This window comes from Burkholderia pyrrocinia (assembly GCF_003330765.1).
In the GTDB taxonomy this organism is placed as follows: domain Bacteria; phylum Pseudomonadota; class Gammaproteobacteria; order Burkholderiales; family Burkholderiaceae; genus Burkholderia; species Burkholderia pyrrocinia_B.
This window is the reverse complement of record NZ_CP024903.1, coordinates 170,278-285,620: the sequence shown is the minus strand read 5'-3', so window position 1 is coordinate 285,620 and position 115,343 is coordinate 170,278. Positions and strand designations below refer to the sequence as shown.

At 66.7% G+C, this 115,343-nt stretch carries 92 protein-coding genes, 2 tRNA genes, 3 rRNA genes, 1 pseudogene and 1 riboswitch (2 of these 99 only partly in view); of the genes and pseudogenes, 40 read left to right on the top strand and 58 right to left on the bottom strand.

What is annotated here, in order from left to right; genetic code table 11:
- The 4 genes in view from CUJ89_RS18850 to CUJ89_RS18835 are tightly spaced (at most 39 nt apart) and all read right to left on the bottom strand, a layout consistent with a single transcriptional unit that may run on beyond the window.
- Positions 1 to 1,267 carry the 5' portion of an acetyl/propionyl/methylcrotonyl-CoA carboxylase subunit alpha gene (locus CUJ89_RS18850; protein WP_114179022.1) on the bottom strand. Its footprint begins 731 nt before the window's first position, so only the first 1,267 of its 1,998 coding nucleotides appear in the window; the start codon lies at positions 1,265 to 1,267; the stop codon falls past the left edge of the window.
- A 39-nt stretch (positions 1,268 to 1,306) separates the two neighbouring features.
- Positions 1,307 to 2,092: an enoyl-CoA hydratase/isomerase family protein gene (locus CUJ89_RS18845; RefSeq protein ID WP_114179021.1), complete on the bottom strand. Its 786-nt coding sequence runs from the start codon at positions 2,090 to 2,092 to the stop codon at positions 1,307 to 1,309.
- 19 nt (positions 2,093 to 2,111) lie between these two features.
- Complete coding sequence (locus CUJ89_RS18840) at positions 2,112 to 3,719, bottom strand: carboxyl transferase domain-containing protein (RefSeq protein WP_114179020.1); 1,608 nt, start codon at positions 3,717 to 3,719, stop codon at positions 2,112 to 2,114.
- Between the two features lie 31 nt (positions 3,720 to 3,750).
- Positions 3,751 to 4,932 (bottom strand): isovaleryl-CoA dehydrogenase, encoded by a 1,182-nt coding sequence (locus tag CUJ89_RS18835; RefSeq protein ID WP_114179019.1) that lies wholly within the window; start codon positions 4,930 to 4,932, stop codon positions 3,751 to 3,753.
- A 170-nt stretch (positions 4,933 to 5,102) separates the two neighbouring features.
- Here CUJ89_RS18835 and CUJ89_RS18830 point away from each other — a divergent pair, with 170 nt between their 5' ends.
- Positions 5,103 to 5,849 (top strand): TetR/AcrR family transcriptional regulator, encoded by a 747-nt coding sequence (locus tag CUJ89_RS18830; RefSeq protein WP_114179017.1) that lies wholly within the window; start codon positions 5,103 to 5,105, stop codon positions 5,847 to 5,849.
- Between the two features lie 69 nt (positions 5,850 to 5,918).
- Here the strand turns inward: CUJ89_RS18830 and CUJ89_RS18825 are convergent, their stop codons facing one another.
- Positions 5,919 to 6,407 (bottom strand): MarR family winged helix-turn-helix transcriptional regulator, encoded by a 489-nt coding sequence (locus CUJ89_RS18825; RefSeq protein WP_114179015.1) that lies wholly within the window; start codon positions 6,405 to 6,407, stop codon positions 5,919 to 5,921.
- A 199-nt stretch (positions 6,408 to 6,606) separates the two neighbouring features.
- On the opposite strand from CUJ89_RS18825, the gene CUJ89_RS18820 reads away from it, so the two are divergent.
- The 5 genes from CUJ89_RS18820 (at position 6,607) to CUJ89_RS18800 (ending at position 12,461) form a co-directional block, all read left to right on the top strand.
- Positions 6,607 to 7,686, top strand: a complete 1,080-nt coding sequence (locus CUJ89_RS18820) for an aromatic ring-hydroxylating oxygenase subunit alpha (protein ID WP_114181444.1) — start codon at positions 6,607 to 6,609, stop codon at positions 7,684 to 7,686.
- A complete protein-coding gene (locus CUJ89_RS18815) occupies positions 7,683 to 8,648 on the top strand; it encodes a PDR/VanB family oxidoreductase (protein WP_114179012.1) in 966 nt (321 codons plus the stop codon). The genes CUJ89_RS18820 and CUJ89_RS18815 overlap by 4 nt, the downstream gene beginning before the upstream one ends.
- Positions 8,649 to 8,694: 46 nt before the next feature.
- On the top strand, positions 8,695 to 9,756 hold the full coding sequence (locus CUJ89_RS18810) for an aromatic ring-hydroxylating dioxygenase subunit alpha (protein WP_114179010.1): 1,062 nt from the start codon (positions 8,695 to 8,697) through the stop codon (positions 9,754 to 9,756).
- Positions 9,757 to 9,921: 165 nt separating this feature from the next.
- A complete protein-coding gene (locus tag CUJ89_RS18805; protein ID WP_114179008.1) occupies positions 9,922 to 11,265 on the top strand; it encodes an MFS transporter in 1,344 nt (447 codons plus the stop codon).
- A gap of 101 nt (positions 11,266 to 11,366) precedes the next feature.
- A complete protein-coding gene (locus tag CUJ89_RS18800) occupies positions 11,367 to 12,461 on the top strand; it encodes a porin (RefSeq protein ID WP_114179006.1) in 1,095 nt (364 codons plus the stop codon).
- Positions 12,462 to 12,482: 21 nt separating this feature from the next.
- On the opposite strand, the gene CUJ89_RS18795 is transcribed toward CUJ89_RS18800, so the two are convergent.
- On the bottom strand, positions 12,483 to 12,917 hold the full coding sequence (locus tag CUJ89_RS18795) for a hypothetical protein (protein ID WP_114179004.1): 435 nt from the start codon (positions 12,915 to 12,917) through the stop codon (positions 12,483 to 12,485).
- A gap of 394 nt (positions 12,918 to 13,311) precedes the next feature.
- Here CUJ89_RS18795 and CUJ89_RS18790 point away from each other — a divergent pair, with 394 nt between their 5' ends.
- Positions 13,312 to 15,501, top strand: a complete 2,190-nt coding sequence (locus tag CUJ89_RS18790) for a TonB-dependent siderophore receptor (RefSeq protein ID WP_114179002.1) — start codon at positions 13,312 to 13,314, stop codon at positions 15,499 to 15,501.
- A 36-nt stretch (positions 15,502 to 15,537) separates the two neighbouring features.
- Here the strand turns inward: CUJ89_RS18790 and CUJ89_RS18785 are convergent, their stop codons facing one another.
- The 5 genes from CUJ89_RS18785 to CUJ89_RS18765 all read right to left on the bottom strand — a co-directional run bounded on the left by CUJ89_RS18785 (position 15,538) and on the right by CUJ89_RS18765 (position 21,061).
- Positions 15,538 to 16,851, bottom strand: coding sequence for an MFS transporter (locus CUJ89_RS18785; protein ID WP_236655030.1), 1,314 nt, complete (start codon positions 16,849 to 16,851; stop codon positions 15,538 to 15,540).
- An 85-nt stretch (positions 16,852 to 16,936) separates the two neighbouring features.
- Positions 16,937 to 17,908, bottom strand: coding sequence for a 3-dehydro-L-gulonate 2-dehydrogenase (gene yiaK, locus CUJ89_RS18780; protein WP_236655029.1), 972 nt, complete (start codon positions 17,906 to 17,908; stop codon positions 16,937 to 16,939).
- 131 nt (positions 17,909 to 18,039) lie between these two features.
- Entirely contained in the window at positions 18,040 to 19,071 is a 1,032-nt protein-coding gene (locus CUJ89_RS18775) for a Zn-dependent oxidoreductase (RefSeq protein WP_114178997.1), read from the bottom strand.
- 28 nt (positions 19,072 to 19,099) lie between these two features.
- The gene (gene manD / locus CUJ89_RS18770) at positions 19,100 to 20,308 is read right to left on the bottom strand and encodes a D-mannonate dehydratase ManD (RefSeq protein ID WP_114178995.1); all 1,209 of its coding nucleotides are present in this window, start codon (positions 20,306 to 20,308) and stop codon (positions 19,100 to 19,102) included.
- Positions 20,309 to 20,329: 21 nt separating this feature from the next.
- Positions 20,330 to 21,061 (bottom strand): GntR family transcriptional regulator, encoded by a 732-nt coding sequence (locus CUJ89_RS18765; RefSeq protein WP_114181443.1) that lies wholly within the window; start codon positions 21,059 to 21,061, stop codon positions 20,330 to 20,332.
- Between the two features lie 158 nt (positions 21,062 to 21,219).
- Between CUJ89_RS18765 and CUJ89_RS18760 the strand changes: the two genes are divergently transcribed.
- The 6 genes from CUJ89_RS18760 to CUJ89_RS18735 all read left to right on the top strand — a co-directional run bounded on the left by CUJ89_RS18760 (position 21,220) and on the right by CUJ89_RS18735 (position 27,820).
- Complete coding sequence (locus CUJ89_RS18760; protein ID WP_114178993.1) at positions 21,220 to 22,683, top strand: mannitol dehydrogenase family protein; 1,464 nt, start codon at positions 21,220 to 21,222, stop codon at positions 22,681 to 22,683.
- Positions 22,684 to 22,808: 125 nt separating this feature from the next.
- The gene (locus tag CUJ89_RS18755) at positions 22,809 to 24,086 is read left to right on the top strand and encodes an MFS transporter (RefSeq protein WP_114178991.1); all 1,278 of its coding nucleotides are present in this window, start codon (positions 22,809 to 22,811) and stop codon (positions 24,084 to 24,086) included.
- A 211-nt stretch (positions 24,087 to 24,297) separates the two neighbouring features.
- On the top strand, positions 24,298 to 25,089 hold the full coding sequence (locus CUJ89_RS18750) for a transcriptional initiation protein Tat (protein WP_114178989.1): 792 nt from the start codon (positions 24,298 to 24,300) through the stop codon (positions 25,087 to 25,089).
- Between the two features lie 8 nt (positions 25,090 to 25,097).
- Entirely contained in the window at positions 25,098 to 26,150 is a 1,053-nt protein-coding gene (locus tag CUJ89_RS18745; protein WP_114178987.1) for a molybdate ABC transporter substrate-binding protein, read from the top strand.
- Between the two features lie 60 nt (positions 26,151 to 26,210).
- Positions 26,211 to 26,897 (top strand): c-type cytochrome, encoded by a 687-nt coding sequence (locus tag CUJ89_RS18740; protein ID WP_114178985.1) that lies wholly within the window; start codon positions 26,211 to 26,213, stop codon positions 26,895 to 26,897.
- The gene (locus CUJ89_RS18735) at positions 26,894 to 27,820 is read left to right on the top strand and encodes a c-type cytochrome (protein WP_114178983.1); all 927 of its coding nucleotides are present in this window, start codon (positions 26,894 to 26,896) and stop codon (positions 27,818 to 27,820) included. The genes CUJ89_RS18740 and CUJ89_RS18735 overlap by 4 nt, the downstream gene beginning before the upstream one ends.
- A gap of 25 nt (positions 27,821 to 27,845) precedes the next feature.
- Here CUJ89_RS18735 and CUJ89_RS18730 read toward each other — a convergent pair whose 3' ends face one another.
- Both CUJ89_RS18730 and CUJ89_RS18725 read right to left on the bottom strand, forming a co-directional pair.
- On the bottom strand, positions 27,846 to 29,771 hold the full coding sequence (locus CUJ89_RS18730) for an SMP-30/gluconolaconase/LRE-like region family protein (RefSeq protein ID WP_114178981.1): 1,926 nt from the start codon (positions 29,769 to 29,771) through the stop codon (positions 27,846 to 27,848).
- A 603-nt stretch (positions 29,772 to 30,374) separates the two neighbouring features.
- The gene (locus CUJ89_RS18725) at positions 30,375 to 31,568 is read right to left on the bottom strand and encodes a porin (RefSeq protein ID WP_114178979.1); all 1,194 of its coding nucleotides are present in this window, start codon (positions 31,566 to 31,568) and stop codon (positions 30,375 to 30,377) included.
- Positions 31,569 to 31,869: 301 nt separating this feature from the next.
- On the opposite strand from CUJ89_RS18725, the pseudogene CUJ89_RS18715 reads away from it, so the two are divergent.
- The 3 genes and pseudogenes from CUJ89_RS18715 to CUJ89_RS18705 form a co-directional block, all read left to right on the top strand.
- Positions 31,870 to 31,989: pseudogene (locus CUJ89_RS18715) on the top strand (LysE family translocator); the annotation flags it as partial.
- Between the two features lie 15 nt (positions 31,990 to 32,004).
- Positions 32,005 to 32,541 carry a GNAT family N-acetyltransferase gene (locus CUJ89_RS18710; RefSeq protein ID WP_114178975.1) on the top strand — a complete coding sequence of 179 codons (537 nt, stop codon included), beginning with the start codon at positions 32,005 to 32,007 and terminating at the stop codon, positions 32,539 to 32,541.
- Between the two features lie 96 nt (positions 32,542 to 32,637).
- Positions 32,638 to 33,372 carry a metallophosphoesterase family protein gene (locus CUJ89_RS18705; protein WP_114178973.1) on the top strand — a complete coding sequence of 245 codons (735 nt, stop codon included), beginning with the start codon at positions 32,638 to 32,640 and terminating at the stop codon, positions 33,370 to 33,372.
- A 14-nt stretch (positions 33,373 to 33,386) separates the two neighbouring features.
- Here the strand turns inward: CUJ89_RS18705 and CUJ89_RS18700 are convergent, their stop codons facing one another.
- Both CUJ89_RS18700 and CUJ89_RS18695 read right to left on the bottom strand, forming a co-directional pair.
- The gene (locus tag CUJ89_RS18700) at positions 33,387 to 34,709 is read right to left on the bottom strand and encodes an ATP-binding protein (protein ID WP_114178971.1); all 1,323 of its coding nucleotides are present in this window, start codon (positions 34,707 to 34,709) and stop codon (positions 33,387 to 33,389) included.
- Positions 34,706 to 35,446, bottom strand: coding sequence for a response regulator (locus CUJ89_RS18695; protein ID WP_114178969.1), 741 nt, complete (start codon positions 35,444 to 35,446; stop codon positions 34,706 to 34,708). The genes CUJ89_RS18700 and CUJ89_RS18695 overlap by 4 nt, the downstream gene beginning before the upstream one ends.
- A 235-nt stretch (positions 35,447 to 35,681) precedes the next feature.
- On the opposite strand from CUJ89_RS18695, the gene CUJ89_RS18690 reads away from it, so the two are divergent.
- A complete protein-coding gene (locus CUJ89_RS18690; protein ID WP_114178967.1) occupies positions 35,682 to 36,254 on the top strand; it encodes a thioredoxin family protein in 573 nt (190 codons plus the stop codon).
- 23 nt (positions 36,255 to 36,277) lie between these two features.
- Here the strand turns inward: CUJ89_RS18690 and CUJ89_RS18685 are convergent, their stop codons facing one another.
- Together CUJ89_RS18685 and CUJ89_RS18680 are read right to left on the bottom strand one after the other, a co-directional pair.
- Complete coding sequence (locus tag CUJ89_RS18685) at positions 36,278 to 37,087, bottom strand: hypothetical protein (protein WP_114178965.1); 810 nt, start codon at positions 37,085 to 37,087, stop codon at positions 36,278 to 36,280.
- Between the two features lie 156 nt (positions 37,088 to 37,243).
- Entirely contained in the window at positions 37,244 to 37,882 is a 639-nt protein-coding gene (locus CUJ89_RS18680) for an FMN-binding negative transcriptional regulator (RefSeq protein ID WP_114178963.1), read from the bottom strand.
- 122 nt (positions 37,883 to 38,004) lie between these two features.
- Here CUJ89_RS18680 and CUJ89_RS18675 point away from each other — a divergent pair, with 122 nt between their 5' ends.
- Positions 38,005 to 39,513 carry a PLP-dependent aminotransferase family protein gene (locus CUJ89_RS18675; protein ID WP_114178961.1) on the top strand — a complete coding sequence of 503 codons (1,509 nt, stop codon included), beginning with the start codon at positions 38,005 to 38,007 and terminating at the stop codon, positions 39,511 to 39,513.
- Positions 39,514 to 39,635: 122 nt separating this feature from the next.
- A complete protein-coding gene (locus tag CUJ89_RS18670) occupies positions 39,636 to 41,864 on the top strand; it encodes a penicillin-binding protein 1A (RefSeq protein WP_114178959.1) in 2,229 nt (742 codons plus the stop codon).
- Between the two features lie 21 nt (positions 41,865 to 41,885).
- Here the strand turns inward: CUJ89_RS18670 and CUJ89_RS18665 are convergent, their stop codons facing one another.
- The 3 genes from CUJ89_RS18665 to CUJ89_RS18655 form a co-directional block, all read right to left on the bottom strand.
- Complete coding sequence (locus CUJ89_RS18665) at positions 41,886 to 43,778, bottom strand: WG repeat-containing protein (protein WP_114178958.1); 1,893 nt, start codon at positions 43,776 to 43,778, stop codon at positions 41,886 to 41,888.
- 225 nt (positions 43,779 to 44,003) lie between these two features.
- Entirely contained in the window at positions 44,004 to 45,104 is a 1,101-nt protein-coding gene (gene add, locus CUJ89_RS18660) for an adenosine deaminase (protein WP_114178956.1), read from the bottom strand.
- 45 nt (positions 45,105 to 45,149) lie between these two features.
- Complete coding sequence (locus CUJ89_RS18655; RefSeq protein WP_114178954.1) at positions 45,150 to 46,499, bottom strand: NCS2 family permease; 1,350 nt, start codon at positions 46,497 to 46,499, stop codon at positions 45,150 to 45,152.
- 94 nt (positions 46,500 to 46,593) lie between these two features.
- Here CUJ89_RS18655 and CUJ89_RS18650 point away from each other — a divergent pair, with 94 nt between their 5' ends.
- Positions 46,594 to 47,505, top strand: a complete 912-nt coding sequence (locus tag CUJ89_RS18650) for a LysR family transcriptional regulator (RefSeq protein WP_114178953.1) — start codon at positions 46,594 to 46,596, stop codon at positions 47,503 to 47,505.
- 34 nt (positions 47,506 to 47,539) lie between these two features.
- Here the strand turns inward: CUJ89_RS18650 and CUJ89_RS18645 are convergent, their stop codons facing one another.
- The 4 genes from CUJ89_RS18645 to CUJ89_RS18630 form a co-directional block, all read right to left on the bottom strand.
- A complete protein-coding gene (locus tag CUJ89_RS18645; RefSeq protein ID WP_114178951.1) occupies positions 47,540 to 48,589 on the bottom strand; it encodes a nucleoside hydrolase in 1,050 nt (349 codons plus the stop codon).
- 10 nt (positions 48,590 to 48,599) lie between these two features.
- Positions 48,600 to 49,712 (bottom strand): porin, encoded by a 1,113-nt coding sequence (locus CUJ89_RS18640; protein ID WP_114178949.1) that lies wholly within the window; start codon positions 49,710 to 49,712, stop codon positions 48,600 to 48,602.
- A 193-nt stretch (positions 49,713 to 49,905) separates the two neighbouring features.
- A complete protein-coding gene (locus CUJ89_RS18635; RefSeq protein WP_114181442.1) occupies positions 49,906 to 51,186 on the bottom strand; it encodes a hypothetical protein in 1,281 nt (426 codons plus the stop codon).
- A gap of 428 nt (positions 51,187 to 51,614) precedes the next feature.
- Entirely contained in the window at positions 51,615 to 53,033 is a 1,419-nt protein-coding gene (locus CUJ89_RS18630; RefSeq protein WP_114178947.1) for an MFS transporter, read from the bottom strand.
- A gap of 447 nt (positions 53,034 to 53,480) precedes the next feature.
- Here CUJ89_RS18630 and CUJ89_RS18620 point away from each other — a divergent pair, with 447 nt between their 5' ends.
- Positions 53,481 to 55,928, top strand: a complete 2,448-nt coding sequence (locus CUJ89_RS18620; RefSeq protein ID WP_114178943.1) for a DUF3772 domain-containing protein — start codon at positions 53,481 to 53,483, stop codon at positions 55,926 to 55,928.
- 108 nt (positions 55,929 to 56,036) lie between these two features.
- Here the strand turns inward: CUJ89_RS18620 and CUJ89_RS18615 are convergent, their stop codons facing one another.
- Positions 56,037 to 57,548, bottom strand: coding sequence for an aldehyde dehydrogenase family protein (locus tag CUJ89_RS18615; RefSeq protein WP_114181441.1), 1,512 nt, complete (start codon positions 57,546 to 57,548; stop codon positions 56,037 to 56,039).
- 637 nt (positions 57,549 to 58,185) lie between these two features.
- On the opposite strand from CUJ89_RS18615, the gene CUJ89_RS18610 reads away from it, so the two are divergent.
- From CUJ89_RS18610 to CUJ89_RS18600, 3 genes are all read left to right on the top strand, one after another.
- Positions 58,186 to 59,766 carry an amino acid permease gene (locus CUJ89_RS18610; RefSeq protein ID WP_114178941.1) on the top strand — a complete coding sequence of 527 codons (1,581 nt, stop codon included), beginning with the start codon at positions 58,186 to 58,188 and terminating at the stop codon, positions 59,764 to 59,766.
- A 134-nt stretch (positions 59,767 to 59,900) separates the two neighbouring features.
- A complete protein-coding gene (locus tag CUJ89_RS18605) occupies positions 59,901 to 61,169 on the top strand; it encodes an NAD(P)/FAD-dependent oxidoreductase (RefSeq protein WP_114178939.1) in 1,269 nt (422 codons plus the stop codon).
- Positions 61,170 to 61,288: 119 nt separating this feature from the next.
- Entirely contained in the window at positions 61,289 to 61,963 is a 675-nt protein-coding gene (locus tag CUJ89_RS18600; RefSeq protein WP_059238928.1) for a TetR family transcriptional regulator, read from the top strand.
- A gap of 122 nt (positions 61,964 to 62,085) precedes the next feature.
- On the opposite strand, the gene CUJ89_RS18595 is transcribed toward CUJ89_RS18600, so the two are convergent.
- Together CUJ89_RS18595 and CUJ89_RS18590 are read right to left on the bottom strand one after the other, a co-directional pair.
- Positions 62,086 to 63,867 (bottom strand): phospholipase D-like domain-containing protein, encoded by a 1,782-nt coding sequence (locus CUJ89_RS18595; protein WP_114178937.1) that lies wholly within the window; start codon positions 63,865 to 63,867, stop codon positions 62,086 to 62,088.
- Between the two features lie 105 nt (positions 63,868 to 63,972).
- On the bottom strand, positions 63,973 to 64,731 hold the full coding sequence (locus tag CUJ89_RS18590) for a DeoR/GlpR family DNA-binding transcription regulator (RefSeq protein ID WP_114178935.1): 759 nt from the start codon (positions 64,729 to 64,731) through the stop codon (positions 63,973 to 63,975).
- Between the two features lie 208 nt (positions 64,732 to 64,939).
- On the opposite strand from CUJ89_RS18590, the gene CUJ89_RS18585 reads away from it, so the two are divergent.
- From CUJ89_RS18585 to nadE, 3 genes are all read left to right on the top strand, one after another.
- Positions 64,940 to 65,125, top strand: a complete 186-nt coding sequence (locus CUJ89_RS18585; RefSeq protein ID WP_114178933.1) for a hypothetical protein — start codon at positions 64,940 to 64,942, stop codon at positions 65,123 to 65,125.
- 221 nt (positions 65,126 to 65,346) lie between these two features.
- Entirely contained in the window at positions 65,347 to 66,216 is an 870-nt protein-coding gene (locus CUJ89_RS18580; protein WP_114178931.1) for a DMT family transporter, read from the top strand.
- 212 nt (positions 66,217 to 66,428) lie between these two features.
- A complete protein-coding gene (gene nadE, locus CUJ89_RS18575) occupies positions 66,429 to 67,277 on the top strand; it encodes an ammonia-dependent NAD(+) synthetase (protein WP_114178929.1) in 849 nt (282 codons plus the stop codon).
- A gap of 136 nt (positions 67,278 to 67,413) precedes the next feature.
- On the opposite strand, the gene CUJ89_RS18570 is transcribed toward nadE, so the two are convergent.
- From CUJ89_RS18570 to CUJ89_RS18560, 3 genes are all read right to left on the bottom strand, one after another.
- Complete coding sequence (locus tag CUJ89_RS18570) at positions 67,414 to 69,090, bottom strand: S10 family peptidase (protein WP_114178927.1); 1,677 nt, start codon at positions 69,088 to 69,090, stop codon at positions 67,414 to 67,416.
- A 73-nt stretch (positions 69,091 to 69,163) separates the two neighbouring features.
- On the bottom strand, positions 69,164 to 70,753 hold the full coding sequence (locus tag CUJ89_RS18565) for a protease pro-enzyme activation domain-containing protein (RefSeq protein ID WP_114178925.1): 1,590 nt from the start codon (positions 70,751 to 70,753) through the stop codon (positions 69,164 to 69,166).
- A gap of 206 nt (positions 70,754 to 70,959) precedes the next feature.
- Positions 70,960 to 71,586, bottom strand: a complete 627-nt coding sequence (locus CUJ89_RS18560) for a LysE family translocator (RefSeq protein ID WP_114178923.1) — start codon at positions 71,584 to 71,586, stop codon at positions 70,960 to 70,962.
- A gap of 133 nt (positions 71,587 to 71,719) precedes the next feature.
- On the opposite strand from CUJ89_RS18560, the gene CUJ89_RS18555 reads away from it, so the two are divergent.
- Positions 71,720 to 72,184, top strand: a complete 465-nt coding sequence (locus CUJ89_RS18555) for an Lrp/AsnC family transcriptional regulator (RefSeq protein WP_114178920.1) — start codon at positions 71,720 to 71,722, stop codon at positions 72,182 to 72,184.
- Positions 72,185 to 72,306: 122 nt separating this feature from the next.
- Here CUJ89_RS18555 and CUJ89_RS18550 read toward each other — a convergent pair whose 3' ends face one another.
- Positions 72,307 to 73,221, bottom strand: coding sequence for a LysR family transcriptional regulator (locus CUJ89_RS18550; protein ID WP_114178918.1), 915 nt, complete (start codon positions 73,219 to 73,221; stop codon positions 72,307 to 72,309).
- Positions 73,222 to 73,360: 139 nt separating this feature from the next.
- On the opposite strand from CUJ89_RS18550, the gene speB reads away from it, so the two are divergent.
- Together speB and CUJ89_RS18540 are read left to right on the top strand one after the other, a co-directional pair.
- A complete protein-coding gene (gene speB, locus CUJ89_RS18545) occupies positions 73,361 to 74,317 on the top strand; it encodes an agmatinase (protein ID WP_114178916.1) in 957 nt (318 codons plus the stop codon).
- A 56-nt stretch (positions 74,318 to 74,373) separates the two neighbouring features.
- Positions 74,374 to 75,699 (top strand): MFS transporter, encoded by a 1,326-nt coding sequence (locus tag CUJ89_RS18540; protein ID WP_114178914.1) that lies wholly within the window; start codon positions 74,374 to 74,376, stop codon positions 75,697 to 75,699.
- Positions 75,700 to 75,819: 120 nt separating this feature from the next.
- Here the strand turns inward: CUJ89_RS18540 and metE are convergent, their stop codons facing one another.
- Positions 75,820 to 78,114: a 5-methyltetrahydropteroyltriglutamate--homocysteine S-methyltransferase gene (gene metE, locus CUJ89_RS18535; RefSeq protein ID WP_114178912.1), complete on the bottom strand. Its 2,295-nt coding sequence runs from the start codon at positions 78,112 to 78,114 to the stop codon at positions 75,820 to 75,822.
- A gap of 127 nt (positions 78,115 to 78,241) precedes the next feature.
- On the opposite strand from metE, the gene CUJ89_RS18530 reads away from it, so the two are divergent.
- Positions 78,242 to 79,150: a LysR family transcriptional regulator gene (locus CUJ89_RS18530; RefSeq protein ID WP_114178910.1), complete on the top strand. Its 909-nt coding sequence runs from the start codon at positions 78,242 to 78,244 to the stop codon at positions 79,148 to 79,150.
- Positions 79,151 to 79,172: 22 nt separating this feature from the next.
- On the opposite strand, the gene CUJ89_RS18525 is transcribed toward CUJ89_RS18530, so the two are convergent.
- Positions 79,173 to 79,895, bottom strand: coding sequence for a CbtA family protein (locus CUJ89_RS18525; RefSeq protein WP_114178908.1), 723 nt, complete (start codon positions 79,893 to 79,895; stop codon positions 79,173 to 79,175).
- A 13-nt stretch (positions 79,896 to 79,908) separates the two neighbouring features.
- Positions 79,909 to 80,118: a CbtB domain-containing protein gene (locus CUJ89_RS18520; protein WP_047902386.1), complete on the bottom strand. Its 210-nt coding sequence runs from the start codon at positions 80,116 to 80,118 to the stop codon at positions 79,909 to 79,911.
- A 39-nt stretch (positions 80,119 to 80,157) separates the two neighbouring features.
- Positions 80,158 to 80,301: riboswitch (cobalamin riboswitch) on the bottom strand.
- 47 nt (positions 80,302 to 80,348) lie between these two features.
- Here CUJ89_RS18520 and CUJ89_RS18515 point away from each other — a divergent pair.
- The 3 genes from CUJ89_RS18515 (at position 80,349) to CUJ89_RS18505 (ending at position 83,764) form a co-directional block, all read left to right on the top strand.
- Positions 80,349 to 80,939 carry a histidine phosphatase family protein gene (locus CUJ89_RS18515; protein ID WP_114178906.1) on the top strand — a complete coding sequence of 197 codons (591 nt, stop codon included), beginning with the start codon at positions 80,349 to 80,351 and terminating at the stop codon, positions 80,937 to 80,939.
- Positions 80,940 to 81,114: 175 nt separating this feature from the next.
- Complete coding sequence (locus CUJ89_RS18510; protein WP_114178904.1) at positions 81,115 to 82,707, top strand: inorganic phosphate transporter; 1,593 nt, start codon at positions 81,115 to 81,117, stop codon at positions 82,705 to 82,707.
- Between the two features lie 313 nt (positions 82,708 to 83,020).
- The gene (locus CUJ89_RS18505) at positions 83,021 to 83,764 is read left to right on the top strand and encodes a 2OG-Fe(II) oxygenase (RefSeq protein ID WP_114181440.1); all 744 of its coding nucleotides are present in this window, start codon (positions 83,021 to 83,023) and stop codon (positions 83,762 to 83,764) included.
- A gap of 275 nt (positions 83,765 to 84,039) precedes the next feature.
- Here the strand turns inward: CUJ89_RS18505 and CUJ89_RS18500 are convergent, their stop codons facing one another.
- The 14 genes from CUJ89_RS18500 to phnS all read right to left on the bottom strand — a co-directional run bounded on the left by CUJ89_RS18500 (position 84,040) and on the right by phnS (position 99,056).
- Positions 84,040 to 85,464 (bottom strand): DHA2 family efflux MFS transporter permease subunit, encoded by a 1,425-nt coding sequence (locus CUJ89_RS18500; protein ID WP_114178902.1) that lies wholly within the window; start codon positions 85,462 to 85,464, stop codon positions 84,040 to 84,042.
- 102 nt (positions 85,465 to 85,566) lie between these two features.
- Positions 85,567 to 85,725 carry a hypothetical protein gene (locus CUJ89_RS38015; protein WP_161556546.1) on the bottom strand — a complete coding sequence of 53 codons (159 nt, stop codon included), beginning with the start codon at positions 85,723 to 85,725 and terminating at the stop codon, positions 85,567 to 85,569.
- Between the two features lie 291 nt (positions 85,726 to 86,016).
- A 5S ribosomal RNA gene (gene rrf, locus CUJ89_RS18495) occupies positions 86,017 to 86,129 on the bottom strand.
- 150 nt (positions 86,130 to 86,279) lie between these two features.
- Positions 86,280 to 89,161: ribosomal RNA gene (locus tag CUJ89_RS18490) — 23S ribosomal RNA — on the bottom strand.
- A gap of 305 nt (positions 89,162 to 89,466) precedes the next feature.
- Positions 89,467 to 89,542, bottom strand: a tRNA-Ala gene (locus CUJ89_RS18480).
- A gap of 42 nt (positions 89,543 to 89,584) precedes the next feature.
- Positions 89,585 to 89,661 (bottom strand) — tRNA-Ile (locus CUJ89_RS18475).
- Between the two features lie 62 nt (positions 89,662 to 89,723).
- Positions 89,724 to 91,256, bottom strand: a 16S ribosomal RNA gene (locus tag CUJ89_RS18470).
- Together the 16S, 23S and 5S rRNA genes with 2 tRNA genes alongside form the textbook arrangement of a ribosomal RNA operon.
- 508 nt (positions 91,257 to 91,764) lie before the next feature.
- Complete coding sequence (locus CUJ89_RS18460; protein WP_114178900.1) at positions 91,765 to 92,316, bottom strand: phosphonate degradation HD-domain oxygenase; 552 nt, start codon at positions 92,314 to 92,316, stop codon at positions 91,765 to 91,767.
- 4 nt (positions 92,317 to 92,320) lie between these two features.
- Positions 92,321 to 93,775: a phosphonoacetaldehyde dehydrogenase gene (phnY, locus tag CUJ89_RS18455; RefSeq protein WP_114178898.1), complete on the bottom strand. Its 1,455-nt coding sequence runs from the start codon at positions 93,773 to 93,775 to the stop codon at positions 92,321 to 92,323.
- A complete protein-coding gene (gene phnA / locus CUJ89_RS18450; protein ID WP_201752366.1) occupies positions 93,772 to 95,082 on the bottom strand; it encodes a phosphonoacetate hydrolase in 1,311 nt (436 codons plus the stop codon). The genes phnY and phnA overlap by 4 nt, the downstream gene beginning before the upstream one ends.
- Positions 95,079 to 95,939 carry a 2-aminoethylphosphonate ABC transport system, membrane component PhnV gene (gene phnV, locus CUJ89_RS18445; protein ID WP_069749180.1) on the bottom strand — a complete coding sequence of 287 codons (861 nt, stop codon included), beginning with the start codon at positions 95,937 to 95,939 and terminating at the stop codon, positions 95,079 to 95,081. The genes phnA and phnV overlap by 4 nt, the downstream gene beginning before the upstream one ends.
- Positions 95,929 to 96,849 carry a 2-aminoethylphosphonate ABC transporter permease subunit gene (phnU, locus tag CUJ89_RS18440; protein ID WP_114178896.1) on the bottom strand — a complete coding sequence of 307 codons (921 nt, stop codon included), beginning with the start codon at positions 96,847 to 96,849 and terminating at the stop codon, positions 95,929 to 95,931. The genes phnV and phnU overlap by 11 nt, the downstream gene beginning before the upstream one ends.
- Positions 96,827 to 97,930 carry a 2-aminoethylphosphonate ABC transport system ATP-binding subunit PhnT gene (gene phnT, locus CUJ89_RS18435; protein WP_114178894.1) on the bottom strand — a complete coding sequence of 368 codons (1,104 nt, stop codon included), beginning with the start codon at positions 97,928 to 97,930 and terminating at the stop codon, positions 96,827 to 96,829. Before phnT ends, phnU begins: the two co-directional genes overlap by 23 nt.
- A gap of 34 nt (positions 97,931 to 97,964) precedes the next feature.
- Entirely contained in the window at positions 97,965 to 99,056 is a 1,092-nt protein-coding gene (gene phnS, locus CUJ89_RS18430; protein ID WP_114178892.1) for a 2-aminoethylphosphonate ABC transporter substrate-binding protein, read from the bottom strand.
- Positions 99,057 to 99,315: 259 nt separating this feature from the next.
- On the opposite strand from phnS, the gene CUJ89_RS18420 reads away from it, so the two are divergent.
- Complete coding sequence (locus tag CUJ89_RS18420; protein ID WP_114181438.1) at positions 99,316 to 100,425, top strand: 2-aminoethylphosphonate--pyruvate transaminase; 1,110 nt, start codon at positions 99,316 to 99,318, stop codon at positions 100,423 to 100,425.
- Positions 100,426 to 100,513: 88 nt separating this feature from the next.
- On the opposite strand, the gene CUJ89_RS18415 is transcribed toward CUJ89_RS18420, so the two are convergent.
- From CUJ89_RS18415 to aroQ, 3 genes are read right to left on the bottom strand one after another with little or no spacing between them, the layout of a single operon-like run.
- A complete protein-coding gene (locus CUJ89_RS18415) occupies positions 100,514 to 101,854 on the bottom strand; it encodes an MFS transporter (protein WP_114178890.1) in 1,341 nt (446 codons plus the stop codon).
- A gap of 39 nt (positions 101,855 to 101,893) precedes the next feature.
- Complete coding sequence (locus CUJ89_RS18410; RefSeq protein ID WP_114178888.1) at positions 101,894 to 102,748, bottom strand: shikimate dehydrogenase; 855 nt, start codon at positions 102,746 to 102,748, stop codon at positions 101,894 to 101,896.
- The gene (gene aroQ, locus CUJ89_RS18405) at positions 102,745 to 103,200 is read right to left on the bottom strand and encodes a type II 3-dehydroquinate dehydratase (protein ID WP_059528374.1); all 456 of its coding nucleotides are present in this window, start codon (positions 103,198 to 103,200) and stop codon (positions 102,745 to 102,747) included. The genes CUJ89_RS18410 and aroQ overlap by 4 nt, the downstream gene beginning before the upstream one ends.
- A 257-nt stretch (positions 103,201 to 103,457) precedes the next feature.
- Between aroQ and CUJ89_RS18400 the strand changes: the two genes are divergently transcribed.
- Together CUJ89_RS18400 and CUJ89_RS18395 are read left to right on the top strand one after the other, a co-directional pair.
- A complete protein-coding gene (locus CUJ89_RS18400) occupies positions 103,458 to 105,350 on the top strand; it encodes a bifunctional sugar phosphate isomerase/epimerase/4-hydroxyphenylpyruvate dioxygenase family protein (RefSeq protein WP_114178887.1) in 1,893 nt (630 codons plus the stop codon).
- A gap of 287 nt (positions 105,351 to 105,637) precedes the next feature.
- A complete protein-coding gene (locus CUJ89_RS18395; RefSeq protein WP_006489463.1) occupies positions 105,638 to 105,901 on the top strand; it encodes a hypothetical protein in 264 nt (87 codons plus the stop codon).
- Between the two features lie 79 nt (positions 105,902 to 105,980).
- On the opposite strand, the gene CUJ89_RS18390 is transcribed toward CUJ89_RS18395, so the two are convergent.
- Positions 105,981 to 106,775 carry an AraC family transcriptional regulator gene (locus CUJ89_RS18390; RefSeq protein ID WP_114178886.1) on the bottom strand — a complete coding sequence of 265 codons (795 nt, stop codon included), beginning with the start codon at positions 106,773 to 106,775 and terminating at the stop codon, positions 105,981 to 105,983.
- Positions 106,776 to 107,399: 624 nt separating this feature from the next.
- On the opposite strand from CUJ89_RS18390, the gene CUJ89_RS18380 reads away from it, so the two are divergent.
- Both CUJ89_RS18380 and CUJ89_RS18375 read left to right on the top strand, forming a co-directional pair.
- Complete coding sequence (locus CUJ89_RS18380; RefSeq protein ID WP_114181437.1) at positions 107,400 to 108,536, top strand: branched-chain amino acid ABC transporter substrate-binding protein; 1,137 nt, start codon at positions 107,400 to 107,402, stop codon at positions 108,534 to 108,536.
- 308 nt (positions 108,537 to 108,844) lie between these two features.
- Positions 108,845 to 110,155 carry an MFS transporter gene (locus CUJ89_RS18375; protein ID WP_114178884.1) on the top strand — a complete coding sequence of 437 codons (1,311 nt, stop codon included), beginning with the start codon at positions 108,845 to 108,847 and terminating at the stop codon, positions 110,153 to 110,155.
- A 100-nt stretch (positions 110,156 to 110,255) separates the two neighbouring features.
- On the opposite strand, the gene CUJ89_RS18370 is transcribed toward CUJ89_RS18375, so the two are convergent.
- The 5 genes from CUJ89_RS18370 to CUJ89_RS18350 form a co-directional block, all read right to left on the bottom strand.
- Entirely contained in the window at positions 110,256 to 110,693 is a 438-nt protein-coding gene (locus tag CUJ89_RS18370) for a DoxX family protein (RefSeq protein ID WP_114178883.1), read from the bottom strand.
- 191 nt (positions 110,694 to 110,884) lie between these two features.
- Entirely contained in the window at positions 110,885 to 111,340 is a 456-nt protein-coding gene (locus CUJ89_RS18365) for an RbsD/FucU family protein (RefSeq protein ID WP_114178882.1), read from the bottom strand.
- Between the two features lie 79 nt (positions 111,341 to 111,419).
- Positions 111,420 to 111,812 (bottom strand): nuclear transport factor 2 family protein, encoded by a 393-nt coding sequence (locus CUJ89_RS18360; protein ID WP_114178881.1) that lies wholly within the window; start codon positions 111,810 to 111,812, stop codon positions 111,420 to 111,422.
- Between the two features lie 162 nt (positions 111,813 to 111,974).
- A complete protein-coding gene (locus tag CUJ89_RS18355; RefSeq protein WP_114178880.1) occupies positions 111,975 to 113,483 on the bottom strand; it encodes an aminotransferase class IV in 1,509 nt (502 codons plus the stop codon).
- On the bottom strand, positions 113,480 to 114,622 hold the full coding sequence (locus CUJ89_RS18350; RefSeq protein ID WP_114178878.1) for a branched-chain amino acid ABC transporter substrate-binding protein: 1,143 nt from the start codon (positions 114,620 to 114,622) through the stop codon (positions 113,480 to 113,482). The genes CUJ89_RS18355 and CUJ89_RS18350 overlap by 4 nt, the downstream gene beginning before the upstream one ends.
- A 126-nt stretch (positions 114,623 to 114,748) precedes the next feature.
- Between CUJ89_RS18350 and CUJ89_RS18345 the strand changes: the two genes are divergently transcribed.
- A complete protein-coding gene (locus CUJ89_RS18345) occupies positions 114,749 to 115,231 on the top strand; it encodes an Lrp/AsnC family transcriptional regulator (protein WP_114178868.1) in 483 nt (160 codons plus the stop codon).
- Between the two features lie 90 nt (positions 115,232 to 115,321).
- Here the strand turns inward: CUJ89_RS18345 and garD are convergent, their stop codons facing one another.
- Positions 115,322 to 115,343, bottom strand: partial view of a galactarate dehydratase gene (gene garD / locus CUJ89_RS18340; RefSeq protein ID WP_114178866.1) — the final stretch only. The gene runs 1,532 nt beyond the window's last position; the window shows 22 of its 1,554 coding nt (coding positions 1,533–1,554); its start codon lies off the right edge, out of view; the stop codon is at positions 115,322 to 115,324.

The window sequence follows — 115,343 nt, the reverse complement described above, 5'->3', positions numbered from 1 at the left end:
TCGTATGCAGGCCGACCACCTCGCACGCGCGCAACGCACGCAGCATCAGGCCCAGCGCTTCCGCGCGGTCTGCGCCATGGACGATCAGCTTCGCGATCATCGGATCGTAGAACGGCGTGATCGCGTCGCCTTCGCGCACGCCGCTGTCGACGCGCACCGATGCGCCGATGTCGAACTCGACGCCTTCCGGCAACCGCAGGTGCTTCAGCGTGCCCGTCGACGGCAGGAAGCCGCGCGCGGGGTTCTCCGCGTAGAGGCGCGCCTCGAGCGCGTGGCCCTGCACGCGCAGTGCGTCCTGCTTCAACGGCAGCGGCCCGCCGGACGCGACGCGTAATTGCCATTCGACGAGATCGAGCCCCGTGACCATCTCGGTGACCGGATGCTCGACCTGCAGGCGCGTGTTCATTTCCATGAAGTAGAACGCGTCGCCCGTCATGATGAATTCGACGGTGCCCGCGCCGACATAACCGACCGCGCGCGCGGCCGCGACGGCCGCCTCGCCCATCGCGCGACGCACGTCGTCGGCCAGGCCCGGCGCCGGCGCTTCCTCGAGCACCTTCTGGTGACGGCGCTGCACCGAGCAGTCGCGGTCGAACAGGTAGACGGTATTGCCGTGCGTGTCGCCGAACACCTGCACCTCGACGTGGCGCGGGCGCGTCAGGTATTTCTCGATCAGCACGCGGTCGTTGCCGAAGCTGCTCGCGGCTTCGCGCTGGCACGACGCGAGCGCCGCCGGGAAATCGTCGGAGCGCTCGACCACGCGCATCCCCTTGCCGCCGCCGCCCGCGCTCGCCTTCAGCAGCACCGGATAGCCGATCGCGTCGGCTTCGCGATGCAGGTTAGCCGCGTCCTGGTCGTCGCCGTGATAGCCGGGCACGAGCGGCACGGCGGCCGCATGCATCAGCGCCTTCGCGGCGGCCTTCGAACCCATCGCGGCGATCGCGTCGACCGGCGGCCCGATGAACACGATGCCGGCCTGCTCGCACGCATGCGCGAAATCCTCGTTCTCCGACAGGAAGCCGTAGCCCGGGTGGATCGCCTGCGCGCCGGTTGCGCGCGCGGCTTCGATGATGCGCTCAAGGCGCAGATAGCTGTCCGCGGCTGCCGAGCCGCCGATGTGCACGGCTTCGTCGCATGCGGCCACGTGTTTCGCGTTCGCGTCAGCGTCGGAATAGACGGCGACGCTCGCGATCCCGAGACGTTTGCACGTCGCGGCGACGCGGCACGCGATTTCGCCGCGGTTGGCGATCAGAATCTTGTCGAACATGGCTTCGGTGTCGTCCGGAAAGGGTGGGTCACGACGGCGTCATTCACGCCACGACGGCGTGCGCTTTTCGAGGAAGGACGCGATCCCTTCGCGCGCTTCCGCGCCTGCGCGAGTCCGCGCGATCCAGTCGGCGGTCTGCTCGATCAGCGTCGCGTCGAGCGCACGGCCGGCCACATCGGCGACCAGCTGCTTGCATGCATGCACCGCGTCGGGGCCGTTCGCGACGAGCGTCGCGGCCAGCTTCGCGACCGTTTCGTCGAGCACATCGGCCGGCACCGCGTCGTGAATGAAGCCGAGCGACGCCGCGCGCGCGCTGTCGAACACCTCGGCCGTCGTGAAGTAGCGGCGCGCCGCGCGCTCGCCCATCGCGCGCACGACGTACGGCGCGATCGTCGCGGGGATCAGCCCGAGCCGCGCTTCCGACAGGCAGAACTTCACGCCGTCGGCGGCGATCGCGATATCGGCCGCCGCGACGAGACCCACGCCGCCCGCATACGCGTCGCCATGCACGCGCGCGATCACCGGCTTGCCGCAGCGATGGATCGCCTCGAGCATCCGCGCGAGCTTGCGCGCATCGGCGCGGTTCTCGTCGTCCGAGTAACCGGCCATCTTCTTCATCCAGTTCAGGTCCGCGCCCGCGCAGAACGCGGTGCCTTCCGCCGCGAGCACGACCGCGCGCACGCCGGCGTGCGCGTCGAGCCATTCGAACACCGTGGTCAGCTCGGCGATCGTCGTCTCGTTGAATGCGTTGCGCACGTCGGGACGCGCGAGCGTGACGGTCGCCACGCGGCCGGCTTCGCTTACCTTGATGGTTTCGTATCGCATCGTTCAGCCCTCCCGGCCGTTACATGCGGAACACGCCGAAGCGCGTGTCGTCGATCGGCGCGTTCATCGATGCAGCGAGGCCGAGCCCGAGCACGTCGCGCGTCTGCGCGGGATCGATCACGCCGTCGTCCCACAGCCGCGCGCTCGCGTAATACGGATGGCCCTGGCGCTCGTACTGGTCGCGGATCGGCTGCTTGAACGCTTCCTCCTCGTCGGACGACCACGCGCCGCCCTTCGCCTCGATGCCGTCGCGACGCACCGTCGCGAGCACCGACGCGGCCTGCTCGCCGCCCATCACCGAGATCCGCGCGTTCGGCCACATCCACAGGAAACGCGGCCCGAATGCGCGGCCGCACATCCCGTAGTTGCCGGCGCCGAACGAGCCGCCGATGATCACCGTGAACTTCGGCACCTTCGCGTTCGACACGGCCGTCACCATCTTCGCGCCGTGCCGCGCGATGCCTTCGTTCTCGTACTTGCGGCCAACCATGAAACCCGTGATGTTCTGCAGGAACACGAGCGGGATCTTGCGCTGGCAGCACAGCTCGATGAAATGCGCGCCCTTCACGGCCGATTCGGAGAACAGGATGCCGTTGTTCGCGACGATCCCGACCGGGTGGCCCCAGATGTGCGCGAAACCCGTGACGAGCGTCGTGCCGAAGCGCGCCTTGAATTCGTCGAACTCGGAATCGTCGACGATGCGCGCGATCACCTCGCGCACGTCGAACGGCTTGCGCGTATCGACGGGAATCACGCCGTACAGGCTCTTCGCGTCGTAGCGCGGCAGCTTCGGCTCGCGCAGCGCCACCGGCGACGCGATCTTCGGTGCGAGATGATCGACGATGTTGCGCGCGATCGACAGCGCATGCGCGTCGTTCTGCGCAAGATGGTCGGCCACGCCCGACAAGCGCGTGTGCACGTCGCCGCCGCCGAGATCCTCGGCGCTCACTTCCTCGCCGGTCGCGGCCTTCACGAGCGGCGGCCCGCCGAGGAAAATCGTGCCCTGGTCCTTCACGATGATCGACTCGTCGCTCATCGCGGGCACGTACGCGCCGCCCGCCGTGCACGAGCCCATCACGACGGCGATCTGCGCGATCCCCGCCGCCGACATCGTCGCCTGGTTGAAGAAGATGCGGCCGAAGTGGTCGCGATCGGGAAACACATCGTCCTGGTTCGGCAGGTTCGCGCCGCCCGAATCGACGAGGTACACGCACGGCAGCCGGTTTTCCGCGGCGATCTCCTGCGCGCGCACGTGCTTCTTCACCGTGACCGGGTAGTAGGTGCCGCCCTTGACCGTCGCGTCGTTGCACACGATCACGCATTCACGGCCGGCGATCCGGCCGATCCCGGTGATGACGCCCGCGCCCGGCGCGTCGTCGTTGTACATGCCGTTCGCCGCGAGCTGCGACAGCTCGAGGAACGGCGCGCCCGGATCGAGCAGTTGCGCGATGCGGTCGCGCGGCAGCAGCTTGCCGCGCGACAGGTGCTTGTCGCGCGCGGCCTGGCCACCGCCTTGCGCGAGTTGTTCGATCTTCGCGCGCAGGTCGGCGACGACCGCCTCGAGCGCCGCGGCGTTCGTGCGGAATTCTTCCGAGCGAGGATTGAGTTTTGATTCGATGATCGGCATCGACGGGGCTCCGTTCGCGTGACGTGGGGCGTTACATCGTTTCCGCGAACAACTCGCGGCCGATCAGCATCCGGCGGATCTCGCTCGTGCCGGCGCCGATCTCGTACAGCTTCGCATCGCGCCACAGACGGCCGACCGGATATTCGTTGATGTAGCCGTTGCCGCCGAGGATCTGGATCGCCTCGCCGGCCATCCACGTCGCCTTCTCGGCCGTATAGAGGATCACGCCCGCGCAGTCCTTGCGCACCTGGCGGATGTGATCGCTGCCGGCCGAGTCGAGATGGCGGCCGACCGCGTACAGGTACGCGCGGCACGCCTGGAACGTGGTGTACATGTCGGCCACCTTGCCCTGGATCAGCTGGAATTCGCCGATCGACTGGCCGAACTGCTTGCGGTCGTGGATATACGGCACGACCGCGTCGAGGCACGCGGCCATGATGCCTGTCGGGCCGCCCGACAGCACCGCGCGCTCGTAGTCGAGACCGCTCATCAGCACCTTCACGCCGCCGTTGAGCTGGCCGAGGATGTTCTCTTCCGGCACCTCGACGTCCTGGAACACCAGCTCGCCCGTGTGCGAGCCGCGCATGCCGAGCTTGTCGAGCTTCTGCGCGACCGAGAAACCCTTCATCCCCTTCTCGACGATGAACGCGGTGATGCCGCGCGAATTGGCTTCGACGTCCGTCTTCGCATAGACGACGAGCGTGTCGCAATCGGGGCCGTTGGTGATCCACATCTTCGTGCCGTTCAGCACGTAGCGATCGCCGCGCTTGTCGGCGCGCAGCTTCATGCTGACGACGTCGGAACCGGCGTTCGGCTCGCTCATCGCGAGCGCGCCGATGTGTTCGCCCGACACCAACTTCGGCAGGTATTTCTGCTTCTGCGCCGCGGTGCCGTTGCGATGGATCTGGTTCACGCACAGGTTCGAGTGCGCGCCGTACGACAGGCCGATCGACGCCGATGCGCGCGAGATCTCCTCCATCGCGACCATGTGCGCGGTGTAGCCCATGTTCGCGCCGCCGTATTCCTCGGCCACCGTCATGCCGAGCACGCCGAGATCGCCGAACTTCTTCCACAGATCCATCGGAAACTGGTCGGTGCGGTCGACCTCCGCCGCGCGCGGCGTGATTTCCTTCGCCGCGAACGTCGCGACGGCGTCGCGCAGCATCTCGATGTCTTCACCAAGCATGAATTGCACGCCGGGCAGGTTGATCATGTCTCCTCCGTCTCCAGAAAGTGTGTCGCACTCACCGATTTCTGAGTTTCGCTCAAATCGAATGAATGCACCGATTCATTGACCTATACAGCGGAAATTTTGCACAGTTTCGCGCCTCGTCGGGTTCGGCGTCAATAGTTTTTTGAGTGACACTCAGATATGATGCAGACATGACAGCCGCTCCCGCCGACACCATGACCGCCACCGCCAAAGCCGACCGCGCCGACGCGCCGCGCGCGCCCGCCAGGCGCAAATCCCAGCAGCGCGTGCAGGACATCCTGCGCGCCGGCCGGGAAGTGTTTGCCGAAAAGGGTTACGAGCATGCGACGGCCGCCGAGATCGCGCAGCGCGTGGGCGTGTCGGAGGCGACGGTGTTCAGCTACTTCCGCGGCAAGCGTGAGCTGTGCGCGCGCGTCATCGCGGATTGGTACGACGAAATCATCGGCACATTCGAGCAGGGAATGCCGCAGGATGCGTCGGTGCAGCAGCAGTTCGCATTCATCGTGCGCACCCACCTGCGGCTGATGCTCGTGAACGGCACGGGGCTGTGCGCGCTGGTGCTGTCGGAAGGCCGCGCGAAACAGCATGCGCTGAGCGACGAGCTCACCGCGCTGCAGCGCCGCTATACGGCGCCGCTGATGGACGTGCTCGCGCGCGGCCAGGCGGCCGGGCAGGTCCGCGCCGACCTGCCGCTGAGCCTGCTGCGCTCGATGGTGTTCGGGCCGATCGAGCACGTGCTGTGGGATGCGATCCTCGGGCACCGCAAGCTCGATACGGAAACGACGGCCACGCAGCTCGTCGACATGCTGTGGGCCGCCGTGCAGCCGCCCGCGCCGGAACAGGCGGCGCTCGTGCGCTTCAGGAACGAGGTGGCGGAAGCGGTGCGGCGGCTGGAAGGCGAAGGTTCGCGCGCGTGACGCAGGCGCGCGGCACCGCGCTCGTCGCGCGAGCCGACGCCGTCTCTTCCCCAGCGCCGGCAACGGTTGCTACGAGTCCTCGCCGACCCGCAGCGGTGCGCGGCTCTGCTCGTTGTTCAGATGGACGAACTTGCGCAGCAGGCGCATCAGTTCCTGCGAATCGTCCTCCCCCATGCCGTCGAACAGGCCGGCACGCAGCTCCTGCACCGACGGAATAAGGTGCGTGAGCAGCTCCACGCCCGCCGGCGTCAGCAACAGCCGACGCTGACGCCGCGGCAGCACTTCGCGGACGATCAATCCTTTCGCTTCGAGCCGGACGGCAAGATCCGCCGTCGTCGACGTGTCGAGCGCCACCCGCTGCGCCAGCGTCACCTGATCGAGCCCCGGGCACTCGTAAAGCATCCGCAGGACCGCGTACTGCACCGGCGTCACGTCCCGGCCCAGCTTCTCGTAAAACATCGCGACAGCGATCTGGTGCGCACGCCGGATCAGGTGGCCGGGCTCGTCGTACAGATCGAGCGGGAAAGTCGGCGCTTCGGCGGGATTCGTTTTTTCCATGAATGAGTCGATGACATAGGCGGCGCGCGCCGGTTGCGTGCGCCGACGGCATGGCGCGGCCTCGCGCCATTTCCCGGGAAAACCAGTATACCGCCCACCTTGCCCCGGCCAATCTCAATGAGTACACTGAATCTCATTCAGCACACTGAATGAAGACGTGCCGCGCACTGGCGGCACCGACCTGAAGGAGACGACGAACGTGTTTCTCAAGAATGCTTGGTACGTAGCCTGCACGCCCGATGAAATCGACGGCAAGCCGCTGGGCCGCAGGATTTGCAGCGAATCGATGGTGTTCTACCGCGCGGCGGACGGCAAGGTCGCCGCCCTCGAGGATTTCTGCCCGCACCGCGGCGCCCCGCTGTCGCTGGGCTTCGTGCGCGACGGCGTGCTCGTGTGCGGCTATCACGGGCTGGAGATGGGATGCAGCGGCAAGACGGCCGGCATGCCGGGCCAGCGCGTCGGTGGATTCCCGCCGATTCGCAGCTTTCCCGTGATCGAGCGATACGGGTTCGTCTGGGTGTGGCCGGGCGATGCGTCCGAAGCCGATCCCGGCAAGCTGCCGCTGCTGTCCTGGGCGGAAGATCCGGCATGGGCGCACGGCGGCGGCCTGTATCACATCCGCTGCGACTACCGGCTGATGATCGACAACCTGATGGACCTGACACACGAGACTTACGTGCATGCCACCAGCATCGGCCAGAAGGAAATCGACGAAGCGCCGCCGAAGACGACCAGCAACGGCGACGAAGTCGTCACGAGCCGCTTCATGGAGAACGTGCTCCCGCCGCCGTTCTGGCAGATGGCGCTGCGCGGCAACGGGCTCGCCGACGACGTGCCGGTCGACCGCTGGCAAATCTGCCGCTTCACGCCACCGAGCCACGTGATGATCGAAGTGGGCGTCGCCCATGCAGGCCACGGCGGCTACGATGCACCGGCCGACGTGAAGGCATCGTCGATCGTCGTCGACTTCATCACGCCCGAGACAGAGACCTCGATCTGGTACTTCTGGGGGATGGCGCGCAACTTCCGGCCCGACGATCACGCGCTGACCGCGGAGATCAGGGAAGGCCAGGGCAGGATCTTCGCCGAGGATCTCGAGATGCTCGAGCGCCAGCAGCTCAACCTCGAGAAGTGGCCGGATCGCCAACTGCTCAAGCTCAACATCGACGCCGGCGGCGTGCTGTCGCGCAAGGTGATCGACCGGCTGCTCGCCGAAGAACGTGCATCGAGCCCGCAGCGGCCCGTGATTCCGGTTGCGCACATGAAGGAGGGGGCATGAGCGCCGCGACGCTGACGGTCAGGGTGGCCCGCAAGTGGCACGAAGCACGCGACATCTGCGGATTCGAATTCGTCAACGATGACGGCTCGCCATTGCCGCGCTTCGACGCGGGCGCCCATATCGACGTCCATTTGCCGGGCGGGCTCGTGCGCCAGTACTCGCTCTGCAACCACCCCGAGCAGGACGATCGCTATCAGATCGCCGTGCTCAGGGATGCCGATGGCCGAGGCGGGTCCCGAACCATTCACGACGAATTACGGCAAGGCGATACCGTGCGGATCGGCATGCCGCGCAACCATTTCCCGCTCGCGCACGACGCGGCGCACCACCTGTTGCTCGCGGGCGGAATCGGCGTCACGCCGATTCTCTGCATGGCGGAACGGCTGTTCTCGTCCGGCGCAGCGTTCGACATGCATTACTGCGCGCGTTCAACGGACCGCATGGCTTTCGTCGAGCGGATCAACGCAGCCGGGTTCCATGACCGGGCCCGTTTCCATGTCGACGACGGAGACCCGGCACAACGATTCGATCTCGCGTCGGTGCTCGCCTCAGCCCCTGCCGGCACGCATCTGTACGTATGCGGCCCGCGCGGCTTCATGGATGCGGTGCTGAGCGAAGCACGCGCCCGCCATTGGGCCGACGAGCGGCTGCACTACGAGTTCTTCGGCGGCGCAGTCGAATCGGCGGCGGCCGATCGCGCGTTTCAGGTTCGGATCGCGAGCAGCGGCAAGGTGATCGACGTTCCGCCCGAATGCACCGTCGTCGCGGCGCTGGCGGCGGACGGCGTCGACGTGCTGACTTCGTGCGAGCAAGGCGTATGCGGCACGTGCCTGACGCGTGTGTTGCAAGGCGAGCCCGATCATCGCGATTCGTATCTGACGGAAGAGGAAAAATCGGCCGGCGACCAGTTCATGCCCTGCTGCTCGCGATCCAGAACCGACGTCCTGGTACTCGATCTGTAGACGGACCGCGCGACGCGCGGCGGCAAGACCCTATTGGAGACGATCAATGGAGCATCACGCCCGATCACCAATCAGTACAACTCAATTCCCGATCGACCGATGGTGGGTCGCCGCCCTTTCATCCGAATTGACGGACCAACCCGTCGCCCGAACCCTGCTCGGCCACCCGGTCGTCCTGTTCCGGTTGCCGTCGGGGGACGTCGGCGCGCTGGAAGATCGGTGTTGCCACAAGTCGCTGCCGCTGTCGTGCGGTTCGCTCGAACCGCGCGGCCTGCGCTGCGGCTATCACGGCTTGCTGTTCGACCGCGGCGGCGCCTGCGTGGAGATTCCCGGCCAGGACCGGATTCCGGCCAAGGCGTGCGTATCGTCGTATCCGGTGCAGGAGCAGGACGACATCGTGTGGATCTGGATCGGCGACGACGCGCGCGCCCAACCGACGTGCGCGCCGCCGCGCTATGCGTTCCATGCGGATCCGCAATACCGGTTCGGCGGCGGCAACTATCACTACGATGCGCCGTACCAGCTGATTCACGACAACCTGATGGACCTGAGCCATCTCGGCTATGTCCATCTGAAAACGATCGGCGGCAACGCGCCGCTGCACATGGGTGCGGAAACCCGCGTCAGCAGCGACGGCGACACGGTGACGCTGGTCCGCCGGATGCCCGATTCGGATCCGCCGCCGACCTACACGGCCGCGTGGCCATTCCCGGGCAAGGTCGATCGATGGCAGGAAATCGAATTCCATGTCTCGCATATCCGGATCTGGACCGGCGCGATGGAGGCCGGCACCGGCGACCTGCACGACCCTTCCCGCGGCGGCTTCCATATGCGCGGCTTCCACGGCATCACGCCCGAGACGGAAACCACGACGCATTACTTCTGGACCGTGGCGACCAATCCGAAACACGACATCGAACGCGTCGCGCGAACGGTCATCGAGCAATCCGCGGCGACGTTCGACGAGGACAAGAGCGTGATCGAAGCGCAATACCGGAATCAGCTGCGGTTTCCGGATAGCCGCCAGATCGACATTCATGTCGACGCGGGCCCCAATCGCGCGCGGCGCGTGATCGAGCGCCTTCTGCTGCAACCCGAACCCGCGTAAGCGCCGCGCCGGAGCGCGAACGACCGGAAAACGGTTGCCGGCAGCCGTTGGCACCTCCTCCGGGGGGCTCGTCGACACACGCAATCGCGCTCGGCCGGTCGCTGCAGCCGGCCTCGATCGCATTCAATTCAATTAGTCATACTATTTTAATGAAGGGTCTTTGACGTGAGCGCAAATATCCGCAATACGATCGACGAATCCCCGATGAGCGCGTTCCAGACGATGGCGGTCACGGCCTGCGTCGTGCTGAACATGCTCGACGGGTTCGACGTGCTGGCCATCGCATTTGCCGCGCCGCATCTCGCGGCCGAGTGGAAACTAAGCGGCAAGGAAATCGGCATGCTGTTGAGTGCCGGCCTGGCCGGCATGGGTATCGGTTCGGTGCTGATCGCACCGCTGGCCGACCGGGTCGGTCGTCGCCGGATCATCCTGCTCTGCCTCGTCGTCATCTCGACGGGGATGCTGGCCTGCGCCGCTACGCACAGCACACTGCAACTCGCGGTCGCGCGTGCCTATACGGGGCTCGGCATCGGCGGCATGCTGGCCAGCCTGACCGTCATCAGCGGCGAGTACGCATCGAACAAATGGCGAAGCGCGGCGATCGGCATGCAGTCGACGGGCTACGCGATCGGGGCCACCGCCGGCGGCGTCGTTGCCGGGTACCTGCTGTCGACATGGGGATGGCGCAGCGTATTCGCGTTCGGCGGCGTCGTGACCTTGATGTCCATCCCGATGGTGCTCGCGTTGCTGCCGGAGTCGCTCGACTTCCTGCTGGCGAGGCGTCCCGAGAACGCCCTTCGGAAAATCAACCGCATCCTCGCGAGAATGAAGCGCTCGCCCATCGACAGGCTGCCGGCCGCGCGCGCCTCCGTAGACGCGGCGGGCCCCGCCTCGCGCTGGACGGCCGTGCTGCGAGCGCCGCTCGGGCGCCGCACGATCGCGCTGTGGATCGCGTTCTTTCTCGTCATGGGCAGTTTTTATTTCGTCGTGAGCTGGACCCCGAAGCTGCTGGTCCAGGCCGGACTGTCGGCGTCGCAGGGCGTGACCGGCGGCGTGCTGCTCAATCTCGGCGGCATCGCGGGCGCATCGCTTTTCAGCCTGTTGTCGACCCGGTTCGGCCTGCGCAACCTGCTGGGCGCCACCCTGCTGCTGGGCGGCGCACTGATGGTCGTCTTCGGCGCGAACACGGGCGCGCTCGGCGTCGGGATGACGGTCGCGGTGTTCCTCGGCGCCGTCATCAATGCGTGCGTGGCCGGCATGTATGCACTGTCGCCCACCCCCTATCCCGCCGAAATCCGCACGACCGGCATCGGCCTCGCGGTCGGCATCGGCCGCCTCGGTGCGATCCTGTCGCCGATGACGGTCGGCGCGCTGCTGGACGACGGCTGGTCCGTGCCTCATCTCTATCTCGCGTTCCTCGTGCCGATGGTCGGCGCGGCGATCGCCGTCGCCGTGGCGGGCACGCGTGCCGCGGCACCGCACCGGCAACGCGATCCGGCGATGTCGTAACGCGCGACGCCCGCAGTCCTGCCGATCCCCGTCGGTATCCCGGACATGTCCGGGGCACTAAAAAAACGATAAGTATATCTACATACTGTTTGGAGACAGCCATGAAAACGAAACTGGGCGCCGCACTCGCGACGGCGATGGCACTGGCCGGACCGGCCTGCGCGCAAAGCAGCGTCACGCTGTACGGGATCATCGATACCGGCGTGTCCTACTACAACAACGCCGCGCACGGCGGGTCGTTCACCGGGATGCCGACGCTGACCGGCGAGGTGCCGTCACGCTGGGGCCTGAGAGGCACGGAGGATCTCGGCGGCGGCTACCAGGCCTTCTTCGTACTCGAAAACGGCTTCCAGCCCGGCACCGGCGCGCTGAACTACGGCGGGCGCCTGTTCGGGCGGCAGGCGAACGTGGGCGTGAACAGCCCCTTCGGCGCGCTGACCCTCGGCCGCCAGATGAACATGTCGATGATCGTGCTGACCAATGCCGACGTGATCGGTCCGTCGATTCATTCGATGGCGGATTTCGACTCCTATCTGCCGAACGCGCGCAGCGACAATGCGATCGGCTACAAGGGCACGTTCCACGGCGTGACGCTCGGCGCCACCTACAGTTTCGGCCGCGACGCGGCCGGGCCGGCAGGACCGTCGGCGACGGGCTGCGCCGGACAGGTGCCCGGCGATATCGTCGCCTGCCGCCAATACACGGCGATGATCGCCTACGACGCCAGTAATTTCGGGCTGGCCGCATCGCACGACGTGATGCGCGGCGGCGGCGGTGCGCTCGCGCCGCTGAACAATCCGGCGTACACCGACACGCGCGACATCGTCGCCGGCTACGTCAAGATCGGCCCCGCGAAACTGGGCGCCGGGTGGATCCGCCGCAACCTCGCGGCGGCCGGACACCTGCAAGCCGACATCGTGTTTGCCGGCGGCACGTACTACGCGACGCCCTACCTCGCGCTCGACGTCCAGGGCGTGCGTTACCTGCAACGACGCGAAAGCGCTGAAGGCGGCACGAACGCCACGCTGCTCGTCGGTCGCGCGAACTATTTCCTGTCGAAGCGGACGACCGTCTATACGTCGGTGGGCTACATGTTCAACAGCGTGCTGGCCGCGAACGCGGTCGCCGCCGGCGGGACGGTCGGCACCGGGATGAATCAGCTCGGCGTGATGGCCGGCATCCAGCAGAAATTCTGAACGCCGGTCACCGCACCTCGATCAATCGACGAGCCGGCAATGCGAGAGTTTCAACCCCGGCAGCACCGGCGCGTCGATATAACCTTCGTTCACGCAACTGAACCGGAAATTCGCGGACGCCGTGAACGGCTTGATCTCGCCGCCGGGGAATTTCGGCTTCAACGCGGCCTGATCGGCCACGTCGAAATGCGTGTCGAATTGCCCGCCGTCGGTCGTCAGCGCGCCGAAGTACGTGCCGCCCGGATCGCTGCCCATCCGGATCACCGCGCCAACGAACGCGAGGCGCTTGCCGTCGTATTTCGTCTTCGCGGTGGCCATGTCCTGCGTATAGGCCTCGATCACGACGCCGTAATGCGCGTCGATCGCGGGCTCGGCGCAGGCATTCTGATGAACGCCCGCCAGCATCGCGCACGCCGCAAGCGCGGCCGCCGCGAACGGCGCGGAAATCTTTTTCATTGGGTGGTCTCCCGTCAGGCTGGTGGTTGAAGTGATTGAAGGCGGCGCTTCGCCGGCTCATTCGCTTCCGTTGCTTTAATCGTTCGAATGGCGGAACACGGCTGCGATCACTTCACCAGCCGCATGGTCGTGCGCGGTGCGTAGCGTCGCGCTGAACGCGACGTGACAGGAAGATGACATGGTGCGGCCCCCGGCTCTCATTGAATTTCACTGCATCTGATTTTGGCCGCTACGGTAGCAGACGGCCGACGGCCCGGCAACCAAGGCCCGCATGGTGTCGATCGCCTCATTACAATTGCAAATGATTATCATTACCTATATCATGCACATCCCTGTTGCCGCGAAGCGCGGCGGCCCGCGACACGATCCTTAGCACTCCGTCCTGCATCGATTCATGCCATCCCGTCGAACGCCCCGCCGCGCCCGGACCCTTCGTCCATGGCGCACGAGCCTGCCTACCCTGATCACCCTTTGCGTCGCAAGCGGCTCGCATGCATCCGCCGCTGAACACGCCAACGCCGAGCCCGCCGCTTCCGCATCCGCGCCCGCGCCCGCGACGCCGGCCGAACACGAACTCCCGGCCATCAGCGTCAACGCATCGGCGGCCGCCGATCCGACCATCGGCTATCAGCCGCGCACCACCAGCATCGCGGGCGGCGACGACCGTCCGCTCAAGGAGATTCCGCAATCGGTCGCGGTGGTCAGCAGCACCGTGATGCAGGACCAGCAGGCCCACTCGCTCGACGACGTGCTCGGCAACATCAGCGGCGTCACGCAGACGAACACGCTCGGCGGCACGCGCGACGCGTTCATCAAGCGCGGCTTCGGGTCGAACAACGACGGCTCCGTGCTCGTCGACGGCGTGCGCACGCCGGTGCTGCACAGCTATCTCGCGACGATCGACCGTGTCGAAGTGCTGAAGGGCCCCGCTTCGCTGCTCTACGGGATGCAGGATCCGGGCGGCGTGATCAACCTCGTCACGCGCAAGCCGGAAGATACGTTCGGCGGCTCGATCTCCGCGTCGCGCACGAGCCACGGCGGCAGCAGCGCGCTGTTCGATCTCACGGGCCCGCTCGGCAAGCCGGGCCAGGTCGCGGGCGGGACGCTCGCGTTCCGGTTGACCGGCGAATACGACACGAGCCGCTACTGGCGCAGCTTCGGCCGCGAACGCAACGCGCTGATCGCGCCCGCGCTCTCGTGGCATGACGCGAACACGTCGATCGACGTCAGCTACCAGTACGTCGACTACACGATGCCGTTCGATCGCGGCACCGTGCTCGTGAACGGCCGCCCCGACGATGCGCTGCGCTATCGCCGCTACGAGGAAGCGTGGTCGCAGAGCAGCGGCATCCAGGAAACGCTGCGTGCGCGGATCGAGCATCGCTTCTCCGACGCATGGCGCGTGCGCGCGACCTACGGCTGGGGCCGCGACCGCTACGACCAGTTCATCACGCGCGCCACCGCGTTCAACAGCACGACCGGCGCGCTGGCGCGCACGTCCGATGCGAACCTCGGGCGCAACGACTCCGACCAGATCGCCACGCTCGGCCTGCTCGGCAACGTGACGCTCGCCGGCATGAACCACGCGATCTACGTCGGCGGTGAATACGAGCGGCAGCGCAGCTTCCGTGGCGATACGATCCGCGGCAAGGCGACGCAAGGCTTCAATCTCTATGATCCCGTGTACGGCCTGCTCGCACCGGGCGGCACGCCAAACGCGAAGCAAAGCGATTCGCGGTCGGTGGTGCATGCGTATTCGATGATCGTGCAGGACTCTGTGAAGCTCACCGACCGTCTGACCGCCGTGGGCGGCCTGCGCCGGGAAACCTGGCAGCAGGAATCGGGGATGGGGCGGCCGTTTGCGTTCGCCGACCGCTCGCGCGGCAACGTCTGGCTGCCGCAGTTCGGGCTCGCGTATGCGCTCACGCCGGCGTTGACCGCGTATGCGAACGCGAGCCGCTCGTTCAAGCCGAACGTCGCATCGAACGTCGCCGCGCCGCTCGCGCCGGAATACGGCCGCGTGCTCGAGGCCGGGCTGAAGTTCAGCCCGAAGCCCGCGATCACGGGCACGCTCGCGGTCTACCAGATCGACAAGCGCAACGTCGCGGTCACGGTGGGTGACCTCACGTCGACGATCGGCACCGCGCGCTCGCGCGGGATCGAACTCGACGTCGCCGGGCAGATCACGCGTCACCTGAGCGTAATCGGCAGCTACGCGTATACGAACGCGACCGATCGCGACAGCAACACGCCGCTCGTCAACGTCGCGCGCCACACGGGCAGCCTGTTCGCGGTGGTTGACACGGCCATCGCGAACCTGCCTGGCCGCTGGCGCTTCGGCGGCGGCGCACGCCTGGTCGGCGCACGCGCCGGCGACACCGCGAACAGCTTCACGCTGCCCGGCTACGTGACCGTCGACGCGTTCGCGGCCTACGAAACGACGATCGGCAAGTTCCCGACTCGCGTCCAGCTCAACGTGAAGAACCTGCTCGACAAGACCTACTACCCGTCGAGCAACAACAACCTGATCGTCGCGGTCGGCGAGCCGCGGCTCGTCACGCTGACGACGACCGTTTCGTTCTGAGCCGGTGGCGGCCGGCGTGCGCGCCCTGCCGCCCCGTCACTCCACCCTGGACGGACAGACCCGGTAGAACACGACGGCGCACAGCAACAGGAAGCCGGCGAGGATGTACATGCCGGTCCGGATGCCCGCATAGCCGATGATCAGCGAGCCGAGTACGCCCGACAGGCTCCCGCACGAATTGATCAGCGCCAGGCCGGCCGCCGCTGCCGCGCCCGACAGCACGCGCCCCGGCAGCGTCCAGTAGATCGGCATCAGCGACAGGATGCCCGAGGTCGCGACCGTCAGCATGACCAATGAAAACCAGAAGCTGTCGTGCGCATAGGTCGCGAGAAACAGGCCGATAGAGGCCAGCAGAACGGGCACCACGCCATGCCGGCGCAAGCGGCCGGATTTCTCCGCACGCTTGGCGTTCACGTACATGCAGATCGCCGCGACACCAAACGGAATCGCCGTCAACAATCCGACACCGAAGCTGTTCGCGATCCCGGCATCGTGAAAGAGCGTCGGCATCCAGAACGTCAGCCCATAGAATCCCGTGTTGAACAGGATCATCACCACGATCAGCGCATAGATTTTCGGGGATCGGAACGCGTCGGCCACGCGATGCGACTTGAGCGCGGCCTCCTTCGCGACGTTCGACTCGATGATCCGCTTCTCGCTCGGCGTCAGCCAGTCGACGTCGGCCGGCTTGTTTCGCAGCAGTATCAGGATGACGATGCCCAGCGCCACGGACGGCAGGCCTTCGATCAGGAACAACCACTGCCATCCTTTGATGCCAGCCACGCCGCCCAGCGTGTCCATGATCGCGCCCGACAGCGGCGCGCCGAACATCACCGCGATCGGCAGCGCCATCAGGAACAACGAATACATCCCGCTCTGGCGCCGCGCCGGCAGCCACGTATTGGTGTAGTACATCACGCCCGGCACGAAGCCGGCCTCGCAGACACCCAGCAGGAAGCGCAGCGAATAGAACGCGGTCGGGTTCTTCGAGAACACCATCAGGATCGACACGATCCCCCACGTGATCATGATCCGCGCGATCCACGCCCGTGCGCCGACCCGCCGGAGGACCAGGTTGCTCGGAATCTCGAACAGCATGTAGCCCCAGAAGAACACGCTGGCGCCGAGCGCGAACGACGTGTTCGTCAGGCCGAAATCGGCCGTCATCTGCAATTTCGCAAAGCCGATATTGACCCGGTCGAGATAGGACATGATGAACCCGATGAAGAACAGCGGGACGATCCTGTGTATCACCTTCCGGTACAACGCGTCTTCCTGCTCCATCTCGATGCCTGCGTCCAGCGCAAGCGCGACATCCGCCTTCATGATCAGTTCTCCCGATGAAAACACGATCTATCCTGCGATCGGACCGACCTTCGCGCCCATGCCTTCCGCATGTTGCGCGCGCCGGTGAGGGGCGCCTGCCGGCACCGCGTCAGGAAGCGGACAGCGCGCCTGCCTGTGCGAGCGAGCACACCTCGGCCCAGATGCCGTCATCGACGGCAATGCCATGCTGTTTCTGCTCGATGCGGGTCCTGAGCGCGCTCTGCCCCGGGTAGAGCACCTCGCCGCTGTCTTCCGCGTGCTCCGATCCATTCACGTAGTCGGCCACGCTGTCGGCCACCGTGTTCGTGAACGCTTCGCCGCCGAGCTTGCGCGGATCGATCAGGATGAAGATCTGCGAGCAGCCCGTACAGCTTCCCTGTCGCACGGCGTCGATCCCGTTCGTCGCGATCCCTTCCGACAACACGGCCGCCAGCACGTCGAGCATGATCGCGAATCCCGATCCCTTCCAATAGCCCATCGGCAGAATCCGCATCGACGCTTCGATCGGACCTGGCTCGACGGTCAGCTTCCCCTCGCTGTCGAAGCCGGCGGGGAACGGCATGTTCTTGCCCTTGAGCCGGGTTGCCTGCAGTTTTCCGTACGAATACTGCGACATCGCCATGTCGAGCACGATATGGCCTTTCTCGCGCGGCACGGCCATCACGAACGGGTTGTTGCCGACGCGCGGATTCCTGCCGCCCCAACCCGGCATGCACGATTCGGTGTTCGTCCAGCAGATCGCGATGTAGCCGCGATCCGCCGCATGCCAGCCATAGGTTCCGCCGCGCATCCAGTGCGTCGTGTTGCGCAGCGCGACGATGCCGACGCCTTGCGCGTCGGCAATCTCCATCGCCCGCTCCGTCGCGGACAGCGCGTTGAGAATGCCCGGGCCGCGATTGCCGTCGAGAATCTCGATGGCGCCGAACTGCTTGACCGGCGCCGGTGCCCCCGCCAGGTTCACCCAGCCCTTCCTGACGTAGTCGACGAAGCGCGCGACACGATTGATGCCGTGGGAATTGACGCCGTCGCAAGTCGATTCGGCGTGAACCCGAGCACAGATTCCGGCGTCGCGTTCGTTCATGCCGGCATTCAAGAGTGCCAAATGAATGGCACCCTGCATTTCATCAAACGAAACCCGGGCCATGGTGTCTGTCTCCTGATGTTTTATTGATTCCGTCTACCGACGGGCTGGCCGGTAGCCGGCAGCCGGCATCAACCGCCCGCGAAATCGAGCAGGATCTTGCAACTCTCCGCGGGATTGCGCTCGGCCATCTCGAACGCCTGCGCGACGTCGCGAAAGCTCACCTTGTGCGTGACGATGTGCTCGGGCTGGATCAGCCCCTGGCCGATCCAGTCGATCACCTGCGGGAACATCGCGCAATTGAGCCGCGACGCGGCCAGCGTCAGCTCCTTCTTCGTCAGCTCCGCCTGCACGATCGCGGACGGTTCCGACGAGAAGCCGAGCACGCCGATCCGGCCCGCCGGCGCGGCGATCTTCACGGCCTCCTCGAGAATCGACGGGTGGCAGACCGCATCGAAGATCAGCGTCGGGCCGCCGTCGACGCCCCGCTGCTCGAGCGCATCGGGCAGCGACTCGACGCTCGTGTTGATGATCTCGTCCTTCGCCGCGCCGCACTTGCGCGCGAGCTGCAGCCGCGCGTCGAGCCGATCGGTGATGAATGCGCGAATGCCGTACACGCGCTTGAGCACCTGCAGGATCGTCAGCCCGACGGTGCCGGCGCCATAGATCAGCGCGACATCGCCCGGCAGCACGCCGGTGCGCGACGTCGCGTTCGCGGCCACCGCGAACGGCTCGACGATCGCCGCACACGTATCGGCGATCTCGTCCGGGATCCGGTACGCATTGCCGGCCGGCACGCACGTGTACTGGCTGAAGCCGCCGTCACGATGCACGCCGAGCACGGTCAGGTGCCGGCACACGTTGCGCCGGCCGATCGTGCACGCATGACAATGCCCGCAACTGATCACCGGATCGACCGCGACGGTCTCGCCGAGCCGTGCGGCATCGACGCCCGCGCCGAGCGACTCGATCGTCCCGACGAATTCGTGGCCGATGATGCGCGGGTACGACACGAACGGGTTCTTGCCGTGAAAGATATGCAGGTCCGACCCGCAGATGCCCGCATAGCGGACCTTCACGCGCACTTCGCCGGTGGCGGGCACAGGCAGCGGCACCTCGCGCACGCTCATGCTGTTCGGACGATCGACAACGACGCTCAACATTTCGGTTTTCTCCTTCGGATCTTCCGGCTTACCAGTTCCACATCGAGCCGTCGCGCAGCCGGGCGACCGGCAGGTACGCGCGCTCGTACGGGTATTTCGCGGCCAGCGTCTCGTCGATGTCGACGCCGAGGCCCGGCACGTCGTCCATCACGAGATAGCCGTCGTCGAAGCGGTAGCTGTGCGGAAACACTTCATCGGTCAGCGGGCTGTGCGGCATCAGTTCCTGGATGCCGAAGTTCGGCGCCCACAGTCCGAAGTTCACCGCCGCCGCCATGCAGACGGGCGACAGGTCGGTCGCGCCGTGAAAGCCCGTGCGCACCTGGTACATCGCCGCGTAGTCGGCAATGCGCCGCACGTGCGTGATCCCGCCCGCATGCACGATCGTCGCGCGGATGTAGTCGATCAACTGATCGCGGATCAAATCCTTGCAGTCCCAGATCGAGTTGAATACCTCGCCGACCGCGAGCGGCGTCGTCGTGTGCTGGCGGATCAGGCGGAACGCGTCCTGGTTCTCCGCGGGCGTCGCGTCCTCGAGCCAGAACAGCCGATGCGGCTCGAGATCGCGGCCGAGCCGCGCGGCCTCGATCGGCGTGAGACGGTGATGCGCGTCGTGCAGCAGGTGCGGCGCGTCGCCGACCGCTTCGCGCACCTTGCGGAACAGTTCCGGCGTGTGGCGCAGGTAGAGCGCGGTGTCCCACGGCTCCTCGGGCGGCAGCCCCTTCTCGGCCGGCTCGTACGCGCCGGCCGTCTTGCCGACGCCGTACACCTTGTCGAGCCCCGGCACGCCCGACTGCACGCGTATCGCGCGAAAGCCTTCCTCGATATGCGCGCGCACCGCGTCGACCGCTTCCTCATGATCGCGCCCGTTCGCGTGGCCGTACACCATCAGCCCGTCGCGGCTCTTGCCGCCGAGCAGCTGGTAGACAGGCATGCCGGCGAGCTTGCCCTTGATGTCCCACAGCGCCATGTCGATCGCGGCGATCGCCGTCATCGTCACGGGCCCGCGCCGCCAGTACGCGCCGCGATACAGGTATTGCCAGATGTCCTCGATGTTGCGCGGGTCGCGGCCGACCAGGCACGGAAACACGTGATCTTCCAGATACGCGCGCACGGCAAGCTCGCGCCCGTTGAGCGTCGCGTCGCCGAGGCCGTAGATGCCTTCGTCGGTCACGATCTTCACCGTCACGAAGTTCCGGCCCGGACACGTGACGATGGTCTGCAAGCGTTCGATTTTCACTGCGCTCCTCCAGCGGGCGGTTCAGTCGACAAAGTAATGGGGCGCGCGGCTGCGCACTTCCGGCAGATGCGAGCCGATCCGGTCGACGTGCATCGCGACCGCCGCGCCGAGGAGCGCCATGTTGCGCGACGCGATATGCGCGAGGATCTGTTCGTGCTCCTGCAGCGCGCGGCGCGCGTGATCCTCGACGCGGTCGAGCAGCAGCCAGCGCACGCGGTCAAACTGGCGCTTCATCGGCTGCAGCATTTCCCACACGTGCGGCCGGCCCGCGAACGCGAACATCCGGCCGTGCATCGCCTCGTCGAGATCGAAGAACGCTTCGACATCGCGCGCGGCCACGGCCGCGCGCTGCGCGTCGATGATCCGCGACAGCTCCGTGAGTTGCTCCGGCGTGATCTTCTGCGCGAGCTCGACGTGGTTCGCGCATTCGAGCGTGCTGCGCGCGAACCGCCCTTCCTCGAGGATCGACACCGGAATCGGCGCGACCAGCGTGCCGACCTTCCGGTAGATCTGCACGAGCCGCTCGTCGGCAAGCTGCGCGAACGCTTCGCGCACCGGCGTGCGGCTGACCTTGATCGTCGTGGAAATCACTGCCTCCGACAGCGCGGTGCGCGGCGGCAGCGCGCCGCGCACGATCGCGTGGCGCAGCAGCGCGTGCACCTGCTCCGTATACGACCGGCTCTCGTCCAGCGAGAACCCTTGCAACGCCGTGACGACGACGTCCTCTTCTTCCAGTGCTGCCGTTTCGCTCATGGTTGCCGATTGATCCGACTTGATATCGATGACTACCATGGTACATAAGTCATGAAATCCAGGCGATCTAGCGTTTACACCAATAACTTCGGCGAGAAACTCGAAATAACCTGCACGCATCCCATCATCTACCATGGTACAAACCGCCACCGACCGCCATGCCACCTGCTCCCGACTTCCTGCGCACCGCGCCGCCCGGCACGCGCCGCCTCCGTTATGACCGGCAGGCGGTCCGCACGGGGATCGTCCATCTCGGCCTCGGTGCGTTCCATCGCGCGCATCAGGCGCTCCATACGGAAACGGTGCTCGAACAGGGCGATCTCCGCTGGGGCATCGTGGGCGTCGAACTGCGGCGGCGCCATACCGTCGACCTGCTCGCCGCGCAGGATCACCTGTACACGGTGACCGAGCGCGACGGCGGCGGTGCGCGCACGCGCATCGTCGGCGCCGTGCACGGCGCGCTGTTCGCGCCCGAATCGCTGCCCGCGCTGCTGGCGCTGATCGCCGATCCGGCCGTGTCGATCGTCAGCCTGACCGTGACCGAGAAAGGCTATTGCCGCCGCCCCGGCGGCGGGCTCGACGCCGACGATCCGGCCATCCGGCAGGATCTCGCGACGCCCGACACGCCGCGCACCGCGCTCGGCGTGATCGCGGCCGGCCTGCGCTTGCGGCCGGCGAATGCGCCGCTCACCGTCGTCTGCTGCGACAACATGACATCGAACGGCGACACGCTGCGCGCGCTGCTGATCGACTACGCGGAACGCATCGACGGTGCGCTCGCGCGGCGCGTCCGCGACGACGTCGCGTTCCCGAACAGCATGGTCGACCGGATCGTGCCGGCCGCGACGTCCGAATCGCTCGACTGGGCGCAAGCGCATCTCGGCGCGCGCGACGCGGCCGCGATCGTCTGCGAGCCGTTCTCGCAATGGGTGATCGAGGATCGTTTCGCCGGCCCGCGCCCGCGCTGGGAAGACGCCGGCGCGCACGTCGTCGCCGACGTGCGGCCGTACGAAACGATGAAGCTGCGGCTGCTGAACGGCTCGCATTCGGCCATCGCGTATGCGGGGCAACTGCGCGGACGCGCAACCGTGTCCGATGCGATGGCCGATCCGGCGATCGCGGCGCTCGTCGACGGCGTGATGACGCGCGACCTGCTCGCGACTGTCGACGTACCGTCCGGTTACGACGCGCACGGCTATTGCGCGACGCTCGTCCAGCGCTTCCGGAATCCGACGCTCGCGCATCGCACCGAACAGATCGCGATGGACGGCACGCAGAAGGTGCCGCTGCGCTGGCTGCCGGCGCTCGGCGAAAGCACGGCGGCCGGCATCGAACGTCCGTATCTGGAGCGCGCGCTGGCGCTCTGGCTGCACTATCTCGCCACCGCGCACGACGAATCGGGCCGGCCGCTGACGATCAGCGATCCGGGCGCGGCCGCGCTCGGTGCGACGCTGTCGGCTGCCGGCGATGCAACCGGCGCGGTTCGGGCCGCACTCGGCAGCCCCGCGCTCGCCGGTTCGGCGGCATGGCCGGACGCGTTGATTACGCGCGTCGGCACGCATTTGTCGACGCTGCGCGCGCACGGCACCGACGCTTTGCTCGCGCCGTTGCACGCGCGCTGAACGACCGCCCGGTTCGCCGTAACCAGCGCGAACCGCGCAATGCCCCTGCCCGCCGAGGTCCATGCCGACGCGGCGATCGATCGACAAGACATGACGGCCGGCCCACCGGCACGAAGGAGACAGACATGAAGCAGAAGTCGCAGGCGTGGTTCACGGTGTTCCTGCTGTTCATGGTGTATGGAATCAACTACCTCGACCGCGTCGCGCTGTCGATCGTCGCCCCGATCGTGCAGACCGATCTCGGCATCGACGCCGCGCAGATGGGCCTCGTGTTCAGCACGTTCTTCATCGGCTACGCGCTGTTCAATTTCATCGGCGGGCTCGCATCCGACCGGCTCGGGCCGAAGCTCGTGTACGTGCTGTCGGTCGGGCTGTGGTCGGTGTTCTGCGGGATGACCGCGCTCACCGTCGGCTTCGTGAGCCTGCTGATCGTGCGGCTGCTGTTCGGCATGGCCGAAGGCCCGCTTTGCTCGGCCGCGAACAAGATGGTCAACAACTGGCTGCCGCGCGACGGCGCCGCGACCGCGATGGGCCTGCTGAGCGCCGGCTCGCCGCTCGGCGGCGCGATCGCAGGGCCGATCGTCGGCCTGCTGGCCGCGCAGTTCGGCTGGCGGCCGGCATTCTGGATCGTCTGCGCGATCGGGCTCGCGTGGGTCGTCGTCTGGATGATGTCGACGTCGGACCGTCCTGCGACGCCGGTCAACGACGCACCGGGCGCGGGCGCGCCGATCCACGCGCCCGCGGCCGCCGGCACGGCGACGCCCGCACATACGCTGTCGCACTACGTGCGCCAGCCGCGCATCCTCGCGACCGCCGCCGCGTTCTTCAGCTACAACTACGTGCTGTTCTTCTTCCTGAGCTGGTTCCCGAGCTACCTCGTGCGTGCGCACCATCTGAACATCAAGGAAATGAGCGTCGCCACCGTCGTGCCCTGGCTCGTCGGCACGGTCGGCCTCGCGTGCGGCGGCGCGATCTCGGATGCGCTCTACCGGCTCACCGGCAACCTGCTGCTGTCGCGCCGGATCGTGCTCGTGACCTGCCTGCTCGGCGCCGGCGCGTGCGTGGCGGTGGCCGGCGCCGTGCAGTCGACGCAAGGCGCGGTCTCGCTGATGTCGGTGTCGCTGTTCTTCCTGTACGTGACTGGCGCGATCTACTGGGCGATCGTGCAGGACGTCGTGCATCCGGCCCGCGTCGGCGGCGTCAGCGGCTTCCTGCATTGCATGGGCAGCCTGTCGGGCGTGATCGGCCCGGCTGTCACCGGCCTCATCGTCGAACGCAGCGGCTCGTTCGCGTCCGCATTCGTGCTGGCCGGCGCGATCGCACTCGCGGGCGCGGTGCTGGCCGGCGTGTTCGTGCGCAACGGGCGGCCGTCGGAAGTCCTGCGCGAACGCACCGCGCATTGACGTCGCCCGGCGGCGGCTTGCCGCGCGACGCCGCCCTCGCCGGCGTCGCGCCGTCGGTCCGGTCAATCATCAGACCCTCGAATATCTCCCATCCGATATCGCGATTTCCGGGATCGATCGCCCGCCTCTAGACTGGCTACGCATTGGCGACGCTTCGCCGCCGCACGGCAACGCGACACGCCCCCACAAAAACGATCCCGGGAGATAAGCCATGTCCGACCGGCATGCACGCCGCGGCGCGCTGAAGACACTCGGCCTCGCGGCCGGCACCGCGCTTCTCGCTGCCGCGCGCCAGGCTCACGCCGCAGCGCCCGAAACAGGCGCGTTGCTGCCCGGCGCCGTCGCGCGCCTCGCCGACCTCACGCGCCGCCTCGCGGCCGCGCCGAGACGGCGCGATTTCAAGACCGTGCCGATGATCCTCGAACGCCCCGACCAGTGGGATCACGCGGCGCTCGCCGAAGTGATCGGCTATCGCGGCGGCCCGAAGCAGGTGTGGGACAACACCGAGCTCGGCGGCCCGTGGCTGAACCTGATGCGCAATTCGCTGAACGCGCAGATCTGGGCATACGGTCACCCGGATTTCCTCGTCGTGTCGGCCACGCACGGCAGCGCGCATCTCGCGCTGTTCGACCAGGCCGCGTGGGACAAATACGGCCTCGCGAAACTGGCCGGCGCCGCGTTCCCGACCAACACGCTGCTCGACGCGAAGCCCGCGCAATCGAAAGGCGCGCAGGGCCACGAACTGCCCGACGGCGCGTTCTCGTCGCACGACAACAGCATCGCCGCGCTGCAGCAGCGCGGCGTCGTATTCCTGTCGTGCCACAACGCGATCTGGGAACTCGCGGAACGACTCGACGGCGCAAATGCGAATCCCGACAAGCTGCCGCTCGACGCGCTCGCGGCCGACCTGACCAACCACGTGATCCCGTCGGCGATCGTCACGCCCGGCGCGGTCGGCACGCTGCCCGAACTGCAGCAGGCCGGTTTCACGTACGCGAAATGACACCCACGATGACATCGATCCACCCGCAATCGCCGTCGCGCCGCCGGCGGCGCACGCTGCGCGCCGCGCTGGCCGCCTGGCTGTGCTGCGCGTCGGCGCTGTCGCTCGCCGCGCCCGCCGACACCACCGCGCGCATCTTCCCGCCCTGGCAGGACGGCCGCAACAACGACGCGACGCACCGCGGCCTCGAATTCACGGTGCCGCAGGTCGACGTGCTCGCCGATTTCCACGGCGACCTCACCGCGCCGAAGCTCGTGCTGTTCGTCGGCGGCAACTATTTCTTCGCGATGGCGCCGCTCGTCGCGAAGTTCGAGGAAGACCATCCCGAATACCGCGGCCGCATCTATTGGGAAACGATCCCGCCCGGCCTGCTCGTGAAGCAGATCCATGCGGGCGGTACGATCACGGTCGGCAACATGACGTGGACGGTCAAGCCCGACGCGTATTTCGCGGGGCTCGGCAAGATCGACGGGCTGATCGCGGACGGCACGCTCGCGGGCCCCGCCGTGCCGTACGTGACGAACCAGCTGACGATCATGGTGCGCGCCGGCAACCCGAAGCGCATCGCGTCGCTGAACGATCTCGCGCGGCCCGACGTGAAGCTCGCGATGCCGAACCCGGAATTCGAAGGCGTCGCGCGGCAGATCCGCGCGTCGCTCGTGAAGGCCGGCGGCGACGCGCTCGCGCGCACCGTCTACGACGACAAGGTGCGCACCCGCATGACCGAGCTCACGCACATCCACCACCGGGAAACCGCGCTGTTCCTGATGCAGGGGCGCGCGGACGCCGGCGTGCTGTGGCAATCCGAAGCGGCGTTCCAGGAACAGGTCGGGCATCCGCTGATGCACATCGACATTCCGGCCGGGCAGAATACGACGGCGATCTATGCGGGCGCGATGGTGAAGGACGCGCCGCATCCGGAAGCCGCGCGCGCGTGGCTCGCGTTCATCCGGTCGCCGGAAGCCTTCCGGATTTTCCAGCGCTACGGCTTCGGCCGATATGATGCAACCCGACCGGCGCAGCATCTCGCGCCGGAGCAGGACCGGCCCGCTGCGGGCTGACGGCGTAGCCGCGCCGGCCGCCTGGCGGCGCGCACGCGATCGATAACAAGGAGGGGACACGTGAACGATACGGTCGACACACCGCGACGCCGGTTCGCGCCGCTGCTGCTCGCCGCGGCGGCGCTGCTGGCCGGCCACGCGCACGCGGACGACGCGACGCTCGGCAAGACGCTCGCGACACAGGGCACAACGACGGGCGTGGCCGCCTGCATCGGCTGCCACGGCAGCCAGGGCGAAGGCAACGCGGCGGCCGGTTTCCCGCGCCTCGCGGGCACCAACGCCGCGTATCTGTCCGCGCAGCTTGCCGCGTTCGCGGACGGCAGCCGCCAGAATCCCGTCATGCAGCCGCTCTCGAAACTGCTGTCGCCGCACGAGCGCGACGCGGTATCTGCGTACTTCGCGAGCCTGCCCGCGCCGGCCGGCGTCGTCACATCCGACGGCACGTCGATCGATCCGGCGAACACCGGCGTGTGGCTCGCGACGCGCGGGCGCTGGTCGCAGGGCCTGCCCGCGTGCGCGCAATGCCACGGCCCCGGCGGCCTCGGCGTGGGCACCGCGTTTCCGCCGCTCGCGGGCCAGCCGGCCGCCTATCTCGCCGGTCAGTTGAACGGCTGGAAACACGGCACGCGCCCGCCCGGGCCGATGGCGCTGATGCCGATGATCGCCGGCAAGCTGTCCGACGCCGACATCGACGCGGTGGCCGCTTACTATGCGCGCGGCGGCGCCACACAAGGAGACCCGCGATGATCGACCGCACGATGCTGATCCGCCGCGCCCGCGCGACGCTGCTCGGCGCGGCCTGGATGCCCGCGCTCGCATTCGCGGCGGCGCCGCAGGACGCACCGGCCGCCGCTTCCGCACCGGCTGCAACCACGGCAGCCAAGCCGTTCGCGCCGCCCGCCGAATCCGCGATCCCCGCCGACGACTTCGGCAAGACCGTGAAGCTCGGCGAGCAGATCTTCCTGCACACGCCCGAGTTTGCCGGCAAGTACGTCGGCAACAAGCTGACCTGCGCGAGCTGCCACCTCGACGCGGGCCGCCGGCCCGGTTCGGGCCCGATGTGGGCCGCGTACCTGCTGTATCCGGCGTACCGCAGCAAGAACGGCCACGTGAACACGTTCGCCGAACGCCTGCAGGGGTGCTTCCAGTACAGCATGAACGGCAAGGCGCCGCCGGCCGGCGACCCGATCCTCGTCGCGCTCGAAACGTATTCGTACTGGCTCGCGAAGGGCGCGCCGGTCGGCACGAAGCTGCCGGGACAGGGTTTCCTGAAACTGCCGCCGCCCGCGCAAAAAGCCGACTACGCGCGCGGCGCCGCCGTCTACACGCAGCACTGCGCGCTGTGCCACGGCGCGGACGGCCAGGGCCAGTCGAGCGGCGGCAAGCCGGCCTTCCCGTCGCTATGGGGCGCGCGTTCGTTCAACTGGGGCGCGGGGATGGGCGACATCCGCAATGCGGCCGGCTTCATCAAGGCCAACATGCCGCTCGGGCTCGGCGGCACGCTGACCGATCAGGAGGCGTGGGACGTCGCGACCTTCATGGACAGTCACGACCGTCCGCAGGACCCGCGCTTCACGGGCTCCGTGCAGGACACGCGCGCGAAGTTCCACGATTCGCCCGACTCGATGTACGGGCGCAGCGTGAACGGCCGCGTGCTCGGCGCGCCATGACGCCTGGCCGGCGCGGCCGAGGCGGTCACGGATGCCAGCGATACACGACGATGCTCGACCCGTTGTAGTTGTCCTTGGTGATCACGTACTCGCCGGTCGAGCGCAGGTACGCACGGACGCCGTACATCGAGTCGACGTCGTTGCCGACGTCCATCGCCGACGTGTTCGAATTCGTCAGCGTCGTGACGAGGGCGCCGGTGTTCAGGTCGAACACGTCGATGTTCGGCACCGTGTGCACGTAGCCGACGAACAGGTAGTGGCCGGCCGCCGAGATCGATTTCGGGTTCGCGCTCGTCAGGTTGATCACGGGGTTCGGCGCGCTCGTGTTGCCGCTCTTCCAGCCGTGATAGACCTCGATGTGCCCGTTCATCGCGGTCCAGTCCCAATTGCCCGCAAGGCCCTGCGCGAGGATCATCGTGTCGCTGTCCGCCTGGTAGATGATTCGCGTGACCGGCGCCACGGTGCTCGGCACGGCCGTCGTGGTCGGCTTGCCCCATGACGGCTTGCCGGTCGCGTCGAAGCCCGTCATCGGGTAGCGGGTAATCACGTTGGATCCGTTCAGCCCTGCCCACACGTCGCCGTTGCCATCGATGTCGAAACCGGCCGTGACCTGCAGCGTCGTGTTGAACGGCTTGCCAGGGAGCGAACCGGCCGGAATCGCGATATAGCCGCTCGCGGTGTTGAAGTAATAGAAGTTGAAGTTGCCCGGGTTCTGGCCCGACGCGACGAGGATCCGGTTGCCGCCCACCATCACGAGCTGGCCGAAGTGCTGGCCGCGCTGGTAGTCGCTCATGGCGAGGCGCGGGTCCTTCGGATAGGTGAACGGGTCGATCGTGTTCGCGACGAACGTGCCGCCCGCCGAGCCCGAATACACGTTGTTGCCGCTGTAGAAGAGCGTGCCGTCCGTCACCGGATCGGGCGCGGCGATCCCCTCGAAGTTCAGCGCCTGCAGCTTCCATTGCAGCGCGCCCGTCGGGCTGTACGAGTGGAGGTCGGTGCTGCCGTTGCGGCCGAGATCCCAGCCGCCGCCCCAAGCGTTGTTCAGCACGTACAGGTTGCCGCCCGAATCCTTGCCGAGCGCGGCGACGCGCGTGAAGCGCTTGTCGCCGACCTGCCCCTTGATGCCCGTCGTCGTGTCGAGAAATCCGCCCTGCACGCCGAACGTGCCGACCTGGGCCGGCAGGCCGAGCAGCCCGCTGTAGACCTTGATGTTCATGTCGGGCCCTTCGTCGCCCACCATCAACTGGCCCATCGACGCATCGAAGTACAGCGACGCCGGCCGCGCGCCGGCCGCCATCTGGATCGTGTTCATCGCCGTGCCGGTCGCGCTGAACTGCGCGACCACACCCGCGCTCTTGCGCGCAACCCACAGGTTGCCGCCGGCATCGAGCGCCAGCGCGCCGGGGCCCGACACGCCGATGTCGCGCTGCCAGACGCCGTCCGTCGTATAGACGCGCACGCGGTTGCCATAGAAGTCGCTCACGTACAGCAGGTTGCCGGCCGTCGCGAGGCCCGTGATCACGTCCGCGTACTGGATGCCCGTCCACGTGCTGACCGGGATGCGCAGGTCGCGCAGGTTCGTGCCGCGGTTGTAGCGGCCCACCGAGCCGCTGCCGAACGTGCGGTTGTAGCCGAGCGCGACGAACAGCGACGTCGAATTGCCGGTGATCGCGCCGCCCTGGAATTCGTCGTGGATGCCGATCGTGCCGAGCGGCTGGCCGTTCTGGTAGATCGCGACGCCGCCCGCGTTCTCGTCCCAGCGCGACGCCGTGTAGATCACACCCTCGGGCGCGACCCACATCGAACGCGCGCCGTTGCCCACGTGCGCGGCCAGCGTGCCGAACGTATTCGCAAGCCAGTCGGTGGAATATTGCGCCTGCGCGTGACTCGCGGGCGCCAGCATGGCCATGCACATTCCCAGCAACGCCGCGCGAATTTGTTTCATTGACATGAATAATGCTCCCAGACGATCGTTTGTCGACACTGTAAATCGCAGCACATGAAATATTGGTGATTTTGGCAAAAGCGCATTCGCCGTTACCCCGAATTATTCACCCGTGCCTTTTGCCGTCCGGCGCTTTTTCGTCAACGATGGTCAAACCCGCTCACCGCGCCGCAACGGCTTGCCGGCCGCGCGGTTTCGGCGCTTTTCCCCGGCATTTTCTTCCGGGTCGCTCAATGCGAATGCGTCATTTTTTCTGCTATGTCGCATTGCTTTTCCATTCCCCGGATATCGGTTCGATGATTACAAATCGAAATTAAAATGAAAGAGAAAAAATATTATCCGGTGCAATCGTCTTTTCGCGATTTCGCGCATCGGGCATGCCGTGCATGCCGTGCATGCGGCGACAGGAAGTGAGGGAGAGGGTAGATGGATACGGCGGAGAAAACCGCGCGCCAGCGGTGCCGGCACGCGGCCGCGATCGTTCAGTCCGCGTCGACGACGTCGATCACGCGGTGCTGGTAGAACAGATGCATCGTCGGCCGCAGGAGCATGCGTGCAACGCGGCCCGCACCGGCTGCGGGCCACGTTGCGACCGCAACGACCGTTGCGTCAGAACTTCTGGCGCAGGCCGAGGCTGACGATCGCCTGCGACCGCGAGTCGGACGAGTGGCCGTTCGCCTTGTCGGACACCGATGCGGTCGCGGCCACCGGCCGGCCGAGCGCGTCGAGCGTCATGCCCGATGCATGCTGGTACGCGCCGAGCAGGTACACGCTGGTGCGCTTCGACAGGTCGTAGACGGCGCCGAGCGTGACGTTGTGATACTGCGCGCGGTCGTCCACGCCATCGACATCGCTGCCGCGCGTGTAGCTGTAGCCCGCGAACAGTTGCGTCTGCGGCCGCACGTTCCAGCGCGTGAACACGCCCGCGACGTTGAACGTCGCGTGGCCCGTGAACAGCGATTGGCCGCCGCTGCGGTACTGCACGTTGCTGTAGTTCACGCCGACGACGGCCGGACCGAAGTCGTACGTCGCGCCCGTCGCGATGACCTGCTGCGACTGCGCGCTCGCATAGCCCTCGTTGATCGACGAGTTGAACAGCCCGTCGTCGGTGCTCTGCCATTTGCCGGCCGTCGTGTCGGTCGCGCCCGTCTTGCTGTTGTCCGAGCGCTCGTAGCCGACGCCGACACGCAGCGGGCCGGCCGCGTATGCCGCGCCGACGCTCCACGTGTTGCGCTGCTTCAAGCTGCCCGGCTGGCCGCCGAAGCCGTACAGCGCGCCGAACGTGAAGCCCGAGTAGTTGGCGCTCGTGTACTTGATCGAGCTGTCGACGCGCGCGGTCTGGTCGAGATCGTCGATGTCGCCCGGGTGCGCGCCGAACCCGCCGATGAACGACGACGGGCCGACCGGGCTCACGAAATCGTCGAGCGACGTGTACTGGCGGCCGAGCGTGACCGAGCCGTAGCGGTCGCTGCCGATGCCGACGAACGCCTGGCGGCCGAACTGGCGGCCGCCCTGGCCCGACGTGCCGTTCGTGATGTCGAAGCCGTTCTCGAGGACGAACAGCGCGCGCATCCCGCCGCCGAGATCCTCGGCACCCTTGATGCCCCAGCGGCTGCCGGACAGGTTGCCGGTCGTGAGCCCGACGCTCGAATGCCCGGTGTACGCGCCCGGCGAGCCAACCCGTTCGTTGCTGCGATAGGTCACGCCCGCATCGACGATGCCGTACAGCGTGACGGAGCTTTGCGCGGATGCGATGCCCGCGAGCGAGAGCAGCAGCGGTGCTGCGATCAGTTGCTTGTTCATGGTTGTTGTCTCCGGGCGGTGAACCCGTTGTTCTATGCGAGTAGCGCGTGCGGCGGCGAGATCCGCCGGCCGTGCGGGACCGGTAGCGTCCGCACGCGGGAACGCGCGCATGCGACAGGCGCGCGCGGCGTCGCGGCGGGCAGGCCCGCTGCGGCCGCCATGGTAAATGGAACCGGTACCAGACTAAAGCGCAATAACGAAAACAGCTTCTTGCCGAAATCGAGATAGTTGGACACGACGCCTGTACAGCACGGCCCGACGCACCGGATAATCGACTCCGCCTCGCCCATCGGGAGCCGTCATGCGTGAAACGCCCCTGCTGATCTTCGCCGCCGTCGCGTTCGTCGGCATCGCGACGCCCGGCCCGACCGTGCTGCTCGCGCTCGCCGGTTCGCTGGCGCTGCATCGACGCCATGCCGCGTAAGCGCACGCTCCGATGAGAATCGATGCGCCGCCCCGCTCCGGCTTTCCGGGCCTGTCGCTCAGGCAGCTCGAACGCGCGGATCTCGACGCGTGGTACGCGTATCTGTCGAACCCCGACGTCGTGCGCCACACGAGCTGGAACCTGCGCTCGCGCGACGATCTGTTACCCCTGTTCGACAGCATCGAATCAGGCAACCCGGATTCGATCCATCGCCTCGCGATCATCGACGACACATCGGGTGCGCTCGTCGGCACGATCGGCCTGCACACGGTATCGACCTCGAACCGCTCGGCGGAGATCGCATACGACCTCGCGCCGTCGCACTGGGGGCGCGGCATCGCGAGCGCGCTGTGCGCGGCCGTCACCGCGTGGGCATTCGCGGACGGTGGCTTCATGCGCATCCAGGGCGTCGTGCTGACCACCAACGCCGGCTCCGCGCGCGTGCTGCAGAAGTGCGGCTTCCACTACGAAGGGCTGTTGCGCGGGTACCGGATGGTGCGCGGCACGCCCGGCGATTTCGCGATGTACGCGCGCGTCGCGACCGACTGACGCGCAGCGCGCGGCGTCATCCGCCAGCGCCATGACGCCATTGGACGGCCCGCGCCGAATTGGCGACAATCGCCATTCCCCTCATCGACGCTCCCCATGAAAATCGCCGCGCTCTCCGACATCCACGGCAACCTCGCCGCGCTCGACGCGGTGCTCGACGACGTCCGCCGCCGCGGCGCCGACGTGATCGTCAATCTCGGCGATATCGTATCGGGCGCGCTCCATCCGGCCGAGACGGCCGACCGCCTGATCGCACTCGACCTGCCCACCATCAAGGGCAATCACGAACGGCAACTGCTCACCGGCGATCGCGCGTCGATGCGGCTGTCGGATCGCTGGGCGCACGACACGCTGCGCACCGACCAGCTCGACTGGATCGCCGCGCTGCCCGAACGCGTGACGCTCGACAACGACGTGCTGATGGTGCACGGCACGCCGGACAGCGACCTCGTCTATTTCCTCGAAACGGTCACGCCCGACGGCTGCCGCGCGGCCACGCCCGATGAAATCGCGCAGCGTGCGGGCGACGAACCGGCGTCACTGATCCTGTGCGGCCACACACACGTGCCGCGCACGGCGAAGCTCGACGACGGCCGGCTGATCGTCAACCCGGGCAGCGTCGGGCTGCAGGCATACGCGGACGACCTGCCGCATCCGCACCGCATCGAGACGGGCTCGCCGCATGCACGCTACGCGATGGTGTCGCGCACGGCGGCCGGCTGGAACGTCGAATTCCATGCGGTCGAATACGACTGGCACACGGCCGCCGCCACCGCGGCATCGCGCGGGCGCGAGGACTGGACCGTCGCGCTGCGCACCGGCCGGTGCTGACGCGCCGCGTCGCCTTACCCCGCATTCCTCAGCGTCAGCCTGGCCTCCAGCCCCCCGCCGTCCGGCCGGTTGCTCAGCGTGAGCGAGCCGCCCATCGCGAGCGCGAGTTGCCGCGCGATCGCAAGACCGAGCCCCGTACCGCCCGTCTCGCGATTGCGCGACGTCTCCACGCGCCGGAACGGCTCGAACACCGCGTCGAGCTGATCGTCCGGAATACCGGGCCCGCGGTCGAGCACGGCGATGACCGCGCCGCCGTCCGGCACGGCCTGCACGTCGATCTCGGCCGCGCCCGCGAACTTCAGCGCGTTGTCGACGAGGTTGCCGACGATGCGGCGCAGCGCCTTCGGCCGCGTGACGAGTGCGAGCGGCGCGCGGCTGTGCAGCGCGACGTCCTGCCCCGCGTCCGTGTAGTCGCAGACGATGCTGTCGAGCAGCGCATCGAGATCGATGCGGCGCGCGGCCTCCTCGGTGCCGTGCAGCGTCCGCGCGTATGCCACGCCCTCCTTCACCAGATGCTCCATCTCGAGCAGGTCCTGGCGCAGCTTCGCGCCCTGCGCGTCGTCGTCCATCACGTCGACGCGCAACCGCATCCGCGTGATCGGCGTCTGCAGGTCGTGCGAGATCGACGCGAGGATCTGCATGCGTTCGGCCATGTACTGCGCGATGCGGTCCTGCATCGCGTTGAACGCCCGCGCGGCGCGCGCGACCTCGGACGGCCCGCCCTCGTTCAGGCGCTCGCCCTTCAGGTCGGGGCCGAGCGCGTCGGCGGCCTGCGCGAGCTGCTTGAGCGGCCGCGTCGCGAGCCGCACCGCGAGCCAGCAACACGCGGCCAGCACCGCAAGCTGCAGCACGAGCACGACCGGCAGCCAGCCCGACAGCGGCACCGTCGACATCGGCTGGATGTCGATCGTCAGCGGCGACCCGTCGGTCAGGCGCAGATGCACCTGCAGATGTTCGCGGTCGCCGGGGATCGCGTTCGCGGTCAGCGGGTAGTCGCCGCCGATGCCGTCGGAAATCGACCGCTCGACGCGCGCCGACAGCCGTGCCTCCGGCGGCGTGCCGGTCTCGCCGGGCCCGAGGATGAACGCATAGCTGCGCCGCGCGAGGCGCGGCAGCCACGCGGCCCGCTCGGCCGGCGGCAGATGGTCGAGCAGCGCGACCGAGCTCGCGACCTCGCGCTCGATGTAACCCATCATCAGGTTGGTGGTCGCCTGGTCGCGCTCGGTCACGGTGAGCCAGAACGACAGCGTCTGCGCGAGCGCGAGGCCCACGCACAGGATCAGCGCGAGCCGTGCGAACAGCGAGCGCGGCCAGTGCCACAGCGTGTGCGCGCTCATGGCGTACCGTCGACGGTAGTCACGGCCGACGAGAACACATAGCCCTCGTTGCGCAGCGTCTTGATGTAGCGCGGTTCGCGCGCGCCGTCGCGCAAGCGCTGGCGCAGCCGGCTCACAAGCAGGTCGATCGACCGGTCGAACGGGTCGGACTGCCGCCCCTGCGTGAGGTTGAGCAACTGGTCGCGCGTCAGCACGCGCTGCGGATGATCGAGGAATACGCGCAGCAGCCGGTATTCGGCGCCGCTCAGCGCGACCAGCGTGCCTTCGGCGTCGAGCAGGTGACGCCCTGTCGTGTCGAGCCGCCATTCGCCAAACGCGAGCATGTCGGCCGTTTCCGTCACCTGCATGCCGGGCGGCAGCATGCGCGCGCGGCGCAGCACCGAGCGAATCCGCGCGAGCAGTTCGCGCACCGCGAACGGCTTCGCCAGGTAGTCGTCGGCGCCCATCTCGAGGCCGATGATGCGGTCGGTTTCCTCGCTGCGCGCGGTCAGCATCAGCACCGGCACCGTGCGGAACTTGCCGGCGCGCAGGTCGCGGCACAGCGTGAGGCCGTCCTCGCCCGGCAGCATCAGGTCGAGCACGATCAGGTCGGGCGCGCCGCCGTCCAGCACGTTGCGCATCTCGCGGCCGTTCGCGGCCAGCGACACGCGCATGCCGTTTTTCTCCAGATAGTCCGCGATCAGTTCGCGGATGGCGCGATCGTCGTCGACGATCAGCACGTGGTCGATCTTGTCCATGAGTCGTTGGTTGTCGGTGTCGTTTCGTGTGGTTCGGGCAGGCTATGTCCGCTTTTATACCGCACGGCGGGCACGCGTTTGTATCCCAATGTATCGCGCCGCCGCGACGACACACAACATTGCACACGCGCGGCCAGCCGGACACATCGCAGATACGTCGGCGCAGCCTAATGGGAACCGTCGAAACCCGTCCGGCCGCCGCTCCGAGCGGCGGCCTCCCGATCAGGAGAACGCCATGCTGCCCCGACTCAAGACCGCCGCCCTCGTCATCGCCCTTGCCGCCACGGCCGGGCTCGCCGCCTTTGCCGGCACCCGCGACGACGCGGGCATGCAGGCGTCGCTCGCCGGCACGCCGGCGCCCGATTTCACCGGCATCGACCGCTGGCACAACAGCGCGCCGCTGACGCTCGGCAAGTTGCACGGCAAGGTCGTGCTGGTCGATTTCTGGACGTACTCGTGCATCAACTGCATTCACACGATTCCGTACGTGAACGACTGGTACCGGAAGTATCGCGACCAGGGGCTCGTCGTGGTCGGTGTGCATACGCCCGAATATCCGTTCGAACGCGACGCGGGCAACGTCGCCGATGCGATCAAGCGCTTCGGCATCCAGTACCCGGTCGCGCAGGACAACCGCTACGACACGTGGCGCGCGTACGGCAACCAGTACTGGCCCGCGCTGTACCTGATCGATGCGAACGGGAAGGTCGTCTATACGCGCTACGGCGAAGGCGGGTACGACAAGACCGAGGCTGCGATTCGCGGTGCGCTCGCGCAGGCGACGACGGGAGCGGTGCGGACGCAGTAGACGGCCACGCGCTTCCGTCCGGCTCACTTCGTCTTGTCGGACGGGGGCAGCGGCATCACGTCGAGCCGCACGTCGAGCCCCTGCCGCGCGGCGTAGGCGACGAAGCCGTTGTCGAGCAGGCGGATGCGCCGGCCGGGTTCAACGCCCGGGTACCGGTTCGCATACGAAAAGTCGAGGCCGTATGCCGCCAGCCGGACAACGGCCGGGTCCAGCACCGCGGACGCATAACACCCGAACAACAGTACGATGACGGCTGCCGAAACGAAGGCGCCCATTCCGTGATTGAAGGCTTCGCGCTCCGCCGCTTCGATTTTCCCCAGCGTCCGCGCGAGCCACCCGGTCGGGCTCATGGCAAACGTACCCACCAGCGGACGGAACACCTGGCTCGTCATCGCGGCGAAAATCGATACGGCGAACACGAGTATCAGGATCGACGCGGCAACGGCCGCCCACGCGATCGGGATCAGGAGCACCGTCAGCAGCGCAACCGTCACGTCGAACGACTGCGGCGGCAACTGCACGGCCATGCCGACGCACTGCCGTGCCCATCCGAGACAGAGCGGAGCAAGCACCGCGCTCACCACGACGAGCGGTACGGTACCGACCTGCGACCGACCGATCGCAAGCAGCTTCGGCACGACCCAGATCAGGAACCCGGCCATGAACAGCAGCAGCGGCCCCGCGGCGAACAGCGTCAGCGTGTGGGTCATCGTTCGGGGCATCAGCATCAGCGCGCCCGCGACGAGCATCACGAGGCCATTGCCCGATGCGTAGAGTTTCCCGGAGAGCGATTGCTGCTTCCACTTGTCGAGTGCGTGGGTGATGAGATTCATGGTGTGGGATGAGAGGGGGGAGTCGGATCGCCGCGCATCGCCCCGCCCGTGTCACCGTGATGCAGCCGTGGTCACGAACGCGGCATGCGCGGCCGCGTGATCCCACGATACACACCCGGTCCGGCTCGGGCAAACTCGCCGATGCGCGCCGGTGGCTCACTCCCGCTTCGCATCAGCCTCCACCAGCATCGCTTCGCCGATCGCGAGATTCCCACCGGCGATCAGCGCGTCGCCCGCCCCGCGAATATCCTCCGCCGCCTTGTTCTGCCCGAGCTTGCGCTTGCCGACGAGCCGCGTGATCTCGATCTGCAATCCGACGATCGACTGCAGCATCCTGTCGAGATAATCGGCCGGCGCATCGCCCATCTTCCACGGCACCGGCTGCGACGACTCGTGCGTGCGCGTCAGCCGGGCGACCACGCCGCGCACGAACTTCTCGTCGTCGCGCACCGTGATGCGACCGTGCGCATGCACGACCACGTAGTTCCACGTCGGCACCTGCCGGTGCGCCGCGTGCTTGCTCGGGTACCAGTTCGGCGAGATGTACGCATCGCCGGCACGGAAGATCACGAGCACCTCGTCGCCGTTCGCGACGTCCTGCCAGACCGGATTCGCGCGCGCGACATGCGCGTGCAGCTCGCCGAGCCCGCTGTCGTCGGGCAGCAGTTCGAACGGGATGTGGTTCGCGTCGAGCCCGTTCTTCCCGTGCGTGATCAGGCTGCCGAACGGATGCTGCACGATCAGCTCGCGCAGCGCGTCGGGGTTGGGCTCGTTGAAATCGGCGGGGACGTACATGTCGGCTCCACAGTCTGCGGGGTTTGAATTGGAACAGGCGCTGGCCCGTCATGCGCCGATTGTGATCCCAAACTGGTTTATTCTGTAGAGCCGGTTTGGAACAATTTCAGCAGACCAGAATCATGGCAAGAACGGCCCGGATCGTCGAAATCCCGTCGCTCGGCGCACTCGACCGCGCGACCGGCGACTTGAGCCGCCAGCTCGCGCAGGCGCTGCGCGAAGCCGTGCGCCGCGGCGACGTCCGTCCGGGCGACACGCTGCCGTCCACGCGGTTGCTGGCGGCGGCGCTGCAGGTTGCGCGCGGCACCGTCGTCGATGCGTATGCGCAGCTCATCGCCGAAGGCTTCCTCGAATCGAGCGGCGGCGCGGGCACGCGGGTCGCGAACGCGCTCGCGGAACCGCCGCCGGTCAACGAACCCGAAGCGCCTGCCCGACGCAGGCGCCCGGCGCGCGCCGGGCTGCCCGAACCGGCCGCCACCTTCGCGCGGATCGCCCGCGAATTCCGTCCGCTGCCGGCCGTGCCGTTCGCGATCTCGGTACCGGTCGGCCTCACCGCGCCCGACGACATCTGGCGCCGGCTCGGCAACCGCCTGCGCGCACGCGGCGCCGGTGCGCCGTCCGGCTATGCCGATCCGCAAGGCGCGCTGCCGTTGCGCGAAGCGATCGCCGACTACGTGCGCCGGTCGCGCTCGGTGCGCTGCCATGCCGGCCAGGTCGTGATCACGAGCGGTACGCAGCAGGGGCTGCATCTCGCGAGCCAGGTGCTGCTCGGCGCGGACGATCAGGCCTGGGTCGAGAATCCGGCCTATCGCGGCATCACCGCGCTGCTCGAAAGCACCGGGCGGCGCGACGCGATGGTCCGCGTGCCGGTCGACGCCGACGGCCTCGACGTCGAGGCCGGCATCCGCATCGCGCCGCATGCGCGTGCCGCATTCGTCACGCCGTCGCACCAGTACCCGCTCGGCATGCCGCTGAGCATGGCGCGGCGCAACGCGCTGCTCGCGTGGGCACGCGCGCATCGCGCCTGGGTGGTCGAGGACGACTACGACAGCGAGCTGCGTTACGAAGGCTATCCGTTCCCGTCGCTGCAGGGTCTCGACCCCGACCGCGTGATCTATCTCGGCACGTTCAGCAAGATCCTGTTTCCGTCGCTGCGGCTCGGTTATGTGATCGCGCCCGACGATCTCGTGCCCGCGTTCTGCGGCGCGCGTGCGCTGATGGATCGCCATGCGCCGACCGCCGACCAGCACGTGCTGGCCGCGTTCATCGCGGAAGGCCACCTCGACCGCCACATCCGCCGCGTGCGCGGCGTGTATGCGGAGCAGCGCGCGCTGCTGATCGACACGCTCGGCGCGCGGCTGCCGCGCGAACGCGCGTGGGTGCAGCCGGGCGACCAGGGGATGCACGTCGTGCTGTGGCTCGCCGACGGCATCGACGATCTCGACGTGGTCGCGCGCGCGGCGCAAGCCGGCGTCGCGGTGCGCCCGGTGTCGCCGATGTTCGCACCGGGCACGGCCCGCCCGGGGCTCGTGCTCGGCTTCGGCGGGTTCGGCCGCGCACAGATGGAGGCAGCCGCGCAGCGGCTCGCGGAGGTGGTTTCGTCGGAAGAATCGCGGCCGCGCGCGCCGTAAAAGGTTGTCCGCGAGCAACAAACGTAATCGTCTGTAAATCCTGCAAGCGAAGGGCCGTTTCGAGCGCCGGCACGCACGCGCCGTTTGCTAGGATCGCGGCTTTCCCGCTCCGCCCTGCCGCCTTGAATCGCATCGTGCCGTTCCTTCGAGACTCGTGGGCCCGCTGCCGCGCCCGCGTCGCGCCGCTCACCGCCGCCTGCCGCACACGCGCCCGCGCGCTGTGCGCCGGCGCGCTGCATCGCCTGCGTCATCCGACGCGGCGCGGCGTTGCGCTGACGCTCGCCGCGATACCGGTGCTGGGCCTGCTGGTCCTGCTCGCGTTCGTCCCGTTCACGCCGAGCATCGGCGATATCCGCAAGGCGCGCATCGACCGCCCCGCGCGCGTGCTGTCGGCCGACGGCCAGCTGATCGCCGAGTTCCGGCCCGTCAACCGCGAATGGGTGCCGCTCAAGCAGATCTCGCCGCACATGGTCGACGCGCTGATCGCGACCGAGGACCACCGCTTCTACGCGCATCACGGCATCGACTGGCGCCGCACGATCGCGGCCGGGCTGCACACGTTCTCGGGCGGCCGCCAGGGCGGCTCGACGATCACGCAGCAGCTCGCGCGCAACCTGTATCCGGATGAAGTCGGCCGCGCGCCGACGCTCACGCGCAAGGTGAAGGAACTGATCACCGCCTTCAAGATCGAGTCGGTGTACAGCAAGGACGAGATTCTCGAGACCTATCTGAACACCGTACCGTTCCTGTACAACGCGTACGGCGTCGAAATGGCCGCGCGCACCTACTTCGGCAAATCGGCGGACCAGCTCGACATCGTCGAAAGCGCGACGCTCGTCGGGATGCTGAAGGGCAACAGCTATTACAACCCGGTACTGAATCCGGAGCGCGCGGTACAACGGCGCAACATCGTGCTCGACCGGATGGCGCAGATGAGCATGCTGTCGCCGCCGCAGCTCGCGCAATTGCAGCGCCGGCCGCTGCGTGTCGACTTCGAACCGCAGACGGCGCAGCCCGGCCTCGCCCCGCACTTCGCGGTGCAGCTTCGCAAGTGGCTGATCGCGTGGGCCGACCGCAACAACTACGATCTCTATTCGGACGGCCTCGTCGTGCGCACGACGCTCGATGCGCGGCTGCAGGACATGGCCACGCAGGCGCTGACGCGGCAGACCGAACGGCTGCAGGCGATCGCCGACAGCGCATGGCGCGGGCCGTCCGGCTGCGGGCTGCGCAACGACCTGTTCCGCGGCTTCATTCGCCAGACGCCCGAGTATCGCCAGGCTCGCGACACAGGGCTCGCCGACGTGGCTGCGCTGAAGCAGCTCGGCGCGAATCGCGAATTCGTGCGCGCGCTGTGCGAGCGCAAGACGCAGGTGCAGGCCGGCTTCGTCGCGATCGATCCGCGCAACGGCGCGATCCGGGCGTGGGTCGGCAGTCCCGATTTCGACAGCGAGCCGTTCGATCACGTCGTGCAGGCGCGGCGCCAGCCGGGCTCGACGTTCAAGCCGTTCGTCTATGGCGCCGCGTTCGCGGACGGCATGCGGCCGGCCGATACGTTCATCGACCGCCCCGTCGCGATCCCGATCGACGGCCGCGCGGTCTGGCGCCCGACCGACGAGGAACCGCCGACGGGCGAGCCGATGACGCTGCGCGACGCGCTCGCGCTGTCGCGCAATCGCATCACCGCGCAGGTGATGCAGCACGAAGGCGCCGCGAAGGTCGCGCAGCTCGCGCGCGCGATGGGCGTGCGCGACAGTCCGCTCGACGCGGTGCCGTCGCTCGCGCTCGGCACGAGCCCCGTCACGCTGAAGGAGATGGTGTCCGCGTACGGCACGATCGCGAACCGCGGCGTGTACGTCGCGCCGCAGATGATCACGCGCATCGAGGATCGCGACGGCAAGGTGCTCGCCGCATTCGGCAGCGCGCCCCCCGAACGCGCGTTGCCGGTGGCCGCCGCGCAGACGCTCGTCGACGCAATGCGTGGCGTCGTCGATTACGGGACCGGCGCGGACATCCGCTCGCGCTACGGGATTCGCATCGACGTCGCCGGCAAGACCGGCACGACGCAGGACAACACGGACGGCTGGTTCATCCTGATGCATCCGCAACTGGTCGCCGGCGCGTGGGTCGGCTTCGACGACGGCAGCGTGACGCTGCGCAGCGACTACTGGGGCGCGGGCGCGCACAGCGCGCTGCCGATCGTCGGCTCGTTCTACGATGCGGCGCTGCGCGCGCGGGCGATCGATCCGCACGCGCAGTTCTCGCCCGACTTCCGGCCGCGCAGCGCGCCGGCGCCGAAGCGACGCGCGCAGCATTCAGGTTTGTTCGACTGGCTGAGGTTCTTTCGCTGAGCGTGCCGGCGACGCTCCGGGCTACCGAGGCGTCGTCGTCGCGTGCCCATCCGCGTACAGCCACACGGCCACGCCGTCGTCGCGCAATGCGGCGACCGGTTCATCCACGCTCCAGCGCTGCGCGATCTCGACACGGCGGACGAACCACGGCATCGACGTCGCATGCGCGGCATCGTCGTCGAACAGCGTGTCGTCGCCGATCCGCGTGTAATGCGCCGGATGGAGCACGGTGCCGTCCGCGCGCAGCACCGTCGCGCGCACGTCGTTGCCGTCGTCGTGCTGCACGCAGGCCAGCCAGCCGTGACCGGCACCCCAGAACAGGCCCGCGACATCGTCGTAGCGCCCCTGCGCGATCGTCGCGCCCGTCTCGAGATCGCAGATCGCCAGTTGCACCGGCTCGCCCGGCAGGACGCCGATCGCGTAACGCGTGAACAGCTCGCCCGGCACCGCTTCGTCGTCGGGCAACCACGACAGCGCGCCCATGTTGACGAAGTCGAACGGCGTGAGCTCGCGGCCCTGCCCGTCGACGATCGCGCAACGCCCGTCGTCGCGCCGCACGATATGGCGGATCGCGCCGAGTTCGTCGAACGTTTCCGCGCGGTCGCCGTCGGTCAGCGGGGCCACTTCCGCGTAATGCGGTTCGACGATCACCCGGCCTTTCGCATCGACGAGACCGACGTGACCGCTGCGCCGCGCGACGAACGCACCGCACTCGGACGACCATTCGAGCGCCGCCCACTCGGGCTGCGCGCGCCATTGCCCGTCGCGCCCGATCAGCCCCCACTGCTCGCCTTCGGCTACCGCCGCGACGCCGCCGTTCACGAATTCATGCGCGTCGTCGAAACGCGGCAGAATCACCCACGCACCATGCGTGTCGACGAAGCCCCAGCGGCCGTCCAGGCTCGCGGACGCGACGCCGCCCGTGAACTCGCCGAAATCGTCGAGCGTCGGTTCCAGCACCCACGCACCGTCCGTGCGCACAAGCCCGAACCGCTCGCCAACGCGCACGCAGGCGACTTCGCCGCTGAAATCCCACACCGCGTCGAACGCCGGTTCGCGCACGATCCGCGCCCCCTCGCCGTCGCCGTCGGCAAGCAACAGGCCGACCTTTCCGTCGCGCGCGGCCCACAACAACCGGTCGTTACGCGCGCCGCTGGCCCACAGGTTCGCCCATTCGGGCGGCACGATCACGCTCCATGCATCGTCGGTTTCGCGCCGCACGCCCCACTGCCCGTTGCGCGCGCGAAAGCTGAACGTGCCGTCGCCGAGATAGTCGCCATGCAGTTCGCCGCCGCCGAACAGATCTTCATAGGTCGCGCGGCGCGGCGGCTCCTGGCGCCAGAAGTAGTAGTGCGACAGGCCGCCGAACCCGAAGCCCCACGCCCAGTCGCGCCAGTCGGCGGGCATGTCGATCTCGAGCACGTCGCGCACGCCGCGCACGTCGCGGAAGTCCATGCAGTTCGCGACGCGCCACCACAGGCGCGTGCAGGCATCGCGTTCCTGGTTGATGAAATCGTCCGGATCGCCGCCGTCGAGCCATGACAGTTCGTCGACATTCGCGGAAAACCGCGGCGCGCCCTGCGCGTCGCCGAGCGCATCGATCGATTCGCCGAGATGACGCACGACCGCATCGAACTGGCGCGCCAGCGCCGGATCGTCGCCCGGCAACGGATACGCGGCGACGAACGACGCGAGCCGGCTGACGCGCGCATGCGCGGCGCGTGCGTCGCTCACGAGATTCGGCGTGCCGGCGTCGCCGAACACGCGCTGATCGGTAATCGCGTCGCCTGCGCCGCCGTCGGCAAGCAGCACGCGCCACAGCAGCGGGAAGTGGTTATTGGATTCCGCGAACGGGATCGTTCGCGCGTCGTCGCCGTCACCGGCCTGGAGATACAGCCATGATCGATTGCCCATCGGAAGGGTCGCCCTCGTTTTTATTGTTGCCGTGATCGTGTCGGCGCTCATTATAGGAGCACGCCAAGACGCCGGCGGTTGCCGCCTGCGCCGCGCACCATCGCCGTCATCGCTCAACCATGACGGAGCGCAGGCACGCTGTCCGATTTCGAGGGCGACTACCTTCCCCATCCGAAAAAATCGCCGGCCGGACGACGTGCCGGCCGGCGAAGCACTCGATCGCGTTCAGCCCGCCGCGAGCGCGGCGGCCAGCGCGTCGTATTCAGGCGCCCATGCCGCACGCCATGCGCCTTTCGTCGCTTCGTCCACCCACGCGCCGTCGATCCCGTTCAGCATGAACTGCTTCAGCTCGGCGACCGTGAAGCCGAAATGGCTGAACATCAGCTCCCACGCCTCGCTCGGATTGACCTTGTGCAGCGTCGGATCGTCGGTGTTCGGATGGATCTTCAACCCGAGGCCCGGCATCTTGCGCATTGGATGCCGTTCCGCCCATTGCTCCGGCGGCAGCGTGCGCAGGTAGTACGAATTCGTCGGCACGACGGTGAACACGATCCCGCGTTCCGCATAGCGCGCGCACAGCTCGGGGTTGTCGACGATCGTATAACCGTGATCGACGCGATCGACCTGCAGCAGATCGACGGCCGTCTCGACGTTGCACCACGGCATCCCGAACTCGCCCGCATGCGCGGTCGTGCGGAAGCCGGCCGCGCGCGCGTTGCGGTAAGCCTTCCAGAACAGCTCCGGCGGCCGGTCGTTCTCGCGATAGTCGATCCCGAGCCCCGCGACCTCGTCCGCGCGATTCGCCTTCATCCATTCGACGATCGCGACTGCCTCGTCGGGATCCTGCTCGCGATCGATGCTCGGAATCAGGCGCGCGCCGATCCCGAAGTCGCGCGCGGCATCGCGGATCGCCGTCACGATCGCGGCCTGCGCGTCCGCATACGCGATGCCCGATACGCGCACCGTGCCCGTCGGGTTCCAGAAAAATTCTGCATGCCGAACGTTGTGCGCAGCCGCATCTTCCAGATACTCGTATGCGATCCGCCGCAGGTCGTCGGGCTGCGTGAGCAGATATTTGTCCAGCGCGCGCAGCACGTGCAGCACGCCGACCGGCTTCTCGCCGCGCGCATAAAACGCGTCGATCTCCGCGCGCTCGATCGGCGCGCCGCTGCGTTCCGCGAGCGCGACGAACGTGTCGTGCCGCACCGCGCCGAGCAGATGGCAATGCAGCTCGACCTTCGGCAGCGCGCGGAAGAAGGCCCGATGGGCCGGCGTGATTTCGATGCCCGTGCGCGCGGCCGGGACGTTGCCTGGTGTTCCCTTCATTTCAGTCTCTTGTGGGTAGTGCCGATGCGTCGCGAAAGCCGTCTCTCAGTGCGGCTTCACGACGGTCCAGAAGTAATAGCCGAGCGGAATCGCGAGCACGACGAGCCCCCACGACAGGTCGCGCCAGCGGCCGGCCAGCAGCTTGACGAGCACATAGCACAGCAGCCCGCCCGCAATGCCGGTGCCGAAACTGTTCGACATCAGCGTCAGCAGCACCATCGACATCACGGGCAGCGCATCGGTGAAGTCGTCGAAATGCGTATGGCGGATCGTTGCGAACATCGACAACCCGATCAGGATCAGCGCCGGCGCGGTCGCTTCCTTCGGGATCGCGAGCGCGACCGGCACGAACAGCAGCATCGCGGCGAACAGCACGGCCGCGGCCAGCGACGACAGCCCGCTGCGGCCGCCCGCTTCGACGCCCGCCGCCGATTCGATCAGCGCAGTCAGCGCGGGAATGCCAAGCACGGGCCCGAGCGTCGCGGCGAGCGAATCGACGAGGAACGGCCGGTTGATGTCCGGCAGGTTGCCGTGTTCGTCGAGCAGGTTCGCCTTCGCACCAACTGCGAGCGCGGTGCCGAGCGTCGAGAAGAACTCCGCCGCGAAGAACGCGAACAGGTACGGCGCGGCCGCCAGGCTCAACGCGCTGCCGATGTCGAGCTTGAATGCGATCGGCGCGATGCTGTGCGGCAGCGACACCAACGACGCGGGCAGGTGCGTGACGCCGAGCGGCACGCCGGCCGCGGCCGCAGCGAGGATCGCGATCAGGATCGCGCCGGGCACCTTGCGCGCCTGCAGCACGACCGCGACCGCCAGGCCGATCAGCGCGACGAGCGCGCCCGGCCGCGAGAAATCGCCGAGCGCGAACGCGTTGGTCTTCGCGTTCGCGACGACCATCCCCGCGTTGCGCAGCCCGAGCATCGTGACGAACAGGCCGATCGACGCGCCGAGCCCGAGCTTGATCTGCACCGGAATCAGCCGCACCACCACGCCGCGCGCGCCGAGGATCGTCAGCAGGAAGAACAGCACGCCCGACACGCATGCGATGCCAAGGCCCGTCTGCCAGCCGACGTGCTCCGTCGTCGCGAGCGTCACGCCGATGATCACCGAGCCGCCGATGCCGGGGCCGACGAGGAACGGCAGGTTCGCATAGAGCCCCATCAGCGTGGTGAACAGCACGAACACGATGATCGTCGCGGTCGTCGCCGCGCCGCGCTCCATGCCGCCCGTCGCGAGCAGCGACGGGATCACGACGAGCAGGTACGCCGCCGCGAGAAACGACGTGACGCCCGCGATCGTCTCGGTGCGCACGCTCGTGCCGCGCGCGGCGAGCGCGAAGCGGCGTTCGAGCCAGTTGGCCGGCGATCGCGCCGGCATCGTGTCAGTCGCTGACATGGTGGTTCTCCTGTGATTCCGAATATTGTCCTGTGTCGGTACGCGCGGCGCGGTCTTATACTGCCGCGTACCGCACTCCGACCGTTATTGCCCGATGTCGTCCGACCGCTCGTCGCTGCTGCCCGCGCTCACGCTGCGGCAGGTCCAGCACTTCGTCGTGCTCGCCCATGCACGCAGCTTCACGCAGGCCGCGCAGGCGCTGTCGCTCACGCAGCCCGCGCTCACCGCGTCGATCCGCCAGATCGAGTTCCTGCTCGGCGGGCGCCTGTTCGCACGTTCCGCGCACCGGCTCACGCTGACGTCCGCCGGCGAAGCCGTGCTGCCGCTCGCCGAACGGCTGCTCAACCAGGCGCGCGGCACGTTCGACGACATGACTCGGCTCATCGGCGAACGCATCCAGACCGTGCGGATCGCGTTCATCCCGTCGGTCGCGGGCCGTCTGCTGCCCGCGCTCAACGCACTGCGCGGCACGCACCCGACGCTGCGCTTCACGCTCACCGACCTGCCGAACAGCGCGCTCGTCGAAGCCGTGCGCGACAGCGTCGCGGATCTCGGCATCGGCGTGCGCGAACCGGACAGCGACGACGGCACGCTGCGCTACCAGCAACTCTTCGAGGACGAGATCGTGATCGTCGTGCGGCACGACGATCCGCTCGCCCGTGCGAAGAGCGTCACGTGGGCGAAACTCGTCGATCGCGAGCTGGCCGTGTTCGTGCGCGGCAGCGTCAGCGAATCGCTGCATCGCACCGGCGGCGCCGGAAAGCTGCGCCTGAACGTCACGTACCGGATGGAATACACCGAGCCGCTCTACGCGCTCGCGCGCAACGGCCTCGCGACCGCCGTACTGCCGAGCCTCTACACGATGCATCTGCACGATCCCGAACTCGTCGCGCTGCGCGTCGACAAACCGCGCGTCACCCGCGCGATCTCGCTGATTTCGCTCGCCGGCGACGATCGCGGCCCGCACGTGCGCGCCTGCCGCGAGTGGATTGCGAAGCACATCTGATTCCTGATTCCGTTCGCCGTGCGACGGCCCGCGTTCAGGGCAGCTTCGCGATGCGCTCGACGAGCGTCGCGTAGAAGCGGTCCGCGTCGACCTCATTGATCCACGTCGCGTTCGCCGCGCGGCCGCTGCGCCCGTTCCAGTCGACGATGGTCTCGCCGAGCGTCCACTGCCCGGTCGTCTCGACCACGACGTTCACCTTGCGTCCGCCGAACATCGTCGGATCGACGAGATAGCCGACCGCGGTCGGGTCGTACATCGGCCCGTCGTCGACGCCGCGCCGCTTCTTGTTGTACGCCAGCTCCGCCGTCATGATGTCCGCGACGATCGCGCCGCAGCGGTTGCCGAGCGCGCGGAACGGCGCGACACGCGCCGGCGTGATCGGCGCCTTCACCGCGACGTCGCGCGGCAACACGACGATCGGCACGCCGCTGCCGAACACCATGTCGGCCGCCTGCGGATCGACGTAGATGTTGAACTCGGCGGCCGGCGTGATGTTGCCGCGTTCGAAGAACGCGCCGCCCATCAGCACGATTTCGCGCAGTGCGCCGCGAATCTGCGGTGCTTCGACCAGCGCGGTCGCGATGTTCGTCAGCGGGCCGAGCGCGCACAGCGTCACGCTGTTCGGCGCCGCGCGGCTCAGCGTATCGACGAGGTACGACACCGCGTGGCCGGTCGCAAGCGGCGCGCGCGGCTCGTGCAGTTCGACGCCTTCGAGCCCCGTCTTGCCATGCACGTTCGCGGCCGTCACGAGTTCGCGCACGAGCGGACGCGGGCAACCCGCATGGACAGGCAGCGTCTTCGTGCGGCCGGCCCAGTCGCGGATGATCCGCGCATTGCGTTCGGTCAGGTCGAGCGGCACGTTGCCCGCGACGGCGGTCAGCGCGCGGACGTCGAGCCGGTCCTGCGCGCCCAGCGCGAACAGGATCGCGATGGCGTCGTCCTGCCCCGGATCGGTATCGATGATCACCGTGCGGCGCGCGGCGTCGCCGGCGGCGAACGCGCCCGTTTCGGGCAGCAGCGCGGTGCCGGCCAGCGCGGCGGACAGTTTCAGGAAGCTGCGGCGGGATGCGATCGGATGGGTCATGGTCGGGGACTCAGAAAACGTGCCGGACGCCAAGCGTCGCCATCATCTGGCGCGTGCTGGTCGAGCGCGCGTACGCGAAGATCTGCGCATGGTCCGCGTCGCCGGCCGCCTGCTGCGCAATCACCGTCAGCGCGACGTCGGTGCGTTTCGACAGGAAGTAATCGGCCTGCAGGTTCACCTGGTGCCATTTCGGACGCTTGTCGATCACGTCGTACTTGCCGTTCGTGAACGCATACGCCGCGCCGAGAAAGAGCTGCGGCGTCATCGTGTAGACGACGTTCACGCCGATGTTCTGCAGGTGCAGATGCGAATTGTCGAGGTAATCGTAGCGCACGTCGGTAAACATCGCCGCGAACTGCGCGTGGCCGATCGTGTAGAACCCACCGGTGCCCGCGATCCGCTGCCGGCTCGCGTACGCCGCCGGCGACATCGCGCTCTTGCTGAAAATCAGCAGCGGCGACGCATAGTCGTTCGCGATCGCGCCGTCCTGGTTCGTGCCGCTGTACGGATGGTTGTACTGCGCGTAGACCGCGCTCCAGCGCAGCGGGCCCTGCTCGTAGCCGAGTCCGAAGCTGTATGCGCTGTTGTTCGCGAAGCCCGTCGCGTTGCTGAAGCCGTACAGCGCGGTGAACTTCAGGCCGTAGTAGACGGGGCTCACGTACTTCACCGAATTCTGCACGCGGATGTCGTTGTAGCCGTTGTCGTTGTCGCCGATGTTCACGCCGTTGCTCGCGATGATCACGGGCCCGATGTAGTCGTGGATCGCGTCGTACTGGCGGCCGAACGTCAGCGAGCCGTAGGTGCGGTCGGCGAGGCCGATGTAAGCCATGCGCCCGAACTCGCGGCCGTTCTGCGCGGCCGTGCCCGTCATCACGTTGAAGCCGTTCTCGAGCTGGAAGATCGCGGACAGCCCCTGCCCGAGATCCTCCTTGCCCTTCAGCCCCCAGCGCGGGTTCTGGTTCGTGCCGGACAGCGCCTGCCAGGCGTTCTTGCCGCCCTGGTTGGTCGCGAACCCGACGCCGGCCGAGATGAGACCGTACAGCGTGATGCTGCTTTGCGCACCGGCATGGGTCGCGAAGGCGCCGAGCATCGCGAGCGGAGCGAGCTTGTAGAGAGTTTTCATGCGGGTCGTGTGATCGGTGGTGGTCCAGGCGCGGCAGGGTTCCGCGAAACTGGACTCGACTATACGAACCCGGATCGGATAATAAAAGTTTGCTTTTCTTATGTGTCGATAAAACGGATTTATTCTTGTTCTAATGAGCAGCGAAGCGGCGGGTTGACGCGCCCCGCCGCTGCCGCGTTCACCGCATCAGCCGTCAGTCCGCCGTATCGCCGCCCTTCGGCAGCTTCGACCAGGCCTTGTGCCCCGGCAGCGGCGACCATCCCGGCCGCGTCTTGCGCGCGCTGTCGATCACGACCAGATAGCGTCCGGCGATCGGCGTGATGTCGCGTCCCGGATGCAGCACCCAGAACGACTTGCCGTCCTCGACACGCGCCTGGTAATCATCGTCGAGCAGGCCGTGCCGGTCGAAGAACGTGTTCAGCGACGCCGGTATCCGCACGCACCCTTTCGAGTGCCGGATGCCGAGCAGCGGTTCGAGGCGATCGGGGTCGGTCGCATGCATCTGGAAGCGCATCGGCGATACGCCGCCCTTGCCCCAGCCGCGCTCGCCGTCCACCCAGCCGAAGTCGTAGATGCGCATGTCGCGGCGGCCGTAGCCGCGAATGCCGTTCTCGTTGGTCGTGCCTTCCGCGCGGAAATCCATGTTGTCGGGCGTGTGATGGAATACGCCGAGCGGTGTCAGGAAGTGATCGTACTTGCCCGGCAGCCCGGTGGCGACCGGCGATGCGCCGACCATCAGCCACGCATTGGCCGGCGTGGCGCGAAAGTAGATGAAGAGCGCCTGCACGTTCGGCGTGCGGTCGACCATCGCGACGTACTCGCCGGCCAGGTCGCCGAGGTCCGCATCGGCGAGCGCCTTCTGGAGCCGCTCGCCGTATGCGTGCTGCTCGCTCGCGGGCACGTTCAGGCGCCGCGTGACTTCCTGCGCGAAGCGCTTGCGCATGTCGATCGCGCGTGCCGTTGCGTTCTTCGCGTCTTCGGCGGACAGCGGCGGATGGCGGCGCGGCGGGGTGGGCGGAGGCGGCGGCGCTGCCTCGCTTGCCGGCGTCGCGGAAGCGGCCGACGCAGGCGATGCGGTGGATGCTGCGGATGCGGCAGAAGCCGCCGATGCGCCCGATGCCGCGCTGGCAGGGTCGGCATGATGCACGTGCGACGCCGCGGGCGCGGGCTGCGCGGCCGATGCCCCCGACGACGCATGCGCAGACGAGGCCGGATGCGCGCGGGAAGCCGCCGACGCGGGCGACGCAACTGATGAGGATGACATAGCAGCTGACGACGGTACGTCGGACGCGGCAAAGGCAGGCCGCTCGGCAAGAACGGCAATCGGCAGTGCGGCAGCCAGCCACACATACGCGGCGATTGCGCGGGTACGGCAACGCGGCTTCGCAAATCGCCGCGTCAAATTGGAAAGCGTCATACGTTCGAAGCCATCGGCCGATCCGGCCGCCGCATGTTGCTGTTGCGAACGGCGCATCTTCCGCGCGAGCCATCGACACATCCGGCGCTTCGTGTGCGCCCGGCGCCGACGCCCCTTCGCGGCGAAGCCGTTCGCTGATGCAACGCGTGCGGTTCGATGGCGGCTAATGAGTCGTCAGGCCCTCCATTTTACCCGTCCGCACAAGAATCGGCAGCGGAGAAAGTCGCGGCTTCACGGCGGACTTGCGCTTCGTCACGCTTTGTTTCAACTCGTTGCCGCTCGCTTTGGTGCTGCGTGGCAGCCTCGTGTGTTGCGCATTTCAGGGCATGTGCCCGGACGGTGAACCTGGGCTTGTACTTCCCGTACAGTGCGATGGCTTCGCTGCATCGATTCGTATGCCAAATCATTTTCGATGCAGCTTGTCCAATGGAATCGCGTCGCCCGCGTGCCGCGGGAACCGCGCGACACGCGTGTACAGCCGTTGATTACCTGGAGATGGTTTCAAGCGCGATGCCCTTCGTGCGCGGCCCCATGAGCCCGATCGCGGCCATCACGATCGCCATCGCGCCCGCGATGAACGCGAACACGCCGAAGGTGCCGAAGCCCTTGAGCACCGCGGCGATCGCGAACGACGAGAAGATCGCCGAGAAGCGGCTCCATGAATAGACGAAGCCGACTGCCCGTGCGCGGATCGACGTCGGGAACAGCTCGGCCTGATACGCGTGGAAGCTGTACGACATGATGTTGCTCGCGAGCGTGAGGCCGATGCCGAGCACGATCAGGAATGCGCCCACCGTCGTCTGGCTGAACAGCAGCCCGCAGACGACGATCGCCGCCGCCATCGCGACGATCACCGACTTGCGCTCGAAGCGGTCGGCGATCACGAGGCCGATCAGCGGGCCGATCGGCGCCGCGAGTGCGATCACGCTCGAATACATCAGGCTCGACGTGATCGTGATGCCCTGCTTGATCAGCAGCGTCGGCACCCAGTTCGCGAAGCCGTAGAAGCCGACCGTCTGGAACACGTTGAAGATCGTCATCATGATCGTGCGCTTGCGATACGGCGGCACCCACATGTCGCGGAAGCTGCCGCGCGGCGGCACGGGCTCGGCCGGCGCGGGCGGCGGCAACGGCCGCCCGTATTCGGCTTCGACCTTCGCCTCGAGTGCCCGCATGATGCGGTCGGCTTCGTCGACTCGGCCCTGCTGCGCGAGCCAGCGCGGGCTTTCCGGCAGTTCGCGGCGAATCCACCACACGAAGAGCGCGCCGTGCGCGCCGATCAGTACCACCCAGCGCCAGCCGTCGAGGCCGAACGGCGCGTGCGGCACGAGCAGGTAAGCCAGGAACGCGACCACCGGCACCGCGACGAATCCGACCGCCTGCTCGCACGCGAAGGCGCGGCCGCGGATCTGCTTCGGCACGAGTTCGGAGATGTACGTGCCGATCGTCACCATCTCGACACCGAGGCCGAGACCGACGACGAAGCGCCAGAAGTTCAGCCCGGCCGCGGTGTCCTGGAACGCCATCACGACGTTGGCGGCCGTGTACCACAGCAGCGACCACGTGAAGATCGCGCGGCGGCCGAAGCGGTCGGCGAGGAAGCCGCATGCGATCGTGCCGATGAAAAGCCCGGAGAACAGCGCGGCGATGAAGCTCGCAACGCCCGTGGTGCCGAACAGGCCGTGTGTCGTCGCCGAAAGGATGCCGCTTTTCACGAGGCCGGGCGCGACGTAGCCGCTGTACAGCAGATCGTAGAGTTCGAAGAAAAAGCCGAGGCTCAGCAGTATGACGAGCTTCCAGACGGTGCGGGTGGGTGGCAGGCGGTCGAGGCGGGCCGAGATGGAGCCGGGGTCGACGGATGGGGATTGGGCAGGTGCCAGCGGAAGGCTGTCCGTTGAGGCCATCTTGGGCGCGTCTCCTGATCGTGTCGTGTTGTGTGTTGTTGTCCGGCGACCGTCGAGCCGCCATCGGGCGAATCGCTGCATTGTACCGGCACGTTCGTCCTGCGCACGTGCGCGCCAGCGGTCCGGCCGCATTGCAGGCACCGAACCGATTCGGGCAGCCGTTTTCGCGCCGGATAATGTGTAAATTGCGTAACCTTCTGTCGGCTACGGGAAAACGCGTCAGAACGGCGATCCGGCGCCGCCCGCGTCGCGCACGGCCGATGCCGGCCCGACGGTACGGGCCTCACGCGCCGTTTCGCGCCGGCACGCACTGCCGGAGTCGCCGCGAACGGGGCACGCAATCGGTACAACCACGCCTTCCGCGCCCCGGTAACATGCTACCGGGCCAACTACCGGCTTCCGGACGCCTTTCGGCAACCGGCACTGTCGGCAAATCGTAAGCATTCCATGTCCATACAACGACTATCCACGTATGCGCGCCGGATCGCGCTGATCGCGCTGCTGCAGTTCGCGGCGATCGCGACCGCGTCGGCGTTTCCGGCGGCCGCTTCCGCCCCGGGCGCGAGCGGCGTCGGCGCGTCCGTCCCAACCATCTCGCTGAACGACGCCATCGCACAGCTCAAGCAGATGCAGGTCGAACAGGACCGCATCAAGCAGCAGACCTCGACCGCGTCCAACAGCAAGGAGCTGGACGCGCTCGGCGATGCGACGCAGGAGCTGAGCTCCGATGTCGCGAAACTGCAGAGCGAACTCGTTCCGCAGCGCACGCAGATCCAGGCGCAACTCGACGTGCTCGGCCCGGCGCCTGCCGCGGGCGCCGCGCCGGAAACGCCGGCCGTCGCGCAGCAGCGGGCGACGCTGAACGCGCGCAAGACGCAAATCGATGCGGCGCTGAAACAGGCCACCGACCAGAAGACCAATCTTGCGAACCTGACCGAACAATTCGCGAAGCTGCATCGCGGCTTGCTGAAGAACCAGCTCGCGTTCCGTTCGGGCAGCATCTTCAGCGCGCAGTTCTGGCTGCCGCTGTTCCATCTTCCGCCAGACGACATCCAGCGGCTCGAGGATTTCGACGACGAACTGCGCGACATGCTGCGCTCGTCGTGGGTGCCCGGGCAACGGGCGATCACCACGCTGCTGCTGATTGCCGCGTTCGCGGTGTGGATCGGCGGCCGCCGGCTCGTCGAGCGCGGGCTCGCGTGGGTCTGCCTGAACCGCCTGCCGCCCACCCGCCTGCGCCGCAGCGCGCTGTCGCTGTCGACGGCGTTCTCGACGTTTCTTACCACCGCCATCGCCGCCCAGATCCTCTATCTCGCGCTGGCGCGTCATTACGAACTCACCCCGGCGCTGAGCGATCTGTGGGACCAGTTCGCGAAGCTCGCGGCGACCTGTGCGCTGATTGCCGGGCTCGGCCGCGCGCTGCTCTGCACCAAGCATCCGTCGTGGCGCCTGCCGGCACTGGCCGATCCCGTCGCGCTCGCGATGAAGCCGTTCCCCGGCCTGCTGGCCGCGCTGCTGCTGATGTCCGGCACGCTCGAATCGATCAACCGGATCGTCGATACCAGCTTGTCCGTCACGCTGTTCGGCCGCGGCATCGTCTCGCTCGTCGTCGCACTGACGGTCGGCGCGTCGATATTGCGCGCGAACCGTGCGCGCACCGCGCTCGCGGCGGCCGGCGAGGCGCCCGAGCAGCGCTCGACGCTCGCCGGGCTGATCCATGCCGGCGTCACGCTGGCGATCGTCGTGTCGCTGATCGCACTCCTGATCGGCTACATCACGGTCGCGCGCTTCATCACCTACGAGCTCGTGTGGTTCGAGATCGTGCTGTGCAGCACCTACATCCTGACGCAGCTGACGCGCGATGCGAGCGAAAGCCTGTTCTCGTCGAACCTGTCGTCGGGTCAGCAGATCAAGCACCTGTTCGCGCTCGAAGACCGGCACCTCGACCAGGCCCGCACGGTCCTGTCCGGTTTCGGCACGAGCCTGCTGATGCTGATCGCGGCCGTCGCGCTGCTGACGGGCGGCTTCGGCACGACGCCGGGCGACCTGCTCGACAGCGCGGTCGCGATGATCGGCAGCCAGCGGCTGCAGAGCCTGAACATCATGCCCGACCGGATCCTGAACGCCGTGATCGGGTTCGCGATCGGCTTCTACCTGCTGCGCTCGCTGCGCCGCTGGCTGGACGGCGAGTTCATGCCCGCGCTCGGCATGGATACGGGGATGCGCGTGTCGCTGATCACGTTGTTCACCAACGTCGGCTACGTGCTGCTCGTCCTGATGACGCTCGGGCTGCTCGGCGTCAGGTGGAACAACCTCGCGTGGATCGTCAGTGCGTTGTCGGTGGGTATCGGCTTCGGTCTGCAGGAGATCGTGAAGAATTTCGTGTCGGGGCTGATCCTGCTGACCGAGCGTCCGGTGAAGGTGGGCGACATGATCAGCATCGCGGGCGTCGAAGGCGACATCCGCCGCATCAACGTGCGCGCGACCGAGATCCAGCTCAGCGACCGCTCGACCGTGATCGTGCCGAACTCGCAACTGATCTCGCAGAACCTGCGCAACGTGACGATGGGCAACAGCACGCAGGGCGTCGCGACGCTGGTGCTGACGTTCCCGCTGAACACCGATCCCGAGCAGGTGCGCGACCTGCTGCTCGACGCGTATCAAACGCATTCGGCGATTCTCGACAAGCCGGCGCCGTCGGTGACGTTCAGCCAGCTCACGCCGGAAGGGATCACGCTGAGCGTGACGGGTTACGTGTCGAGCCCGCGAATCGCGGGTTCGACGAAGAGCGATCTGCTGTTCGAGATCCTGAAGAAGCTGCGCGCGGCGGGGATCACGCTGTCGAACCCGCAGATGCTGGTGGTGCAGAACATGCCGGCGGCGGGAGACGCATAACACGGCTCGCAAGATCACCATTGCACAGACAAACGAAGGGCCGGGTACCGTGATGCGGCAACCGGCCCTTCTTGCTTGCATGCGGCGCCCCGTGTCAGGCGCCCCGCATCAAACGTCGAACTTCACCCCCTGCGCCAGAGGCAACTGCCGACTGTAGTTGATCGTATTCGTCGCGCGACGCATATAAGCCTTCCACGCATCCGAACCCGACTCGCGCCCGCCGCCAGTTTCCTTCTCGCCGCCGAACGCGCCGCCGATCTCCGCGCCGCTCGTGCCGATGTTCACGTTGACAATCCCGCAGTCGCTGCCCGCTGCCGACATGAACTGCTCGGCCTCGCGCATGTCGTTCGTGAAGATCGCCGACGACAGGCCTTGCGGCACCGCGTTGTGCACGTCGATCGCGTCTTCGAAGTTGTCGTAGACCATCACGTACAGGATCGGCGCGAACGTCTCGCGCTCGACCACTGCCGACTGCTTCGGCATCCGCACGATTGCCGGGCGCACGTAGTACGCATCCGCGTGACCGATATCGATGCGCTCGCCGCCCTTCACTTCACCGCCCTGCTCGCGCGCATCGGCCAGCGCCTTCTGCATCGCGTCGAACGACGCACGATCGACCAGCGGGCCGACGAGCGTGCCGTCTTCAAGCGGATTACCGACCTTCACCGACATGTAGGCCTTCTCGATGCGCGGCAGCAGTTGCTCGACCACGCTGCGATGCACGATCAGGCGGCGCAGCGTCGTGCAGCGCTGGCCGGCCGTGCCGACCGACGCGAACGTGACTGCGCGCACCACGAGATCGAGATCCGCGCTCGGCGCGACGATCATCCCGTTGTTGCCGCCGAGTTCGAGGATGCCGCGCGCGAGACGCTGGCTCAGCACCTTCGCGACTTCCGTGCCCATCCGTACGCTGCCCGTCGCGCTGATGACCGGCACCTTCTTCGACGACGTCAGCACCTCGCCGACATCGCGCATGCCGAGCACCAGTTGATGCAGGCCTTCCGGCGCGACGCCCGGATGCGTCTTTTCGAATTCGCGCAGCGCCTTGCCGAGCAGCAGGTGGCACGCGATCGCGGTGAGCGGCGTCTTCTCCGACGGCTTCCAGACGACCGGATCGCCGCACACGAACGCAAGCGCCGCATTCCACGCCCACACCGCGACCGGGAAGTTGAACGCCGAAATCACACCGCATACGCCGATCGGATGCCACGTTTCCATCATCCGGTGGCCCGGGCGCTCGGACGCGATCGTGAGACCGTAAAGCTGGCGCGACAGACCGACCGCGAAATCGCAGATGTCGATCATTTCCTGCACTTCGCCGAGGCCTTCCGACGTGATCTTGCCGGCCTCGAGCGTGACGAGGCGGCCGAGCTCGGCCTTGTGCTCGCGCAGCACGTTGCCGAACACCCGCACGAGTTCGCCGCGCACCGGCGCCGGCACCGTGCGCCACTTGAAGAATGCATCGTGCGCAGCGTCGATCTTGCGCTCTGCGTCGGCGGGCGTGTCGACGGCCAGCGTCGCGAGCGTCGCACCGTCGAGCGGCGAACGCGCGGTCAGTGCATTGCCTTTCCACTGGGCGAGATCGATGTCGAGCGCGGCAAGAATGTCGTTGAATTGCATCACTTCCTCTTCAGGGACAGATTGATCGGTGCGGCGGCAGCGCCGCCCGCGTGATTCGATTGGAGCGCGTTCGCGCGCCTTGTGCAAGCGGATGCGCGCGTCGGTGAACGCGGTGCGCCGCACGGCGCATCGCCACGCGCCGCCGCCTCGCGACGCACGATCCATGAAACACATTGTCGATGGCCACAAGTCGGCCCGCTATTGATATTAACTCACGACTTCATTCCGAAAACGCAACACCTTGACGTGACGAATTCGCATCAACGGGACGAATCCGCATCCTCATTGTTCGTGGCGGGACACGTCGCAAGCCCGCGCTGGTGGCCGCGTGCCGGGCCGACTGCCTTCGCCGATACGTCCACAAGTTGATGACAAAGCCGCATCACCCTGTTCGGAAATATCGTTTGCCGCCGGTACATCGGGCACACACAATCGGTGCGACGTCGAGGTGCAACGCACCCGGTGCGCCGACGGCCGCCACAACGGCAGCCGGACGACAGACGAAGGCGACACGCATTGCGGCCCGGTTCATCCGGCCCGTTTCCGCAACGCACCACCGCTGCCCGGCCGACGGCCGGCACACGCGTCGCGCTTCGTCACCGAAAAACAATCCCGGAGACAGCGCCCAGCGCCCGCCATGCATTCAGATGCCCGCCCCGATTCGCCCCGTCCGTCCGGCTCGCCGCCCGCGCAGCCGGCCCTCCACCGCAGCCTGCAGGCGCGCCATCTGCGGATGATCGCGATCGGCGGCTCGATCGGCACGGGCCTGTTCGTCGCGTCCGGCGCGTCGATCTCGCAGGCCGGCCCCGGGGGCGCGATGCTCGCGTACATGGTGATCGGCCTGATGGTCTATTTCCTGATGACGAGCCTCGGAGAAATGGCCGCGTTCATGCCCGTGTCGGGCTCGTTCGCGACCTACGGCGCGAAGTTCGTCGATGAAGGTTTCGGCTTCGCGCTCGGCTGGAACTACTGGTACAGCTGGGCCGTGACGCTGGCGGTGGAGCTCGTCGCCGCGCAGCTCGTGATGCACTACTGGTTTCCGCATGTGCCCGGCATGTGGTGGAGCGCGCTGTTCCTCACGCTGATCTTCGCGCTCAACGCGCTGTCGGTGCGCGGCTTCGGTGAAGCCGAATACTGGTTCGCGCTGATCAAGGTGCTGACGGTGCTCGCGTTCGTCGGCGTCGGCCTGCTGATGATCTTCGGGATCATGCGGGGCGGCCCGAGCGCGGGCTGGAGCAACTTCACGATCGGCGACGCGCCGTTCGCCGGCGGCTGGGCGACGATGCTCGGCGTCGCGATGATCGCGGGCTTCTCGTTCCAGGGCACCGAAATGATCGGCGTCGCGGCCGGCGAATCGGAGAACCCGCGCACGACGATCCCGCTCGCGGTGCGCCAGATCTTCTGGCGCATCCTGCTGTTCTACGTGCTCGCGATCTTCGTGATCGGCGTGCTGATTCCCTATACCGATCCGAGCCTGCTGAAGAGCGACGTGACCGACATCGGCGTGAGCCCGTTCACGCTCGTGTTCCGCCACGCGGGCCTCGCGTTCGCGGCCGGCGTGATGAACGCGGTGATCCTGACGGCCGTGCTGTCGGCCGGCAACTCGGGCATGTACGCGTCGACGCGGATGCTCTACAACCTCGCGGTCGAAGGCCGCGCGCCGAAGCTGTTCGCGAAGCTGTCGCCGGGCGGTGTGCCGCGCAACGCGCTGTACGCGACGACGGCCGTCGGCGCGCTGTGTTTCCTCACGTCGCTGTACGGCGACAAGACGGTCTACCTGTGGTTGCTGAACACGTCGGGCATGGCCGGCTTCATCACGTGGCTCGGCATCGCGGTCAGCCACTACCGGTTCCGCAAGGGTTTCCTGAAGCAGGGCTACCGGCTCGACCAGTTGCCGTACCGGTCGAAGTGGTTCCCGTTCGGCCCGCTGTTCGCGTTCGCGCTGTGCGCGGTCGTCGCGCTCGGCCAGGACTACCAGGCGCTCCTCGCCGACAAGATCGACTGGGTCGGCATCGCCGCGACCTACATCGGCCTGCCGTTCTTCCTCGCGATCTGGCTCGGCTACGCGCTCGTGCGCAAATGCCGCCTCGTGCGCTACGAAGACATGGAGATCGCACCGTGGATCGAACACAACGCGACGCCCGAAGCGGCACCACAGGCCGAAACCGGCTACGCGGGCTACGTCGCCCGCCCGGCCAACCCGACGCCGGGCGCCTGACGACACGCATCTCGCCTGCCGCCGCCCGAGCGCGGCAGCCGGCACGCTGAAAACCCCATTCGACGCGGCGCACGCGTTCAGGCAAGATCGACGCGCGCCGTCCGTTTTTCCGCCGTTACGAGTCATCGAATCGCATGCAGAACTTCTACGAAGCCACCGTTACCCGCCAGCCCTACCCGCAACTGACCGGCACGATCGACACGCAGGTCTGCATCGTCGGCGGCGGCCTCGCCGGCCTGTGCACGGCGCTCGGCCTCGTCGAGCGCGGCGTGCATGACGTCGTCGTGCTCGACAGCGAACGGGTCGGCTTCGGCGCATCGGGCCGCAACGGCGGCTTCGTATTCGGCGGCTACAGCCTCGACAATGCCGACCTGCTGCGCACGCTCGGCCGCGACGAAGGGCGCCGCCTGTACCGGCTCACCGTCGATGCGGTCGACCTGATCCGCACGCGGATCGCGCGCTACGGGATCGACTGCGACATCGTCGACCAGGGCGTGATGCTCGCGAACTGGTTCGACGATCCATCGCGGCTCGACAGCGTGCGCACGCTGATGAAGCGCGAACTCGACGTCGACTGGGAACCCGTCGCGACGGACGCACTGCGCGAGCGGCTGAAGACGCAGCGCTATTACGGCGGCCTGTTCGAGCCGAACGCATTCCACTTCCATCCGCTCAAGTACGTGCTCGGCGTCGCGGCGGCCGCGTCGCGCGGCGGCGCGCGCGTCCATGAACGCTCGGCCGCGCTCGGCATCGCCCGCGAAGGCGCCGGGTACGTCGTGCGTACGGCGCAGGGCGCGGTGCGCGCGAAAGACGTCGTGTTCGCCGGCGGCGGCTACGCGCGCGGCGTGTCGCCGCGCATCGAACGCGCGGTGCTGCCGATCGCAACTTACGTGATCGCGACCGAGCCGCTCGGCGCACGCCTGCCGGACGCGATCGACGCGCCGTACGCGATCTACGACACGCGTTTCGCGTTCGACTACTACCGCCCGCTGAAGGACACGCGCATCCTGTGGGGCGGCCGGATCTCCGTGCTCGACCGCGGCCCCGACACGATCGCGCGCCTGCTGCGACGCGACCTGCTGCGCGTGTATCCGCAACTGGAAGACGTGAAGGTCGATTACGCGTGGGGCGGGCTGATGAGCTACGCGCGGCACAAGATGCCGCAGATCGGCCGCGACGCGGACGGCGTGTGGCACGCGATCGCGTTCGGCGGCCACGGGATGGCGCCGACCACGGTCGCCGGCGAAGCGCTCGCGGCTGCGCTGGCCGAAGGCCGGCCGGTGCCGGACGGCTTCTCCGCATTCGGGCTCACGCGCACGTTCGGGCTGGCGGGCCTCGCCGCCGCGCAGCTCACGTACACGGCGTACCAGGCCCGCGACGCGCTCGCCTCCTGCCGCCGCTGAGCGGCCGCGGCGGGCGGTCGAAACGGCCTTGCCGATTAGAGCGGAAGGTCGGCCGGGCGGGGGTTTCCCGCATGCTAGAATGCCTTTTCCAAGCCGCCGCGAAGCCACAATAAAGCCACATGAAAGCAGGAAGCAAGGCCGCCACGTCCGACACCCGCGCGCTTGCGTCCGAAGCGCGGCGCAAATACGATCCCGAGCAAACCAAGCGCAACATCCTCGATGTCGCCACGCAGGAATTCTCCGCGATGGGCCTCGCCGGTGCACGCGTCGACGCGATCGCCGAACGCACGAACACGACGAAGCGGATGCTCTACTACTACTTCGAAAGCAAGGAAGGCCTGTACGAGGCCGTGCTGGAGAAGGTGTACGGCGACATCCGCGCGCTCGAGCAGGAACTGCACGTCGGCGACATGGAGCCGCGCGAAGGCATGCGCCGCCTCGTCGAATTCACATTCGACTATCACGACAAGCATCGCGACTTCGTCCGCCTCGTGTCGATCGAGAACATCCATGGCGCGAAGTATCTCGAACAGCTCAAGTCGTTCAAGAACCGCAACGTCAGCATCATCAAGACGCTCGAGGAACTGGTCGAGCGCGGTGCGGCAAGCGGCGCGTTCCGCAAGGACATCGACGCGTTCGACCTGCACCTGCTGATCAGCTCGTTCTGCTTTCACCGCGTGTCGAATCGCTACACGTTCGGCGCCGCGTTCGGCCGCGATCCGTCGGCGCCGCGCCTGCGCGCACGGCATCGCGACACGATCGCCGACGCCGTGCTGCGCTACGTCGCCGCGTAAGCGGCGGCTGTCGCCGGGTTCCCGGCCGGCGCCCGCCGGGCGCGCAACCTCCGCGCCCTTCGCTCGTCCGCTCGTCCGCTCGTCCGCTCGTCCGCTCGTCCGCTCGTCCGCTCGTCAGTTCGTCAGTTCGTCGGCGCGGTCGACGCCAACGCAATCCGCGCCTTCTCTTCCGGGCTTCCCGCCACGTAATACTTCTTCGCCCAGCTCGAATCGGGCGCGAGCGCGAGCCGCGGATGCGTGCCCGTGCCCTGCTGCTTCGCATCGATCACCAGCGCACGTGCGCGATAGTGCTCGTAGAGCCGCAGGAATTCCGCGAGATAGATCGCGGCGATCCGCGCATCGCGAATCTCGAGCAGGTTCTCGTCGTTGTACTGCTCCGAATTGCGGCTCATGTTCGCCGAGCCCGTATAGACGACCGGATTCGCGCCCTCCGCATCGATCACGATGAACTTGTGATGGATCACGACGGGCGGATAGGCCGGCGCCGGTTCGCCCGGAAAGAGGCGCAGTTCCGGATCGAAACCCTGCGGCACGGTCGCCGGCGAAAAATAGGCGGCATCGATCACGTCGCGATGGTCGCGCTGGCGATGGTACAGCTCGAGGTTCGCGAGCGTCGCCGCATCGAGCGTCTGGCCGCCCTGCTGCGCGGCATCGGCCTTCGTCGCGCTGCCGACGTTGATCCGGTTCACGAGGCCGAACATCATCAGCCCGCGGTCGCCGGCCGCGAAACAGGCGTCGCGCAACGTCGCGTCCGTCGGCATGAACAGGCAGAACGACACCGAATGTTTCGCAGCCTCGATCGCGGCAACGATCGTGTCGATTTCGGTGCGCTGCCCCGATGGCTCCGGCGAAAACGCGACACGCACCTGCGCGCTGCCGATCGTCATCGGCGTCGACCAGCCCGACGACAGCCGCGCCGTCTCCGCGATCGACGGATTCGCGGCCAGCGCATGCGCGCGATCGTTGTACAGCGCGGCGAGCGCGGGCGAGTCGAACGCGTGCAGCACGTTGGCCTGCTCTGTCAGCCCCTCGGTCGTGAAGTTCGCCGAGCCGGTCAGCACGCGCGCGGGCGCCGGGTTCGACGGCGCATCGGTCACGACGAACTTGTCGTGCATGATGTGCGTCTTGTCGCGCGGCGCGAGCGTCGCGCGCCCGTGCAACGCGTCGACGGCCGGCTGGTTCGGCGACGGCAGCGGCGGCTTGCCCTTGCGCGCTGTCGTGTGCGCGTCGTAGACGATCACGAGCGACGCCTCGCCATGCTTGCGCCCGAACGCGTCGAACGCGGGCAGCGCCCACAGCGTGTCGGTCAGGTGATAGACGGCCGACGCTGCGCGCGACGCGGGGTCGAGCATCTCCGCGAACACCTGCTCCATGTCGTTCGCGAGCCACGTCCGCAGCTTCAGCGCCTGCGCGTCGCTCGGTGCCGCATTCGGCGCGAGGCCCAGCGCCGCGACCTGCTTCGCGAACGCCTGCGAGCTCACCACCGCACGGTTGAACCACGTGCCGATGCCGTCCTCGATATGCGCGGGCAGCACCACATCGCAGACGCCGGCTTGCGCATCGAGCACCTGCAGGTTCGCCGGCGTGCCGACGACCGGATACACGTCGTAGCGAAACGACGCGCCGCGGTCCTGCGGATCGATGCGCGCGTCCCACCACATGAATTTCTGGATCGGCGCCTGGTCGGTCGGCGCGTCGCCCTGCGTATCGGCGGCCGGGCCGTCGAACGTCAGGCGGTTCGGCAGCCAGCTGTCCGGCGCACGCGTCTTGCCGTCGGCCGACCAGAATCCCGGCGTGCGCCGGATCGCGAAGCCGAGGAAATCGGTACGCGACGCCGCATCGGGCCAGTCGAAGGCCAGCAGGACCAGGGTGGGGGAAAGATAGCTGCGCACGCTGACGGTCATTCGTTGCTCCCTGGCCTTGCGGCCGATCGAGATGAATGGGTCAGTCTTGACGGCGGTTCTTCCCGCAGGATGACGGTTCGATGAACCTTGTATGTCGGACGCGCGTCAGTCGCACACGAGCAGCTCGATGCCGCGCGCGGTCAGTGCGCGGCGCACGGCCTTGTCGGGCGCGCGTTCGGTCACGAGATAACGCGCGGCGGCCGTGCCGTTGATCCTCACCGGCGTCACGCGGCCGAATTTCGAATGATCGGCGACGATGATCGCCGTGCCGGCGGCCGCGATCATCCGGCTGCGCACCTCGGCCGCGATCCGCGAGTAGTCGGTGCACTCGCCGTCGGGCGTGATGCCGCCCGCGCCGACGAACGCGAAATCGACGTGGTATTGCGCGAGCTGGTGGATCGTGTCGAGCCCGAAGGTTGCATCCTCGTCGTCGGACAGTTCGCCGCCGAGCAGTGTCACGCGGTTGCCGTTGCGCCGCGCAAGCACGAACGCCGTGCGCCAGTCGTTCGTGTAGATCGACAGCCGGTGCCGGTCGGCGAGCGCCAGCGCGACCGCGTGCGGCGTGCTGCCCGAATCGATCAGCACCGATGCATCGTCGGGCACGAATTCGGCCGCGCGCCGCCCGATTGTACGCTTCGCTTCGGCATTCGCGGCTTCGCGCTCGGACAGGCTCGGCTCGCGGCGGTCCGCGGCCAGCGCGCCGCCGTGCGTCATCACGAGCAGGCCGCGCGCAGCAAGCGCGTTCAGGTCGCGCCGCACGGTTTCGCGCGACACGTCGAGCGAGCGCACGAGTTCCGCGACCGACAACGCGCCCGATCGCCCAAGCTCCGACAGGATGAATTGATGACGTTGTTCCGCCAGCATCGCGTGTGCGCCCGAGGCGACTGGTAATGGGTAAGCCGGCCATTGTATTACGGACGTTTGACGGCCATTTGACCGCGGCGGGAAACCAGGCCGGCCGCGTTTCCCGAAAGCGAAATTCTGTATTGCCTGACGCGCGCGAATCGGCGTGGTGCCGGTTGCTACACTTTGCGCTTCGCTGAACGACAGACCAAGCAAAGGGGCTCGCGCCATGTATCGCAAAGGCAGTGTGATAGAAATCCAGTTTCCGTCCGAACGACTCAATGACGCGGCCGGCGATCCGTACTGGATCGACCTGACGCTCGACGAGGCGCGCCGGCTCTACGAGCAGCTCGCCGCGCGCTTCGCGACCGACGCACGCGCCAACCAGCCGCTCGATACGTTCTCGATCGACTGATCTCGGCTGCTTCGCGCTCGCCCGCACCGCGCTCGGAGCGGTGCCGTTTTCGTCCGCGCCTGCCGATAGCCGGCCCGCGCCGGATGCCCGGCGCACAATGATCGTCGGCACATTCGCGCACCGCGCGGCATGAGTGCAGGATTCGACAAGACGCCGGCGTCGCTTCCCCCGATACTTCCCGACTTCACGGTTCTGTCCGGTCGCATCGCGGCCCGCCACGCATGCTTACCTCGATCGTCGCCGCCGCGTTCGTCGCGCTCTGGTCCACCGGCTTCATCGTTGCACGGGCAATCAAGCCCTACGCCGATCCCAACCTGTTCCTGCTCGCGCGTTTCGCGGGCACGGCCGCACTGTTCGGCGCGGTTGCGCTCGTCGCGCGCGCGCCGTGGCCGGCCCGCCGCGAATGGCCGCGCCACCTGATCGCGGGCGCGCTGCTGCAGGGTGTCTATCTCGGCGCGAGCTACTGGGCCGTCGCGCAAGGGCTGAACGCGGGCGTCATGGCGCTGCTCGGCGCGCTGCAGCCGCTCGCCACCGCCGTGCTCGCCGTCCCGCTGTTCAACGAGCGCCTGCCCGCGCGCGGCTGGCTCGGGATGGCGCTCGGGCTCGCCGGCGTCGCGCTCGTACTGGCGCCGAAGGTCACGGGCGGCGTCGCGCCGCCACCGGGCGCGGCACCGGCCTGGTTCGTGGTCGCCGTGTCGGTGCTCGCGGTCGGTTCGATCACCGCCGGCTCGCTGTACCAGAAGGGCAAGCTCGCGCAGAGCGACCTGCGCACCGCGGTCGCCGTACAGAACTTCGGCGCGGCGATCGTCGCGGCCATCTTCGTCGTGCTGCTCCACGAGACGCGCTGGATCGGCACGCCGGCACTGTGGGTATCGCTCGGGTGGGGCGTCGTGTTCCTGTCCGGCGGCGCGGTCACGATGCTGATGTGGATGCTTCGACGCGGCAACGCCGCGCGCGCGACGTCGCTGCTGTTCCTCGCGCCGCCGCTCGCCGCGCTGCAGGGCTACCTGCTGTTCGGCGAAACGCTCGCGGCGATCCAGCTCGCCGGCTTCGCGCTCGCGCTGGCGGGCGTCGTGCTCGCGCGGCGCTGACGCGCGGCCATCGGGCCGGCACGCGCGTCGAGGCCGCGCGCACGGATGCCCTTCGCGCGGCATCCTGCACCCGCCCGGCGCACCATGCACCACGGCGATGCACCGCGTCTCGCCGAAGCAACGCGAGGCCGCCGGATCGCACGCCCGGCGCGGCGCCACGCCGCGATTACGCTTATGATGAGCGCCTTGCATTTCGTTCCGGAACCCCCTTCATGACATCCGCCGATTACGCCAGCCGCCAACGCGCGATCATTGCCGAACTGAACGTCGCCCCGCAATTCGACGCCGAGGCCGAGATCGCCCGCCGCGTCGATTTCCTCGCGCAATATCTTCGTTCGACCGGCCTGCGGACCTACGTGCTCGGCATCAGCGGCGGCGTCGATTCGTCGACGGCCGGGCGGCTCGCGCAACTGTCGGTCGAACGCCTGCGCGCCGACGACTACGATGCGCGCTTCATCGCGATGCGCTTGCCGAACGGCGTGCAGAACGACGAAGCCGATGCGCAGCGCGCACTCGCGTTCGTGCGCGCGGACGAGACACTGACGGTCGACGTGAAGCCGGCCGCCGATGCGATGCTCGGCTCGCTGGTCGCGTCCGGCCATGCGTTCGAAACGCCCGCGCAACAGGATTTCGTGCACGGCAACGTCAAGGCGCGCGAGCGCATGATCGCGCAGTACGCGGTGGCCGGCGCGCGGCGCGGCATCGTGATCGGCACCGATCACGCAGCCGAATCGCTGATGGGTTTCTTCACGAAGTTCGGCGACGGCGGCGCGGACGTGCTGCCGCTCGCGGGCCTGAGCAAGCGTCGCGTGCGCGCGGTCGCGCGCGCGCTCGGCGGCGAGGAAGCGATCGTGATGAAGGTGCCGACGGCCGACCTCGAGGAACTGCGCCCGCTGCGCCCCGACGAGCATGCGTACGGCGTTTCCTACGACGAGATCGACGATTTCCTCGAAGGCAAGCCGGTCAGCGACCACGTGTACGAAACGGTGCTGCGCTTCTACGACGCCTCGCGCCACAAGCGTGCGCTGCCGTACACGCCGTTCGACTGGCCGACCGCATAAGTCGCTGCCGCTGCTGCGGCTGGACTACCGCCGCGTCGCGATCCGGCGCTGCGGCCTCGCGACGGCCGGCAGCGTCGCAATCCGACCGCCGCGCGAACCGTAGCGGTTACGCGCGGCATACCAAAGACGGGCAACGCTACGCGTGCCCGCCCGTCTTCTTCGCCTGCAGCGCGCGAATCCGCATCCGCGCGCCCGTATCGCTGACCGTCGCGTCGTACATCGTCGCGAGATCGCGCTTGAGCGCGGTGCGCGAGCCGCCGTCGAGATACACCATGTGCCCCGACGGATAGAAACGCGCGGACAGGTTCTGCCGCACCTTCTGATCCTCGAGCGGCATCTGCTGCAGGTCGATCACGGTCTGGAAGAACGGCGTGACGAAATCGTAGAAGCCGTTCGCCGACAGCACCTTCAGGTCGATGTTCAGCGCCATCACCGCGGCGAGATCGCCGGCCGTGTAGAGGATCACGTTCCCCTTCGCATCGATGCCCTGCTGCGCGCCGGTCGGGTCGATGTGGCTGAAATCCCAGTTCTGGAACGCCTGGTCGTTGAGATCCGTGAACGCGGAATTCGACGTGAACTTCAGTTGCTCGTTCAGGTAGCTGTTCCACATCGCCGTATAGACGCCCGTCACGGCCGTCATGGTCGGATCGTTGCCGCCCGAGTTCGGATCGATCTTGCCGGCGATGCCGGTCGAGATCGCGGTCACGCGGCCGTCGTACGAGCCGAGCGCGAGCCCCTGCGCATGCAGCAGCGTCGTCAGGAACAGCGAATTGCCGCGCGCGTCGTAGCCGGCGATGTCGAGGCTCCACGACTGCAGCGTCGCCGTGTCGATGCCCGTGTATTCCGACAGTTTCTTCACGGCGGCCGGGTCCGCATGCGGGACCGTGCGCAACGCGTTCAGGTAGTCGGTGCGCGAAAACTGCGCGACTTCCTCGACGAACGCGCCGAGATCGGTCGGCGCCGGCGCCACGCCGAGCTTCTTGTGATACCACGCGTCGGCCGCCGCGGTCGGCAGCGCGCCGACCGGGTTGCCGGCCTGCCGGTAGTCGAGGATCGACGATTGCAGCGTGACGCCGTTCAGGTCGACACCGTCCTCGTGCAGCTTGTACGCGAGCACGCAGCTGCGCGCCGTGCCATACGATTCGCCGAACAGGTATTTCGGCGAATTCCAGCGGTTGTTCTTCGTCAGGTAGCGCTTGATGAACTGCTTCAGCGAATCCGCATCCTGGTCGACACCCCAGAAGTTGCGATTCTTGTTCGGAGCGACGGCCGCCGAATAGCCGGTGCCGACCGGGTTGATGAACACGAGGTCGCTGTGGTCGATCATGCTGTCCGGGTTGTCTTCCATCTGGTACGGCGCGGGCGGCGTGAAACCCGGCATCGACGTCTTGATGCGCTTCGGCGCGAACGAGCCGAGCAGCACGAACACCGACGACGAACCGGGCCCGCCGTTATAGAAGAACGTCACGGGCCGCGTTTCTTCCTTCGCGCCGTCGGCCGTGAATGCGACATAGAAGATCTTCGCGGCCGGCTGCGAGCTGCTCGGGTCGACCGTCACGAGGTGGCCGACCGTCGCCGTGTACGCGATGCGCTTCCCGTCGATCAGGATCGTGTGATGCGTGATCGCGGCCGCCTCGGTCGTGTCGGTCACCGAGTCGTCGGGACCGTTGCCGTACGCGACCGGATCGAAGAACGGCTGGTCGCGGCCGTGGCTCAGCGCGACAGGATTGACGGTCGGCGGCACGCCATGCGAATTGTGGTCGCCGTGATGCAGCGGATACACGCCGCCGGAAGATGCGGAATCGATGCCCATCGTGCTGCTCCTGGAGGTGAAAAAAGACGCGGGCAGGAAACCCGCGTCGAACGGAAAGGCGTGTGCCGATGCGTCAGCTCGACGGCTTGCGCGCGAGGAGCGCGGCGAGCTGCGCGCCGTTCGGGCTGCCGAGGCCCGTGCATGCGTCCCAGCCCGACGCGGCCGCATACGTGCCGTTCGATCCTTTCGTGATGTCGCGCAACGCGCCCGGATTCTTGTACAGCACCGGATTGACCCAGCCGGCCGATGCGCCGGCCGCCGCATTGATCCGCGCAATCAGCGCGGCCCACAGCGGCGCGACCGCGCTCGTGCCGCCCATCACGGCGGCCGTGCCGGCAACCGACACCTCGTAGCCCGTCTGCGGTGATGCATCGCCGGCCACGTCCGGCACGCCGCGCTTCGCGAGCGGCGTGCTGCTGCCGTCGGCGCGCGTGACGGCGAGCCCCTGCTGCCACGCCGGCAGGTCGAACAGCGTGCTGACGCCGCCCCCGCCCGCGCCGCCGCCCGACGCCTCGTCGTTCCACGTGACCTCGCTGCGAATGCCCTGCCCGGGCAGCGCGTCGAGCTGCGTGCCGCCGCAACCCAGCACGTATGGGCTCGAGGCGGGGAAGTCGACATGATCGGCGCCGTCCTGCAGCCCGTCGCCCGAGCCGCTGTCGCCCGACGCCACGCACACGGTGATGCCCTGCGCGGCAGCCGCCTGCAGCACGCGATTGAACGCCTGCGCCGACTGCGCCTGCCAGATCGCTTCCGGGCCGCCCCAGCTGATCGAGATCACCGACGGCTTGTTGGTCTTGTCGCTGACTGCCGCGTTGACGGCCTGGATAAAGCCCGCGTCGCTGTTCGACGCGAAGTAGACCGCGATCTTCGCGGCCGGCGCGATCGCGCCGGCGATCTCGATATCGAGCGCGACTTCGCCGTCCGGGCCGTTCGGGTCGCCGGACGGCGCATTGTGGCCGGTGCCGACGTTCACGTCGACGAGCGTCGGCGGCGTGGTGATCCCGAGCCCGCGGAAATACTGCTGGATGTCGGCCGCGCGATAGCCGCCGCCCAGTTCGACGATCGCGATGCATTGCCCGGCGCCGTCACCGGCCGGAAAGCCGTACAGCGACGCGAGCTGGGGTGGCGTGAACGTCACGCCCGCGGCGCCGCGGGCCGGCTGGAACGGCGGACGCAGCCGGAAGTGCGGCCGCGCCTGCGGGCGGCTGTCGAGGCCGAGCACGGCCATGACGGCGTCGCCGAGATCGTCGGGCAGCGCGATCGGGCCCGAGCGGCCGCGATACTGGCCGATCGATCGATGCTCGAAGCGCTCGAGCTTGACGCCGAACGCCGCCTCGAACTGCTGGATCGTGCCGGACAGCACGACGACGCTTTCGACGGGATCGACGCGATCGACCGTCAGTTGATGACGGCGCGCGAAGTCCTCGGCCTTGCGAATGTCGTCGGGATTGGCGGAGAAACGCTGCGCGAACGCGTCGCGCGACAGCGGTTTCGCCTGTGCGTCGCCGGTGGCGAGTTGGTGGACCAACGTATCGAGTTGCCCTTCTTCCTGCCGCCGCAACATGATCGTGACGTGGATGCGTTCTGCCGGATCGCACGGGCCGAGACACTTGGACTCGGCGACGATTCGGGGTTCACGGTCGGCGTGAAGATGCCTTGCCATGTTCAGACCCTCCTTGGTACCGCGTTGCACGGAACAGCCAGGAAATCGGACATAGCCGGCGGAAGTCGGTTCCGTTCGGTCAGTCGGTTCGCGATAGCGCGAAGTTAAAAGGAGTTTAGATCAGTCAGACGATTTGCGCGCACGCCCTTATGCGGCGGGCATGCGCGCGAAGGCCGGCATTGCACGCGGCCTGCGCCAAGCGCCGCTCAATCCATCGACAGGCGCAGCGCGAAACCGATCAGCGCCGCGGAAAAGGTCCAGCGCTGCACGGTCTGCGCCAGCGGATGCGCGCGCATCCACGCCGCGATGCGCGACGCGCCGAACACGCAAGCGAGGTCGAAGCACACGCCGGCCGCGACCAGCAGCGCGCCGAGTTCGAACATCTGCCAGACGACGGGCCCGGCCTCGGGCCGCACGAACTGCGGCAGCAGCACCGAGCAGAACAGCAGCGCCTTCGGGTTCAGCAGGTTCGTCAGCAGCCCTTTCACGAACGACTGCCGCAGTTCGCCCGCCGGCGCCGCCGCATCGCTGTCGCCGAGCGCGAACACGGGCGAGCGGAACACCTGGATCGCGACATACGCGAGATAGAGCGCGCCGCCGTAGCGGATCACCTCGTACAGCCACGGCGCGCCGCGGATCAGCGCCGCGACGCCGCATGCGGACAGCGTCACGTGCGCGGTGCGCGCGAGCGACAGGCCGGCCGCCGACGCCATCCCCGGCCGCACGCCGCGGCCGATGCTGGTCTGCAGCACGAGCGCCATGTCGGGCCCCGGCACCGCATAAATAGCCGCCAGCGCGGCGAGATAGATCAACAGCAAATGCGTGGAAATCATGTTCTGCCCCGTCCTTCAATGACGATATGTTGCCGCTGAAGGTGGAGGGATTATTGGCCATCTTTGGCTCAGGATTGGCGATTCATAGGGGAATCCGCCACAATCACGAAACCAGAACAAGGATTCCGCCAGCATGACCGAACTCGACAAAACCGATCGCGCGATCCTCGCTGCGGTGCAGCGCGACGGCCGCCTGCCGATCGCGCGTCTCGCCGAGTCCGTCGGCCTGTCCGAGACGCCTTGCGCGCGGCGCCTGAAACGACTCGAAAACGACGGCTACATCGAGCGCTACCGCGCGCAGCTATCGCGCCAGGCGCTCGGCTTCGGCGTCGTCGCGTTCGTACTCGTGCGGTTCGCGACACACGACCGCAAGGTCGCCGACCGGTTCGAACGGGAGGTGCTCGGCATCGAGCGGATCCTGGCGTGCCACAACGTCGCGGGCACGGCCGACTACCTGCTGCAGGTGGTCGCGCGCGATCTCGACGACTACGGCACGTTCCTGCGCGATTCGCTGCGGATGCTGCCGGGCGTCACGTCGATCGAATCCGCGCTGTCGCTGCGCGAGGTCAAGCACGACGGGGGATTGCCGGTGCCGTGATGCCGGCGGGCGGTCACGAGACGGGCGTGCAGCGCTGTTCGGCCCGTCACTTCGACGCGCATCGATGCGGGCAGCGCGCCGTGCCGGCGTAACACTCGGTCACCTTGTCGGCGCCGCCGGCCTTACGCGACGACGTCCGGCGACTGGTGCGCGCGCTCGAGATCCTCGAGAAACGCCTCCACGAGCGCGTTACCGCGACCGTTGCGCGCGACGACCATGTGGAACGTGACGTCGTAGCGCAGGTGCTCCGGATTGAGCGGTGCGAGCAGCCCCTGCGCGACGTACGGCGCCGCGAAGTGCTGCGGCAGGTAGCCGAGGTGATGGCCGGACAGGATCAGCAGCGCGACGGCCTCCATGTTGTCGGCGGTCGCGGTCACGCGGTCGGGCGTCGTCGACATCTGCGCCTCCGGCAGCGGATACGAACGCCATGCCCATTCGAATCCCGCGACGTCGGCCGGCGTCAGCGCGCCGGCGCCGTCGAACAGCGGATGGCCGCGGCCGCAGTACGCGATCTGGCGCTCGATGAACAGCGGCGTGTAATGCAGCGACGGCACACGGTGCCAGAAGTAGCCGACCGCGATCTGGATCTCGTCGCTCAGCAGCTTCTCCTCGAGGTCGCCGGGCGCGCGCACGGAGATCGAGAAGCGCACGGCCTCGTCGCGCGTGCGAAACGCGGCGATCGCCTCGGCGATCCGCGCGTTCTGGCTCACCGGCGTATGGCCGATCAGGCCGATGTTCAGCGTGCCGACCAGTTGGCGATCCATATGCCGCGCGGCCATCCCGAACTCGTCGAGCGCCGCGAGCAGCTTGCGGCTCATCGTATGGAACCGTTCGCCCTTCGGCGTGAGCCGGAAGCCGCTGCGGCCGCGCTCGCAGAGCCGGTAGCCGAGCCGCGTCTCGAGCGACGACAACTGCGCGCTGATCGTCGACTGCCCGACGTTCAGCACGGCCTGCGCGGCCGATACGCCGCCCGCTTCCGTGACCGCGAGAAACACGCGGATCAGGCGCAGGTCGAGAGTCGACAGATTCCCCAGCACGCTCTTCCCCTTCCATACATCGATGAAAATCGATGTTTACGTCGATATCTTCGCATTCTTCTTTGCCGGCAGAGCGCGTAAAACTGTGCGCCAGGCCGAGTCGCATGATACGGCAACCCCACATCGGAAGAGACGCCCCATGAACAACCCCACCCATTTCCAGCCGCTCGGCGGCAATGAAATGCCGCGCTGCGGCGGCATCGCGACGATGATGCGCCTGCCGCACGTGGCGACCGCCGAAGGTCTCGACGCGTGCTTCGTCGGCGTGCCGTTCGACCTCGGCACGTCCAACCGCACCGGCGCACGCTTCGGCCCGCGCCAGATCCGCACCGAATCCGTGCTGCTGCGCCCGTACAACATGGCCACGCGCGCCGCACCGTTCGATTCGCTGCAGATCGCCGACATCGGCGACGTCGCGATCAATCCCTATAACCTGCACGATTCCATCGCGCGTATCGAAGCCGCGTACGACGCGATCCTCGAGCACGACTGCAAGCCGATCACGCTCGGCGGCGACCATACGATCGCGCTGCCGATCCTGCGCGCGATCCACCGCAAGCACGGCAAGGTTGCATTGATCCACGTCGATGCACACGCCGACGTGAACGATACGATGATGGGCGAAAAGATCGCGCACGGCACGCCGTTCCGCCGCGCGGTCGAGGAAGGCCTGCTGCACGGCGACAAGGTCACGCAGATCGGCCTGCGCGGCACGGGTTACGCCGCCGAGGATTTCGACTGGTGCCGCGAGCAGGGCTTCCGCGTCGTCCAGGCCGAGGAATGCTGGAACAAGTCGCTCGCGCCGCTGATGGAAGAAGTGCGCGCCCGCGTCGGCGACACGCCCGTCTACATCAGCTTCGATATCGACGGCATCGATCCGGCCTACGCGCCGGGTACGGGCACGCCGGAAATCGCGGGCCTCACGGTGCCGCAGGCGCTCGAGATCATCCGCGGCGCGAAGGGCTTGAACATCGTCGGTTGCGACCTCGTCGAAGTCGCGCCGCCGTACGACCCGTTCGGCACCACGGCGCTGCTCGGCGCGAACCTCGCGTACGAGCTGCTGTGCGTGCTGCCGGGCGTCGCGTACCGCGACTGATCCCCGCAAGACACGACACATTCCAAATCAAAGGATTCCAGAGGAGCAAACAAAGGATGGGGACTTCCGTCAAACAACCGAAGCGGGCGGCGCTCGCGTCGTTCGTCGGCACCACGATCGAGTGGTACGACTTCTATAGCTACGCGACCGCCGCGGCCATCGTGTTCGGGCCGCTGTTCTTTCCCGGCGAAAACCGCTTCGTCAGCCTGCTCGCGTCGTTCGGCTCGTTCGCGGTCGGCTTCTTCGCGCGGCCGCTCGGCGGCGTGATGTTCGGCTACCTCGGCGACCGCTTCGGCCGCAAGCGCTCGCTGCTAGCGACGCTGATACTGATGGCCGTGTCGACGGTCGCGATCGGCCTGCTGCCGACCTATGCGCAGGCGGGCATGCTCGCCCCAGTCCTGCTCGTGCTGATGCGCGTGCTGCAGGGCATCGCGGTCGGCGGCGAATGGGGCGGTGCGGTCCTGCTCGCGGGCGAACATGCGCCCGAAGGCAAGCGCACGTTCTTCGCGTCGTTCGCACAGCTCGGCAGCGCGAGCGGCCTGATCCTGTCGATGCTCGCGTTCGGCGCGATCAGCACGTTGTCGAAGGACGACATGATGAGCTGGGGCTGGCGCGTGCCGTTCCTCGCGAGCGCCGTGCTGCTGGTGGTCGGCTTCGTGATCCGCGCGAGCGTGTCCGAGTCGCCCGAGTTCGAGGAAATCAGGAAGAGCGGCAATACCGCGCGCAATCCGGTGCGCGAAGCGCTCAAGTACTGGCCGCTGCTGCTGCTCGCGATCGGCGCGAACGTGTACGGCATCGCCGGCGTGTATTTCAGCAACATCTTCATGATCAGCTATGCGACGCAGTTCCTGTCGCTCGACCGGTCGATGGTGCTGCATTGCATGACGATCGTCGCGGTGCTGCAGTTCGCCGTGCAGCTCGCGGCCGCGTTCCTTGCGCAGCGCTTCGGCACGACGCGCGTGCTGCTGATCACCGGCGCATGGGCCGCGATCGTCCCGTTCGTGATGCTGCCGCTCGTGCACATGGGCACGCCGCTGTCGATCACGGTCGGCGTCGGCCTCGCGACGCTCGCGGAATCGGGCTACTACTCGGTGGTCGCGGGCTTCGTCAGCGGCATCTTCATCGCGCGCATCCGCTATACCGCGATCTCGATCGCATACCAGGTGTGCGGCGCGCTCGCCGGCGGCCTCACGCCGCTCGTCGCGACCATCATCGCGCAGAACACCACGCCGCAATGGTGGCCGCTCGCGATCCAGTACACGAGTGCCGCCGTGCTGTCGTCGCTGTGCGTGTGGCTGATCTCGCGCCGCGTCAGCATCGACGATGCAGGCTCGGCCAGCAAGATGGACGAAGTGCTGCCGCACGCTGCGCGCACCGCGTAACGCCGCCGCAACGGGCGGGCGGCTTCGCCTGCCCGGTTCTTGCGCAAACCCGGGCGGCCGTCAGGCCGCCCTTTTCACTTCCCGATCCGCGCCGCTGCGCACCGTGCCAGGATGCCCGCGTTATTGCGCCGCGCTGCGCAGCGTCTTCGCGGCGGCGACCATGTTCGTCAGCGCCGGAATCACTTCCGCCCACTGGCGCGTCTTCAGGCCGCAGTCCGGGTTCACCCACAGGCGTTCCGCCGGAATCCGCTCAGCCGCCCTCTTCATCAGGCCGACGATGTGATCCTGCGTCGGGATGTTCGGCGAGTGGATGTCGTACACGCCGGGCCCGATCTCGTTCGGATACTTGAAGTCGTCGAACGCGTCGAGCAGCTCCATGTCCGAGCGCGACGTCTCGATCGTGATCACGTCCGCGTCCATGTCGGCGATCGACGCGATGATGTCGTTGAACTCCGAATAGCACATGTGCGTGTGGATCTGCGTATCGTCCTGCACGCCGTTCGCGGTGATGCGGAACGATTCGACCGCCCACTTCAGGTACGCGCTCCATTGCGCGCGGCGCAGCGGCAGCCCTTCGCGCAGCGCAGCCTCGTCGATCTGGATCACGCGCACGCCGGCCTTCTCGAGGTCGAGCACTTCCTCGCGGATCGCAAGCGCAAGCTGGTAGCACGACACCGAACGCGGCTGGTCGTCGCGGACGAACGACCAGTTCAGGATCGTCACGGGGCCGGTCAGCATGCCCTTCATCGGCTTGTTCGTCAGCGACTGCGCATACGCGATCCATTCGACGGTCATCGCCTTCGGGCGGCTGATGTCGCCGAACAGGATCGGCGGCTTCACGCAGCGCGAACCGTACGACTGCACCCAGCCGAACTGGCTGAATGCGTAGCCGTCGAGCTGCTCGCCGAAGTATTCGACCATGTCGTTGCGCTCGGCTTCGCCGTGCACGAGCACGTCGAGCTCGAGCGATTCCTGTTCGCGGACGCTGCGTTCGATCTCGGCCTGCATCGCCGTGCGGTAGCGCGCTTCGTCCAGCGCGCCGGCCTTGAACTGGCTGCGTGCCTGGCGGATTTCGGCGGTCTGCGGGAACGAGCCGATCGTCGTCGTCGGGAATGCCGGCAGGTTCAGTCGCGCCGACTGCTTCGGCGCACGCTGCGTGTACGGGCTCGCGCGGTTGCCGAGCTGCGCGTCGATACGCGCGATCGCGGCCTTCACCGCCGGGTTGTTCACGCGCAGCGACTGGCGGCGCGACGTGATCGCCGCGGCGTTCGCGGCAAGCGCATCGGCCACCGTGTCGCGGCCTTCGTTCAGCGCGGTCGCGAGCACCTTCAGCTCGTCGAGCTTCTGCAGCGCGAACGCGAGCCACGAACGGATTTCCGCATCGAGCGTCTCCTCGCTCGCGAGATCGACCGGCACGTGCAGCAGCGAGCACGACGGCGCGAGCCACAGGCGATCGCCGAGCTGCTTCGCGAGCGGTTCGAGCCAGTCGAGCGTCGCGTTCAGGTCCGTCTTCCAGATGTTGCGGCCGTTGATCGCGCCAACCGACAGCACGCGCTCGGCCGGCAGTTCGCGCACCAGTGCGTCGACTTCGTCGCTGGCGTTGATCGCGTCGATGTGCAGCCCGTCGACGGGCAGCGAGGCCGCAAGCGTCAGGTTGTCCTGAAGCTGGCCGAAGTACGTCGCGAGCAGCAGCTTGATGCGGCGCGTCTCCAGCGCCGCATAGGCGGTGCGGAATGCCTGGCGCCATTCGGCATCCAGTTCGGTGACGAGAATCGGCTCGTCGATCTGCATCCACTCGACGCCTTGCGCCGTCAGCGTATCGAGCAGCGCGCCGTACACCGGCAGCAGCTTCGGCAGCAACGCGAGACGGTCCGAATCGTCCTTCGACTTGCCGAGCCACAGGTACGTGACGGGACCGAGGATCACCGGCTTCGCGGCCAGGCCCTGCGCCCGGGCTTCCGCCAGTTGCTGGAGCAGGCGCGACGGATCGAGCGAGAAGTTCGTGTCCGCGTGGAATTCCGGCACGATGTAGTGATAGTTCGTGTCGAACCACTTCGTCATTTCACCGGCAGCGACGCCACCGCAACACGTTGCATGCTCTTCCGCCGACTGCGCCGAACGGCCGCGCGCGACGCGGAAATAGTTGTCGAGCACGTCGCCATGAAAGCCCTGCACGCGCTTCGGCAGGTTGCCGAGCGTGAAGCTCATGTCGAGCACCTGGTCGTAGAACGCGAAATCGCCGATCGGTGCCAGACCCAGATCACGCTGGTCGCTCCAGTGACGCTGGCGCAGCTCGGCGCCCAGCGCCTTCAGCTCGTCGCGCGACGATTCGCCTTTCCAGTAGCGTTCGAGACCGAACTTGAGTTCGCGCTTTGCGCCGATGCGCGGAAAACCGAGGTTGTGTGTGCTGACCATGAAGCTGCCGTCCAGAAGAAATAGAAGATCCGGCAGCCATGATAGGGATTTCAACTCATGAAATATAATGGCATTATTTCATTCATCCATTAAATTCATTCATGCATCTGTTGCGCGAGCGAACTCCATGCTGGAACGTTTCCATCTCGTCGTCATTCGTGAAGTCGAGCGCCAGGGCTCGCTGACTGCGGCCGCCAATGCGCTGCACCTCACGCAATCGGCGCTCAGCCACACCGTCAGGAAAATCGAGCAGCAGCTCGGCACGCCGATCTGGGATCGGGAAGGTCGCGGCCTGCGGCTCACGCAGGGCGGGCAATATCTGCTGAAGCTGGCGAACCGGCTGCTGCCGCAGTTCGAGCTCGCCGAGGAGCGGATGAAGCAGTACGCGAAGGGCGAGCGCGGCACGCTGCGCATCGGGATGGAATGCCACCCGTGCTACCAGTGGCTGCTCAAGGTCGTGTCGCCGTACTTGTCGCGCTGGCCCGACGTCGACGTGGACGTGAAGCAGCGCTTCCAGTTCGGCGGCATCGGCGCGCTGTTCGGCCATGACATCGACGTGCTCGTGACGCCCGATCCGCTGAACAAGCCGGGCCTGCGCTTCGACCCCGTGTTCGACTACGAGCAGGTACTGGTGGTCGCCGATGACCACCGGTTCGCGAGCGCCGACTACGTGACGCCCGAGCAGCTGACAGACGAGATCCTGATCACCTACCCGGTCGAAATCGACCGGCTCGACATCTACAACCAGTTCCTGACACCGGCCGGCATCGTGCCGAGGCGGCACAAGTCGATCGAGACGACCGACATCATGCTGCAGATGGTCGCGAGCGGGCGCGGCGTGGCCGCGCTGCCGAGATGGCTCGCCGACGAATACGCGGACCGGATGCCGGTCGTGCCGGTCAAGCTCGGCAAGAAAGGGATCGCGAAGCAGATCTTCCTCGGCATCCGCGACGCGGACGCGTCGGTCGACTATCTAGCCGCGTTCGTCGCGCTTGCGCGCGAATCGACGTGGAGCGCGCCACGCATGCTGCGATAGACCCGCCCGCTTGCAATACGCGTCAGGCGGCGCGCATGCCGCTGCGTTCGCCGCGCTCGACCCATGCGCCGAACAGCAGGCCGATCGTCGTCCACATGATCACCTGCATGCCGATCGCCGCGGCGCGGAACTTCCACAGCACGACGGCCGGGAAGGCAGCCGGCACTTCGTCGATCGACGGCAGCCCGAGTTGCACGGCTGCAATGATCGCGATAAACACGAGCCCCGCGACGATCGACGCGTTCCATTGGCCGAGCTTCGCCAGCAGATGGCGGCGCACGCTGACCGAGAACACCATCGTCGCGATCGAGATCGCGATCATCAGGAAGAACAGGCCAGTGCGATAGCCGATCGTGTCGGGATCGCCGACCGACGGAGGATTAGCCGGGTACTTGATGTTCGGCACGATCACGAGCGCGATGAACGCCGCCAGCGCGAGCCACGCGGCCAGCGGTCGTGCCGGCAGGCGGCCGCCTCGCCCGTAGGCGAACGCAAAGACCAGCGAGAACAGCCCGCCGAATGCCGCGCCATAGGTCACGACGCCCGTCAGCAGGCCGAGGCCGGCCTGCGTGTGGCGGCTGACCAGCTCGGGCTCAGGTGCGTCGCCCGTGGCGGCATCGCCCTTTTCTTCAAAGGAAATCGCCTGATCGACTTGCGGTTCGCCGACGATTTTCGCGAAACCGAACGTGAGAAGGCCTGCGGCGATGCCTGCGAGCATCCCGCGCATGAGCAGCTTTCCGACCATCGTGATCTCCGCGTCAGTGGCAGGGAAAGCCGAGCAGATGGCGGCCGTCGTGGACGAATTCGTGCACATACATGCCCGGCACGAGCGACGTCGCGCCTTGTTCCGCGCCGACGAAATAGAGTGCGAGCAGCAGGATCAGGCCGACGAACACGGCCCACGGCAACAGTTCACGGACGGGGATGGGCGCCGGCACGACGACCGGCTTCAGCACTGCTTCGCTCATGGATGCACCTCAGGGGAATCGCGCCCCGACAAATGACAAACGATGGATGGGTACGAAGGCAGGTCTGGCTTCCGGGATCGAGGACTTCCCGGTTACAGTGGCGCGACCGCGCCGGGATTGCACCGGCTTCCGCGCTTCGTATCGGGCGAATTGTACGCGTGAACGTCCGCGTATTGAAGTGAAGGCCCGCGGACGACCGCACCCCCGCCCCGAGCCACCCCGAAACCGACATGAACATGCATGCCTCGCTGCGCCTGATTGCACACGCATCGACCCGGGCGATGCGCACCGGCACGTTTCCCGACGACGATCCGCTCGACGCCCACGGGCTCGCCGAAGCCGCCGCGCTGCGCGACCGGTGGGCAAACGTCGCCGGCCCGCTCGTACTGTGCAGCCCCGCACGCTGCGCGCGGCAGACCGCCGATGCGCTCGAACTACGCGCCGAAATTGACGACGCGCTGCGAGACATCGACTACGGAAACTGGCGCGGCAAGCGGCTGCACGACCTCGCGCGCGACCTGCCGGACGAACTTGGCGCATGGATCGGCGACCCGTCCGCGTCGCCGCATCGCGGCGAATCGTTCGACGCTGCCGTTCGTCGCGTCGGTGCATGGTTGAACGCGCTGCCGCCCGGTCGCGACATCGTCGCGATCACGCATGCGGCGATCGTTCGCGCGGCCGTCGCGCACGTGCTGCGGATGGCTCCCGACGCCGCGACTCGCATCGACGTCGCGCCGCTGTCGTGCACGACGTTCGTCGTATCGCCGGACGGCTGGACGTTGATCGCGACGGACGACGATCGGCGCGACATCGATGCGTAAGTCCCTGTCGTGTTCACTATGTGGACGACGCTGCGCGCCGGCGTCACGCGTCGCAATCGCATGCCGCCGCTCACCTTGCATCCTTGTAAGACACACGGTTCGTCATCCCGACTGTCATCAAACTGACGGCTAGCCGAAGCTAGGATCAGACGCGATTCCCTTACGAGATGCCCTCATGAATCAACCTGCTTCGTCCACCCCGAACAATCCGGGCTCCGTCGAACGCACCCGCCAGGTCGGCTATGCCGTCTTCCTGCTGGTGCTCGCGATCGGCGCCGTCTATATCGCCACACACCTGATCGCCGATCTGTCGCCGGTCCGCGAAGGGTCGCTGTTCCCGTACCTGATGCTCGGCGCCGCGCTGCTGATCGCGCTCGGCTTCGAATTCGTCAACGGTTTCCACGACACCGCGAACGCGGTCGCCACCGTGATCTATACGCACTCGCTGACGCCGAACGTCGCGGTGATCTGGTCCGGCATGTGGAACTTCCTCGGTGTGATGGTCTCGAGCGGGGCCGTCGCGTTCGGCATCCTGCAGTTGCTGCCGGTCGAGCTGATCCTGCAGGTCGGCAGCGGCTCGGGCTTCGCGATGGTGTTCGCGCTGCTGATCGCCGCGATCGTCTGGAACCTCGCGACCTGGTATTTCGGGTTGCCGTCGTCGAGCTCGCATACGCTGATCGGGTCGATCATCGGCGTCGGGCTGATGAACCAGCTGATGCACGGGCCGTCCGGCACGAGCGGCGTCGACTGGGGCCAGGCGCTCGGCGTCGGCAAGTCGCTGCTGTTCTCGCCGATCGTCGGCTTCCTGTGCGCGTCGCTGCTGCTGCTCGTACTGAAGTCCGTCGTGCGGATTCCGGCGCTGTACAAGGAGCCGCCGAAAGATCAGCCGCCGCCGTTCTGGATTCGCTGCCTGCTGATCCTGACCTGCACGGGCGTGTCGTTCGCGCACGGTTCGAACGACGGGCAGAAAGGGATGGGCCTCATCATGCTGATCCTGATCGGCACGGTGCCGACCGCGTATGCACTGAACAAGGCCGTCACGCCGGCCGAATCGCAGACCTTCGTCGCAGTCGCGAACCAGGCGGCTGCGACGTTCGGGAAATACACGAACGGCGTCGCACCGTCCGCGAACCCGCGCGCCGACGTCGAGCACTACGTGCAGCATCGTGAACTGACACCCGCCGTGCTGCCCGCCGTACAGCAATTGTCCGCGTCGCTCGCGACCGCGGTCGGCGCGTCGGGCTCGATGGCGGCCGTGCCGCAACGCGATATCGACAACGTGCGCAACACGATGTATCTGGTGTCCGAAGCAATTCGCCTGATCGAGAAGTCGGGGCAGCCTGCGTTCGCCGCCGACGACAAGCTCGCGATCGACAACTATCGCAAGCAGCTCGACCACGCGACCAAGTTCATTCCGACCTGGGTGAAGGTCGCCGTCGCGATCGCACTGGGCCTCGGCACGATGGTCGGCTGGAAACGGATCGTCGTGACCGTCGGCGAGAAAATCGGCAAGCAGCATTTGACGTACGGACAGGGCGCGTCGGCCGAACTCGTCGCGATGCTGACGATCGGCGCCGCCGACATGTACGGACTGCCCGTGTCGACGACACACGTGCTGTCATCGGGCGTCGCGGGCACGATGGCGGCGAACGGATCCGGGTTGCAATGGAGCACCGTGCGCAGCCTCGTGCTCGCATGGGTGCTGACGCTGCCGGCGTCGATCGCGCTTGCGGGCGGGCTCTACTGGTTGTTCCGGTCGCTGGCCTGATCGGGAACGCAACAGGTGGCCGGTGAGAGCCGGCCGCCTGCCGTGGAAGGTTCGCCCCTCGCTTCTCCGCTTCTCCGCTTCTCCGCTTCTCCGCTTCTCCGCTCCGACACGTCGCCGCATTCGGTGTGTCCGTGCCCCATCACAAGCTTTTCCCCTCTTCCTTTTCCGAATTAGAGCGCAAGATTTGGAGCGCGCCGGCATACGGACGTCGCTAGACTGGGTTCATCAACTTTCATCGTGGATTCAACCGTGCGCGCAACGCTTCCGGAGCATTCCGCACGGCGCCACATTGCTGACGAACCGAGGTACGCCCGTGAACATTGCCGATCTGCAACCTGCCGTCGAATCGCTGGACCTCGCGCAACGTGTCGACGCAATCGACTGGACGACCGTCGATGCCGAACTCGATCGCTACGGATGCGCGCGTGTGCCGGGCCTGATCTCGGCGAGCGAGTGCGACGGGCTCGCATCGCTCTATCCGCGGGATGCGCTCTATCGTTCGCGCGTCGTGATGGCGCGGCACGGATTCGGGCGCGGCGAATACAAGTATTTCGCGTACCCGCTGCCTGCGGTCGTCGCCGAACTGCGCACGACGATCTACCCGCATCTCGCGCCGATCGCGAATCGCTGGAACAAGGCGCTCGGAATCGACGTCCGCTATCCGAAAGACCAGGCGACATTCCTCGATCGCTGCCACGCAGCGGGACAGACACGACCGACGCCGCTGATCCTTCAATACGGTCCCGACGACTACAACTGCCTCCATCAGGACCTGTATGGCGAACACGTCTTTCCGCTCCAGGTCGCGATCCTGCTGTCGGCGCCAGGACGCGATTTCACGGGAGGGGAGTTCGTGTTGACGGAACAGCGGCCACGCATGCAATCGCGTGCGGAAGTGGTGCCGCTGACGCAAGGCGACGCAGTGATCTTCGCCGTGCACGGCAGGCCCGTGCAGGGAACGCGCGGCGTCTATCGCGTCAACCTGCGCCACGGCGTAAGCCGGATCCGAAGCGGTCACCGCCACACGGTCGGCATCATCTTCCATGACGCACAGTGACGGCAATCGGAACGGGCGCGACGCTGCCGTGCCGTTCGTCACACGGATGGGTTCGCGCAGGGAGCACCGCGCGTCTGTCGCGCCAATCGCGCCTCACCGCTCGGGGGACGCTGCGACCGGACATCGCCGCCCGGACCGCTCACTCGTCCACCGTGACAGATGACAGATTTCGTTGCTGTCCGGCCATCGCAGCCATGACGGATCGACGTTTCAAGTGAGCGACAGGAAACGAAAACACTCACCTGTTGCTACGCAAAGGCGATTGGCGGTCTGGCCTACCCTCGCGCCATATTCGCCCGCAGCCGGTCGCCCGCATCGGAGGCCAGCCGTGCGTAGCCCGGCAACGTCAGCAATGCGAGCACGCCTGCAGCGACGAACGCCCAGCGGAAATCGTCGAGTACATAATGCATGCCGGCCGCATCGCCACGCACCAGCGCCGCGAGCCGCAGCGACAACGCACCGAACGCGATCCCCATCCCGATCGTCATCTGCTGCGCAGCGCTCCACAACGTGCTGGCCGCGCTCGTCTGCTGAGCCGGGATATCCGCATAGGCCAGCGTCGCGAGCGTCGTGAACTGCATCGACCGCGTCAGCCCGTAGACGAATACGACGAGCAGCGTGATCGTCAGTGGCGTCGATGCAGTCAGCCATCCGCACGCGATCGTGAAGATGCCGACGATCGTCACGTCCACGAGCGCGACGCGCCGGAAACCGAAGCGGTCGAGAATCCACGACGTTCCCGCCTTCATGCCGAGATTGCCGAGCGCGCTCGCGAGCAGCAGCAGGCCGGACTGGAACGGCGACAGCCCGAAGCCGATCTGGAACAGCAGCGGCAGCAGGTACGGCACGGCGTTGATCGCCATCCGCGTGATCGAGCCGGTGATCACCGTCACCGAGAACGTCGGCACCTTCAGCGTCGTGAAATCAAGCAGCGGATGCGCGCAACGTCGCGCATGCAACCACGCGGCCATGCCGAACAGCACGCTCGCGCCGACCAGAACGGCCGCACGCGTGAAGTGCACGTCCTGCTGGCCGGCCGCTTCGGTGCCGATCAGCAGACAAGTCAATGCGCCACCGGCCAGCACGAAGCCGACCCAGTCGAGCGGCCGTTGCTCGTCTGCCCGCGTGTTGCGGACGATCAGCCAGGTACAGACGAGCGCGGCTATGCCGAACGGGACGTTCAGCAGGAAGATCCATCGCCATGACGCGTAGGTCGTGATGAAGCCGCCGATCGGCGGCCCGACGACGGGCGCGACGATGCCCGGCCACGTAATCGTCGCGATCGCACGCATCAGCCTCGCCTTCTCGGTGCTGCGCACGACGATCATCCGCCCGACCGGCACCATCATCGCCCCGCCGACGCCCTGCAGCAGGCGCGCAGCCGTGAACGTCACGACGCCATCGGACAGCCCGCACAGCACCGACGCGCCGGTAAAGACGACGATTGCACTGGCGAACACCGTGCGCGATCCATAGCGATCCGCGATCCAGCCGCTGATCGGGATGAACACCGCAAGCGCAAGCATGTAGGCCGTCATCCCGAGGCTCAGCGCGTTCGGCCCGACGCCGAACGAGCGCGCCATTTGCGGTAGCGCGGTCGCAATCACGGTCGTGTCGAGGTACTCCATGAAGAACGTTGCGGCGACGAGATACGGCAAGAAGTCGGTCGTCCGACCACCTTGGGCGGAGTTGTCAGTCATGAACGATGCAGGAGACGGAATGCGGAAGGCACCGACCGCCAGCGGCTGCAAACAAGCGCCGGTGATCGGGACGAATGGCGATATTACCCCGAAGGGCTGGCTTTACGCTCTGTCGCGCATGTCGCGCGAATGCACTTTATGCGCATAGATTTCTGTGATGATTTCGTGCTGCATTTGCCGCTTGATGCCCACGATCAGGTCGACGTGAAGCGTCAAAGGATGGGTAAATGAAGCCGGCGGTTTTTCGTCGGAACGCGCCATTTATCGATCATTGTCGATGAACGTCGCTCATCATCATCCATCACAACGTCATCTTTGGACGCATCGACATTTGCCGGGCGCTGACGGGGCGGATTGATGTGGTGTGTAGAGGAAGGTGACTGAAGATTTCAGTGCTGCAGAACTGCGGATCGCTCGCGAACGGCAGGTGCCTGAATCGACGTCTTCAGCGCCCCGGATCCCGCCGCGCAGCCTCTCCGCTGCCCGGCTACCATTTCGACCGCTGAAATGCAAAAACCCCCGCCTTTCGGGCGGGGGTTTCTGGCTTAGGGAGCCTGACGATTACCTACTTTCACACGGGAACCCGCACTATCATCGGCGTAGAGTCGTTTCACGGTCCTGTTCGGGATGGGAAGGGGTGGGGCCGACTCGCTATGGTCATCAGGCAAAGAGGGTTGTCGCGTTGCTTCGCAGCGCGACCAATCTTGGAAGAAGCAGTAATTAGGTTGTGTGTATCACACACGAGAATCCAACCAGTCTCTCGGATGGCAGCCCGTGCATCGGCACGGCGCTCATCTACAAGGCAGACTTGTTATAGGATCAAGCCTTACGGGCAATTAGTATCAGTTAGCTGAACGCATTACTGCGCTTACACACCTGACCTATCAACGTCCTGGTCTCGAACGACCCTTCAAGGGGATCTAGTCCCCAGGGATATCTCATCTTAAGGCGAGTTTCCCGCTTAGATGCTTTCAGCGGTTATCTCTTCCGAACATAGCTACCCGGCGATGCCACTGGCGTGACAACCGGTACACCAGAGGTTCGTCCACTCCGGTCCTCTCGTACTAGGAGCAGCCCCCTTCAAATATCCAACGCCCACGGCAGATAGGGACCAAACTGTCTCACGACGTTTTAAACCCAGCTCACGTACCTCTTTAAATGGCGAACAGCCATACCCTTGGGACCGGCTACAGCCCCAGGATGAGATGAGCCGACATCGAGGTGCCAAACACCGCCGTCGATATGAACTCTTGGGCGGTATCAGCCTGTTATCCCCAGAGTACCTTTTATCCGTTGAGCGATGGCCCTTCCATACAGAACCACCGGATCACTATGACCTGCTTTCGCACCTGCTCGACTTGTCGGTCTCGCAGTTAAGCACGCTTATGCCATTGCACTATCAGCACGATTTCCGACCGTACCTAGCGTACCTTCGTACTCCTCCGTTACGCTTTGGGAGGAGACCGCCCCAGTCAAACTGCCTACCATGCACTGTCCCCGACCCGGATCACGGGCCAAGGTTAGAACCTCAAACAAACCAGGGTGGTATTTCAAGGACGGCTCCACCGAAACTAGCGTTCCGGTTTCATAGCCTCCCACCTATCCTACACAGATCGGTTCAAAGTCCAATGCAAAGCTACAGTAAAGGTTCATGGGGTCTTTCCGTCTAGCCGCGGGTAGATTGCATCATCACAAACACTTCAACTTCGCTGAGTCTCGGGAGGAGACAGTGTGGCCATCGTTACGCCATTCGTGCAGGTCGGAACTTACCCGACAAGGAATTTCGCTACCTTAGGACCGTTATAGTTACGGCCGCCGTTTACCGGGACTTCAATCAAGAGCTTGCACCCCATCATTTAATCTTCCGGCACCGGGCAGGCGTCACACCCTATACGTCCACTTTCGTGTTTGCAGAGTGCTGTGTTTTTATTAAACAGTCGCAGCCACCAGTTTATTGCAACCCCTTCACCCTTTGCCCGCAGGGGCATCAAGCTACAAGGGCGTACCTTATCCCGAAGTTACGGTACCAATTTGCCGAGTTCCTTCTCCCGAGTTCTCTCAAGCGCCTTAGAATACTCATCTCGCCCACCTGTGTCGGTTTGCGGTACGGTCATCGTTAGACTGAAGCTTAGAGGCTTTTCTTGGAACCACTTCCAATTGCTTCGCTCCCGAAGGAGCTCGCGCCACACCCTTGAATCCCGCGCCCGGATTTGCCTAAGCGCCTTCTCCAATGCAGCGACCGGGACTTCCAACACCCGGACAACCTTCCGCGATCCGTCCCCCCATCGCATCTAACAATGGTGCAGGAATATTGACCTGCTTCCCATCAGCTACGCATTTCTGCCTCGCCTTAGGGGCCGACTCACCCTACGCCGATGAACGTTGCGTAGGAAACCTTGGGCTTACGGCGAGGGGGCCTTTCACCCCCTTTATCGCTACTCATGTCAGCATTCGCACTTCCGATACCTCCAGCACGCTTTTCAACGCACCTTCGCAGGCTTACGGAACGCTCTCCTACCATGCGAGCATAGCTCGCATCCGCAGCTTCGGTATATAGCTTAGCCCCGTTACATCTTCCGCGCAGGACGACTCGATCAGTGAGCTATTACGCTTTCTTTAAAGGGTGGCTGCTTCTAAGCCAACCTCCTGACTGTTTTAGCCTTCCCACTTCGTTTCCCACTTAGCTATATTTGGGGACCTTAGCTGGCGGTCTGGGTTGTTTCCCTCTTGACACCGGACGTTAGCACCCGATGTCTGTCTCCCGTGATTGCACTCTTCGGTATTCGGAGTTTGCTATGGCGGGGTAATCCGCAATGGACCCCCCAACCATGACAGTGCTCTACCCCCGAAGGTGAGACACGAGGCACTACCTAAATAGTTTTCGGAGAGAACCAGCTATTTCCAAGTTTGTTTAGCCTTTCACCCCTATCCACAGCTCATCCCCTAACTTTTCAACGTTAGTGGGTTCGGACCTCCAGTACGTGTTACCGCACCTTCATCCTGGCCATGGATAGATCACTTGGTTTCGGGTCTACGCCCAGCAACTGAACGCCCTATTCGGACTCGCTTTCGCTACGCCTGCCCTATACGGTTAAGCTTGCTACTGAACGTAAGTCGCTGACCCATTATACAAAAGGTACGCCGTCACCCCTTGCGAGGCTCCGACTGTTTGTATGCATGCGGTTTCAGGATCTATTTCACTCCCCTCCCGGGGTTCTTTTCACCTTTCCCTCACGGTACTGGTTCACTATCGGTCGATCACGAGTATTTAGCCTTGGAGGATGGTCCCCCCATCTTCAGACAGGATTTCACGTGTCCCGCCCTACTTGTCGTACACTTAGTTCTTTCATACTGTTTTCGCCTACGGGGCTATCACCCGCTATGGCCGCACTTTCCAGAGCGTTCGGCTAACAATACAAATAAAGAGTACAAGGCTCATCCCATTTCGCTCGCCACTACTTTGGGAATCTCGGTTGATTTCTTTTCCTGCGGTTACTTAGATGTTTCAGTTCACCGCGTTCGCTTCACATGGCCTATGTATTCAGCCATGGATACTCCAAAAGGAGTGGGTTTCCCCATTCGGACATCTACGGATCAAAGCTCGTTTGCCAGCTCCCCGTAGCTTTTCGCAGGCTACCGCGTCCTTCATCGCCTGTGATCGCCAAGGCATCCACCACATGCACTTGTTCGCTTGACCCTATAACGAGTCTGTCTCATCTTTCGACGCTACAGTCGCTACAGGTTGAGTTCTCGCATTTGTGCCGTATTCCAATTGAGCCGAACATGAAGTTCGAATCATCTTGAGATACATCGATACAATCACAACCCGGATAGTTTCCACGTCCATCTCATAGACGCTTCCGCTATCCAAATTACTTACTTCTTCCAGATTGTTAAAGAACGACAGCCGATATGGTTTTCACTCATATCACTCTGACTGGCTCAATCGCCAATGCAAAATTCTCGGTTCAGTGTCTGAACCAAGCACTTAGCGTTGGTGATTGGTGGAGGCAGACGGGATCGAACCGACGACCCCCTGCTTGCAAAGCAGGTGCTCTCCCAGCTGAGCTATGCCCCCATATATACAGAGACTTCCTCAGGTTACTTACGCCAGACAACTTGGTGGGTCTGGTTGGATTCGAACCAACGACCCCCGCCTTATCAAGACGGTGCTCTAACCAACTGAGCTACAGACCCCTGAGTCTGTCTTAATTTACAGCCGATAAGCGTGAGCGCTCAACTTCGCGAGATAGCTCTAGAAAGGAGGTGATCCAGCCGCACCTTCCGATACGGCTACCTTGTTACGACTTCACCCCAGTCATGAATCCTACCGTGGTGACCGTCCTCCTTGCGGTTAGACTAGCCACTTCTGGTAAAACCCACTCCCATGGTGTGACGGGCGGTGTGTACAAGACCCGGGAACGTATTCACCGCGGCATGCTGATCCGCGATTACTAGCGATTCCAGCTTCACGCACTCGAGTTGCAGAGTGCGATCCGGACTACGATCGGTTTTCTGGGATTAGCTCCCCCTCGCGGGTTGGCAACCCTCTGTTCCGACCATTGTATGACGTGTGAAGCCCTACCCATAAGGGCCATGAGGACTTGACGTCATCCCCACCTTCCTCCGGTTTGTCACCGGCAGTCTCCTTAGAGTGCTCTTGCGTAGCAACTAAGGACAAGGGTTGCGCTCGTTGCGGGACTTAACCCAACATCTCACGACACGAGCTGACGACAGCCATGCAGCACCTGTGTATCGGTTCTCTTTCGAGCACTCCCACCTCTCAGCAGGATTCCGACCATGTCAAGGGTAGGTAAGGTTTTTCGCGTTGCATCGAATTAATCCACATCATCCACCGCTTGTGCGGGTCCCCGTCAATTCCTTTGAGTTTTAATCTTGCGACCGTACTCCCCAGGCGGTCAACTTCACGCGTTAGCTACGTTACTAAGGAAATGAATCCCCAACAACTAGTTGACATCGTTTAGGGCGTGGACTACCAGGGTATCTAATCCTGTTTGCTCCCCACGCTTTCGTGCATGAGCGTCAGTATTGGCCCAGGGGGCTGCCTTCGCCATCGGTATTCCTCCACATCTCTACGCATTTCACTGCTACACGTGGAATTCTACCCCCCTCTGCCATACTCTAGCTTGCCAGTCACCAATGCAGTTCCCAGGTTGAGCCCGGGGATTTCACATCGGTCTTAACAAACCGCCTGCGCACGCTTTACGCCCAGTAATTCCGATTAACGCTCGCACCCTACGTATTACCGCGGCTGCTGGCACGTAGTTAGCCGGTGCTTATTCTTCCGGTACCGTCATCCCCCCGCCGTATTAGGGCAGAGGTTTTCTTTCCGGACAAAAGTGCTTTACAACCCGAAGGCCTTCTTCACACACGCGGCATTGCTGGATCAGGCTTTCGCCCATTGTCCAAAATTCCCCACTGCTGCCTCCCGTAGGAGTCTGGGCCGTGTCTCAGTCCCAGTGTGGCTGGTCGTCCTCTCAGACCAGCTACTGATCGTCGCCTTGGTAGGCCTTTACCCCACCAACTAGCTAATCAGCCATCGGCCAACCCTATAGCGCGAGGCCCGAAGGTCCCCCGCTTTCATCCGTAGATCGTATGCGGTATTAATCCGGCTTTCGCCGGGCTATCCCCCACTACAGGACATGTTCCGATGTATTACTCACCCGTTCGCCACTCGCCACCAGGTGCAAGCACCCGTGCTGCCGTTCGACTTGCATGTGTAAGGCATGCCGCCAGCGTTCAATCTGAGCCAGGATCAAACTCTTCAGTTTAAACCTGTTACTGTTTTCGGTTCAGTTAAGAACCGGTCGCTCACTCAAAGCTGACAGGAACATGAATTGCTTCATGAACCTGACTTACTTTAGTGTGAGACTCTTGATACTTTCGCTATCTGATCCGAAGATCAGCTCGCTTCCATCAAGCGCCCACACTTATCGGCTGTTAATTTTTAAAGAGCATGTCTGCGAGAACCGTTTCGTTTCTCAGCAGCGCTGCGTTTTCAGCAGCAGAGAAGCGAGATTATGAACCGTGTTTCGCAGATCGTCAACAACTTTTTAACTGCTTCGTTGCGACTGCGGGGTCCATCTTCCTGCGTCAGCCGTGCGCCCCAACCGCTGCACACCACCGACTTCGCTTCCCCTCTTCCGCGCCGCGTTTCCGTTAGCGCGAAAGAGGCGTGATTGTAGGCAGCCATCGAGAGATGCGCAAGGGGTTTCCCGAAAAAATTTAAGGCCCCGCACGCTGCCGAGTGCGGGGCCTTAAATAGAAGCAACCGAACCGTCAGGCCGCGCGCACCTGGCGCTCGACGATCTCCATATAGTGATCGAGATCCGGCGTCGCCTTTCCTTCTTCCTTCGCCGTATCGTCCCAGCGGCGCAGGCGCAGCGCGTCCTCCGCGAACGGGCGCTGCAGGAACGCCGCCGTCTCCTCTTCACTGAAGATGCCGCCCTGCAGCGCGAGGCTGCGCACCGAGTCCGGCGACAGGCTCTCGAAGTAGCCGGCGTCCGTGCGGCACAGGCAGCGCTTCGCGTCGACGTGCAACCGGATCGGTTCCAGCACCGCATCGGAAAACAGCGGCCGCAGGAACGGCAGCACGTAATACTGATGCAGATCGTCGATCCCGCGCGCGCTCGGCGTCTCTCCCTGGCGATTCAGCAGATGCCCGAGGTCATGCAGGAACGCCGCCGCGACCAGCGCTTCGCCGGCCCCCGCCGCCTCCGCCAGCAATCCGCTCTGCAGCGCATGCTCGAGCTGGGTCACGGGCTCCCCGCTGTAGGCCACATGACCATGCTCGCGATACAGCCCGTGGATCTGTTCAACCGTCAATGCCATTCGTTCACTCCCAAGGCAGCGAAAACGTCTTCAGGTTCGTAAAGCTCTTCATCGCCTCCTGAACGCCTTCCTTGTAACCGAGCCCCGAATCCTTGATCCCGCCGAACGGCGACAGCTCGATCCGGTAACCGGGCACCTCCCACACATTCACGGTGCCGACGTTCAGCTCGTTCACGAACCGCACGACCGCCGCCGCACTGTCCGTACAGACACCCGACGACAGCCCGAACGCCGTCCCGTTGCTGATCCGGATCGCGTCGTCGATCGTGTCGAACGCAATGACAGGCGACACGGGACCAAACGTCTCCTCGCGCACGATCGTCATCGACGGATCGACGTTGTCGAGCACGGTCGGCGCATAAAGCGCGCCGCGTCGCACGTTGCCGGTCAGCAGGCGTGCGCCCTGCGCGACCGCCTCTCCGACCCGCGCCTCGAACAGCCGCGCCGCCGCCTCGTCGATCACCGTGCCCATTTCGTTCGCGGGATCGAACGGATCGCCGTACTTCCATGCGCGCGTCTTCTCGACGAGCAACTCGGTGAAGGCGGGCGCGATCGAGCGCTGCACCAGCAGCCGCTTGACGGCCGTGCACCGCTGGCCCGAATTCCGATACGAGCCGAGCACCGCCAGCGACGCCGCGCGTTCGAGATCGGCGTCTTCGAGGACGATCAGCGGATCGTTGCCGCCCAGTTCCAGCACGATGCGGCGGTAGCCGGCCCGCGCGGCAATCGCCTTGCCGATCGCCACGCCGCCCGTAAACGTAATCAGCGACGCATGCGGATGCGTGACGAGCTCGTCAGCGATCTCGCGCGGATCGCCGGTCAGCACCTGCAGCATCGGCTCAGGCAGCCCGGCCTCGACCAGCAGATCGGCCAGATAGAACGCCGACAGCGGCACCTTCTCAGACGGCTTCACGATCACGCGGTTGTTGGTCGCGATCGCCGGCGCGATCTTGTGCGCAACCTGGTTCATCGGATGATTGAACGGCGTGATCGCAACGATCACACCGTCGAGCGGCTGCCGCTGCGAGAACACGCGCCGCGCCTTGCCGTGGGGCGTCAGGTCGCACGAGAAACTTTGCGCGTCGTCCCGCAGCGCCTCGATTGCCGCGAACTTCAGCACGTCGGCAACGCGGCCGATCTCGTAGCGCGAATCCTGTTTCGACAGCCCCGACTCGAGCGTGATCAGGTCGGACGCTTCCTCGGTGCGCTCGCGCAGCAGCGCGGCCGCACGTTCGAGGATCTGCGAGCGCTCGTAGCGCGTGAGCGTCGGCCGGTACGCCATCGCGTAATCGAATGCCGCGCGCACGTCGTCGACGCTGGCAAGCGGCGCGGTGCCGACGCGCATGCCCGAGTACGGGTCCGTGACGTCGAGGGTGCGCTCGCGCACCGCGCGCGTGCCGCACCAGCGCAACGCCTCCGCGCGAAACGCCGGGTGATCCTGTCGGGGATGAGCCATCATGTCGCGATCCGGTTCAGCACGAAATCGAACACGTCGAAGTTCCGCGGGCGACGTGCGGGATCGTCCCGCTCGATACGGCGATTGAACAGCAGCGGTACTTCCTGTTCCGACACGCCGCCATGCGAACGCAGCGGCACCGTGAGGCCGGACAGATCGTGTTCGCGCTCGCGCGTGCCGAGCGTCATGTCACGACGGCCGATCACGACGAGATCGCCGATCCGGTCGGCCGGCAGTTCGAAGCGCGCGGCGGCTTCCGCGTTATCGAGCACGAGCTCGACGCCGTCGAGCCCGCCCACGCGCCACATCGCCTCGGTGCGGTCGACGCCCGGCGCCAGATAGATCGTCGCAAACGAGCCGAGCGCGCCGTGGTGCACGACGTACGGATCGGTAATCGGCAGGATCACGCGCGCAGCCTGCGCGCCGTACCAGCCGTCGAACGCATCCTGCAGATAGATCACGTTCGGCCGGCCGGTCGCGGGATCGTGCTTCGCGTTCATCCCGTGATCGGCCGTGAGCCCGATCGCCCAGCCGAGCGCGTCGAGCTGCGCGAGGTAACCGTCCATCATCGCGTAGAACGCGTTCGCGCCGGCACTGCCGGGCTCGCACTTGTGCTGCACGTAGTCGGTGGTCGACAGGTACATCAGGTCGACCTGCCGTGTCTGCGCGAGCCGCACGCCGGCCGCGAACACGAATTCGGACAATGCCGCGCTGTAAACATCCGGCGACGGCAGGCCGACCCAGTCGAGCACGTCGACGATCCCGTTTTCCGCGAGATTCGCCTGCGCAGCCTTCTCGGCGGAAAAGCAGATGCCGTTCAGTTGCCAGCCGAGCAGCCGGCGCAGCTTGTCCTTCGCCGTCACGACGGCCACCCGCGCGCCGGCGTCGGACGCCGCCGCGAGCAGCGTGCCGGCGCGCAGATAGGCCGGGTCGTTCATCATGACTTCGGCGCCGCGCCCGCCGTCGGCGGTGGCGTCCCAGAAGTAGTTGCCGCAGATCCCGTGGACCGACGGCGGCACGCCGCAGACGATCGACAGGTTGTTCGGGTTGGTGAAGGTCGGCACGACGCAATCGGCGCGCCAGGCCGTGCCTTCCGCGATCATCCGGCCGATGAACGGCGCGACGCCCGCTTCCACCGCCCGTTCGAGATAGTCGTACTCGCAGCCGTCGACGCAGACGACGACGGTCGGCTCGACCGGCAGCCGGTAGCGCCGGCCGTTGACGTCGACGGAGCGTCCCGCGAGATCCGTCGAGGCCTTGCCCGGCACGGGGTGCTCGCCGGGCAGCCGCAATGCGAACGCGGCGTTCATGATGCCGCCCGCTTGCCGCGCGGCACGCGCGCGGCGATCAGCAGCAGCGCCGCGAGCGACGCGCCGAGCATCAGCAGCGACAGCGCCGAGGCCGGGAGGTAGTAGCCGCGCTCCACCTGGCCGATCACGACGATCGGCACGGTCGCGAAGCCGGGCGGATAAACCGTCAGCGTCGCGCCGAGCTCGCCGAGCGACAGCGCGAAGCCGAGTGCGAGGCTCGCGCGCAGCGCCGGCACGAGCTGCGGCAGCAGCACGCGGCGCAGCACCATCGCGGGCGGCGCGCCGAGGCTTGCCGCGGCTTCGCGCAGCACGGTCAGCTCCGGACGCAGCGCGGCAGCCGCGCAGCGATAGCAGAACGGCAAAATCAGCGCGAGCTGCACGAGCACGACGATCGCCGCCGAGCTCGACAGGTCGACCGGCTTCTGGTGATACGCGATCAGCACCGCGAGCCCGAGCACGACGCTCGGCACGCCGTTCGGCACCATCACGAGCGCATCGACGACCGCGCCGAGGCCGCGCCGGTCGCGCCCTTCGAGCGCGAGCGCGAGCCACAGCCCGAGGATCGTGCCGATCGCCGACACGCCGAAGCCGATCTCGAGGCTCGTCAGCAGCGCGTCGTATTCGGGCGACCCGAGCCGCTCGAACCAGCGCAGGCTGTAGCCGGCCGGCAAAATCGTGCCCGACCACTGCGTCGCCACGCTTGACAGCGCGACGACGACGACGGGCAGCACGAACAGCCAGAAGCATGCGAATGCGGCCAGCGCGAGCGCCGCGCGCGACGCATGCTTGAGCAGCGCGTCGCTCCAGCCGATCTGGTGGCGCGGCACGGCCTGCCCGATACGGAATTCAGCGGACATCGTTCCCTCCCGTCGCACGCCGGTTCACCCGGCGATAAACCGCATACAGCGCCAGCGACAGCGCAAGCATCACGACCGCGCCGGCCGACGCGGTCGGCAAGTCGAGATCGACGGTCGCGCTGCTGTAGATCGCGACCGGCAGCGTCACGAGCCGCGCGCTGCCGAGCACCAGCAGGATCCCGAACTCGTTCAGCGTCAACAGGAAACACAGCACGGTGCCGGCGGCGATGCCCGGCCACGCGATCGGCAGCACGACGCGGCGCGCGAGCATCCAGCCGGGCGCGCCGAGGCTGCGCGCGGCTTCGATCAGCCGCAGGTCGAGCGTCGCGAACGACGCGAGCGTCGGCCGCACGACGAACGGCGTATAGAACACGGTCTGCGCGAGAATCACGCCGCCGATGCCGAACAGGAAATCGAGCGGCGGATTCTCGAGATGGAACAGGTGCTGCAGCGCGATGCTGATCGAGCCTTGCGAGCCGTACAGGAAGATCAGCGTGAACGCGACGAGGAACGACGGAAACGCGACGTACAGTTCCAGGAAGCGCGTGACGAGCGACGCGCCCGGAAACGGCTTGAAGAACAGCAGCGCGGCCAGCAGCACGCCGAGCACCGACGCGGTGCCGGCGCTGGTGAACAGCACGCCGAGCGTCGTCAGCAGCACGTTGCGCGTGTCGGGGTTGCCGAAGAACGTCCGGTACGCGGCAAAACTCAGCCCGTGATCGCCCGACACGCTCAGCAGCACAAGCCGCACCAGCGGATAGACGACGAGCGGGCCCAGCACGACGATCGCGAGTGCGGCCAGGTGCAGGTCGCCCATGCGCTTGCGGCGCCGCGCGACGGCGGCATGCGCGGCGGCCGACGCGAGCACGTGCGGCGGCAGGCCGGCGTCAGGGCTCGATAAGGATGACATCGTCTGCCTCGCAATGCAGGGAAACGCGCGCACCGCGCTCGGGGGCCGCGCCGCGGCCGCGTTGCATCGTGACGCGCACGGGTTCTTCAGGCGCCGCGTCGATCACGACCGCGATCGACAGGTCCGCGCCCTGCCATTCGACGGACGACACCGTGCCGTGCAGGCCGCCCGCAGCGGGCGGCATCACGGTCAGGCGCTCGGGGCGCACGCACGCGACCTTGCCGCGCACTTCGTGGCGCGGATCGCCGAGCGGGAAGATCACATGCGGCGGCAGCAGGTTCGCCGGGCCGAGATAGCGGGCGACGTAGCCGTCCTGCGGCGCGTCGTACAACTGCTGCGGCGTGCCGAGTTGCGCGATGCGGCCGTCGCGCATCAGCAGCGCGCGGTCGGACAGCACGAGCGCGTCGTCGCGGTCGTGCGTCACGCAGACGACGGTCAGGTTCGGCAGGCGCTCGTGCAGCGCCTTCAGTTCGCTGCGCACCGACGCGCGCAGGTTGGCGTCGAGCGCCGACAGCGGCTCGTCGAGCAACAGCACGTCCGGCTCGATCACGAGCGCGCGGGCCAGCGCGACGCGCTGCTGCATCCCGCCCGACAGTTGCGCGGGCAGGTGGTGGCCCGCATCGCCGAGTTGCACGAGCTTCAACGCGTCGGCGACGCGTCGCGTCACTTCCGACGACGCCATGCCGCGCGCGCGCAGCCCGAATGCGACGTTCTCGAACACCGACAGGTGCGGGAACAGCGCGTAATTCTGGAACAGCAGACCGAGATTGCGCTTGTGCGGCGGCGCATAGGTCAGGTCACGTCCGGCAACGGTCAGCGTGCCGGTCAGGCCGTCGGCCTTCACGAACCCGGCGATGAAGCGCAGCAGCGTGGTCTTGCCGCAGCCGCTCTTGCCGAGCACGGTCAGAAATTCACCGGCGCCGATCGACAGCGACAGATCTTCCAGCACCGTGCGTGCGCCGTAGCGCACGCCCAGGTGCTCGATCTGCACGCCGCCCGGCGCGCCGGACCGCAGCGTCGCGTGCGGTTCGGCGGCGCCGAATGCGCCGGGATGGGTCAGGGTGGTTTCCACCGGGTTCATCCTCTTGCTCACTAATACAGGCGGCGCGCGCCGATCACTTCGGCTTGACGACGTCGAGCTGCTTGCCCGAGCTGCCGATCACGTCCTTCTTCCAGCGCTCGATCCACACCGGCTTCTTCGCCATCACCTGGTTCCAGTCGACCGGGATCAGCTTCACGCCCGCGATCGCCTTCTTGACCGCCTCGCCGTTCTTGCCGGCCAGCGGCACGTCCGTGCGGCCCGGGATGCCGTACATGTCCGGAACCTTCGACTGCACTTCCGTCGACATCAGATAGTCGATCAGCTTCTTGCCGACGTCCTGGTTCGGGCCGCTCTTGATCAGGCCGATGCCGTACGGGAGCTGGAACGTGGTCGGCTGGTCGCCTGCCTTCGCTGCGAGGAAGATCGGCTTGACGGACAGCGCGCCGTGCTCGGCGTCGTCGAGATCCATCTGCAGGTCGCCGTTCGCGACGCTGATCTCGTTACGCGACAGCAGCACGTTCAGGTAGCCCGTGCCCTTCGTGTGGAACTTCACACTCTGCGACAGCTTCGCGAGGTAGTCGAACGCCTTGTCCTCGCCCATCAGCGTGGTCGTCAGGATCAGCACGGCCATCCCGTCGCCGGCGGTCGCCGGGTTCGAGTACGCGACCTTGCCGGCGTAGCTCGGCGACAGCAGGTCGGCGAACGTCTTCGGCTGGTTCTTCACGACGTCCGGGTTGATCGCGAACGAGAAGTAGTTGTTCACGAACGTCGCCCACGTGCCGTCCTCGGCCTTCGCGATCGCCGGCACGTTCTTGTAGTTCACGCTCTGGTACGGCTGCAGCAGGCCCATCTGGCCGGCCTGCTGGATGAACGGCGGCAGCGTGACGATCACGTCGGCCTTCGGGGAATTCTTCTCGATGTTCGCGCGGTTGACGACCTCGCCGCTGCCCGCCGTCACGATGTTGACCTTGACGCCTTCCTTCTTCTCGAAGGCCGGCAGCACATCGCGATAGAGGTTCTCGAGACCGTCCGCCGTATACAGCACGACCGCGTTTGCCGCGTGCGCCGGCATCGCGGCGCCTTGCAGCAGACCGGCGGCGCAGGCGGCCAGCGCGAGCTTGCGGAACGCGCCGGCAGCGGCGCGCGAGGAATTCTGCAGTGTCATCTCACTTCTCCGTAGGCGGAACACCAAACGGCCGGCGCACAATCCGGCTCCTGTTTTATCTCCGGGCAGGCCGGTCAACGGCCCGCCTCGCCGCCGCGCTGCGGTTGGTTTCGCGCGGCAACCGAAGGATCACAGCGTTCGGTGACAAACCCGTGACGAGTGCCACAATTTCCAAAAAATGACACATTTTGCCACTATCATGCAAGTCATTGCAGAAATGCCGCCCGGCGTTTCGTTCGCGCTTCGCTGGAGAAAAAACATGCCCGATCCGATCCTGCTCACGCCCGGCCCGCTCACCACGTCCGCCACAACTCGCCACGCAATGCAACATGACTGGGGGTCGTGGGACGCGGCTTTCAACCAGTTGACGGCCAGCGTCTGTGCGGATCTCGTGACCATCGCGCGCGGCGGCGACGAGTATGTGTGCGTGCCGATGCAGGGCAGCGGCACGTTCTCGGTCGAAGCCGCGCTCGGCACGCTGGTGCCGCGCGACGGCGTCGTACTCGTGCCCGACAACGGCGCGTATTGCACGCGCATCCTGAAGATCCTCGGCCGGCTCGACATCGACGCGATCGCGTTGCCGTTCGGCGAGGACGCGGCCGTCGACGCGGCAGCGGTCGAGGCCGCGTTCGCCCGTGAGCCGCGCATCACGCACGTCGCGCTCGTGCACCTGGAGACGAGCGCCGGCATCCTGAATCCACTCGACGCGATCGCGGCCGTGTGCCGGCGGCACGGCAAGCGGCTGATCGTCGACGCGATGAGTTCGTTCGGCGCGCTGCCGATCGCGCTGGCGGACAGCGGCATCGACGCGCTGATCTCGGCGAGCGGCAAATGCCTGGAAGGCGTGCCGGGGATGGGTTTCGCGATCGTGCGGCGCGACGCGCTCGACTCGAGCGAAGGCAACTCGCCGTCGCTCGCGCTCGATCTCCAAGATCAGTACGCGTACCTGCGCAAGACGGGCCAGTGGCGCTTCACGCCGCCGACGCATGTGATCGCCGCGCTGCGCGCCGCGCTCGACCAGTACCTCGCCGAAGGCGGCCAGCCCGCGCGCGGCGCGCGCTATCTGGACAACTGCCGGACGCTGGTCGAATCGATGCGCGCGCTCGGCTTCGCGCCGTTCCTCGACGCGAGCGTGCAGGCGCCGGTGATCGTCACGTTCCACGCGCCCGATCATCCGGCCTACGATTTCCGCCGCTTCTACGACGCGGTGCGCCATGCGGGCTTCATCCTGTATCCAGGCAAGCTCACGCAGCTCGAGACGTTCCGCGTCGGCTGCATCGGCGCGATCGATGCCAACGACATCCGGCGCGCGGTCGCAGCGATCGCGCAGGCGGTCGAATCGCTCGGCATCGCCGTGCAGCGCGCGTAACGCAGCACATCGACCGGCTCAAAAACAAAAAAGCCCGGCGGCCAACCGGCCGCCGGGCGAACGCACGAGATGTGCGTGGAGCCGATGCTTACAGCTCGATCCGCTTGATGTCGCCGACGACGAAGATGTACGACAGCGCGCCGATCAGCGCGATCACGCCGATGAACACGAGCGCGCCGACGAACGACCCGGTCGACGCAACGATGAAGCCGACGACGAGCGGCGTGATGATGCCGGCCAGGTTCGCCGCGAAGTTGAAGATGCCGCCCGTCACGCCGAGCAGGCCGTCCGGCGCGATGTCCGACACGAGCGTCCAGCCGAGCGCGGCCATCCCCTGCGCGAAGAATGCGACCGACAGGATCGCGATCACGGCCTCGTTGCTCTGCACGTAGTTCGCGAGAATGATCGTCGATGCGAGCAGCAGGCCCGCGATGATCGGCAGCTTGCGCGCAAGGTTCGCGGACTTGCCGCGGCGCAGCAGCCAGTCGGAGAAGATCCCGCCGAACATCACGCCGATCGACGCGGCGATGAACGGCATCACCGCGAAGAAGCCGATCTTCAGCCAGCCCATGTGGCGCTCGGTCGCGAGGTAGGTCGGGAACCAGGTCAGGAAGAACACGAGCGTCGAATTGCCGGCGAACTGGCCGAGGCAGATGCCCGCGAGCTGGCGCTTCTTCAGCAGCTTGCCGGCCATCGCCCAGCTGAATTTCGCCTGATCGGGCTTGTCGTCCTTCTTCGCGGCATGCACGAGACCGCCACCCGCCTCGATGTAGGCGAGTTCTTCCGCATTCGCGCCAGGATGGTTGCGCGGCTCGTGATAGAACTTCCACCAGACCAGGCCGAACACGATGCCGACCGCGCCGACGACCCAGAACAGCGAGCGCCAGCCGAACGCGCCCATCAGCGCGAACAGAACCGGGCTGAAGAACGCGAGGCCGATGTACTCGCCGACGGTATAGGTGCCCGTCGCCATCGCGCGCTCGTTCTGCGGGAACCACGTCGCGACGACGCGGCTGTTGGTCGGGAAGCACGGCGCTTCCGCGACGCCGAGACCGAGGCGGCATGCGAGCAGCGTCCCGACGCCGGGCACGAAGCCCTGCAGGAGCGTGCACAGCGACCACAGCGTCATCGACCAGTAATAGGTGACCTTGCTGCCCAAACGGTCGAGAACCAGGCCGCCGGGCACCTGCGCCGCGACGTACGTCCACGAAAACGCGGAAAACATGATGCCCATCACGGCCGCGTTGATGCCGAGCTCCTTGGTGAGCTGCGGCGCAGCCACCCCCAGCACGGTGCGGTCGAGATAGTTGATCATCGTGCCGATCGCGAGCAGCGCGAGAATCTTGTAGCGCGCCGAGGTGCGCCGGACGGTGCCGGCCGCCTGCGCCGGTCGTGCCGTCGCGGGGTTCGTCTGGGTGGTGTGCTGCATGGTTGTCTCCTGGTCTCGTCTCTTTCTGTCTGAAAAAGGTCAGCGCCCGACGAGCGACTGAAAGTGATCGAACATCCGCTCGGCGTCGGGCGTGCGTCCGGTGAAGATCTCGAACGCGTCGACGGCCTGGTAGACGGCCATCCCGCCGCCCGGCAGCGTGGCGCAGCCGGCCGCGCGCGCGGCGTGGATCAGTTCGGTTTCAAGGGGGAAATACACGATGTCGGCCACCCACATGCCCGCGTGGAGCAGTTCGGCCGGCAGCGGCAGGCCCGGGTGCTTGACCATGCCGGTCGGCGTCGCGTGGATCAGGCCCGTCGCGGCGCGCATCGCAGCCGCGAGATCGCCGCCCTGCACGACCCGTGCCGCGGGAAAGCGCTGCTGCAGTTCGGCCGCGAGCGCGGCGGCACGCGTGCCGTCGACATCGAAAATCGTCAGTTCGGCCGCGCCCATCTGCAGCGCCGCATGTGCGACGGCCGCGCCCGCGCCGCCCGCGCCGAGCTGGACGACGCGTTCGAGCGACGCATCGGGCAGCCCGCGCCGGAACGATTTCGCGAAGCCCGACCAGTCGGTGTTGTGGCCGATCCGCTTGCCGTCCTTGAACAGCACGGTGTTCACTGCGCCGAGCGCGCGGGCGTCGTCCGACAGCGCGTCGAGGTGTTCGATCACGCGCTGCTTGCACGGATGCGTGATGTTCAGGCCCGTGTAGCCCATCTGCTCGGCTGCCGCGAGCAATTGCGGCAGCGCGTCGACGGTCAGGCCGAGCGCATCGAGATCGATACGCCGGTAGACGTAGCCGAATCCCTGGCGGAATCCTTCTTCCTCGTGCATCGCGGGCGACAGCGAACCGCCGATGCCCTGGCCGATCAGGCCGATCAGAAACGACGGGCGGCTCATCGCGCGGCTCCCTGCGCAAACAGGGTCGACAGACGCTGCAGCGCGAACACGTAGCCTTCGGTGCCGCAGCCGCAGATCACGGCTTCGGCAACCGCCGACACATAGGAATGGTGGCGGAACGCCTCGCGGCGATGCACGTTCGAGATATGCACTTCGATCACCGGCTTCGCGATCGCGGAAAGCGCATCGGCCAGCGCCACCGACGTATGCGTATAGGCGGCCGGGTTGATCACGATGCCATGCGTGTCGTGACGCGCGGCATGCAGCCAGTCGATCAGTTGGTGCTCGGCGTTCGACTGACGGAAATCGATCTCCAGCCCGAGTCCCTCCGCCGCCGTGCGGCAGCGCTGTTCGACGTCGGCGAGCGTTTCCGCGCCGTAGATATGGGGCTCGCGCGTCCCCAGCAGATTCAGGTTCGGGCCGTTCAGCACCAGCACCTTGTGCTTGCTCATGGTGATTCTGCTCCTAAAACAGGGGCGGACCGTGGCCGGCTCCGCCCCGATGACATCGGGATTTGGCGCTAGTGTGCACCCGCCCAAGCAGGTTGTCTTTTCGGGTTTTCGCTAATTTGTACCACCTAGTTAGTTTGTATAATCCGTCTCACTTACCCAGTAAATTCGGGATATGGCGTGCGTCGGAAACTCAACGACTGGTTCATTCAGGGCCGGTTCGACCGACGTCATTCCCCGCTCACCCGCAGGATTCGCCCATGAAGCGCTCGATCGCCACCGTGTCACTGTCCGGCACGCTCGCCGAGAAACTCGCCGCCATCCAGGCCGCGGGTTTCGACGGCGTCGAAATCTTCGAAAACGACCTCGTCTACTTCGACGGATCGCCGGCCGACGTCCGGCGCATGGCCGCCGATCTCGGCCTCGACATCGTGCTGTTCCAGCCGTTTCGCGACTTCGAGGGCGTGAGCGCGGCACAGCTCGCACGCAACCTCGATCGCATCAAGCGCAAGTTCGACGTGATGCATGCGCTCGGCACCGACCGCATCCTGGTCTGCAGCAACGTGTCGGCCGATACGATTGCGGACGACGGGCTGCTCGTCGACCAGCTCGGCGCGCTCGCCGAAGCCGCCCGGCAGGCCGGCGTGGTCGCCGCGTACGAAGCGCTCGCGTGGGGCCGCGTCGTGAGCCGGTACGGCCATGCGTGGCAGCTCGTCAATGCCGTGAACAGCCCGCATCTCGGCCTCGCGCTCGACAGCTTCCACACGCTGTCGCTCGACGATTCGCCGGATGCGATCGCCGCAATTCCCGGCGACCGGATCGCGTTCGTGCAGATCGCCGATGCGCCGAAGCTCGCGATGGATGTGCTCGAATGGAGCCGCCACTACCGCTCGTTCCCGGGCCAGGGCGACTTCGACCTCGCGCGCTTCACCGCTCGGGTGATCGAGTCGGGTTATACGGGACCGCTGTCGCTCGAGATCTTCAACGACGGCTTCCGCGCGGCGCCGACCGCGATCACGGCCGCCGACGGCCATCGCTCGCTGCTCTATCTGGAAGAACTGACGCGCGAGCGGCTCGCGCAGGACGGCCGCGCACCGGCCGCCGGCCAGCCGCTGTTCGCGCCGCCGGCGCCGCCCGCGCACGTCGGGTTCCAGTTCATCGAATTCGCGGTCGACGCCCAGGCGGCGGCGACCGTCGGCGAATGGCTCGGCCGGATGCGCTTCCGGCTCGCCGGCCGGCATCGCTCGAAGGACGTGACGCTGTTCCAGCACGGCGCCGCGTCGATCGTGCTGAACGCGGAGCGCGACTCGTTCGCCGATGCGTTCTTCCAGCAGCACGGGCTGTCGCTGTGCGCGTCGGCGTTCCGCGTCGACGACGCGAAAGTGGCATTCGAACGCGCGGCCGGCTTCGGCTACGCGCCGTTCTCCGGGCGCGTCGGGCCGAACGAGCGCGTGCTGCCGAGCGTGCAGGCGCCGGACGGCAGCCTCGAATATTTCGTCGACGAAGCGCCGAACGCGCCGACGCTGTATGAATCGGACTTCGTGCTGACCGACATCGACGGCCCGAGCGAAGTCGGCCCGCTGACGGGCATCGACCATGTGTGCCTCGCACTGCCGGCCGACGCGCTCGACACGTGGATCCTGTTCTTCAAGACGGCGTTCGGCTTCGAGGCCGAACGCAGCTGGCTCGTGCCCGACCCGTACGGGCTGATGCGCAGCCGCGCGGTGCGCAGCGCCGACGGTTCGGTGCGGATCGCGCTGAACGCGTCGGTCGACCGTCACACGGCCGTCGCCGAATCGCTCGACCGCTACCACGGCACGGGGCTGAACCACGTCGCATTCCGCACGGACGACATCGTGAAAACGATCGCCGCGTTCGCGGCCGACGGCGTGCCGTTCCTGCGCATTCCGCCCAACTACTACGACGATCTCGCCGCGCGCTACGCGCTGCCGGACGAACTGATCGACACGCTGAGCGCGCACCACCTGCTGTACGACCGCGACGAGCACGGCGGCGAATTCCTGCACGCTTATACGGAACTGGTCGACAACCGCTTCTCGCTCGAGCTCGTCGAGCGGCGCGGCGGATACGACGGCTACGGCGCGACGAACGCGGCCGTGCGGCTCGCCGCGCAGGCGCAGCGCAGGAAATAACGGAAGGACGCGAAGCGGGGTTTGGGGGCGGGGTCGCATCGCGGCTCGCGGCCCGCGCAAAGGGCCGGATCCGGCGCGCACCATCGCGGTGAATCGCGCGGCTGCGCACCAGCCCGCGCGGCTGGCCGTGATCGGGCCGGGAGCCGCGCTCCGTATGACGTTACATGCGGTAACCCGTACCGCAGCGCAGCATCCCGTCGCAAGCCACGGTTTTAAGAATCGCTTAAGTCTTCATCGGCACCATCCGCAACCAGTACCCGATGGATATCTCGAAAAGGAGGAAAGCGATGAGCGCCGTAGAAGCACCCGCGGGCCGCCCGGCTGCGCCCCCTGCAAAGAAGACGATGCTGCGCCGCCTGCTCAGCCATCATGAAATCGCCACGCTGCTCGTGCTGCTGCATGCACCGATCGGCGCGAACGCCAAACCCGAATTGCCCGCATTGCAGGAAGCCGGCCTCGTCGAGATGGTCAAGCTCGACCCCGATACGGCACCGAGCTTCCGGTTGACCGAAGACGGCACGGCCGTCCTGAAAGGGCTCGGCTACCGCTGAGCCGCCGCTGTTCCGCGCGTTCCTTCCGTTTTACGCCCTGCCCCGTTCATTCGCCGCGTCGGCTCCGCCGGCCGGCCTGTCACGCTGCCCGCTCCTGCAGCATCAACCGGTATTCCGTCGGCGTCACGCCGACCGTCGCCTTGAACTGACGCGTGAACGCGCTGTGATCCGTATAGCCGCATAACGCCGCGACGTCGGTCACCTTGTCGTGCGAGACGAGCAGCGCGGTGGCCGCATCGAGCCGCGTCTTCAGCAGCACCTGGCGCGGCGTCAGGTGGAACACCTTGTGGAAGTAGCGTTCGAGCTGCGCGACCGACATCCCGGCCATCTGCGCAAGATGCTTCAGGTTCAGCGGCTGCACGTAGTGATCCTGGATGTGCTGGACCACGTCGGCGAGCCGGCTGTACGCCGGGTGCGATCCCTCGTGCGCCTTCAGGTCGCGCGAGATGCCCGCGAGGCCGACCACCTGGCCCGCTGCGTCGCGCAGCGGCTCCTTGCAGGTCAGGCACCAGCCCGGCTGGCGGCCCGGATACAGGTGCAGCTCGAGCTGGTCCGTCAGTTGCTGGCCGGCGTTGATCGTCGCCATGTCCTGCTCGAAATAGCTGCGGCCGAAGCGGCGCGGAAACACTTCGTCGGCCGTCTTGCCGAGCAGGTCGCGCTTGTCCTTGAAGCCGCAGCGCATTGCCAGCGTGCGATTGACGAGCGCGTAGCGGCCGTTCGCATCCTTCACGAAGAACGCGACGTCCGGCAGCGCATCGAACACCGGTTCGAGCAGGCGGAAGTGCACGAGCATCGCGCCGAGATCGGCGTTGTCGGGCTGGTGGCGCAACGTATCGGACAGGCTCATGGGCGGTACGGCAAGCAAGGTCGTCATCCCGGCAACCGCAAGGCGAGTGGCAGATGGCGTCGATTATAGGAGCGCCCCTGCAATCGCGTCGCGCCGATCGCAGGGCAGGCAAGCGGGCGGCAACCGGGCGCACCGCGCATTCCGATCGGCCGCCATCGGCCAGCGATATACGTTGTGCGCGCAACCACTGCGATGCGCGTGCGCGGCCGGCTGCGAACCGGCTTCCGCCGCTGCCGGCGTACCGCGTCGATGCACCGGCGACGCGCACCCGAATCCACCATCCTAAAAATGCCGACGTGCCGCGTCTTGGCGCGTTTGCGCATTCGGCGTGACGATTTCAGCATATATCAGGGTTATCGACGATATGCCGATATCGTCGCCGGCCGCGCACCGAACGCGCAAGACGCGCGCATTTTCGCTATCTAGACTTCGCTTCACGGTCACGAGACGATGTCCCGCCGCTGCAGCAATCGGCGCACACGGCCCGCTGCATCCGCCGCTGTGCACGCCGATTCCGGCACAGCCCGGGCAGCGCGCAGCGAGCAGGGTCGGCCCTCGCATCGGCCTGCCGATCGATACGTCTCGCCCGGTTTACCGTCGCCGGCCCGCAAGCCGGCGGCGGCCCAACCACGCCATCAAGGGGAAGTGAAAGTGAAGCTGAAGGTATCGCACGTCGCGCTGGCCGCTGCCTGCGCACTGTCGGGCGCGCACGCCATCGCCGCCGACGTCGTCAAGATCGGTTTCGCCGCACCGCTGACCGGCCCGCAATCGAACTACGGCACGGACATGCAGAAGGGCGTGCAACTCGCGATCGCCGATTTCAACGCGACGCGTCCGACGATCGGCGGCAAGCCCGTCACGTTCCAGCTCGACTCGCAGGACGACCAGGCCGATCCGCGCACGGGCACGACCGTGGCGCAGCGGCTGATCGACGACAACGTCCGCGGGGTCATCGGCCACTTCAACTCGGGCACGAGCATTCCGGCATCCGACCTGTACGATCGCGCGGGGCTGCCGCAGATCTCGATGGCGACGTCGCCGCAATATACGGCGCGCGGCTACAAGACGACCTACCGGTTGCTGACGAGCGACGCGCAAGCGGGCCGCATCGTCGGCATGTACGCGGTGAAGACGCTGCGCTTCAAGCGCATCGCGATCATCGACGACCGCACGGCCTACGGCCAGGGCATCGCCGACGAATTCGCGAAGGCCGTGGAGGCGGCGGGCGGCACGATCGTCAAGCGCGACTTCACGAACGACAAGGCGCTCGACTTCTCCGCGATCCTGACCAACCTGAAAGGCGTCAATCCCGACGCGATCTTCTACGGCGGCGGCGACGCGCAATCGTCGCCGATGATCCGCAAGATGCGCCAGCTCGGGATGAAATCGGCGTTCGTGACGGGCGAGATGTCGCGCTCGCCGACGTTCCTGAAGGTCGGCGGCGAAGCGGCCGAAGGCGCGATCGTCTACATGGGCGGGCTGCCGAAGGAAAAAATGCCGGGCTTCGCCGGCTACGCGGCACGCTACAAGGCGCGCTTCAACGAAGACGTGATCACCTATTCTCCGTACTCGTATGACGGCACGATCGCGCTGCTCACCGCGATGAAGGACGCGAACTCGACCGACCCGAAGGTCTATACGCCGTATCTCGGCAAGGTGTCGATCAAGGGCGTGTCGGCCCCCAGCATCGCGTACGACACGAAGGGCGACCTGAAGGATGCGCCGGTGACGATCTACAAGGTCGAGCACGGCGCGTTCAAGCCGGTCGATACGATCGCCGGCAACTGATACGCGAGACCCTGCCCCGCGCGGCGCGCAAGCGGCTCACCGGCCGCCCGCGCCGCGCGCTTCGGCCTCACGGCCCGAAGCTTTCCTCGGCGCACACCCGCGCTCGCGCATTTCGCGCTCCTGTAGAATCCTCCCACCCGCTTTGACGCTTCGTCTCCGCCGCGCCCCATCCCGGTGCGGTGGTGCGTGTTCCGTGCCCTATCCGGCACTCGGCACGCGGTCGACGACGCATGCCCTGGGTCCATGCCAATAGCGGGCCCTGGAGACGCAGCACCGACAACAACATTCGAAAACCGATCGTCCTGACCATGCAAGCTTCCGAATTGAGCGGCGTGCCTCGCGCCGCCGAACGCGCGCTCACGCGCAGCGACTACAAAACCCTTGGCCTTGCCGCACTCGGCGGCGCTCTCGAGTTCTACGACTTCATCATCTTCGTGTTCTTCGCACCGGCGATAGGACAGCTGTTCTTCCCGCACGACATTCCCGACTGGTTGCGCCAGTTGCAGACGTTCGGCATCTTCGCGGCCGGCTATCTCGCGCGCCCGCTCGGCGGCGTGATCATGGCGCACTTCGGCGACCTGTTCGGCCGCAAGCGGATGTTCACGCTGAGCGTGCTGATGATGTCCGTGCCGACCCTGCTGATGGGCCTGCTGCCGACCTACGATTCGATCGGCATCCTCGCGCCGGTGCTGCTGCTGCTGTTCCGCGTGCTGCAGGGCGCGGCGGTCGGCGGCGAAGTGCCGGGCGCGTGGGTGTTCGTGTCCGAGCATGTGCCGTCGCGCCACATCGGCTATGCATGCGGCACGCTGACCGCGGGCCTGACGGCCGGCATCCTGCTCGGCTCGCTCGTCGCCGCGGGCATCAACAGCCGCTACTCGGGCGCCGAAGTCACCGCGTTCGCGTGGCGCATTCCGTTCCTGCTCGGTGGTGTGTTCGGGCTGTTCTCCGTGTACCTGCGCCGCTGGCTGCACGAAACGCCGGTGTTCGCCGAGATGAAGGCAAAGAAGGCGCTCGCGGCCGAGATTCCGCTGAAGGCCGTGCTGCGCGACCACGGCCGCGCGGTGATCGTGTCGATGCTGCTCACGTGGATGCTGTCGGCCGCGATCGTCGTCGTGATCCTGATGACGCCCGCGCTGCTGCAGAAGCAGTTCCACCTGACGCCCGCGACGACGCTGTTCGCGAACAGCGTCGCGACGCTGTGCCTGACGGCCGGCTGCATCACCGCGGGTTCGCTCGCAGGCCGGATCGGCGCGAAGCGCGTGCTCGGCATCGGCGGCCTCGGGCTGGCCGCGTGCTACTACCTGCTGTTCGTGCAGGTCGCGGCCGACACGTCGACGCTGCCGCTCTACTACGGAATCGCGGGCTTCATGGTCGGCACGATCGGCGCGGTGCCGTTCGTGATGGTCAGGAGCTTTCCTGCCGTGGTGCGCTTCTCGGGCATCTCGTTCTCGTACAACGTCGCCTATGCGATCTTCGGCGGCCTCACGCCGGTGATCGTGTCGCTGATGATGAAGTCGAATCCGCTTGCACCGGTCGTGTATGTCGCGGCGATCTGCGTGCTCGGCGCGATCGCCGTGCAGTTCTCGAAGGATGCGAAGGACGTGAAGGACACGCGCTGAACGCCGGCGCGCGCGCCCGTTCCATGAACAAAGGGCCGAATCCCGCGAAATGCGGGATTCGGCCCTTTCGTTTTGCTTCAGCGCAGCGGCGCGCGTATGGTCAGCGCAGGCTGCCGTACGACGAACTCGGCCGGCGCAGGCCGTCGATGCTCGCACCGCCGGCGCCGGTAACGAACAGCAGCAGGAAGCCGCCGGCGATCGCGACGTTCTTCCAGAAGTGGATCACCATGTCATGCTGGACCGCGGCGCTCGTCGCGTCCCAGAAATTGTGCCCGACCATCGCGGTCGCGATCGTATAGAACGCCATCAGCAGCGCGAGCGGCTTCACCTTGTAGCCGACGATCAGCAGCAGGCCGCCGAGCCCCTCGATCGCGACGACGACCGGCGCGACGACCTGCGGATACGGCACGTTCAGCCCATGCAGATAGCCGACGAAATCGCCGTAGCCGAGCAGCTTCATCACGCCGCCCCACAAGAACAACGCCGCCAGCGCCAGGCGCGCGAAAAAAATGACGCCGGAATCGACGGAACGCGTCATGCCTCTCTCCTCGTATGCAATTCGGCCGGCCGCACGGGGCGTTCCCATGCGGCTCGTGGCCGCGCGGCCTTGCGGGGCCCGCGGCAAATGCGCCAGCATAGAGGGTCTCGCGGCCGGGTCCAAGGGCTGTAGCAAAACTTTACACGACGGGACGCTCGCGGCCGCAGCCGCGGCGGAACAACCGGGCGTGTTTAGCCCGCGTCGCTCAACAGCACGCCTTTCTTGAAGAGGAAACAGCCGTAGCCGCGCAGCTCGCCGGTGACGATCACCGCGTAAGCCTGCTGCGCGCGCTCGTAGAACGCGAAACGGTCGATGCCCGCGAGCGGCACCGCGCGCCCTTCCGCACGGTCGATCTCGGCCTGCACCTCGCGCTGCACGGGCGGCACCGCCGCCGCGTCGCCGACGACTTCCATCCGCCACGCGGGCGTGTCGACGAACGTGTCGAGCGGCAGCACCGACAGCACCGCGCGCGCGACGCGCGCCGAATCGGCGCCGTCGATCCGCAGCGCGCGGCCGACCACCGTGTGCTCCGCCACGGATTCGGCCGGGAAATTCGCGTCGCAGATCGCGATTTCGTCACCGTGGCCCATCGCGCGCAGCGCGTGCAGGATGTCGGCGTGCAACAGCGGGTCGAGATTCTTCAGCATGTCGGCTAGTCTCCGGGATCAGGAACGAACCGCATAACGTTACCCGATCCCGGGCGCCGCCGGGCGTGCATCGCTCGCGTCACGACGCGGCGGCCGGCATTTCGTCGATGAAACCCGTGATCGACGCGAGACGGCCCGACGTGTCGACGGTGCCGAAGTCCGAACCCTTCACGATTGCCGCGCCGTCGGGCGACACGAGCGCCCACGAGAAGCGCAGGTGCTGGCCGAACGCGTCGACGTCGGTCGTGCGGCGGAAGCGGTACGCGGGGAAGCGTTCCTGCACGGCCGCGATCATCGTGTCGATGCCCGCATGGCCATCGCCGGCCATCAGCGGATCGCGATAGGCCGCGTCGCTCGCGTAGGTCGCGTCGATCAGCGCGCGCCGGCGCGCGACATCGGGTTCGTTCCATGCGTCGAAGTAGCGGTCGATCAGGTCGGTGTGAGCGGACGGCGCGGATTGGGCGGTGTTCATGCGAGGCTCCTGGTGTCGATGAAGGAAGGACGATGCCGCGAAGGTTTCGTGTTTCCGATTCGCGTGCAGTCATCTTCGCCGGCCTCGCGCAGGCGGTCGATTACGTGCGAGGTAAGGAATTCGCGGCGGCGGCCGCGTGCCGCCGCGTTGCTTCGCGCGTTGTCACGGCATCTCGCGCGCCGCATAGTCGACCGCCAGCGTCCACGCCGGATCCTCGTGCTTCGCCCAGTAAGCGTCGAACAGCCGGCGCGTGACCGTGCCCGGCTTGCCGTCGCCGATCGCCTGCCCGTCCAGCCGCGTGACGGGCATGATCCCGCCCGCCGTCGACGTAATGAACACCTCGTCCGCATCGCGTAGCTGCGCATCGTCGACGCGCGCCGCGTGTGCGGCGATGCCCATCGCGTCGGCGAGATCGAACACGGTCTGCCGCGTGATGCCGTGCAGCACGCCGCGCTCGGGCGTGTACAGCCGGCCGTCGCGCACGACGAAGACATTGAACCCCGGTCCCTCGGCAATGCCGCCGTCCGCGCCCCTCAGCACGACCGATTCCGCGCCGGCGTCGTAGCCCTTCAACAAACCCGTGACGAGGTCGAGCCAATGGTAGTTCTTGACCTGCGGATCGATCGAATCGGGCGGAATTCGCTGCACGTCGACCAGATGCAGATGCAGGCCTTCGCGCAGTTGCCGCTCGTTCGCGACCGAGCCGTACGGCACCGCGAACGCGATGAACTGGTTCACGGCGTCGCGCGGGTCGCGGCTGAAGGTCGGCGACGCACCGCGCGTGCACAGCATCTCGACGTACGCATGGCGCAAGCCCGAGCGGCGCACGCATTCGACGAGGATGTCGCGCAGCGCCTCGTCGCCCAGCGGCACGTTCAATCGCAGCCGGGCCAGCGAGCGCCGGAACCGCGCGATGTGCAGGTCGAGCCTGAAGAAGCGGCCGTTCCACACGTGCACGGTGTCGTACGTGGCGTCGGAGTGCAGGAAACCCCAGTCGAGCACCGACACGCGCGCGTCGGCGATCGGCACGAAACGGCCGTTCAGGTACGCGGCGCCAGGCGGAAACGCGGGCGCTTCGACGGACGAGACGCCGTGCGGGGCCATGCCCTTCTCCTCGGGAACATGCGGGGCGGCGTTCGGCGCGTAATCGACCTGCGCGACGAACGACGCGCGCGCGGCGTCGAACGCGCTGCGATGCACGATCGCGTTCGGCCCGGCCACGCGGTCGAACGACAGCTTGCCGTCGAGATGATCGATTTCATGCTGCAGCAACTCCGACACGTCGGGCGACAGCGCCTCCCGCAGATGCGATGTGCCGTCGAGCGTCATGTAGCGCACGCTCACCGACGCGTGGCGCTCGACGCGCACGAGCAGGTCTGGAAAGCACATGCAGTCGTCCCACAGCGTCATGCGCGCATCGCTGCGCCACACGATCTCGGGGTTCACGATCACGCCCGGCCAGCCGGCCAGCGCGAGCGCGATCATCCGCTGCCCGATGCCGATCTGCGGCGCCGCGACCGCACGGCCGAAGCCATGCGCGTCGCGAAACGCGCGCAATGCGGCGCCCAGTGCGCTCGCCGCTTCGTGCACCGCGGGATCGTCGAGATCGCCGACCGGCTGCGCGACGTCGCGCAGCGATGCGGTGCCCACGGGAAGAATTTGCGTATTCACTCGACCACCTCCGACAAAGCCACCTTGCTGCCTCCTTTGAACGTCGAAATCGTTGCGGCCGGATTGCGCAGCTCGCCGGTTGCGTCGAACGCGATCCGGCCCGTCACGCCCTGGAAGTCGACCCGATGCAGCGCGTCGACGATCTTCGCGGGATCGGTCGACTGCGCGAGCATCACCGCATGGTAGACCGCCATCATCGCGTCGTACGCATAGGGCGCGTAGAGCTGCACGGGCGCGCCGTACTTCTGCGCGAAACGCGCTGAAAACGCGGGACCGCCCGGCATCTTCGCAAGGCTGCGGCCGCCGTCGGCGCAGATCAGGTGGCCGTCGAGCGCGTCGCCGGCCAGTTTCGTGATCTCCTGCGTGCACAGGCCGTCGCCGCCGAGGAGCGGCACGACGATCCGGTACTTCTTCATCTGCTTCAACATCGGCCCGCCCTGCGTATCCATGCCGCCGAAGAAGATCGCATCGGGCGTCTTGCCCTTGATCAGCGTCAGCGGCGCGCCAAAGTCGAACGCCTTGTCGGTCGTGTATTCGCGTGCGACGACCGTCGCGCCCGCCTTGCCGACCCCGTCGACGAACACGTCCGCGATGCCCTGCCCGTAGGCCGTCCGGTCGTCGACCACGCCGACGCGACGCACATGCAGCCGGTCGACCGCATAGCGGGCGACTGCCTGCCCCAGGAAATCGTCGTTCGCGAGCAGGCGGAACGTCGTGCGGTAGCCGAGGTGCGTCAACGCCGGGTTGGTCGCGGATGGCGTCAGTTCGGCGATGTTCGCCGACGCATAGAGCCGCGCGACGGCGATCGAGGTCCCCGAATTCTGGTGGCCGATCACGGCACTGACGCGCGTGTCGACGAAGCGCTGCGCGACGGTCGTCGCGACCTTAGGGTCGGCCTGATCGTCCTGCGCGTCGAGCACGAACGTGACGGGTCGCCCCGCGACGCTCGGATGGCCCGCGTTGATTTCGTCGATCGCGAGGCGGATGCCCCGCGCGCTGTCCTCGCCGAAATGCGCCTGCGCGCCGGTGAGCGCACCCGCGTAACCGACGACGATCGTATCCGCGCCGAACGCGGGAAACACCGGCAAACATGCCAGCAGAAGCGGCGCAAGGGCCTGTAGCAAACGTCGGGAGCGCATGGTGTTTTCCTCGCGGCATCATCGTTGACGGATGCTACGATTATCGGCAGGCGTCGCGAAATCCGATAAACATCTCGTGGCCCGATTCGTGAATTTATTTCGTTTTTTCGTCCCGGAAGAAATCCCATGAACGCCACCGACGCGCCGCTCGACGATTACGATCGCCGGATCCTCGCCCGCCTCCAGCAGGACAACCAGATCAGCAACCAGTCGCTCGCCGCCGAGATCGGGCTCAGCCCGCCCGCCTGCCTGCGCCGTGTGAAGCGGCTGCGCGACGAGCGCTACATCCAGCAGGACGTGTCGATCGTCGATCCGAACAAGGTCGGGCTCCCGCTGACGATGCTCGTGCTCGTGCAGGTCGAACGCGAACGGGTGGACTTGCTTGACGAATTCAAGCGGTTTCTCAAGTCGCTGCCGGAAGTGATGCAGTGTTACGTGGTAACGGGGCGCGCGGATTTCGTGCTGATGATCTCGATGCGCGACATCGACCATTACGAGGAATTTTCCACGCGCGTCTTCCGGCAGCACCACAACATCCGCCACTTCGAAACGATGGTGGTGATGTCGCGGGTCAAGGCAGGGATGTCGCTGCCGCTCGGGATCGAATGACGACAAACATCCCGCTACGGAGGCCGCAACGCAAACGGGCGCCCCCAGGCGCCCGTTTGCTTGCTTCGCCGATCGGATCGGCGGCGCGCGTCAGGTCACCGGCGCCGGATTG

Coding starts and splice junctions, on each gene's coding strand:
- CUJ89_RS18845 (WP_114179021.1), bottom strand. CDS start 2,092: ATGCGATACGAAACCATCAAGGTAAGCGAAGCCGGCCGCGTGGCGACC.
- CUJ89_RS18840 (WP_114179020.1), bottom strand. CDS start 3,719: ATGCCGATCATCGAATCAAAACTCAATCCTCGCTCGGAAGAATTCCGC.
- CUJ89_RS18835 (WP_114179019.1), bottom strand. CDS start 4,932: ATGATCAACCTGCCCGGCGTGCAATTCATGCTTGGTGAAGACATCGAG.
- CUJ89_RS18830 (WP_114179017.1), top strand. CDS start 5,103: ATGACAGCCGCTCCCGCCGACACCATGACCGCCACCGCCAAAGCCGAC.
- CUJ89_RS18825 (WP_114179015.1), bottom strand. CDS start 6,407: ATGGAAAAAACGAATCCCGCCGAAGCGCCGACTTTCCCGCTCGATCTG.
- CUJ89_RS18815 (WP_114179012.1), top strand. CDS start 7,683: ATGAGCGCCGCGACGCTGACGGTCAGGGTGGCCCGCAAGTGGCACGAA.
- CUJ89_RS18810 (WP_114179010.1), top strand. CDS start 8,695: ATGGAGCATCACGCCCGATCACCAATCAGTACAACTCAATTCCCGATC.
- CUJ89_RS18800 (WP_114179006.1), top strand. CDS start 11,367: ATGAAAACGAAACTGGGCGCCGCACTCGCGACGGCGATGGCACTGGCC.
- CUJ89_RS18795 (WP_114179004.1), bottom strand. CDS start 12,917: ATGAAAAAGATTTCCGCGCCGTTCGCGGCGGCCGCGCTTGCGGCGTGC.
- CUJ89_RS18790 (WP_114179002.1), top strand. CDS start 13,312: ATGCCATCCCGTCGAACGCCCCGCCGCGCCCGGACCCTTCGTCCATGG.
- yiaK (WP_236655029.1), bottom strand. CDS start 17,908: ATGAACGAACGCGACGCCGGAATCTGTGCTCGGGTTCACGCCGAATCG.
- CUJ89_RS18775 (WP_114178997.1), bottom strand. CDS start 19,071: ATGTTGAGCGTCGTTGTCGATCGTCCGAACAGCATGAGCGTGCGCGAG.
- CUJ89_RS18765 (WP_114181443.1), bottom strand. CDS start 21,061: ATGAGCGAAACGGCAGCACTGGAAGAAGAGGACGTCGTCGTCACGGCG.
- CUJ89_RS18760 (WP_114178993.1), top strand. CDS start 21,220: ATGCCACCTGCTCCCGACTTCCTGCGCACCGCGCCGCCCGGCACGCGC.
- CUJ89_RS18755 (WP_114178991.1), top strand. CDS start 22,809: ATGAAGCAGAAGTCGCAGGCGTGGTTCACGGTGTTCCTGCTGTTCATG.
- CUJ89_RS18750 (WP_114178989.1), top strand. CDS start 24,298: ATGTCCGACCGGCATGCACGCCGCGGCGCGCTGAAGACACTCGGCCTC.
- CUJ89_RS18745 (WP_114178987.1), top strand. CDS start 25,098: ATGACATCGATCCACCCGCAATCGCCGTCGCGCCGCCGGCGGCGCACG.
- CUJ89_RS18735 (WP_114178983.1), top strand. CDS start 26,894: ATGATCGACCGCACGATGCTGATCCGCCGCGCCCGCGCGACGCTGCTC.
- CUJ89_RS18730 (WP_114178981.1), bottom strand. CDS start 29,771: ATGTCAATGAAACAAATTCGCGCGGCGTTGCTGGGAATGTGCATGGCC.
- CUJ89_RS18725 (WP_114178979.1), bottom strand. CDS start 31,568: ATGAACAAGCAACTGATCGCAGCACCGCTGCTGCTCTCGCTCGCGGGC.
- CUJ89_RS18710 (WP_114178975.1), top strand. CDS start 32,005: ATGAGAATCGATGCGCCGCCCCGCTCCGGCTTTCCGGGCCTGTCGCTC.
- CUJ89_RS18705 (WP_114178973.1), top strand. CDS start 32,638: ATGAAAATCGCCGCGCTCTCCGACATCCACGGCAACCTCGCCGCGCTC.
- CUJ89_RS18700 (WP_114178971.1), bottom strand. CDS start 34,709: ATGAGCGCGCACACGCTGTGGCACTGGCCGCGCTCGCTGTTCGCACGG.
- CUJ89_RS18695 (WP_114178969.1), bottom strand. CDS start 35,446: ATGGACAAGATCGACCACGTGCTGATCGTCGACGACGATCGCGCCATC.
- CUJ89_RS18690 (WP_114178967.1), top strand. CDS start 35,682: ATGCTGCCCCGACTCAAGACCGCCGCCCTCGTCATCGCCCTTGCCGCC.
- CUJ89_RS18685 (WP_114178965.1), bottom strand. CDS start 37,087: ATGAATCTCATCACCCACGCACTCGACAAGTGGAAGCAGCAATCGCTC.
- CUJ89_RS18680 (WP_114178963.1), bottom strand. CDS start 37,882: ATGTACGTCCCCGCCGATTTCAACGAGCCCAACCCCGACGCGCTGCGC.
- CUJ89_RS18675 (WP_114178961.1), top strand. CDS start 38,005: ATGGCAAGAACGGCCCGGATCGTCGAAATCCCGTCGCTCGGCGCACTC.
- CUJ89_RS18665 (WP_114178958.1), bottom strand. CDS start 43,778: ATGGGCAATCGATCATGGCTGTATCTCCAGGCCGGTGACGGCGACGAC.
- add (WP_114178956.1), bottom strand. CDS start 45,104: ATGAAGGGAACACCAGGCAACGTCCCGGCCGCGCGCACGGGCATCGAA.
- CUJ89_RS18655 (WP_114178954.1), bottom strand. CDS start 46,499: ATGTCAGCGACTGACACGATGCCGGCGCGATCGCCGGCCAACTGGCTC.
- CUJ89_RS18650 (WP_114178953.1), top strand. CDS start 46,594: ATGTCGTCCGACCGCTCGTCGCTGCTGCCCGCGCTCACGCTGCGGCAG.
- CUJ89_RS18645 (WP_114178951.1), bottom strand. CDS start 48,589: ATGACCCATCCGATCGCATCCCGCCGCAGCTTCCTGAAACTGTCCGCC.
- CUJ89_RS18640 (WP_114178949.1), bottom strand. CDS start 49,712: ATGAAAACTCTCTACAAGCTCGCTCCGCTCGCGATGCTCGGCGCCTTC.
- CUJ89_RS18635 (WP_114181442.1), bottom strand. CDS start 51,186: ATGCGCCGTTCGCAACAGCAACATGCGGCGGCCGGATCGGCCGATGGC.
- CUJ89_RS18630 (WP_114178947.1), bottom strand. CDS start 53,033: ATGGCCTCAACGGACAGCCTTCCGCTGGCACCTGCCCAATCCCCATCC.
- CUJ89_RS18620 (WP_114178943.1), top strand. CDS start 53,481: ATGTCCATACAACGACTATCCACGTATGCGCGCCGGATCGCGCTGATC.
- CUJ89_RS18615 (WP_114181441.1), bottom strand. CDS start 57,548: ATGCAATTCAACGACATTCTTGCCGCGCTCGACATCGATCTCGCCCAG.
- CUJ89_RS18610 (WP_114178941.1), top strand. CDS start 58,186: ATGCATTCAGATGCCCGCCCCGATTCGCCCCGTCCGTCCGGCTCGCCG.
- CUJ89_RS18605 (WP_114178939.1), top strand. CDS start 59,901: ATGCAGAACTTCTACGAAGCCACCGTTACCCGCCAGCCCTACCCGCAA.
- CUJ89_RS18600 (WP_059238928.1), top strand. CDS start 61,289: ATGAAAGCAGGAAGCAAGGCCGCCACGTCCGACACCCGCGCGCTTGCG.
- CUJ89_RS18595 (WP_114178937.1), bottom strand. CDS start 63,867: ATGACCGTCAGCGTGCGCAGCTATCTTTCCCCCACCCTGGTCCTGCTG.
- CUJ89_RS18590 (WP_114178935.1), bottom strand. CDS start 64,731: ATGCTGGCGGAACAACGTCATCAATTCATCCTGTCGGAGCTTGGGCGA.
- CUJ89_RS18585 (WP_114178933.1), top strand. CDS start 64,940: ATGTATCGCAAAGGCAGTGTGATAGAAATCCAGTTTCCGTCCGAACGA.
- CUJ89_RS18580 (WP_114178931.1), top strand. CDS start 65,347: ATGCTTACCTCGATCGTCGCCGCCGCGTTCGTCGCGCTCTGGTCCACC.
- nadE (WP_114178929.1), top strand. CDS start 66,429: ATGACATCCGCCGATTACGCCAGCCGCCAACGCGCGATCATTGCCGAA.
- CUJ89_RS18570 (WP_114178927.1), bottom strand. CDS start 69,090: ATGGGCATCGATTCCGCATCTTCCGGCGGCGTGTATCCGCTGCATCAC.
- CUJ89_RS18565 (WP_114178925.1), bottom strand. CDS start 70,753: ATGGCAAGGCATCTTCACGCCGACCGTGAACCCCGAATCGTCGCCGAG.
- CUJ89_RS18560 (WP_114178923.1), bottom strand. CDS start 71,586: ATGATTTCCACGCATTTGCTGTTGATCTATCTCGCCGCGCTGGCGGCT.
- CUJ89_RS18555 (WP_114178920.1), top strand. CDS start 71,720: ATGACCGAACTCGACAAAACCGATCGCGCGATCCTCGCTGCGGTGCAG.
- speB (WP_114178916.1), top strand. CDS start 73,361: ATGAACAACCCCACCCATTTCCAGCCGCTCGGCGGCAATGAAATGCCG.
- CUJ89_RS18540 (WP_114178914.1), top strand. CDS start 74,374: ATGGGGACTTCCGTCAAACAACCGAAGCGGGCGGCGCTCGCGTCGTTC.
- metE (WP_114178912.1), bottom strand. CDS start 78,114: ATGGTCAGCACACACAACCTCGGTTTTCCGCGCATCGGCGCAAAGCGC.
- CUJ89_RS18530 (WP_114178910.1), top strand. CDS start 78,242: ATGCTGGAACGTTTCCATCTCGTCGTCATTCGTGAAGTCGAGCGCCAG.
- CUJ89_RS18525 (WP_114178908.1), bottom strand. CDS start 79,895: ATGGTCGGAAAGCTGCTCATGCGCGGGATGCTCGCAGGCATCGCCGCA.
- CUJ89_RS18520 (WP_047902386.1), bottom strand. CDS start 80,118: ATGAGCGAAGCAGTGCTGAAGCCGGTCGTCGTGCCGGCGCCCATCCCC.
- CUJ89_RS18515 (WP_114178906.1), top strand. CDS start 80,349: ATGAACATGCATGCCTCGCTGCGCCTGATTGCACACGCATCGACCCGG.
- CUJ89_RS18510 (WP_114178904.1), top strand. CDS start 81,115: ATGAATCAACCTGCTTCGTCCACCCCGAACAATCCGGGCTCCGTCGAA.
- CUJ89_RS18500 (WP_114178902.1), bottom strand. CDS start 85,464: ATGACTGACAACTCCGCCCAAGGTGGTCGGACGACCGACTTCTTGCCG.
- CUJ89_RS38015 (WP_161556546.1), bottom strand. CDS start 85,725: ATGGCGCGTTCCGACGAAAAACCGCCGGCTTCATTTACCCATCCTTTG.
- CUJ89_RS18460 (WP_114178900.1), bottom strand. CDS start 92,316: ATGGCATTGACGGTTGAACAGATCCACGGGCTGTATCGCGAGCATGGT.
- phnY (WP_114178898.1), bottom strand. CDS start 93,775: ATGATGGCTCATCCCCGACAGGATCACCCGGCGTTTCGCGCGGAGGCG.
- phnA (WP_201752366.1), bottom strand. CDS start 95,082: ATGAACGCCGCGTTCGCATTGCGGCTGCCCGGCGAGCACCCCGTGCCG.
- phnV (WP_069749180.1), bottom strand. CDS start 95,939: ATGTCCGCTGAATTCCGTATCGGGCAGGCCGTGCCGCGCCACCAGATC.
- phnU (WP_114178896.1), bottom strand. CDS start 96,849: ATGTCATCCTTATCGAGCCCTGACGCCGGCCTGCCGCCGCACGTGCTC.
- phnT (WP_114178894.1), bottom strand. CDS start 97,930: ATGAACCCGGTGGAAACCACCCTGACCCATCCCGGCGCATTCGGCGCC.
- phnS (WP_114178892.1), bottom strand. CDS start 99,056: ATGACACTGCAGAATTCCTCGCGCGCCGCTGCCGGCGCGTTCCGCAAG.
- CUJ89_RS18420 (WP_114181438.1), top strand. CDS start 99,316: ATGCCCGATCCGATCCTGCTCACGCCCGGCCCGCTCACCACGTCCGCC.
- CUJ89_RS18415 (WP_114178890.1), bottom strand. CDS start 101,854: ATGCAGCACACCACCCAGACGAACCCCGCGACGGCACGACCGGCGCAG.
- CUJ89_RS18410 (WP_114178888.1), bottom strand. CDS start 102,748: ATGAGCCGCCCGTCGTTTCTGATCGGCCTGATCGGCCAGGGCATCGGC.
- aroQ (WP_059528374.1), bottom strand. CDS start 103,200: ATGAGCAAGCACAAGGTGCTGGTGCTGAACGGCCCGAACCTGAATCTG.
- CUJ89_RS18400 (WP_114178887.1), top strand. CDS start 103,458: ATGAAGCGCTCGATCGCCACCGTGTCACTGTCCGGCACGCTCGCCGAG.
- CUJ89_RS18395 (WP_006489463.1), top strand. CDS start 105,638: ATGAGCGCCGTAGAAGCACCCGCGGGCCGCCCGGCTGCGCCCCCTGCA.
- CUJ89_RS18390 (WP_114178886.1), bottom strand. CDS start 106,775: ATGACGACCTTGCTTGCCGTACCGCCCATGAGCCTGTCCGATACGTTG.
- CUJ89_RS18375 (WP_114178884.1), top strand. CDS start 108,845: ATGCAAGCTTCCGAATTGAGCGGCGTGCCTCGCGCCGCCGAACGCGCG.
- CUJ89_RS18370 (WP_114178883.1), bottom strand. CDS start 110,693: ATGACGCGTTCCGTCGATTCCGGCGTCATTTTTTTCGCGCGCCTGGCG.
- CUJ89_RS18365 (WP_114178882.1), bottom strand. CDS start 111,340: ATGCTGAAGAATCTCGACCCGCTGTTGCACGCCGACATCCTGCACGCG.
- CUJ89_RS18360 (WP_114178881.1), bottom strand. CDS start 111,812: ATGAACACCGCCCAATCCGCGCCGTCCGCTCACACCGACCTGATCGAC.
- CUJ89_RS18350 (WP_114178878.1), bottom strand. CDS start 114,622: ATGCGCTCCCGACGTTTGCTACAGGCCCTTGCGCCGCTTCTGCTGGCA.
- CUJ89_RS18345 (WP_114178868.1), top strand. CDS start 114,749: ATGAACGCCACCGACGCGCCGCTCGACGATTACGATCGCCGGATCCTC.